The following is a 115,343-nucleotide window of genomic DNA, read 5'->3' on the forward strand; positions in this document are numbered from 1 at the left end:
AGGTGGAAATCTAAGCTCCAAACTCATTCCGCCGTCTCAGACATGCTTTTGAGGCGGTGGAAAACAACGATCGAAAATCAACATTTTCAAAACGCCACTTTTATGCATTATCACGCCGCCGCTAACACAAGCTAAAGCCATTTACCGGAAATAGGTCTCTGACTTAATTATGAACTTCCTGGTTTATGATGGTTCCTAGAGGAACTCACTTGGAGTAAGAAATTCTGACCTTGAAACCCAACCTACCATTCTGTAATCAAAACATATCGATTACTATTTTGTGTCCTATATAATATTAAAATTGGAGGTATGCAGGTCGACACCAACGGTAGCCAATTATCTTATAACTTATTAAATATAATATATTTTAGTTGGTCATTAAATTCTGCTGGCTAGGTTGGGCGCCGATTGGCACGATTTCTGCATTTTGCCAGAAAAAGAATAAGAAGTAAGCAGAAGAGTAAGGGAAATATGTTGCAACCCAAAGGGCATTTTTTGCACTCTTTTAGAGAGTATGAATGGTTGAGATATTCTGACAGTTTTTAATTTACTAAAATCACATGATAATTTTTTTTTGAATGTAATGGCATGCTCTCTGCTTATTGCGATGTGTTGTGTTGTTTCACGAGAGTTTTTAGACGGGAGGAAATTGTGTTTATGAACATAACGATAATTATATTTCGGACATAAACGACAGTATAACCTAAGAATATGAACATATATTGCTTTCATAATAGTACGCCAAGGGTAATCAGGGGAGACACAGTTACAGATCCTTTAAGCAAGAACAGCCGGGTCGGCGATGAACAGTCTTGTATAATATTTTAATCATGAAGGACTGTTTCTGTATCTAGCCTGAATAGAAAACACGAAGAGCTTAGATCGCATCAGTTTCAAAATAGTTATAACAGTAAGGAGATTCACAACCATGAAACACATGAAGTACATAATCATTTTTAACCTGACGTTCCTTATTTCCACGATTTCGTCAGTGGTCGTTAATGCTGCTCCCTCAACGCCTTCAATCACCGGCACGGTGACTCACGGAGGGGTTGTGACGGTAACGGGGACGGGCTTCGGAGTTAAATCTCCGGTTGCTCCTTTATTGTGGGACTCTGTAGACGGAAAGTATCCTGGTATAACCAATGGCGGGATTGTGCCAACCGGTGGATCGAATGTCTGGGGTTTATCAATGTTAGATGTTCCTGTTCATTTCAAAACAACTAATCCTCGTGGTAAATTTACTGCGAAATATACTAATACAGGATCGACCGATTCTGCAAAAAAAGCCGCGCTGGGTGGCAGAAATTACCCCGGCAGCAAAGTCTTGTATGTCAACTGGTGGATGTGGCTCGATAAAACTGCCTGTACTGCAAGTTCTTCAAATAAATATACTCGATTTACTGATGACGGTGACTGGACATCAAATGTACAAACGGTTATTTGGGAACCAAACTCAGTAATTATTTTTGGTGCTGGAGGTCCGAATTATAACGCATGGCCTCAAGCATGCGGAAAAACTGGTGTTTGGCAACGGATGGAAAAAACGGTTGATAATACTACTACTCCCATTCATCCAAGTGTCTGGCTGGCAGTGGATAACTCCCCTATCGGAAGTCAACCAATTTCTGCTCCAAGCAGCCTTCTAAAAGATATAACCGGGATTTATGGTATAGGTTTCGATGGCTCAAATACGCCGGCATCTGAGCAACCTACAATTGACTGGGGTGAAATCTACGTTGACAACACTCGTGCACGCGTGGAAATCTGCAACGCTTCGACCAAGGCGTCAAGCAATCATTGTGAAATCCAGATTCCACAAACAACCTGGGTCGACAATAAATTGGAAATTAAAGTCAATCAAGGTAGTTTTCCGGATAATTCATCAGCATACCTTTATGTTGTTGATGCCAGTGGTACTGCGAGTCCTGGAAAACAAATAACATTTGGCAGCAGTGGCGGTGGAACTAGCGACACGACCCCGCCAACGGGCACGACCCTGCCAACGAACGTCGCTGATTCTACCGCACCAACCGTCTCAATAACCTCACCAACGTCAAATGCGACGATTACCGGTAGTAAAGCAATAACCGCTACCGCTACCGACAACGTTGGTGTTGCAAAGGTTGAATTCTATCTGGATAGTGCCAGCGCAACCGCCATCGCTGCCGATACGGCATCACCCTATACGTTTACCTGGAACTCCTCGACGGTGGCCAATGGCTCCCATACCCTCTATGCCAAGGCCACGGACGCGGCAAATAATTCCACCATCTCGACTGGAATTAAGGTTACAGTTAGCAATACGGTGGTCGATTCTACCGCACCAGCCGTTTCAATAACTTCCCCAACGTCAAACGCGACGATTACCGGTAGTACAACTGTCACCGCTACGGCTACTGACAACGTTGGTGTAGCACAGGTAGATTTCTTTGTCGACAGCACCAGTTCAAATGCCGTAGCCACCGATACGACATCACCCTATTCGTTTACCTGGAACCCTGCAACAGTGGCAAACGGCGTTCACACCCTTTATGCCAGAGCCTCTGATGCGGCAGGTAACACAAAACTGTCAAACGTTGCAGTAACGGTATCTGTGCCAGTCTCCTCCTCATCTTCAGTCAACGTTTCACGCAGCGAATGCGCAAATGCACCCAGCGGGACGGTGTTCTGCGAGGATTTCGAAAGTGCCACCCCCAAATCACATTTCGATGATTATGACGGCAATCCGGATACGGAAAACCTGGTCGTCACCGATAAAGGGCCGGCCGTCGATCCCGCCAACCGGGCGATCCGCCTGCGGGTTCCGGCCGGGGAGAGAGGGGGGGCCGATCTGATTAAGGTGTTGCCGAATAGCTACGACAAGCTCTATGCCCGCTGGTATTTCAAGTACGAGCCGGGCTTCAACTTCAACGCGGAAAACCACGGTGGCGGATTATCGGCCGGGGACAGGAGTTTAATCGGCCAATCGGGCAACCGGCCTACCGGCGCCGACTTCGCAGGATTTTACCAGCAGTACCAGGCAAACAGTGCCAAGCCCTTCTCCTACAGCTATAACCGCGGCATGTACCAGGACTGCAGCGACCCGAACGGAAACTGCTGGGGGGATTCATTGCCCTGCGTGTATGACAACGGAGAATACTACTGCAAAAAAGCTCAGGACCGTCCGACTGTCACTCTGCCGACCTTGGTTTCAGGTCAATGGTACTGCTACGAGCAGATGGTTGATATGGGTGCACCCAGCACTACTGGGTCTGGCGCCACCGGCAGGGTGACCCAATGGATTGATGGAAGTCAGATTGGGGACAATACCAACCTCTGGCTCAGGACTACGGCCGATTTGAAGTTGCAGAACCTGTGGCTGCAACTGTTCCACCATGACGGCACGCATTCAACTGTTGGCGAATTGATCGACAACGTGGTCGTTTCGACCAATCGTATAGGCTGCGGGTCCGCCGGGTTCTCTGTACCTGTGCCTCCGACGCCGGACCTTTCGATTATCAAAGTTACCCCCTGATTGTTGACGGCCTGGGAGAAACGGTCTCTATTCTTGGACCACCACTTGGCCTTTATCAGTTGTGTTGTATAGTCGCTAGTTTCCCGTTTAGTCTCCACAGCCCTTCCCTACAGGGAAGGGCTGTGGCCATTTTTAAGCTGCTAAAATCATCTTCGACAGTTTTAAATATGGTCACCTCCTGTGCCAGGTAGAGCACGAGCGCAAAGAGAAGGGATGATATTGAGAACGGACCGGAAAATCGGAAAATGGAAATTGATTATGTATACCGGTTCAGGTTCATGAATGAGAAATCTGTTCAGAGAGTACCCAAAGTCTATGGTGTGAAGCCACAATAATGAACGACCCGGGCAATGATTTGTAATTAAGGACCTTTCTTCTCATTCCAGCATAGTTCAAGCAGAGAGAAATAATACTGCATGCTGTTCGCCACATTTCCAGAATTATAACTTCACAACAGAGGTTTCAAATCAAATAGTTCGGACCGATCACAATTCCAAAATTAATTCCGAACCGCAGTTCCCGCGTCAGTCTGCTCTTGACTCTAAAAATAACATATCTATTTGTTATTACATTCGTAATCAAGAACAAATTACCGTATCTCCGATAAAATTGCAGAAGCTTACAGTGACTTTTTCGCAAATATCCACGGCGATTCCGTCTATCCGGAAATCAACTGTGTGTCGGGCAAACCCAATCCTCATCTTTATTATTAGCCATATTCAGCTAAAATGTACATGAGAATACTCAAAAATCCCTTTTAATGAGTAATTTAGCTGGACGAATTCATTGGCAGTCTGATGGTTTTTCAGCACATAATGATTATTGCTATGTACAATATGGTTGTGGCATAAAATGTGCAAATGTAATCTGAAACCTCTGTCTGTTTGTGGCAAATGTGGCGCTTTGGAACTTTTAGCAATATAATTCCAGCAGGAGGCAAAAATGAGAAAAGAAGCCTATGGGTTTTTGATCGGATTATTTGGTTTGTTTTTTTCTTACGGGATTGTGTATGCGTACCCTGTTCAATATACAATCGAAGGACAGGTTATACAGGGTCCAGGCATAAATGATTCTGCAGGATATCTCTCGCAACTTGGCATTGCAGTTGGGAGTAGCGTTTCATATACAATTGACATTGATCTTGCTGCTCCAGCTACCCAAGTACTCAGTGACCGGACGACCATACCGCTTCTTCCTTCCAGCACCCAGGATCAATTCTATTATGCGCATTTAGTCGCTGGAACAACTGTTACCACTGATATTTGGCAGGATTCACATGACGGTGTTGCAGAGTATAACTTAATCGCTGATGAAGGTCTTGTAACTCATGATCTATACATGCTAGCCGCGACCGGGAATAATAGTTTGCAATTCGTTGGGTTATCTTTTGATCCTAATTCCTGGGTAGTGGGGTCCAATTTCAGGTCGGGCTATATGCGCAGTTTTACTTATGATGAATCTGGAAATTCTTCTTCTTTTAACTTCAATGGTCGAATAACAAGCATAGTCCCAGCACCCGTTCCTGAACCCTCGACCTTTCTTCTTCTCGGCGCTTCCCTCTTGGGGGCAGGATTGTTCAGGAAGATAATTCGCAGGAAACGTCTGGTTGACTCGGTTTAATTGTTCATGAACTAGCTGTGTTGTTTGTGTTTTTTCGAATGCCGCTTCTGGTGATCATCTCTCGAAAAAAAGAAGAATATAATACGACCGTATCGTATCCTGAATGCGTCCTGAAGGAATTACTTAAAAAGAGGTTACGCGATGAAATACCAGTATACTATTGAGGGAAAAGTAATTGAAGGACCAGGAATTGACGATTCGGCTGGTTACTTATCACAATTAGGTATCATCGTAGGAAGTACTGTTTTCTATACCTTTATAGTTGATTTGAGTGCCCCAGGGTTTATAAAGCTTAGCGATGGTACTATAAAGCCCCCACCTTTAGGGGGCAGTTTTTATTCAAAATACATTACAGGAACGACACTGACTCTTGACACCTATATTAGTTCTCATGACGGTATTGCAGAGCAAAATTATGGCAATCCGAATTGGCTGAAGCTTCAACCTCCTTTTGGAGAACGATATATAAATGCTGGTAACGGGAACAATTACCTGCAGCTCTCTGACATGGAAGAACAACCCGACTCGAAAGATTGTTGGCCTGTTGGATCTGACTTCGGATGTCGAGCTATGATAAATACTATCTACGATGCATCCGGCCAAAAATCCAGTTTTGCCTTTGTTGCTAAAATTTTACAAGTAGGTTTTGCACCCACCTGATCAGTAGTACTGGTCATCAGTAAATGGCAGAATTACTAGAGTCTTGAGCGTGAGTAAAACGTGATAGCGATCCTAGGCGGTCCTGTAATCTGGATTTTTGGGTTATCATAATTCATTTAATCATTGATACGACAAATCGTCTTTTGTTTGAAATTTCTAGTGGAATGTCTTTTACTATCTTCATTTCAATCTTTAAGTGCGGATCTCCTTTTTGCAATATTTCGCCCTTAATCTGTTCCCAATGCGTGTCCTGAAAATCCGGCCGGGGAACTATTTCGATAATTATTTCTCCTGATTTCTCCTGAATTACTTTGAAGGTATCCACGGACTGATAATATTCGAGAATGCCGGTAAAGAAATGGACGATCAGTCGGTTCCCGTTAGGGGTGACAATGACATCAGTATCACGTCCATCTATTTTAGTAAGCATCTCCAGACCGCGTCCACACGGACAAGATTCGTCTGTACTTTTTCTTGCAATATCTCCAACCTTATACCTGAGTAATGGCATAGCGCCTGGATCGAGACGCGTCAACACCACATTGCCGGATTCTCCCGGATTCACTGGTTGCCCTTCATCGTCCACGATCTCAACCACAACATGCGGCATGAATACATGGTACGCGCCGTTATTCAAGCCGCACTGGGCAGCTATTTGAATCCCCTCTCCACAGCCATAAGTGTCGGTGACCCTGCAACCGAAAGTCTTTTCGATTTTGTCGCGATAATGTTGATAAAGATTGTCGCCCCAGGAGACAACACCCTTCAGCTTTAAATTGCATCTTGTTTCTGAAGCCCTTGAAGCAAGACAATACATGCTTCCAGCATATCCCATTATATACTTGAGCTTCTTCCGCTCGATCAGATCGAGATAATGGTCAAGTACAGGATCGGACAAATTGAATGCAGATACGTATTGTGCGCGCATCAGTATGTCTTTCAATCTCTTTACAATGCCTCTATCGAGGGTCATGCCGGTTTGCAGGAAAGGTTCGCCAATGTTCCATCCTGAAAAAATTGTTCTGAGTAACATCAACGCCCTGGCATGGCTCATGGTCATATTATCGACGCGAACGGCAAACGGTTTACCAGATGAACCGCTCGTACAATATTCACGCCAGGGCCACTTTGTACTTCTTGTACACTTATCGGGATACGACGCCCGTAGCATGTCTTTTGTAACAAAAGGCAGCAACGGCAATTCCGTTATATTTGAAACATTATTAATATCAACGAGGTATGAGTCATATAAGTTTTTGTAGAAAGGGACTTCTTTATAAGCAATTTTCAAAGTTTTACTTAAACACGTATTCTGATACGATATCAGCCTTTGCCGATCCCACCATTGAGATTCCTTGTAAAACTTATAGGATCTCATTACACGATGATGTATTGCAACATCGGCAAGCGGAAGAATAAATTTTTCACAAACACTACTGTAAAGAGCTGCCATTCATTTCCTCAGATATCGATGGTTATGCTAAATTCAATTCTTTAAGGATATTAGAAAGTCTGTCTTTTTGTTTATCTTGAATATCATCTTTCCATACTCTAATATCTTTATTTAAACTAATTCTCTCTTGATAGGCATATCTTATCGCGTCTGCAATGCTTCTCTCGTCATGTTTAGTGAATACAGTACCCATGTGGAAATAATTTCTGAGGCAGGATGTGTCTGAAGTTACAAGAGGCTTTTCCGCCATCATGGCTTCGTATGCTCCGCATAAAAGGCAATTTTCATTTTCCGTTAAGTCCAAAACAACATTTGATTCAAATAACTTACCATAGAAATCCGCTTCAGGCAGAAAGCCCAGAAAATTAATATGAGGATAGTCATCTGCATGTATACCTGCTTTCTTGTAATTGCCGGTAACAAGAAATTTAAAATCATCTTTAAGCAATAATTTGAACGCATGAAAAGCTACGGCAAAAGGTTCATCAATATCATATGAACATATATAAAAGACTGTTTTGTCTGTTTTATTTTCTTCAGTATAAAATTTCGCTATGTCGGGAAGGGGATCTTCACATATGGCGGATCTGCCTCCTATGTCGCGAATTTTCCTTGCATGTTCTGTATTTGTAACGATAACCAGGTCTGCTGACCTATTTGAAATGTCCAGTGCCTTTTGGAGAAATCTGTTTTCGTTAAAAGCAATTATGCCAGCGTAATGTGCATCACTGACAAACTTGTATCCGAAGAAAGGTCTGGCGAAAATAAGGAAATAGTTAAGAACTATGGAGGGATTCTGGGCAAATACTATACTTGGCCTCTCGCGTAGTAGTGTTAAAAATGATTTTACAATACAAAAGAGGTACCTTTTGATGCGATTACCTCCGTAAGCAAAAGTGAATAATCTGACTCCGAGCATGGAAGCCATCGATTTATTTCTTACCTGATTTTCCCAGGTAAGCCAGATGGCTCTATTCATTATCACAAAGTTTCCAGGGTAGTGGATGTGTGTTGTTGAAATTTGGAATTTTCTATATGGTCCTTCCAGCCATGTTGCGGCTCGAAAGGTATGATAAATTCGGCAGGAATTTCATTCAGGCCGTGTCTGACGCCGTTCATCATGATTTCAATTTCTCCGATGGAAAAATCGCAAAGAGGATAATTGATTACATCAAATGCCCTGGAGATGGTAGGGATCTTCAGCGGATCATAACCCATCAAGGTCGCGCAGGTAGTGTCAATGGCAACCGGATTTGTTCCACAGATAAGGTAACCCATGGTAACAGGGTCCGGTGACAACGGACCTTCTCCTTCACCTGCCAATATAGCATCTACCACACCTATATACCGTTTGGCTTGTACATGAGGTCTCGGACGCATTGTTCCATCGGGGTTGGCGTACAGGAGTATCTTGTTAAGGTCCAGAACCATTCTCCATAAGGTATCATTACCAAACCAGCTTCCATTACGCACAACATTTTTGCTGTCTCCAAAAACCTTTTTCCCGATGGTATTCAGAGAGGTAAGGTATCTTGCAAAAAGAGAATTTTTTAGAACGCGCTGTTTTATTGCTGCAGCCAAAGGACCCTCGATTCGGGCATTAATATTGTCAGAGGGAAATTGATCTCCACCTTCAGAGGGACCGCCTTCAGAATAGTGAGGCAAATAATTCTTATATGTGTTAATCCCTACAAGATTTTTTAAACAACATGTGATACCTGCGGTACGATGTGTTTTTAGCTTTGGCATATTAATAAACACATCCCCATCGATTACGGTTCTAGAAACACTGTACAGGTTTCGGCTCCCGTCGTGTGCTAGATTGGTTTCTCCGCGATCATAGTCGGCTCCATAGTAACCTCGCTGAGATTTCCTGTGTTCCCAGAATTCACTCTTCTCATCCAATAAATCAACCAGGACTTTTCCCTTTGGGTCCCCTGGAAGTGATCTGCGCTTAACGACGACATCATTTTTCATTGCCCATTCATGTTCACGAAGGTCAATAATATTCAATTCAATACGATGATCTAAAGCCAGTTTCCGCCATTGATCTACAGGATAATGTGCAATAATTTTGTCATATTTGGCTTCTGTCATTGGACCATCAATAATGGTCACTCGTCCTTTACCGCAAAGATGATCTACTACTTTTTTAAGAACTGCCGTGATTACTGTCGGATGTGTAATGACGCACTTCCATTCGTCAGGACGTGATTTGTGAGATTCCATCACCCAATTTGGTTTGATTATGACAGAGTCGCCCTGTCTTATCTGACAGAATAAGTTATCCGGCAACGCCTGAGAAACAACAGAAATTTCATATTCTTCGCAAGTATTTACTATTGTTGTTTGTTTTAACATTAAACTTTTTCCTAAAATCAAGTATTTAATCTATGCGGTCATATTTTCAATAATTTAAAAATTTCTTTAAAGGCTCTTAGGGGGATCATGCCAGAAAAATAACAGAAAATTAACTATGGAATTGCTATGTGTTTTCGTTCGTATCCTGTATTCTCCAAGTCGGTAATAAAGCACGGCGAGCCTTTTTTTTATTCAAGTAGGATAGGGATATCGTTTCATTGTTTTGCTCAATATCCAAAATCCCTCTTCCAATTGTTTTTTTGTCCGAGTAAGGCTTATTAATCCGTACGTTGATTGCCGAACATTAATGTATACTTCGTCATCGGGTGCCTGAAGAATGATTGTATCTTGGCAGGTAATTTCTGGAGTGAAAGCATCACGCTTTCAATTCGCTTATAGAGCTCCCAGACATTTTTTGTACTTTGACGGCCAATTTCATGATTTTTAAAATAATTCCAAACATGTTCATCCGGATTAAGCTCTGGAGCATACGGCGGCAAATAAAACAGTCGCAGTCTGCCTTGCGTACTTTTTACAAAATCAAGAACTTGCGAGGAACGATGAACAGAGTGGTTGTCAACAATCAAGAATATCGGTTGTGTCGCTCCTGCTATAAGTCGCTTGAGAAATGTGATAAAAACAGAGCCGTCCACGTTGTCTTCCGTAGCCATAAATCGCATGGCACCGCGCGGATTAATAGCAGAAATCAAATTCACTTTGTGTCTGGTTCCGGTGGTGGTAACAACAGGTGTCTTTCCCCGTGGAGCCCAGGTTGTACCGGAGTGATAGTCGGATCGTACCGAAGATTCATCACCAAAGTAAATCTCTGCTTTTTGTTCGAGAGCAAGCTTTTTTATCGCTGGAAAATCTTTGGCCATCCATTGGACGACCAAAAGTTCATCCTGCTGAAAGGCCCTGCGCTTAGGCCGCTGTGGAGTCAATCCAAGCTTTTTGAGCAAACGACCAACCGATACTTCAGACAAGCGAACACCAAATTCTCGTTTGATCAGGTCACGAATCATGCCGCGAGTCCACAGAGCAAATTCAAATTTCAACTGCCGAGGATCCACTCCTGCGATCAGGCGATAAATCTTCCTCAACTGATTGCCACAAAGCTTAGGTGTCTTACCCGGTGCTTTGCGACTGCGGAGAGCTTCTATACCACCTTCCCGATACTTCGCAATCCATTCATAAATGCGAGGCCGTGTGAGTCCCAGAGCTTTAATGATAACCTCAGGGCTTTCACCAGCCTCAACACGCTTTACAGCTCTAATACGAATTTCTTCAAGAGCCTTGCGATCTATTTTCCTTCCATCAAGTTCATTCATGGACGGAGTATAACATATGTACGCTAATTAATGTACTGATTAATACTTGTCCTGGATGCTGCCGATAGCCGACCAGCGTATCGTTAAGTTATAAAAGCGAGTAACTTCTTGAGCCTGGATCAATATGTCATGGTCGCCAGGAATGAGTCCAACTGTCAATGAGCCAATAGTTTGTAGCGGGTAGATCACTTCTTCGCACCTTCACAAGCGATCGAGTACGAATATAACAGTTAATACATCAGCGACACATTCGCCAAAAACACCTCTACCTTTTTGAGGTGTCTCTTTTTATGACATTTATAAGCCACAAAATTTCTCTTTGTATGATAACGGACGAGTTTTAATGCCACTTTTATGCTCAGAGATGCCAACGGCAATACTGCGGCTATCAATCCCTATGCTTGAGTTAGAGTCAACGCAGGGCTTTTTTTATTGTCTAATCTGAGAGGGAGTAAAAAGTGGAGCCCCAGAAAAACATAAGGCATGTGTCTGTGCCATGCTGGCCAAGAACGATGTTCATAATCACCCATTCCAAGGTGACTTTTTCCTTCTTCAAAATATTGTTCTATCGGCCATTTCCTTGTTGAAGCCTCAGAAAAGTCTGAGAACGGGATGCCTTCAGGCGCGTATTAAGTAGCGTATTTTATTTGTCCATCTTGGCTACGGCGTATGAACAGCAAAGAAGCATTTTTTTCCATGAAGCTCTTTTTTGCCAGGTAAAGCCTGAGTTCCGGGGAAAATGTAACAATGAGCAGAGGTGCCTAGTACCATGTAACATTAATTAGTTCGTATTTATTGTTCACCGTGATATACTGGTGGTACCCAATAAAGGAGGCCACCATGTCCCCGAGATATAGAGTTACTCTGACTAAAGAGGAACGTAGCGAGCTTGAAAAACTTACGAAAAAAGGAAAAATTGAAGCCAGGCGGTTCAAACACGCACGGGCTTTACGTCTCTGCGATGCCAGTCCTGGAAGTCCCGCATGGAAGGTTGCTGACGTCGCGGATGCCCTGGGTGTAACAAGCCGTTCAATTGAACACTTAAAAAAGCGCTTCGTCGAGGAAGGGTTGGAAGCCGCTTTGGAACGGAAGCCAAGTGAAAAGCCACCAAGGGAAGTTATCTTTGACGGCGCTTTTGAGGCCCGATTGATTGCTTTGGCTTGTTCTGATACGCCAGAAGGATACAACCGATGGACAGTCAGACTCCTGGCAGAAAAGGCGGTTGAATTGCGTTTTGCCGACAAGGTATCGCACATGACCGTGCAGAGAGCACTAAAAAAAATGAATTTCAGCCTCACCGGAAAAAATACTGGAAAATCCCGCCGAAAGGCAGTGCAGCCTTTGTAGCTGCGATGGAAGATGTTCTGAATGTCTATCATCTTCCTTATGATCCACTGTATCCAGTGATTTGTATGGACGAATCTTCCAAGCAGTTGATTGGCGAGGTTCGAGAGCCAATACCCGGCAGACCAGGTCAAGTGCGACGTATTGATGATGAGTACGTAAGAAATGGTGTTGCGGAAATTTTTATGGAAGTTGAACCACTGGCTGGTCGGCGCCATGTAGCAATAACGGAACGACGGACTCGCAAAGATTGGGCAAAACAGATCAAGGAAATGTTGGATGAGCGCTATCCGCATGTGAGTAAAGTACGACTTGTCATGGACAATTTGAACACGCATAATATCGCCTCACTTTATGAAACCTTTGAGCTTCAAAAAGCAAGGCGTTTGGCGGAGCGACTTGAAATTCATTATACACCCAAACACGGAAGCTGGCTTAGCATGGCGGAAATTGAACTCAGTGTCCTTAAGGGTCAATGCCTTGACCGGCGAATCCCAGAAATGGAAGTCATGCGCACATATGTAGCTGCCTGGGAAAAGACACGAAACAGTAGCACGAAAAAAATAGTGTGGCAGTTCAAAACATCGGATGCTCGTATTAAGCTTCACCATCTGTATCCGAAAATATAAATGTTACTTGGTACTAGCTTATGTCCAATATCCAGCTATCGGTTGAAAAAATTGCAAATATTTTTTTAAAGTGGTAGCACTAGGAGTCTGCCGGATTTAGACTCCTTTTTAAGATAGCAAAAAAAATACACAAAAACAGTTTATCGTGTTGATATTACGATATAAATCTTGACATCTTCCACTCTTGGTGGTTAATTTCTATGTAAATTCAATGAATTACATAGAGAGACATATATGATTCAAAAATTCATTCCTACAAATAGAGACCAACAGTACTTGTTCCGGCCATCTATTCAAGATTGGCTCCCGGAGAAGCATCTGGCTCGATTCATTATCGATATTGTCTCGCAGCTTAATCTACAACCTCTTACGGAGACCTATGCCGGGAAGGGCTTCAAGGGATATCACCCTGAAATTTTGATATCTTTATTGTTTTACGGTTATGCTACCGGCGTATTCTCCAGCCGAAAAATTGAGAAGGCAACCTATGATTCCGTCGCCTTTCGTTTTATCTCCGCCAACACCCACCCAGATCATGACACCATAGCTACCTTCCGCAAGCGGTTTCTGCAACAACTGAAACCGCTCTTTGTAGAGATTTTGATGCTTGCCCGTGAAATGGGCCTTTTGAAATTGGGCAAAGTCAGCCTAGATGGCACCGAGGTGAAAGCCAATGCCTCCAAGCACCATGCCTTGAGCTGGGATCATGCCTGTAAGCTCGAGCAGCAATTGAAGGCGGAGGTAGATGAACTCATCCGCTTGGCAGAACAAGCTGACTCCGAACAAATTTCGGAAGTAATGGATATCCCCGAAGAGCTGTGTCGTCGTCAAGATCGTTTGGAAGCCATAGCCCAGGCAAAGATCAAAATTGAGGAGCGGGCAGCCCAAAGATACGCTCAGGAACAAAAGGAACACGAAGAGAAAGTTGCCAAGCGTCGGGAAAAAGCTGAGAGCACCGGTAAGAAGCCTCGCGGTCCCAAACCAAAACCACCGACAGCGGGACCTCGTAAAAACGATCAGGTCAATTTGACTGATGAAGAATCCCGCATCATGCCGTCCTCGGACAAGGGATTTGTCCAAGTATATAACGGTCAGGCAGCTGTTGACGTTGACACGATGCTTATTATCAAAGCTCATATAAGCCAGTCACCGAACGACAAGCGAGAGTTCACCCAGACTCTTGCATCCCTGAACGAATTGCCTGAGGAATTGGGCAAGATTGAGGTCATGCTGACTGATGCCGGTCACTATAGTGATGCGAACGCAGCATCCTGCATGCAGTCGGGAATGGAACCGTTTATTCCCCCAAATCGAGACAAGCATAGCCAACCCCTTGTTGAACGATTCATCGATCCTGCGCCTCTACCAGAAAATGCAGAGCCAATCGACAAGATGAGGCAAAAACTCAAGACGGTAGAGGGTCGAAAGGTTTATGCGGAACGGAAGAGCACGGTTGAGCCAGTATTTGGCATCATCAAACACGTCTTGGGTTTCTGGCAATTTTTCCTGCGAGGTCTGGAAGCAGTCTCCGGCGAATGGACACTTGTGTCAATGGCATGGAATTTAAAGCGGATGTTTTCTCTAAATGGTTAAAAGATATCAAAGAACAAGACAATCTGAACAGATTTAAGCTCAGATCGGCGGCTAATCGCCTAGTAGGTGATAATTCTTATCAACTAAACAGAATATTTAACTCTATTCGTTAGGCTAAGGTTCGCGGCGTCGCCTCTAAATCCGACGGACTCCTAGCAAAGTGCATAAACAGCTCATGACTGGAAGGTTATTTCTAGTGAGCCTTGAAGTGGTTCCATATTAACTTTCAAGGTGGCATCCAATGAAAAGATCCATATGGTATTTAAAAAATACATGTCTTACTGGCCCTAGACTGCTCAAGCCTCTTGCCAAAGCAATTTATAAATTATTTGAATGGGCGTATGGTGGTTCTATTCCCTGGTATATTCATTTTGAGAGTATGCCTTGTCTCCCTCATGGAATGCACGGCATATTTATAACTGGAAAAATCGGAAAACGATGCACCATTTTTCAACATGTTACAATTGGCTATAATACTTTACCAGATTCGAAAGGATTCGGTGTAGCAACCATTGGAGATGATTGTTATATAGGCGCAGGTGCAGTAATTATTGGGAATATAAAAATTGGGAATCGAGTAAGAATAGGCGCCAATTGCACTGTGCACCAAGATGTCCCAGATGATTGCATTGTTACGACCGGACACCAGATAGTTGTAAGAAAAGGAGCCCCACAAATTAACAAATATTATTCTTATCGCGAAACTGGGTGGTATTATTTTGATGAGGGAAACTGGATTGAAGAAAAAGATGAAAAGATCCTCAAAATGATGGTTCCCAAAAGATAAATATCGCCTGATATTAAGGCGGCTATTGATCAGTAGACATAGAAGCATATTTTGTCCACGGATGCATGAAGAAGGATTTAAGTTTTTCCGGTAGCCTCTGAAGTGAGCGCATAATGCTTTCGACTCTCTTATAGAGTTCAAAACCGCCGCTCGTCGTCTGTCGGCCAATTTTATGGTTTTTTAAATAATTCCAAACATGTTCGTCCGGATTCAATTCCGGGGCATAAGGTGGAAGGAAGAAAATACGTAATTTGCCTTCCGTCGATTCAACATACTTTCGTACTTCTTCAGACCGGTGGACTGAATGATTGTCAACAACCAAAAAAATGTTACTCGAGGCTTTGAATATTAAACGTTTTAAAAAACTGATGAATACATCGGCATTCACATTGTCTTCCGTAGCCATGAACCGCATGATACCACGACTATTTATCGCAGAAATCAAGTTGACTCGGTGTCTCTTTCCCGTCGTCTTGACGACCGGAGTTTTCCCTCGAGGAGCCCAGGTGGTGCCGGAATGATAGTCAGAACGGACAGACGATTCGTCACCGAAGTAAATTTCTGCCTGATGCTTTTTCGCAAGCTTTTGTATCTCCTTGTAATCCTCCGCCATCCACTTGAATACAGCAAGCTCATCTCGCTGGATGGCTTGACGCGTCGGACGCTGTGGGCTCAACCCAAGCTTCTTCAACAGCCGACCTACAGCCGTATCGCTCATTTTCACCCTGAATTCGCGCTGGATAAATTCACGAACCATAGCCCGAGTCCAGAGAGCAAACTCAAATTTGAGTTGCCGTGGGTCGTTCCCGACGACAATCTGATAGAGTCTTCGAAGTTGTTGGCCGCCCAGTTTCGGCGACTTGCCCGGCGCTTTCCTGCTGCGCAGAGCATCAATGCCGCCCTCACGGTATTTCGCGATCCACGTGTAAATAAGCGTTCGGGTGAAACCGAGGGCTTTGATTACAACTTCGGGACTCTCGCCAGCCTCAACACGCTTGACAGCCCTGATGCGAATTGCTTCAAGAGCTTTACGATCAATTTTTCTTCCGTCTGAATTATCCATGGACGGAGTATAGCATATGTCTACTGATTAACGCACTACTTAATAAGTATTCAAGCACATGGTTTAATACAATGATAATGACAATCCCTTATCCCAAGTTCAATTTACTCTGTCTCTTTCCTAATATAATTTCAATCAGTTACTTTTAAAACTGAACAATCCCTCGCATTGAGTACAATTCTCAAAATTGTACTCAATGCGAGGGGGTCATCTTGAACTTATTAAAGGTTCGTCCCACTCTTGTCCAAAATAGAGTTTTAAACACTTAGAAACAAAATACCCTCTTGGTGATTTGTGGTGTAAGATTTTTACTCCAATAAAAAACTCATCACAACCATCACAAAGAGGGCACATTCATGATAAAAGGTTCCAGCTTGTTGTAACCGTTCAGCGGGATTATGACAAACCCCTGAAAAAAAGCTAGCGTTCAAAATCTGATTCTGTTACGTTCATTTTCATGAACGTTCCTCTCACCTACCGCAAAAGGGTAATTACCCAAGACGATCTCTCCTTCATTCGCAAAGTCATAGACGACTACCAGAGCGAAGGTCGCAGTGTTATCTCCCGTAGACTTTGCGAGGCATGGGACTGGCGTCAGGCAAACGGACACCTCAAAGATGGTGTCTGCCGTGGACTTTTACTTCAGCTTGAACGAAACCAACTGGTAACTCTTCCACCCAGGATTATTGACAATAACAATAATGCCAAGAGACGAAGAAAAACTCAGGCAACTTTCGATTTCTTTCCAACACCGTTAAACGCCGTCTTGGCTAATCTTGCGCCAATCGAACTGCGACAGGTTCGAAGGACGCCTGAAGAGAAACTCTTCAATGCCCTGGTCCGAGAGCACCACTACCTGGGATACACCCATCTGGTTGGTGAACATCTCAAGTATCTGGTCTACGCAGGTGACAGGTTGTTGGCCTGCTTTGCCTTTTCCTCAGCGCCATATGCCATCGACTGCCGGGACATCTTCCTTGGTTGGTCACAGGAAGCCAGGGAGCGCAACCGCCATCTGCTGGCATATAACAGCAGATTCCTCATTTTACCTTGGGTCCGAGTCCCGCACCTGGCTTCTCATCTGCTTAGGCGTATCGCAAAAACCATTTCTGGGGATTGGCAGACCTTGTACCATCACCCGATCCTCTGGCTTGAGACATTCGTCGATACCGAAAAATTTGCCGGCACCTGTTATCGGGCGGCCAACTGGACCTTTCTCGGGTTGACCTCCGGCCGGGGCACAAAAAGCAAATCCCAAAAGCAATTGACCTCCATCAAGGCCATGTACGGCTACCCCCTGGTCCGCAACTACCTCGACAAGCTCCGCAATGAATAGGCAGGAAGCCGAGCGTATCTACGACTCCGGCAGGGAGACGGTCATCGAAAAACTCCTGTCTTTTGCCGCCCATATCCGTAAACTTGAACAAAGCATCGCTGCTCTGACCAGAAACTCGTCAAACTCCTCGCGTTCACCCTCATCTGATCCACCCGGCATTAAAAAGGCAAAAAAGAAGGCAAAGAGCAACCGGAAACAGGGTGGACAGCCAGGCCATAAGGGCAGGAACCGCAAGCTCTTGCCGATCGAAGAAATGGATAAAATCCATGATATCTACCCGGAACGTTGTGAACATTGCCGCAACCCTCTTTCAGAAACCCTTATTAACCCTTTTGCCAAGCCGGTTCGGCACCAGGTCTTTGATCTGCCGGTTATCGTCCCGTTCAAGGAGGAGTATCGCTGCCACTCGTTGCTTTGTCATTGCGGTCACAGCACTGCCGCCTTGTTACCCGAGCATGTGGCCCACTCCAATTTCGGCCCTCGGACCCACGCAGCCATAGCCTACCTGGCCTCTGTCCATCGTGTCACCCGCAGGGGTATTGCGGAGATTATGCAAACGCTTTTTGGCATTGGCATCTCTACCGGTGCCGCCTGCAATGCCGCCGAACGTGTCTCCAATGCCTGCATGCCGGTAGTAGGCGCCATCAAACAGTATGTCGCTTCGGCCCTGACCCTCAACATTGATGAAACCGGCTGGAAAGACCAAGGTCAGAGACGATATCTCTGGACCTTTGTCGCTCCTCAAGCAGTCCTCTTTCATGTATCCCCCAGTCGCGGCGCTAAAGTGCTGCGCAAAGTCCTTGGCGATACCTTCGCCGGTATCATTACAAGCGACGACCATTCCGCCTATGCCAGTTACCACAAAAACGGTCTTCGCCAACTCTGCTGGGCACATATTATTCGGAAGCTGAAAGCGCTCAAGGATGATCGTTCAAGTCCCCAAGCTTATTGCTTTGCCAGACATATGCTTCTGGATATTGAAGCAATTTTCTCCCAGTGGCATGCCTTTCAGGTCTCCGGTGGCTCCAGGGAACAATTACTGCTCGACACGCTACCCATGCGGGAAAAGATGCACGATTTCTGTATTATTTTCCGCTACAGCACCGACCGAAAAGTCCAGACACGAACACAACGGCTGCTTGACAACTGGCAGAACCTTTACACCTTCCTTGAATATGAAGGAGTTCAACCCACCAACAATGCTGCCAAACGGGCTATCCGACCTGCCGTGCAATGGCGGAAAATCTGTTTCGGCTCGCAGTCCGAAACCGGTGAGCAATTTACCGGACGTTTATTGACGGTCGTCAGAACTTGCCAGCTCCATAGTATCAATGTCTTCGAATTTCTGACCAAACTTGTCAAAGCTTCCTTCTCAGCCAAACAGCACCTTCCTGCCTTGCCATTGTCCTTGCCGAACTGATTCCTTTGGTTTCTTGCCATTGAGACGGCAACTGTGCCTTATTATTCACCGGTGAACGATTACCTTCAGGTTTGTCAATATCTTTTATGATGACTTTTAGAGCTACTGATAATCCTGCAAAGAGATACCATTCATAACTTGTTAAACCATAACTGGCAAAACTAAAAATTATATTCATAAGTAACCAAACCTGCATAGCTTTATTTAATGATAATATGTAATTATCATCGCCAAATTTGTAAATGATAGTTTTCTTAATTTCATTAGAACTATTTACGATTGATTTTATCAGTGCTATAATAATAACTAAGCCAAAAAAACCTAGTTCTTCAGCAACTTCAAGATATAAATTATGTGAAGGTTGGGCAACACCGCGAAAATTTGCGTTTGCCTCTCGTGAGGTTCCTAACCCGTGGCCGAATAATGGTTTTCTCATATATACCATTAGATCCTGCTTTAATCCTTCTAGCCTTCCTTCTGCGGTTACGGCGTTTTTAGTGTCCGATGAAAATATGGACTCATATCTATCTTTAAAATTAGCTCCCAAATAAATATTGCTTACTGCAATACCGATGCAAATCAATGCTAATATAAATATCTTATTCTTGCTTTTGATAAACACACCGAAAAATATTACAAATAAACCGATGAGTCCTGACCTTGAACCTGTTAAAAGTAGCGCATAAATGGCTAATGGTATCAATATGAAAGACATAAGCCTTTTCTTGATCGATACGTTTCCAAGATAATAATAAAATGGAATTACCGTCAAAACAATGAACGCAAGACCATTTGGGTTCACTATATCATAGGGGGCACCAGACAACCTGTTCATGTACTCCCAATTTTCCATACTGGCAAATGAACCCCAATATCCTTGGGTCAGATGGAGGTATAACGGCTCAATTATTCTGAATGATTGGCATAAGACAAAGACCGATACGAATTTAATGAGTTTTGCCTCAGTATTAACTAAAAAGATAGTAAAATAATAAAAAATTACTGCTTTGATTAAGCTTTCTATGCCATGTTTTATTACAGAGCCAGGCCACTCGACAAATGGTAAAGTTATAACTATGTAAAAAAATAATATTTTTAAAATAGTGTTGATTGTAGAGTTCTTTATTTCAACTATTGACTCTTTATTATTAATAAAGATTAAAATACATATTAATATAACTAAACAAAGGTCAAATCTGATGGCTCCCAATAAAGGTAATCTGGCAGTCAAGTGTGTAAACCAGCTAATGACAAAAAGCAGATATAAATTAAAGCCAAAATTCATTGCAGTAGCCAACCCAATTATTGTTTAATTTTACAAATAGAGAATCTGAATTTACCATTATCTTCACAATTAAATGCATCTACATAATTGATTTGTATGTGCGCATAATGTTCAAATAAGGCTTCGAAATAATTAACTAATTTATCTTCATACAATGTGTTGAAATGTGTATCTACAACCAAGTTCAGAGTGACAAGTTCCAGCGAATCCTGAATTATTTGCATCTGCACGATTCCAGGCAGCTTAGTCAAGGTGTTTTCAATTAACGACACTCCCGCAACTCTGGTGCCATCTTTCTTCAATAGGAAATCTGCTACCCTGCCTGTGATGCTCTCCATGAGAGGCAGGCCTCTTCCGCAGGAGCACTTTCTGTCGGTGGGTATGCCCACATCCTCGACTTGATAGCGAATTAACGGCATTGCACGGTTCATGAGATCGGTCACCACGAGTATGCCGGGTTCACCGGATGCAGCCGGCATCCCGTCATCTTTTATGAATTCAATGAAAAGGTGCTCGATATTCAGGTGCATCCCCTCATGTTTCTCGCATTCGCAGGCAATCAGGCTCACTTCCTCGCAACCATAACGATCTGTGACCTTTAGTCCGAAAACCTCTTCGATGGTTCTTCGTTCAGATGGAATGAGCATCATAGATGTAGATAGGATTCCTTTGGGTCTGAGATCTTTTATACTCATATCACGCAGGTATTGAGAGAGAAGGAAAATTGAATGTGCATGCCCCATGATGAGAGTCGGGCGAACTTTGTGCCACTCCTCGATAAAACTTAGAACTGCCTTCTCGTTAACACTCATAGTGTCAAGATAGATGACAGGGGAAAGCATCCACTGCTTCAGCTTTTCCTTAACTGTGGCCGGATAATGAGGATTGCCCCAGATAGCGGCAACAGGCTCGCCGGGTTCCCATCCCGTCCATCGATCATGCCTGCGCGAGCAGGCATTGCGCAGTTCGCTGCACTCCTCAGTGAAATACAATTCAAGAGATTTCCCGGTTGACCCCCCTGTTTTTGATTGTTGGAGTTTTTCCAAGTGATAGCCACGACTGATCAGTTCCGACATGTTGTTGCGGAGCTCTGATTTTGTTAGCACCGGCAGACGTCTTAAATCACTCGGTGAGCGGATGTCCTCGGGGGTCAAACCAGCTTGCCGAAAGCGTTTGCGATAGAAATCGTTTTGCTCAAAAGAAAAACGCACAATTTCTCCCAGCCGCTGCCACTGAATTTCGCGCAATGTTGTTTCGGAAAGATACTGGGATATCTCAAGTGCCTTCCAATGACGTAATTTGGGGCTTTTGCCTATCAAGCAATGAATTGGTTCAAAAATATTTCTTCTGATCATTGGTAGGATCACGGTATTACCTTTTTTATATTTTTAACGCTTTAAAAACGTTATTATGGAGTCACCATTATTTCAGAATAGTTATTGATAATTTGTTTGTAACTATTCAGCAATAAATTGAATTTTTACAGATTCCATGAATGCCGGCCATTTACCTTGGAATAATAATCGCAGACCATCCGTCGCCGACACATCCTGTTTTCTGCAGTTCGTCAGGTAGCTTCGTATACGACAGAATATCTTGGCCCCGTCCATGGAACGGAAACAACCCGACACCTTTTGCTGAACCTTGATCATTCGGAGATCGTTTTCAGCCTGGTTGTTGGTAAAAGAGACGAGCGGATCATCCATGAAGCGGAGGACGTCGCCTTCAAAGTCTTTTAAACGCTCCAGAAGATTCCTGGACTTGGACCTGGCGAGTTTTCCCGGCTTCCAGTGTTTTGCTCTTTTTATCGGTGCGGGGCATTCGGTTTCGGCTTCCGTCAGGAGTTTTCGGTAGCGTTTTCGATATAACTCCGATGAGGGAGGATCAAGACAACCACCGGCATCATCCACCGCCCCGTTGATTTCAAGGAGCAACGCATTCATTTGCTGAGCCCATTTTTGGCCATCCTGTTCCCAGGCCCTTGTCAACTCTCGGAGATGGTGGGCATTACACAGGGCATGAGCCCGACCGTAATTGAAATAGGGCTTCCAATGGTCATGGCAAAGGATGCCCTGGTAGTTTGGCAGAATCCCGATCTCGTCAAGGGCTGCTCCACCCCGCTTTTGGTGGGGATAAAAATAGCTGAACTTGTCACTTGAAGTATTGTGCAGCCAGTTGCGAACGCCACCGATATTGACTCCGGTTTCATCGACGTGAGCTAGTGGAGAGTGGAATAATTGTTCCTTGACCCAGATATCGAAATACGCAAGACGGGCGTAAGCGTCCTGATTGAAATTAACTATGGATCCAGCACTGATCGGCATCTGCATCTGATCGATAAACTGTTCCTCGATGCGGTTGTACGGGATCATCTGGTACTGTGACAGATAAACTGAGTTGACCTTGACCCTGACGCCGTATTGTACCGGCCGCGTGACTCCTTCTGGAAAAGGCGCGACATATTTTGTACCTCGCTGGTCCACAAAGACCTCGGCTTGGTATTCGGTGACTACAGTGCTGATATCCAAATCGATAACCTGTCTGCGCTCATGTCCGATCTTGCGGTATTCACCCGGTGGCAGAAGACTCCTGTCGACCGGAATAAATTTGATGATGTCGGGATCGGCGACTTGATTGAGTGTTTTGCCGATATGGCCATGTTGCCCACCCGGTTTGCGTCCGCTTGCCGTCTTGGCCTCTTTCTTCCGGTGCGGATCGGTCACCGGCGGTTTACTGCTGTTACGGCTGTTGAGTCCAAGACGATTGACCAGGATGGAAATCAACAGAAGCATGACTTCAAGGCTCGCTTTGAGCGCTGGGGAGAGGTTTTCCTCCTGGCCGATCAAAGTGGTGACATGTTTAACCGTTTCTTCTACATTGATATTGTCAATCGTCATGTACTCCCCCGTGTTTTTGATGGTGCATTATAACACGGGTTTTTAAAACGAAATTTTTGTCTCCAGGATGCCCGCCACACCATTTTTAAATTTTGCACGTCTCCGGGGGCACGGGCACATTCAGTGGATTCAGCACGACCTGAGCAAAACTATTGTGAATGGCCTAACGGCGGAGACCGCCAAGTTGTTTGAATTTTAATAATTTTGCCCAAAACCTTGTCAAGAACTATTTTTGATAGGGTGAAAATAATTTAAGCTGAATAGTTACATTTGTTTTAATGACATAGCTTTCCAACCCTTTATGCAAAATAATTTCATCCTGGGATGATTACAATTACAGTATCCTCTGGCACCGATTTATTGACAATCATATTAACACCAACGGAAATATTGTTTAATCGTTATTAACATTCTGAAAACAATCTTTTTAATTATTCATTATGAATAACGATAAAATCACGGCTGCCCTGGAAACTGATAATTTTAGCAGGAACACCAACCGCTACGGCCATATCGGGCAAATCTTTTGTGACAACGGCGTTTGCTCCAATGGCAACATGGTTTCCAATTACAATCTTTCCAAAAATCTTTGCACCAGGGCCAATATAAACGTAGTCTCCGATTACAGGCAAGCCCCATTTATTGCCACGGCCAGCATAACCAACAGTTACTTCCTGACTAATATTGCAATTCTTACCTATTTTTGTATCACCACCCAAAATAATATTTCCAAAATGACCAATGTAAAATCCCGGTCCAATATCAATTTCTGGTTCTATATGAATACCATACAAAATCTCCATCATTTTAAATAAGAAAACACCTATGACAGAAAAAAATTTTCTTAATATGATGTTTTTAATATTACGTCTTACATATCTGTTATATCTATATATGACTGTCGCTAATGCTCCTGGATACCCACAGAGTATCCTAAATGTTTCCCAGTAGGTTCTGTTTCCTGAACGACTATATCTATTTAAGTCAGAATTAATATTTTCGAACATTTAAAACCCCTCGATTTTTTCTTTGAAAAAATATGAACACCTTCCCGACATTTGTTCAATATAAAAGCTAATTACGGCTGAAACCAATCCACCTTTTTAACAGCTATTCCCGTTTTATCACCGATTACGAGGTTTAAGAGCAGTTCTTCGGACTTTAACCTACGTGAATCGTGACATAACCGGAAGTCGCACCCTTAAAATGAAATTGTTGTCATGTTTTTGCGACTTTTGCGCTGATTCTGATACATTTGGGACATACTACTCCCTTAACCTTGGCAAAACCTGATTTTCCAAGAGTTTTTGATCTCTGACAACTGAATAACTGCAAGACTATAGCATTGCTATGTCCGGCATACCTCTTTCAGGGCAGGTCCATCAATTCCATGAGCGATAGCCCGCAGGATAGTTTCCATCGAATCAACCTGATAATTGCGGAAGAAAGCTCTGATAGCTTCCCACAACGATCTTTTTGATTCTTCTTTGGCCAGTGCCTCCTGAAAGAGCCAGCAGCTCAGCTGTTGCGCCTGATCTATGAGAAACGCGAGCATCATCAAAATAGTGAACACCCCGCTCAGGTTCTTTTTGCCAAGGCCGTAGTTATGGCCCAGATTATAATCCTGATTTTTTAGCGTGTTGAATGTTTCATTCTCAACTTTCCAGCGCGCTCTGCCGGCCCGCATCAAATTGAAAACATTCTCTTTTGTTATCGCAATATCGGTTACCCAGCTGAAGGTGGTTATTTTTTCGTTCTCGTCGATCTGGCTGTAATCGAGCACATTAACCAGCAGATCAGGATTGGATTTGTTCAAAGGAACCTGGTTGACGAACTTGAAAAAGTGGCCGATTTTACGGTTCTCCGGATCAACAAAAGACATTTGAACGGCTCGCTCTTCTTTTACAGCCTGCGCAAGCGCAGCAAAAAGTGCGGTGTGATCACCTGGTTTGGCACCGAGAATATAACGAAGGTTGAGCTTTTGCAGGTCTCGAATATGAGGCGCGTTGCTGGCTAACGCATCTTCAACCACAATAACCTTCAAGTGGGGATGCTCGTTTCGGAACCTTGTATAGAAACGTTGAGCTGCGTTTCGCTCGCAGTCATTTTTACTGGTGCCATCCTGTTTGGTCATCATCTCCGGAAAGACGGGGATGACCACCTTGCAGTCCGGTCGCACGAAAGAAGCGGCATACATCTGTTGGTAATACAGAGTTTGACCATTGCGACTCTTTTTTGACATGCAATAAGGAGATGAAACTTTGCCCGATGAGTAGAAGCCGGTACCGTCACCACTCAGGAGATAGTGCCCGTCGATGTAAGCCATCTTTTCGAAATCTTTTCCCCGCTGAAGATGCCGAAAAACAGAGCGAAAAGGTGCACGCAACGAAGAAAGTGACAATGGATCTAGTATGGTCCGCATTTGGCTGTCGCAGGGTATATTGGTTATGCCGAACATTGAATGCAGGTTTTGCGGTTCTTTCTGTCGTTGTTTGTCAAAGGCGAGCAGGGATGGGTGTTTTAACTGGAACACCGCCAAGCCTGACATCAGTGCATCATCCAGTGAGATTGTGCAATTGGCACCTCTGCTGTCGGGGATTTGTCGAAAATCCTTTTGTATTGCCGCAAACAAGCAGTCAGCGTTGAGGTGTTTTCTCACTTTTCGTTCAGCAGTTGTTGCCAGCCCTGACACGCTGGCCAGATAATACTTTTTTGATTTCATCGCTTTCTCCTATGTATGTTTTTGAAATTACATAGAAAAAAGCGATTTTTCTCAGCCGATTTTGTCAAGTAAAAAATGTTATGGCTGGAAAATTATTTATACTATATTTTTGACTACTTACACATGACTGGTGTTATAAAAGTTTACGAACTGCATTTTTAACTTATTTTGCAATTTCAGCTATTTGTAATTTTTCCGGGAATTGCTGCCTTTTTAACAACATTAGTTGTTAGTAAGGATCACACTGATTGTTCCATAAGAGTACTCGATCCTTTTTAACCATTCAGCACCCGCTATAAGAGCTGTGGTTTCAATAAAGGATGGCTATTTCCCCGGAAGAGCAATCGGCAAAGCTTCAGACGCTCTGTAAGGCTGTGTTGCCTGCTTCATATAATGGAGTTAGATAGCGTTTTCTAATAGATCCAACTCTGGTTTGTAAAGGCAACCTCCTGTATCCTGAACATAGACGACCTGATTGTTTTGTTTGACAAAAGCGCTCATCTGCTATAGCCAGGGCTGACTATTCTGTTCTCCCTTCCCTTAAAAAAAACGTGCAGGAGGTGGCAGTACGCAGTAAGCGCCCTGGCAGGTAGAGTAGGGCTTCCAATGCCAACGATTTGGGTTGCCGAATTCAGATACTCTCAAAATTTCATTATATTTCCATCAAAGTTAATAGCTAAAGTGGATCTATATAATACTCAGCAAAATGGGCTGGGGACAAAGGCCAGTGTAAGGAAGTCCGCAACAAGTTTATAACGTCTTTTTAAATTAACGAGAATGCTAAGGTAAAGCCGAAAAGAAAGATATATGGATGAGTTTCATTAAGATCCGCTATAGTTAATAATATTCTTTACAATACCTTTGTAAGCACCAATATTAAAAGGATCTTTCAAGATTGCCCGGAAAAAATATCGATAAGACTTCTTTTTATCGAATTTCCTGTTGTAACTGCCCCGATTGCAGTAAGTGTAGGAATAAACTTTCCTGATGTTGGCATCGGTAATCACATCCGGATAATTCATAATGAAATTCTCCATTATCCTATCCGAACATTTTCGCCTCTCCTCAGCATTTTTCGACATCTGATCGGAGTGGCCGATACGGTATGCGAACAGAGATTCATCAACAAAATCAAATTCATACTGTGTGGAAATCCTCAGCCACAGGTCCCAGTCGATCCCCATACTGAGGGTCTCATCAAATGCACCGAGCCTTTCAATGCATTCTTTGCGAACAATTGAAGATGAAAACGGGATAAAATTATCAAAAAGTAACCACCGTGATACCATGCCAGATCGTGGTGTCAGGTATTGTAGGCTGAAATTGAAAGTGACAGAATGTCCATTTTTATCTATTACTCGAGCCCGGCTATATACCACGCCAACTGCCTTATTTTCGAACAGTCGGACCTGCTTTGCCAGTTTGTCCTTCTCCCAAAGATCATCGGCATCAAGAAAAGCCACATAGCGACCCCGTGCATTCTTTATCCCCTTGTTCTTGGAGTTGGCTTGCCCACTGTTATCCTGCCGAATATAAACCAGATTCCGTACGTCGGCGAATCGTGTCATAATCTGGGGGGTATTATCGGTGGAGCCATCGTCAACGACAATGATCTCGTAGTCTTCGTACGTTTGAGCAAGTACGGAGCATAGACAGCCTTCAAGATATCGTCCGTAGTTAAAACAGGTAATGACGACAGATACTTCAGGTATTTTATTCATAGTTCCTTGCAGAGCATTCCGATTCTGTTTGCACTTTAATTTGCAAAAGAATAAACAAATCCAAATCGTTTTCTAGGTCCCTCTTCTTGTCACCACTTTGAACCATTTTGACGATTTGTGCAACTCCGCATAAGTATTTTGAGCGACTCTTCATAAGTAAGGTTCAATCATGAAATCAGGGTCATAAACAAGCTGCTGTTAATCATCAATCCCAAATGCAACATGCCAAGAAAAAACATAAAATCTTGCAAATTGGTATATTGTAAGTAAACATAGACCGTGTTGATTCATCGGATATTTTGTATCACATCAAGATTTGCGTCCACCGCCCTGAATGACCTGATGGAAGCAATGCTTGCGATTTCTAGCAAAGCCATAAAAACAAGACCAGTAAACATAAAATACACTTTTTCCCTTGCGAAGAGCAGATTAAGTATTTTTCTAATAACAATTAACAGATAGATTTAATTCTCCATAACTTGGTCGTAATAGGATTTGTGCCTAGCAATCATTCGCGACAGGGAAAAGTCGTCGGCGACCCTGGCCAGGTTAGCTTCGGCCACTTTCGCGTGAAGGGGTTCCTGCATTAGAAATTGCTCGATTTTTTTCGCCATCAAAACAACATCTCCGACCGGTACAAGAAAGCCGTTCTCACCCTCCCTCACCAATTCAGGGTTTCCACCCGTCGCTGTTGCCACCACCGGAACCCCGCAGGCCATATATTCCAGAATTGCGTTACAGAAACCTTCGGTCTCTGAGGCAATGACGCCGACGCTGAAATTGCGAATGAAATCCAGAGGCGTAGCAACCCGTCCGGTAAACGTCAAAACGTCTGCAAGTCCGAGGGTGCGACCCAATTCCTCGAGCAGAGGGCGCTGTGGGCCATCACCTACCACTATGAAGCGTACATCTCTCAGGTTACGGTGGACAAGGGCCGCTGCATGTATAAAATCGTGTACCCGCTTTACTTGACGGTTACAGTTAGCCACAATACCGACCAGGGGAAAGCGAAAGGTGGCTCCTTCGGAAGGCCGGGGACCTTCACTCCCCAATTCGAAGCCGTTGTAAATAACTTCAATCCTATCAGGGCGGATGCGGTCAGTCTGAACAAAATGTTCTTTCACAGCCTGAGAGTTGGCGATAAAACCGCTGAAGAATGGGTACGCGATACGCATCTTGCAGGTCGCGGCGGGCGTGCGCCAGAATCCAAGGTCGCGAAACGAACCGAGAAGTCGGATTTTGTGCAGTGGTTTTACCATTGCTGCAAGCAGGAAGGGGTCCTGGAAAAATGTCTGCACAATGTGAATATTATGCAGACGAATGAAAGAAGAGAGCTGTGCTACCTTGGGGAGCATTGAAAAATGGGAAAAGCTGCCGAACTGTAAACATATTTTGGGTATGGAGAGTTCTTCAAAGTATCCCTCGGAAGGCTTAAGAGTACAGAGATGGGGCTGGAAGCAGCTTCTATCAAGACCACGAATCAGCTGTACAAGTTGCTTTTCTGTGCCACCATGCCCAAGATACTGAATTAAATAAAGAATATTGACCTTCATGTTGTTTGGCTCTCATCTCAGCAAATAACGTTCATTCTGCCTGCGGGCCGGTTCTAAGAAGTCCGCGGGCCAAGTTTATCAGCACTCTTGCTGTAGTATCAAATCCACCAACCATGACGCGAGGAATGCGAAAATGATCGTTTTCTGGGCTCACTCTACCTGGCGCTATGGTGTAACCAAAAAGGTAGCCTGCCTCGCGGCAATTCTCGACCACGCGGGAGTCGACATTGCCGTTGGGGTAGCTGATGTGCTTGACCGGTTCGCCGAGCAGTTCCTCAAGGATGCTTCGTGACTGCTGCAGCTCTTCCTTCAGGGAATCATCTCCGAGTTTCGTCAGGATGCGATGGCGGTGTCCGTGGGATCCAAAGCAGCAAATGCCGCTACGCTGCATTGCCATGAGCTCATCTTTATTGAGTGGCCTATCGTCCTCATAAAAATTGTTAGCTTGGTGGTCATCAGGAAGCAATACGGCAAGGATACGGTCGACCAACTGCCCGTCCTGACTTTCATCAAGTTTCTTGACATCTTCAAGCAGCAGCTGAATGTCGTCCCAGCGTTTTGCTCCTTTTACGGGACTGAAACTGTATTCTCCCAATCCCAGGTGTCGCAAATCGATCCCGGGGAGACAGTAGTGCTCTATTGGCCTGATTAGACGATCGAACCAGAAGGGTTCTCCGCTCTCCATATACTCAGTAGAAATGAAGAAGAGCGCAGGCACTCCATGCCTTTTAAGCACCGGTAGTCCCAGGCGTAAGTTATTGATAAAACCGTCGTCGAAGGTCAACAGCAGGTTGAGCCTGCTCCTGGTAAGAAGCGAAGGTTCAAGTAGGGCATCCGGCCGGACGAAGGTCCCAATCTTCTTGAGAGCGACTAATTGTCGTTCGAATCGATCAATATCCACCTTTAGCCACGAACCACTCTCGCGAGGTTTGCAAAGGTCGTGATAACAAAGCACGGCTGTCAGATTTTCCCCCCATATCGTCATGGGCATACCTTCCCATCGGTCAACCGATTGCCTAGGAAAGGCTGCAGAATTACTTTGGCTTTTTCTTTTACGGATCTGCCAAGGTGTCTTTTAGCCAGAAAAATATCTCCCATGAGAGAGCCGTTTCTCAGGTATATATCACTGAGGTGACGGTCGCTTGTGGCTCCCAGGCGATACTTGTATTCCTCTACACCCCGCAGGAATTCATAGAAGGATTTACCCTGATCAATGGCGCGCTCAATCAGCAATACATTAAGCACGAATCCGACACTGCTTTTCTCCCAAGCGATGTCATAACCGGTCTGATAGTAGTAGCTGCTTTCACCGTAATTGAACTGACAGACGCCTGCTATCCGTTCTCCGGAGATGTTGAGAAAGGCAAGTTCCAACCAGCCTGCATCGAATAAACGTCCAAACACATCATTGTAAAACAATTTCTGGGCTGCGGTTGAAAATATCCCAGACTGGTTTTTCTGACCCCGACGGGCATTGTGGAGACGTGTAAAGTCTTGAATTCCGAGTGGTAGATCATCATTTTTCTGGATGATTTCGAGGATGGCCCCTTGAGCCTCAAGTTTTCGGCGGTAGTATTGAAAATTTTTGCGCACGCTCTTGCTCAGTCCAGAAAAATATTCCTCAGTTGTTGCAGGCAGAGGGATGACAGGGCAGAGTTTGGTCACGGGCCACTCATGGAAGCAATATTCGGATTCGGAATTCTCTCGCCTCATCTGCAGAAGGGGAGAGTCTTCTCTTAGATCTGTCAGTTCAACTAGGTGAAATGCCTTGCTGATTCGAAACTCTTTCACCAGCTCTCGCAACACTTCTTCCTCGCGCCCCTTTTCAACAACCACATCGAGGAAATCAGAGGTAACCACCTCGCTGCCGAGCAGTCGCAATCGGTGTGCGGGGGGGCACAATCCACTTTTTTTGACATACCCCGGGAAAATTCCAATTAGCGATTCGCCATTGCTGGTTTGTTCGTAACATAACAAAAGGAAAAGGCATGCCCTGTCGGAAAATGCTTGCCACCAGCTGTATAGCCATTGATGGGTAAGAAAGAGGCTGTTTGCGGCTGAGCGTTTGAGAAGCTCGTTCCATTCCACTTCAAGACTTGCGAACTCTTTCTGACTTGTAACGCACCTCACTTCAATCACATGGCTTCTCCCATTTAACACTTGTCCGGCTCATAAAAATCTCAGCTTTGATTTAGTTGGAATTTCACTTTCCTTCTTTGCGATGGGCTGTTATGGGATCTGCTCTCCCGGTATGCTTTCAATAAAGCCTGCGTAATTACGCAGGGGGATAATGGCTAGAACCAGCAGATCTAGGAGCCTGTCTAAGCATGCCCTTTATTTTCATTCTTCAGTTCTAAGTAGGTTAGGGAGTATCTACCCCCATTGCCATCCATGTGGTAAGTGGCATATTTCCAAAGCATCCTCGAAAAATTTCCCGGAAAAATTATCCCAAGTAAGATGCGATTGTAAATATATTATGTTGAGAGCGGCCTGAATATTAACATAAAGTTTAATATGGGAAACTAAACGTGTCCTTCGTAAAAATCTGCTCGATCTGTGCAGAATAAAGGAGAGTAGATCTTCTCAAAAGGTTCTAAGTGATCACTCTGATGAGGCTCCCCTGAAGAGTTTCTGGTGGACATTGAGAATCGAGGTAGTTTCATTAGATACTTATACCACAACTAGAAAAAATGAAGCAAAGATTTGAGAATACATAGAAGAAAATTTTTTAAAGGTCTGCACATACAGAAAAAGACTGGGGTATTTCTCACCAGCCGCTTTTGTAAGAAAATGTTTTTCGGACAATAAAGTCGCAGAGAGGTTTGGTTTCCACTATTGATGACGGCCCTCATCTTTGATGATTTGAAAAATCATTAAATCAAACTTTGATATACTCCCATATATTTTTCAGCCATTGAATGACATGAATAAAAATCCTGCAACCTCTGTGATGCTACACATACACGTTGAATGGCCGTCTCTGGGTTGTTGATCACATCCAATATTCCCTGCACCAGAGACTTGCAGCTTCCAGCGATAACCAGACGGCCAGCTTTTCCATTTTCCAGCACTTCCGGAACACCTCCGACCCTCGTGGCCACGATCGGCACCTTTGCCTGCATTGCCTCAAGGATGACTATGGGAAGTCCTTCGGTGAGAGAGGAGAGAATGTACATTTTAAAATGCGACAAGTATTGTCTGGCATTTTCCACGTAACCTGGCATCAGCACTCGCTGTTCAAGCCCCAGGCTCTTAACCTGCGCATTAAGGAAGTTCCGTTCTTGCCCATCTCCAAGTATGACCAGTTTGATATCAGGGCAGGTAACTACCGCCTCACTGACCGCTTTCAAAAGAACGTCGTACCCCTTTTCCGGGGAGAGGCGACCTATGGCTCCGATAATGATCCCATCATTACAGAACGCAGCAATATGCGAGGAGATATGGCATTTTTCGTTTTCTATTCTTAAAGAACCTTCGCTCCCGTCAATGGGGATGCCATTGTCTACCACATGGAGCCTCTTCGAACTAACCTTTTCAAGCATCGACCCATTAACTACCACCACTTGGTCGATAAAGCGAAGGCTCAGTCGATCAAGCCATTCATAGAGACGCATCCTGTCCCATCCCCCAGTCCAGGTCCAACCGTGGAGCGTGGCGACCATGGGGAGTTTTCGAAGAAACCGGGGCATCAATCCGAAGAGAATGTTCCCTTTGTAGCCGTGCGAGTGGAGGATCTTCACACCCTCGTGCCTGGTGAAACGAATTATCTCTAAAGCCCCTGAAATATTGGGACCGGGTCTCATGTGAAATGACTCGACCCGCAGGCCGCGACGGCGGGCTTCCGTCTCCAGAGGCTTTTCGCCGCAGCATGGGGTACCGATACTGGCCAGGATCGGAATAAGCCCCATCCTTACCTGCTCGCACATAAGGTTGAGGATCATCACCTCCGCACCATAGAAACCTCCACTGTCGATTACGTGCAATACTTTCATTTTGTGTATAAGTTACATTGTTATCTCGTAGATTTATATTCGGAAACTTTTGAAAAAGTCATATCCTGACCTGTTTATAGACCTTGGTCGGAAAATGTCAATTACAACATATTAGAATAATAGAGTTTCGCGATTGAACCTGTTACGCATTTATTGGCAGAAAAAAACAGGAGAACAGTTATGAATCCCACATAGAAGATATCATGATTAATGAGGCGATTACAACGATAGTTATTTCATTGTCTCGAAGATGTTTGTATTTCTTAGCTCATACTCACAATCAGAACCCCTACACAGATAGTTGCCAGCCCTGTCCATCTAAGCATTGTAATCTGTTCTCCAAGATAATATCCACTCAACAAAAATACCAACACATAGCTTAGGCTAACAAATGGAAAAGCAAAACTAAGAGGTACCTTCGAAAGTCCGTAGAGCCAAAAAAACACACCCAAAGCATAAACAGTAAGCCCTAAAACGACGTAGGGTGTGAGAAAAATCTTGAGATATGAAGTGATGATTCCTGTTGTGAAATTAAGATCAACAAGACTATTCAAACCCTTTTTTATCCAAATTTGTCCAATAGCTCCCATAAAAATACTGGTCAAAATACTGAGAATAGATATCGATTTCATATTTGATCCTTAATCCTTTTTTGTCGATGTGTTGTTCGGATGTCTCTTTGCTTTATAAATATCAGTTCCTAAATAAAACAATTCCTCAAAATAGCTTTTACCCTGGAGTGCAAGAATGCCTAAGCTGATCAGCTGGATGGCCAGCATAAGAGCCATCCCGGAAATGATGAATGTATGGGGAGCTTGTTGAAAGGCTTGAGCGACAGCCGCAGAGAACCGGGTGGCAAAAGAGCTGCCGAGGTGATGAACGAGAGGAAGGTTTTCAATAGTATGGGCAAAAACCCAAAATGTAGAATAGCAAGACAGCACTGCAAAGAAAAGACCTGGAAGAATGAAAAAAATGAATGGCTTAAACATAAAACCGGAAAACAAATAGGCAAAGATACTTCTACCGATCTTCATGCTGGAAGATCTATTAAAATTGGGGTCGTTGCTCGGGTTCCAGTCGAGGGTGCCGGGAATCTCGACAATACGAGCACCAAGTACCATCGCTTTATAGAGAATTTCTGCATGGATAGAAACATCCATTGATTTCAGGCTCAGATTTCTGAGAAATGTACCGTCGTATATTCGCACCATGCCGGTCAGAGTTGCCAAATCTCCTTTTGCAGTCATAGACAGAAATCGATTGGCATTTATACTGAGAAACTTTCTCAACCAGGGTACATTGGCAACTTTTCCGCCTTTCATATAGGGTGAGGCAATGACGATTTTAGCCTGTTGCCGTACTATGGCATCGAACATGTTTCCGATATGTTCGGGAGCGTAACTGAGATCTATATCCAAAGTGACCACATAATCTCCACGACATTCGTTGAACGCATATCTCAAGGCCTGGCCTAAATTATAATTCACGAAATGGTGCAGCACCCGTACGTTGGAATGCTGGCTTGCGAAATTTTCGGCTAATTCCCCCGTATTATCTGTGCTGCCGTCGTTTATAACCAGAAGCTCCCAGTCAAATCGATTTTCATTGGTGACCAGATAGTTGTGGAGGACTGCAAGGCTTTTTTCGATGATTGCAGCTTCGTTGTACCCCGGTACAATAACGCTGACCAAAGGCTTTCGGGAAGGTTCAGCATCTGTTGAAGGGATTTTGTGGTGATTCGTTTTCAAACTGTCTATGGGAGACATGAATTATCTCTTTTTGGGTTAGCAATTAAGTCGGACGCTTTTCTGGCCAGCATAATTACCTGATTGTTATTGAGTGTCGAATTGACGATCATTGTGGTATTGACTATAAAAAGATTATCAATTGGCGTTGTTATACTGGGTATCGATTTGGAATAATTTATTTTTTGAATCGGTTGAACATATTGTTCGCGATGGATCGATGAGGAAAGGATGTCGGACTCAGAGAACGTTGGAAAAATTCGTCTAACGCCGGTAAGAAAATCGGCCAGCACCTCAGCATCGGAACGGTGGTAATAGGGATCGTCCGGAGGCAAATATCGTGGCAGATAGATCAAGGCATTGCCGTTGAGCGTTTCGGTAGGGATGATGTTTGTGGCATCGATGAATCCGGTAAAAGGAAATCCAGGATCCGTCAAGTTTGTCACGTAATAAGGGCTTAATGATTTTTTAAGCACAAGATTGACACAGATTAATCGCAAATAATCCACCGACGACAACATCTCTCGATAATCATCGGGTATATCGGGCCAGATACTTATGAATTCCGGACTCGGTACAGCGGATAAAACCTTATCGAAGTGGTGGGTGTCGCCATGGGCATCAATCAAAGTAATCTGTTTGTTTTCCCCCGCAACAATTTTTCGAATACAATTAGACCGGTGGATTTTAACACCTCGTTCAATCAGTTGGCTCTTTATTCTGTTGAGGATCGAATAATAACCTCCCTTAACTACTCCCATCATCTCTTTCTTGGAGCTTTTCTCTCGAGTGCCATAATACCGCGTGATACACGACCAGATAAAACTGCCGGAGGCCTGGTCTTTAGCATCTCCGAATTTAGACCTCAGCAGCGGATCCCAAATTTTCTCGTAAATACGGCGGCCGAAAACCGTAATCAACCAGTTTTTTGCGTAGAGCTTTTCCAAGCGGGAAGAATCATGGATTCTTGAAGCATAGAGAATTCCAGCACCCAAGCGAAATTTTTGCCAGAGAGACAAGGGTTTGAACTGTATAAATTCTAAAGTAGTGCTCATTGAGTGCAATTCACCGTTCGTGAAGAATCCGGTTTTTGTCTCGGTAAAATGAACATCCAGTGACAATCCGATTTCATCGATAAAACTTAGCAACTCCGAGTCGGTCGATAAAATCACATGATAATATCGATCCCATCGATGTCCCGGGATGAATTCTTCAGCTTTCGATAACCCACCGACCTCTTGCTCTTTTTCAAATAGAGTTACTTCACATTTCTGTTGCGAGAGGTAAAATGCGCTGGCTAACCCCATCATTCCCCCGCCGATCACCGCAACCTTCATGCACTGTTCCTATGTAAATAAAAACTCATTAAAAGAAATCCGGGATATATGTCTGGTTGCCTGCCAATACCCAAACCATAACCTTCCTTTTGTGTTTCTGTTACTGTAATGATACCGTTTCCCGTTGCAATGTGTTTTCGAACGTAACCCGAAAGGGAAACCATTTGTAAGCTTTCCTGCGGGATGATGAAGGTCTTTTTAAGAAATCCGATTGCTGGAAGATTTCAATTCTTCGCGCCGAAGATCAATAATTTTTTTGATCGCTTCGCGCATATTCGTCTTAGGTTCATAACCCAGAAATCTTTTTGCCTTGCTGAGGTCCGGACGTCGGCGCAATATATCTTTGTATTTTTTGCCGAACACTTCTTCCATGGGAACAAATTTGAGCTTCAATTCTTTGCCCGTCTCGGCCACTTCGTGAATAAGCTTGGCGGAATCGAGAACTGTCATCTCTTCGTCATTTCCCAAGTTAAAAATCTCTCCAATGGCCTTTTCATTTTCCATCGCAAGGACTGAGCCGGTTATCAAATCGTCAACATAGGCCATGGATCTGGATTGAGAGCCGTCGCCATGTATCGGTACTTCCCGATCATTTAAAATTGCATCAACAAAAATCGGGATATGGCCGCCGGACCATGAGAAACTTGATCTCGGACTGAAACCGCCAAAATAACGAACTATCACGATGGGAACACCGTAATCTTTGTAGTAAGCGAATGCCATTTGTTCACTGTAGAGTTTTGACACTGAATAACTCCAGCGTTTAATCATGCTCGGCCCAAGCAAAAGATCGCCATCTTCACGAAAAGGAAGGTCCGGAGACATCCCATAAACATCTGAGGTTGAAGCAAAAAACACTTTGCAACCCCACATGCGTGCGGCTTCCAATATGTTTTGAGTACCACGCTCATTCACCTTTAACGTGTCCATGCTGGAATCAGCCTCACCCACTTTCTTCACAGCTGCCAGGTGAACAATCGTATCCACATCTCGAGTGAGAATTTTAAGTGTTTCGAAATCGCTTACATTTACTCTATAAAACTTAAAATTAGGACTTTTAACATGATGGTTGATATTGGCTAATTTCCCATATGAAAGGTCGTCAATACCGATCACATCGTATGTATTTTTCTCTAAAAGCGCATCCAGCAAATGTGACCCTATCATACCTGCTACGCCAGTTATCAATACACGATTCATAATTTTCAATCCTTCTTGTTATGGAATGTTGTTGGGATTACAATGTACCATGAAAACCAAGGTTGTTTTCATGTACAAGAAACAATCTATCAGCCTATTTTTGCGGGTGTTATTCCTTCTTTTGTCTGTAGGTATTTTTTCCCACAAATAGCACACTCAAGGTCCGCACTCAGCCGCTCTCCGCATTCACAGGCCCAACCGATGACTTTGGCGGGGTTGCCGACAACCAGAGCGTGATCCGGGACATCTCGTGTAACCACAGCTCCGGCCCCAACAAAGCTGTAGCGACCCAGTGTGGTTCCGCAAACGATGGTAGCGTTGGCACCAATTGTTGCTCCTTTTTTCACAAGGGTGGGCAGCACTTGATTCATTTTGGAGATCTCGGCTCGCGGATTAATGATATTGGTAAAAACCATGGAAGGTCCACAAAAAGCCCCGTCCTCCAGCGTAACACCTTTATAAACAGAGACATTGTTCTGAATTTTACATTTTTCACCTATTTGCACATCAGGTCCGATAACTACATTCTGTCCGATATTGCATCGTTTGCCAAGTGTCGATCCAGTCAGGACGTGTGAAAACTGCCATATCTTTGTCCCGCTGCCGATGGAGACCCCCCTATCGACGATAGCCGTGTCGTGGATGTAGACATCTGCCTCGATGGTTTGCGATGGACTTTCATCTTTGGAGTTGGTCAGCGATTGTGGCTCTTTTGAGATCAGTTCACCAGCAAGATTGACTTTTTGGCCATGTTTATCCAGTGAGTGCTGACTGGCATTCAGGATTTGCAGAACCCGGAGACCTTCTTCACCGTCGGTAGTCGGATGCTGTCCAGTCGAAATACAATCAAGAAAATGCATGCACTCCCGACGCAGTGGTTCATCCGGCACTATATCTATTCGTTCAGGTTCGGCTTTTTCCGAGACAGGAAGTCCGTTCACCCATTGCACATGGTGGGGATAAACAAGAAGTTTTTCAGGCCACGGTCGGGTATCATCGAATACTGCCATCTTTTGTTCCCCAACCACGACGAGTTTTTGCTCCTTAAATGGGTGGAGCCAGGAAACAAAGATGTGGGCATGCAGTCCACTTGCAAATTCGAAATGGGTTGTCGTGACGTCGGCGATTCGTTGATGTAAATAGTATCCACCGGTAGTCATAATGCTTTCAGGAACTTCACCTGATAACGAGAGAATCATTGAAATATCGTGTGGCGCAAACGACCAGAGAATGTTTTCTTCACGACGGATTTTGCCAAAATTGAGACGATTGGAGTAAATGTAGTGCACCCGGCCAAGTTCGCCGGACATTACCATATTTTTGAGTTTGATGAAGACGGGATGATATTGAAGAAGATGCCCGACCATAAGTACACGATTTGTTTCTTTTGCAATATTAATTAATTCAAGACCTTCCGTTTCATTTAAGACCAACGGCTTCTCAACAAAAACATGCTTGCCGGCAAGCAGCGCTTCTCGTGCAACATAGAAATGAGTTTCCGCCGGCGTTGAAATCACCACACCTTCGATATCTTTGCGCTCAAGGACATGGCTCAGGGAAATACAGGTGTCTATATCACCATATTGTTCCTTAAGGGAACGAAGTACGGTCTCACTTTTGTCATAGATCAATTTCAACGATCCGAGTTGGTGAAAATTACGTACAAGATTCTTACCCCAGTATCCGGCTCCGATAACGGCGATTGATGGTATTTGTTGTTTGGATAATGTGGTCATATTTGTTTCCTCGCTTCGCTATATAGCTAATGAAATGCTTTCAGTAATCAACTCTTGTTGAGAAGCTTCCAAATAAGGGTGCATGGGCAAACTGAGAATCCGTCCGGCTGCATCTTCACTTGCAGGGAAACTACCTTTCTGGTAGCCAAGGTGGGCGAATGCCTTCTGCTGATGAAGTGGTTTTGGATAATAGATAGCGGTGGGAATGTCCATCTTGTTTAATTCTTTCTGAATATGATCACGCTGTTCCGTATCTCGTGCAAGTATAGAAAATTGGGCCCAAACCGATTTGCAATCGGCCGGCTCTTGAGGAATCGTTAAGCTATCTATTCCTGAAAACAGCTTTTGATATCTACGGGCGACTTGCTGACGCAATTCGATATCTTCTGCAAAAATCGACATTTTTGCAAGTAATACAGCTGCCTGTATGGTGTCTAAACGACCATTAATACCAATGCGGATGTTGTCATATTTATCGGTGCCTTTCCCGTGTACACGAATTGATTCAATGACAGCAGCCATTTCGTCGTCGTTGGTAAAGCACATCCCTCCATCACCATAGCATCCCAGAGGTTTTGCCGGGAAAAAGGAAGTGCAGCCGACATTTGCCAGGGAACAGGCTTTTTTGCCTTGGTACTCAGCTCCAAAAGATTGGGCCGCATCCTCAATAACGAACAGGTTATGGTCCTGAGCAATTCGATTGATTGCCATGTAGTCTGCGGGTAATCCAAAGAGATCTACGGCTATGACCGCTTTAGGTTTGCAGTTCTTCGATAGCCCTTGCGGCAAGGGATGTCCCGATGATTCACCGGTTGTTATGGCGCTGATTGCTTTTAGTAGTTTGCCCGGATCTATGTTGAAAGTGGTCGGATCAATGTCGACAAAAACCGGTACTGCACCTAGCAACTGAATAACTTCGGCAGTGGCAATGAAAGTGAACGGGGAGGTAAAGACTATGTCTCCCGGGCCTATCCCCTGCGCCATCAACGATAGAAGAAGGGCATCGGTTCCCGAGGCACATGAAATAGCGTTTTTAACTCCAGTGAAATCGGCCAGCTGTTTCTCCAGGATCTCGATTTCCGGTCCCATGATATATTTACCGTGATCGAGAACGGCTAAAATGTTTTTTTCCAGCTGAGACCGGATTCGCCTTTGTTGACATTCAAGGTCATTAAATTTTGTGATCATTTTTTTGAAAATACCCCTATCGATGGTTAAGAAATTTTAATAGGACTTCAAAGACTTTCTGTGAGACTATCCACAATTATTTCTGCCGCGTGACCGTTACCGTAAAGGGCTGGATCTAATTTAATACTAGTGCAACTGGCTTGTTTGAAAGCGTTGAAGATGGATTGTTTGTCGGTGTCGGTCAAAAAGTTCGCGCCGGCATCAACTGTTTCAACCCATTCGGTCTCATCGCGAAGTGTAATACAGGGGACATTGGCGAAATAGGCCTCCTTTTGGACCCCTCCCGAATCTGTGCATATCAAGGTCGCATTTGCCTCAAGTTGTATCATATCAAGATAGCCCACGGCTTCCACCAGTCTCACGTTTGATCCTTGAGCGACACTGATGTCATTTTGTTGTAAAGACTTACGTGTTCGCGGATGCAGCGGCACAATAACAGGATGACCATTGTTGGAAATTTCTTCAAATGCGCTGAAGATGCCGGCGAGTCTGTGCGGGTCATCCGTATTTTCCTGGCGATGTACCGTTGCAAGGTAATAGCTGCCGGCCGTTATGCCCAAAGTATCAAGAATTTGAGAATCAATTGCCGCTTTGGTTTTAAAGTGCATAAAGGCATCCAGCATAACATCACCGGTTTGTATTACACCATCTGTTATACCCTCTCTGGCAAGGTTTGTGATTGCGGTTCCTGTTGGCGCAAACAATAGTTTGGAAACATGGTCAGTCAATACTCGGTTTATTTCTTCCGGCATACGTCTGTTGAAGCTCCTTAAACCAGCCTCCACGTGGGCTACTGGAATATGGAGCTTGGAAGCGGCTATCGCCCCTGCAAGTGTTGAGTTCGTATCGCCGTAAACCAAGACCAAGTCTGGTTTCTCGTCGAACAGCACATCCTCGATTTTGGCAATCATCTGCCCTGTCATGTGTCCGTGACTCCCGGATCCTACTCCCAAATGGTGATCTGGTTCCGGAATGGCCAGTTCTTCGAAAAAAACCTTGCTCATGTTGTAATCGTAGTGCTGTCCGGTGTGAACCACGATCTCCTGGTTGCATGGAGCCCCAGCACCTTTTTTGCACTTTACAAGCTCACGGCTGACCATCGCGGCTTTAATAAATTGAGGGCGTGCCCCAATGATTGTGACTATTTTCATTTATTCTCTTTTTCTCGATTCTTACCTGTTCTCTTACAAAAAAACGTTCAAAGAACCCAGCGCAATAATTGTTTTAATGACAAAAATTAACAGTCAACTAAGTATATTGTGTAAAAAGGGTAATGTCGACCACTTATCTGTGACTCGGATCCGGCACTTCTTTCGGCACCATTTCTGTTGCCCCTGAGTCAAACCGTGGACTAGATTCAGTTCCCCTGCGGATTTTAACTCAGCTACAGCACAATAATATCTACAAAACACCAGCAGGTTAGAAGTCGATGATTTCTCTTTGTCAGCCGTCTCTTAAAATAAAAAGTGCTGAAAGATTTCTTTCATGTATACTCTTTTGATTTCTAATAAGCCTGCTTTAAGAAGGCATAACCATACCTCACCTTGTAACATAGTTCCCAAAGCATTAGGTCAAATTTATTGACAAACAATATTTTCAAATGCTCAAAAATGAGCAGGTGCGGGTATGAGAAGTTTTGATTGCCGGAGTGCTTGATTCGCACCAGACAGTTACAACTTGAAAAAACGGCAACAGTCAGGTCGAGCTTGAACTGCTACATAGAATTTAATCGGCGAAAAATGAATACTACTCGGACACTTTTTGTCAGCTCAGTCGTAAGAACTCTCTTTCTTGTTGTCAATATCATTGTTGCCTTCTTCATGATGCCTTTTGTTGTGCGGCAACTTGGCGACCATTGGTATGGTATATGGGTGATCCTGGGCAGCTTTGCCGGATATTATTATCTACTCGATTTTGGCTTGGCCAGTGCAGTTACTCGTTATGTCACAACCCATATAGAGAAAGAGGAGTACGAGCAGGCCAATGCAATTATAAATACTTCATTGGTAATTTATAGTCTTATCGCTCTGCTCATCCTCATGATAACAGGGGGCACAGTGATATTTGCTTCATTGTTCGTAACGAAACCTGAAGACTTGCTGCTAATACGTTATGTTATAGCAATAATGGGCATCAATATGGCCATTGAATTCCCCTTTAAGGCCTTCGCCGGAATCATTCAGGCCTATCTGCGGTATGACCTTCAGACATATGCTAATTTTTTATCATTTAGTCTAAGTACTTTGTCAATCTTGTTTTTTCTCAGCCATGGATATGGCTTGCTCGCGTTAGCCCTTATAACATTTCTCACAACTCAACTCAGTAATATCCTTTTCTTTTTCATTTCCAAATATCTATTTCGGGAAATGCGGATAAATTTTAAGTTTGTAAGAAAATCGGATGCAAAAAAATTGTTTTCTTACAGCGTATGGGCACTTGTAATACAAATTGCCAACCAGATGCGTTTTCGAGTTGATTCGTTTGTAATCGCCGGCATTTTGTCAGCAACGGCGGTTACCCATTATTTCATTGGTGCACAATTAGTCGAATACTTTCTCAATCTGGTATACAAAGCCACTAACATTATGACGCCGGTGTTCGCCAAGTATCATGCTCGAGGAGATATTGCTGCAATTCAGGAGAAAATGTTGTTTGTCACTCGCATCAACACTATTTTATCTGTTTTCGGTGGCGGTTTAATTATTATAGTTGGGAAAGCGTTCATAGCCAGGTGGATGGGTGCGGGGTACGCAGACGCTTATCCTGTTCTAATGATTTTAATGATAGCAATGATGTTAGAAATCATAGTGAATCCACTGGATAATTTGCTTTATGCAATAAGTCGCCATCGATTTCTTGCCATACTGAATACAGTAGAAGGATCAGTGAACCTCTTTTTGAGTCTTATTCTCGTACGTTATTATGGGATCTATGGAGTTGCATTGGGCACAGCCGTTCCTATGGTGTTGGCGCGTGTTTTTATTCCTGTGTATGCATGCCGACAGATAGGGCTTCCCATAGAAAAATACCTTTCCAACATTGGACAAACGGTATTTTGTTCCATATGTTATCTTGTGATTACCTATTGGGCATCTCGTTCATGGTTGTCCTCTGAAAATTATATAAATATAATTATAGTTTGTGCTGTTGCAGGTACTGTCTATACAGTCTTCATCCCGTTTATTTCCTTTTCAAGAGAGGAAAGAAACCTGCTCCTGAGCATGGTAATCAAACGTTAAATTGTACCATTCCCGGACTTAGACCGATTCTCTCAGATCATCAGGAGTCAAGGCTGTGAACAGTGATCCATTGGTATCAGTGATTATACCTGCTTATAATGCAGCGAGTTATATAGAGGAAACGATAAGGAGCATTACTAATCAAACTTATAAAAATTTGGAAATCATAGTAGTTGACGATGGTTCGACGGACCAGACATCCGAAGTAGTTACACGATTCGCTTCCAAAGTTCATTATTGCTACCAACCTAATAGTGGAGGAGCTGCAGTCCCACGTAACAAAGGAATCGATTATAGCCAAGGTATATTAATCTGCTTCATGGACGCTGACGACCTGATGCCACCCGACCGCATTAGACTCCAAGTCGATTTTCTAAAAAGACATCCCGAAGTTGGTCTGGTCTTTAGCGATTATATAAATTTTAATGAAAAAGGGCTATTTGAGGAGTCTCATTTCCGATCATGCCCGAAGTTTCAAAAGGTGTTGAATGATAGAGATGAGATTGTCATGGCAAATTCCTGTATCTATTTGATTCTAGAAAACTTTGGAATTACAGGATCATTAATGTTTAGAAGAGAGCTTCTTGAAATTGTCAATGGTTTTGAAACGACATTGAATGCTTGTGAAGATTTTCATTTTTACTACATGTTGGCGAGAAACACAAAAACTGGTATAATCAATAATATTGGTATGTTGCGAAGGTTTCATGGCGACAATATGACAAGTAACTCACTCTTAATGCTTACAGAAGGAATTGCTTCTCGCAGTATGTTACGCAAAGAAGAGAAAAACCCCAGAGCTATCAAATTATTGGATGAATACATAGGTAACTGCTGGTCCTCTATCTCGCGACTTCAAGCTAATCAAGGCAGGTATGCACAGGCTGTACGGGATGAGTTTCGTGCGCTGTGCTCTGATCTGAGTTTTAGGAGATTACAAACATCGACAAAAAACTTTATCCGTACCTTTATGATGACATTGAGGCTGCATAAGGAAAGAGGTAACTGAATGATTCTAAATGCTCGTGAGGTGAAACTGAATCCGAATGCCGCCAATGAGGCATTTAACATCAACGATCTTCGCCGGTACGCAGACTGATATATTGAAGAAGGCGTACTTTGGTGCCGACGAATTGTTTTTCTTCTAGTGTCTTACATTGATTTTTTACAAATTGCTCTACTATGTGTGAACCGATATCGGTTCCAAGCCAAGCTCCAGTTGCATACGTCAGCAACCAGAATGGCTTTGATGAATTGCCTATTTTCTCTATTATATTGACTAATATTTTATCGCTCTTGATTATGGATGTTCGAACGTCAAAGCGATCAAGGCTTGTTGCATTTGGAATAGGGATGATGTTGGCTGCAGGTTGATAGTAGGTTGAGAATGGGAGTGCGCCTTCATTTCGAAAGATGAGCACTGGTGCGTCATGATAACCTGATTTCATAACATATTTGGCAACTCGCTCCCAATCTCCATTTTTGACCGGAGGGATGTAATTATAAATATAAAAATTGCAGTAGGCTGCCAAAGAAACATACAGAAATGACCATGCAATCCATTTTTGTTTAGCCGAGCAAAAAAGTGCTAGCCAAACCCCAAGAAGCGGAAAGACCAGAATGGCAAGGTGACGCTGTTGAGTATAGAATAAGCCGAGTCGATATGAGATAAGGATGAAAGAGCCACTCAGAATTGCGATAAGTGATGCAATATAGATATTCGGCAGAGTGATGATGCGGGATCTGTGGCGTACGACCAGGAAGACCAGGTAGATAATCATAACCCAGGTGTACCAGTTTTTGATGTTTGCCCAGAACTTCGATCCGATGTCAGGAATCAGAAGGCCTTGAAGCATCCAGTCAATATGTTTTGTGCTCGCAACAATTTCTCGCGAAACGGCGGCAGTTGCGGCAGTATGATTGACGTCACCCAATTGACTTAACAATGAGCCTACCATCGGCAGAAATAGAACGCCGACCACCAGCATACCTGAAGCAAATATCCACATTTCGCGCCAACGTCGGAGCACTAATAACGTAAATCCGGCGGCTAGAAGAAAGAATCCTGCATAATATTGAGTATAGAGGGCGGTAAGGGAACAACAAAAGAAAAATAATCGGAAAGATTTATGGGTCTGTCTGCTGTCATTTAGAAACCCTTCATAAAAAGTGAGCATCAGAAGGGCACACTCCAGCAATAACAGAGCATATAAACGTATCTCGCAAGCAGCCCAGATCAGGTATGGGTTAAAAGCAACAACCGGGAAAAGAAATAATACCTTGTTTCGATTCCATAAGCGGCAGGAGAGCCGATAAAAAATGAATGTGCCGATCGCGACACACACCACAGATAGCAAACGGGCGAAAAAAATCGAATTGTTGATGTGTCGCCACAGTGTTAACAGTAAGTAGTAAAGTGGTGGCTGGAAATCAAAATGGATCGATTGATGGATGGCTTTTGAAAATGTACCGCTTGTGGCATAAAGGGAAAAATATTCGTCCACCCATATATTTAGAGTAAAAGACAAATAGAGTGTCAGCAGGAGTTGGCTGATCAGAAACACACCGATTATGGTCAGATGTCTAATGGAAATCTTTGGAGGCATAGTTCTGTCTATTCTGACTCGATTAATGGCAAAACAGTTTGAGACTGAGTGTGTGTATGCATACCACTGCACCAAACACTTGAGTCAGCACTCGACTGAAAGGTTGATTGCTGTTTGTATCAGGGCAATAGTCGAAAATGAGATAGATCAATTTCATCACCAATCATCAGTGAAATTAATATCAACATAAAAATACCGGGAGGGCAGAAATTCTGTCCTCCCGGCAGAGTAGGTCAGGAAAAAAGTTCAGTTGTAACTTTAGTTCGATTACGGTGCCAATGTCACCGAAATATTATCGAAACTGATTGGTTGATTTGAAACATCCAAAGCTATCAGCCCGCTACCATACGTATTGTCCGATGCACTGATGACCAATTGATTGTCTACGTACACTTCGATCAGATCATTTGAAAAACTCATTCTAAAATTGTATTGCACACCGGCAGTGAAGTTAATCCCGCTGGCAACGGCCAGTTGCGTTAACCCGGGGGAGTCAACATTCCACGCCGATACCCGCCAAAGGATAATCTGTCCGTTGGCCGGATAGAGCCAGACTGCGTATCCCTCTCCGGTTGCCGGGTTTATACGTCCACGGATACCTCCGGGGTAGTTTTTGAGCGACTTAAGCTGAATACTCACGTCCAGCGTATAATTCTGCCAACTGGCGTCGCCTGTGTAGGATTGAGTATGACCTCCTCCATTGTATAGGTAGCTGCCTGAAGCCACGCTCCAGCCGGTCGCATGGCCGAGCGGAGAGATGTTCCACCCCGACGCGTTGCCGTCTGAAAAGTCATCGCTGAAAGAAGTTGTTCCAGTAGCCACGTAAAGGAATCCGTTGGTCAATGTTGCTTGACCAAAGGAAGTCGTTATCAAAATATCGGAAGATCCGGCAAGTCCGGCAGGTGTGACGATCCTGATTGTGTTCGAATCAATCACAGAAATATTGCCTGCAAGTACCCCTCCGACCGTGACGACGCTCCCGGAGGTGAAACCACTGCCTGAAATTTCGACATTCGTACCACCTCCCGTTGGACCAAAAGCAGGATTGACGCCAAGTATTTCGGGTTGGATCGGTATAATAGCCACGGTGACAGGTACCTGAGCAACTACCGTTCCGTTCGCAACCGTTATCGATGTGCTGCCGTTGGCAACAGCGGTAAGCCTGCCAGCGGTATCCGTCACGACCACATTCGGATTTCCAGACGAATATTGGGTGTTTGGATCATTCGACAGAGGTTGGCTTGATCCATCGGAGAAGAGCCCGGTTACCGTTAACTGCTGCACTTGGCCCAGTTGTGTCATAGTAATGGTGGAGGGGGCTATGCTTAGGCTAGTGAGCTGCGGTTGGCTCGGTATAATAGCCACAGTGACAGGTACCTGAGCAACTACCGTTCCGTTCGCAACCGTTATTGATGTGTTACCGTTGGCAACAGCGGTAAGTCGGCCAGCGGTATCCGTCACGACCACATTCGGATTTCCAGACGAATATTGGGTGTTTGGATCATTCGACAGAGGTTGGCTTGATCCATCGGAGAAGAGCCCGGTCACCGTTAACTGCTGCACTTGGCCCAATTGCGTCATAGTAATGGTGGAGGGGGCTATGCTTAGGCTAGTGAGCTGCGGTTGTACGGGTTGGCCTAATGTTACCACGACATCATCGAATTGTATGGGTTGGTTGGAGACATCCAATGCCACCAGGCCATTGCTAAAAGATGCGTCTGTAGCAGATATCAGCAGAGCCTCATCGAGAAAAATTTCTATTTGATTGCCAACAACAACCATGCGCAGTTGATGGTAACTGACGTTGTCAAAGTTAACATTTCCAGCGGTGCCGAGTTGGGTCAGGCCCGGACTGTCTATATTCCATGCAGTTGTTTTCCAAAGTATTACCGATCGGTTGGCAGGATATAGCCATACCGCATAGGATGCACCAGTATTCGGATTGACACGGGCACGAATGCCGCCAGGGTAGTTACTGAGCGATGTCAGCTTGAATTTGACATCCAGCGTATAATCTGTCCAGGTGGCATCGCCCGTATAGGACTGGGTATGTCCTCCTCCATTGTAATTGTAACTGCCTGAAGCCACGCTCCAGCCGGTCGCATGTCCGAGCGGAGAAATGTTCCACCCCGACGCGTTGCCGTCGTTGAAGTCATCGGCAAAAGCAAAACTGCCTGAGGCGATGAAACGGAATCCTCCATCCAAAGTGTTTGTTCCGGTTTCGGTGGTGACTGAGACCAATGCCGGACCCTCTACACCCGGAGGAGTGATGGCCGTGATAGAATTGGCATTATTGACGATAACACCGGAAGCTGCCGCTCCCCCTATGCTTACGGTGGAAAGAGGGGTGAAACCTGTACCGATGATCTCTACCGCAGTGCCACCACTGGTGGCACCGAATGATGGGCTCACACTGGTGATCAGGGGGGCGATCGGGGCAATTTGAACTGTTACCGGCACCGTTGTTGTAAATGTGCCATTTTGAACTGTAACTGATATGAAGCCATCCTGGAAAGCAGTGATCAGTCCGCCGGCATCAACATTGGCGATGTTTGCATTACTGGTTTGATATATTGTTGCTGCATTGGAAGTCAGATCGCTCGTGCTCCCATCGCTGTATTGTCCACTTACCTGAAGCTGACGTGTTTCCAACCGTTGGCTCAAGCTGACGGAGGATGGTGTTGCAACAATTCCCGTCAATTGTGGAGGTGCTGGAGCACCGCCAAAGGTTACAACGACATCATCGAACTCAATTGGCTGGTTTTCTACATCTAGAGCAATCAATCCATTGGTGTAGCTTGAATCAGTTGTTGTGATAATAGGTGCGCCATCGTAATAAACTGTGATCTGGTTGCCATTAAAAGCCATTCTAAGCAAGTGGAATGCCGTAGTATCGAATGTGATTCCAGATGCTTGGCCAAGCTGAGTGAGACCCGGATTATCAATGAACCAGGCTGTTGCTTTCCAGAGAACAATTTGTCCGGAGGCCGGATAGAGCCAGACGGCGTAACTGGCCCCCGTGGTACTGTTTACCCTGCCGCGAATCCCGCCGGGATAGTTGTTAAGATTGGCTAAACGAAATTTCACGTCTAACGTGTAGTCACCCCAGCTGCTGTCTCCTGAATAGGATTGGGTATGCCCTGAGCCGTCATAGCTGTATATACCATTGACAACATCCCATCCTGCTGCCCTGCCCAGTGGGGAAATTGCCCAACCTGAAGCGGTGCCGGAAGTGAAATCATCGGAGAACAGCAGACTACCGGATGCGATATACTGAAAACCGTTGTTATATGAGGCGCTGCCAACCGAATTAGTCAGCGTTATGTTGACGAAACCTGCGGAGCCGGCAGGGGTAACCACGTCCAGTCTATTACTATTTACATAAGAGACTGACAAAGCCGCAGTCCCGGCAAACAACACTGTGCTTCCTGCCTCGAATCCCTGGCCGGTAATGGTAACTAAAGTACCACCCGCCTCCGACCCGGCGCTAGGACTTAGAGAGGAAACGACAGGTGGTCCAATATAGGTAAACCCGTTTTCAAGTACAGCTGATCCGGTATCGCTTACCACGGTAACGGTGGCACCACCAGTTGGTCCTGGAGGTGTAGTCGCGGTTATGGTATTGGCATCCACAACCGTAATGGCAAGGGCGGGATTGCTGCCAACCAATACGTCACTGACATTTAATTCACCGTCAACGGTAAAATTGCTACCGCTGATGGTAAATGGAGTACCCCCATTAGAGGTACCCTGTCCGGGAGTAATACCCGAAATAGTTGGCGGGGAGGGGATTATGGGAAGGGTGAGGGTTGTCCCACCGGTGAAGGCGGGAATAGTCACATAAGCACCTTCTGATTGCTGATCGGGAAAGACCAGAACCTGGGTATTCACCGGAGCCCCGTCAGCGGTTGTGGTGTTGCCGCTGAAATTGTAGGTCAGTTGACTGTTATCAAAGGTGATCGAGTTCAACATCGACTTGTTCCGGGCATAGATATAATCGCCCATTTGTTCCATGAATACATGGTGAACCCCGTTCTGATTCAACCAGTTGGACGTTTGCTGGATAACCTGTCTACGATCCTGTACCGAAGAATCGGCATAGTTGCTGCCATCGTGAGTGTAAACCTGAAAAGGTGCAAGGGAAGACCAGAAGCGCCACGTGGCCCGCGTAAACATATCAACGCTGTCTGCAACACCAAAATTATTAGTGCCATAGGCGTTTGGCCAGGCAATATCCGGACGACTAAAAAGGTTGTCGTCATGATACTGGGTAGAGAACAGATAAAAGGTCTGAGACGGGAGGCCGGCACGACTATTTATTACCAGGTCATCGGCAAAGAAAAACGGATAGTCCTCATCCTGGGTTACTTTAGGTGGTTTCTCGTACAACCAGAAGGGACGAGGACTGAGTCGTTCGGCTCCTCCGTAAAAGGTGGGATCGAACCAGGGATTTTGAAAGCCCGGTCTTATTATAGTGGTGACATATCTGAACCCCAGCGAATGCCACGCATCATAACCAATATTGTCACTCAGGTCCCAGAAATGACCGACAAGTGATCTGGAGAACGAGGGAATCGGTTGATCTGTGCTGGCAGTGCCCTGTTGTTTCCATGCCAGAACACTCGAGAGATTGGCTTGCCATTGTGCGTCGGTAAGTCCACCGTTGCTACCGTCCCAGTACAGGTTCCCATAGTCAATGTGACCAAATGAATGCGGTGATATCTGCAGCAGACTGTTTTGGATATCGGTAATAACCGAAGCCCGTTCTTCTGAAGGCATCCAATCCGGCATAATAAAGCCGGTAGGCTTCCACGGTCCACCAACTCCGTTGGCGGTGACTTGACCGGTTAAGTCGGTGTTATACAAATCCGGGATGCGATAGGCCCAATCCAAAACTTGATCGTCCATTTGGAATGACCATAATCTGGGATAACCTCGAATTACAAAAGGTTTGCGGGCAGCCCAGACCAGACTCCGCCAGAAGAGGTCATCCACTCCCATTAAAAATCCGAAACGATCCGCCTTTAAATATTCAAGCGTGCCAAACTGAACCGCTCGCCCCTGGCCGTAATGAGTTGCAGTGATTAGTGGATCTGAACCGAGGTAGGCAATTACAGTCCCTGGCCCTCCGTTCAGAACTGTTGCTGCTGATGTTTGAATTAATCTATTAGCATCTTCATGGAAAGAATAGACGATGTCTCCAGCAGGATCGCCCATGAATTTTTGTTGTAAACCGGCTATGTAATGTGGGTTGGTGCCATTTGGGGTGACAGACAAGGGCACAGTGATCGATGATGCTGGAGTGCCGACAAAAGAGCCGTTGCTCCCGAAAATTTCTTGAATATAAGGTTTTGCGCCAATACTCTGATCCCAGTCAAGGTTTACTAAACCTGAACCTGCTGCCACCGCAGAGGCAATTGCATTTTGCCAGGCAGTGGACAAAAAAACATTTTTATGTCCGACCAAAATCAAATGGCGATCGGCTAAATCTGTCGGAGGTGCCGTTGCAGATATATCAATAATTTCATAAGGGACTTGCAAATGTTCAAGATACCTTTCAGGATATCTTTGGAATTCACCAGGATTTAACGGATCCGGATTGTACCCGTTTACATTGGTTGAGTCGATCAGGACCGCAACCGTAAGAATACTACTTTCCGCAGTTCTTATTACTGGAAAAAGTACGATTGAAGAAAGGCAGCAAATTATTAAAAAGGCAAGCTTCACTGTCCTTATTAGAGGTTTACGTCTTTTCTCTTTCCAGTTGTAATTGGAATTCAACAGATAGTGTTGAAGTGTATAACTGATATTTTTATTAAATATAAGCATGTTATCCTCGTATTATATGTTTTTCAAGGGTATGTGTAACCCCCCTGTATCCTGTAGGAGTATCTGCTTCTGTGGTCATCACCAATTTTGAGCTATAGATCAACTGTTCATTGATTTACAGGCTAATGTTGCATATTTCAGGCCAAATTTAATCGAATCATCAATTTTTCTTCAATTTGCATAATGTCATTGACAATTAAGCAGTTAGATGGGTGCCAGATCAAATAATCTTGCCAGATTAAAGCAATGTCCCAAAAAACATGGGAATGTGATTCCGGAAAACTGAAAATTATTCTTAAAAACGGAAATTGAAAAGTGATTTAGTTTAAATATGTTATGATTGCCCTCTTTGTCAATGTGAGTGGTATTAAATAATTCAGCAGAATCCAAGGCCAAAGTGGCAATGGCTCAGCGTTTTGATGGGCATCTCCAGATTACAGCATGGAAGCAACAACTCAGTGAACGAGTAGATTAGGTATTTAACGGTGCTGCTTGACTCTACCATCAACTCTGGCAATCTTCCGGAGGTGGAGGCAGGATCTTCCGTATCAATGGTGTATACTTGGAAATCGCAATAAAATTGTGGATTCCTGCTGGCAAATATCGATGGCTCGGAGACTTTTACTTGGGGCTTGTACGCAAATACCTTTGATAAAAGGGGATTGTCGAGGTGGGAACAAAGAAGTGGTCCCAGTAAAACCAAAACCCCAGTCTAGTCGGTATGGTGGTTAAAATCCGACAAGACTGGGGTTTTGGTTTTACTGGGAGTTTTGAGTAGACTTTCAGCGGCTTGGCGTTCTTCTTTTTAATCTCAGAATATTTTTAAATATGATCGTTTGTACTCGTCGGGGAAATACATACCCGGCACCCCAGTCTTCCATTGCTTCAGGACCCTGGCCTAAGGGGTGAACACCACATCAACCCAGTAATTAGAGGCATTCCAGGTTTGATTAGGAAATCCACCATTTCCATAAAGATAGACACCATTGCCGCCACTTTCACTATTGGTCAAAGCCCTCAGGAGAGGTTTCTCAAAACCGGAGCCATTAAAATAGCCTACGTCAAACGAGTAGAACCCCGTATTTGTGTGATAGGAAGCTACATAGGTCGTGTTAGCCATGATTGCCACTGGCACTGAAAACGCTTGGTACTGCCACCCGGAGGCGGTCTCGTTGGCAAAGGTCACGCTGGCCAGTAACTTCCCGCTCGCAGTCCATAAATTTCCGAGGTGAATACCGGTGTTGCCTGGCCCTTTGTAGAAACGAATTCCCGTAATGTATCCGTCTACCGAACTTTGGAACTTCATCCCTAACTCCACAGAACTGGTATCATTAGCAGTAAGAATCGCAGGAGTGACCGTTTCATCCCAGATACTGGTCATATTGGTTACGCCGTCATTACCTGGCATATCGGCTGCGCCATCAGCACTGATGGTGAAGTACCCTATAACTTCAGTGGTATGGTTTGTTTCTGAATCCTTTGACCGTTCTTCTTCAATTTTTATCTGGGTTGCAGTCTGCGACATCTTTTGTGTGCGTACTGCCGCGGTGTCACCACCATAGGTGGACTGCATACTGGCGAAAAAGAATGGCAGATCCGGAAATGCAGTCTGGAAAGAGAGATTGAACCAATTTTGATCGACGCTTCTGGTCGTGATGCCGGCTTCATACAGGAGGCCGTACACTTCACCCTGGCCGGGTTCCCAGGCGATGTAGCCGATGGTTTCCGCTTCAGGGTGTTTACTTTGGGTCGATTCCTGTTCTTGTATCTTATGACTAAATGAGAGTTTATTGATATTTTGCACCCTGTTGGTTATTGCATCGGTTCCTTTATCCGACATGATCTGGGTCAGAATGACCGGGGTGTCGTTATAGGTTTGTTTCAAGGTAACCTTCTGGAAGGAAGTGGTTCCGGTAAAACTGCCTGATTCTACCTTGATTCCGTTTTCGAGGGTATATGTTCCTTTTTCTAGTACAATATAGCTGACGGTTTCCGGTGCATGAGATCCGTCCAGGTAGTCCCATTCTTGAATACGGATTTCAAAACCTTCCTTGTCGATATTGCGAATACGTACCAGGGCCGGATCGGTGCCGTTTACCGTAGGTGGACTGGCAACAACGACAGGTTCGCTGAAACTGTTCTTGAAGAGTACTTTGACCCATTCCTGGTCGATGCTTACGGTGCCGACCTCAATATTGAAGTTCTTATTGGTGACAGCAGGCTGGCATTCAATGGTCTTAGTTGTGCTGGCTGTCGCCCCTTTGTCATCGGTTACCTGGAGGGAGACAATATAGGTATTTGCAATCGGGTAAGTGTGCTGAACTGCCCGACCGTTTCCTGTTGTACCATCTCCGAAATTCCAGATGTAGGAGACGATAGATCCATCGGGGTCGGATGATTGCGAAGCATCAAAAGAAACGACCAGAGGTGTTGTCTCCTGGGGCTGGCTGGTTGATATGGCAGCTGTGGGTATTTTGTTTGCGGGGGCTGTTTCGATCACGATGATGGGAGTACTTATACTACTGGAAAGCCCTTTATTGTCAATAACAGTGAGAGTGGCAGAATATGTTCCTGCGGCTGTAAAAGTATGAGACGTCGTCTGGCCGGTAGCCTGGGATCCGTCTCCGAATGTCCAGTTGTAACTCACTATTGATGTATTGGAAGAGGTCGAGGACGTCCCGTTAAAGGTTACGTTCAAAGGGGCATAACCGGCGGCCGTTGAGGATGAGACTACCGCAATCGGTGGTGTCGGCGAGGTTGGTTCCGGAGCGGGTATTACAGGTACTGCTGGTATGATAAATGGAAAAGACGGCGATGCCGGGCTTTCTGTACCGTTGGCGTAATATGCTGTGAGGGAGAAATTGAATGAGCCCGCATCTGAGGGAAATGCGCAGGATATTTTCGATACACTTGGATCAGTCGTTGCGCACACCTCAACTTTTTCCTTGTACAGTTTGTAGCCAACAAGCTGGTTCGCCAGATAGTCTGGGGCTGTGAAGGAAAACTCAACGTCCAGCATGCGCATCTCAGCACCTATGGAAATGGTCGGGAAGAGAAGCAGGAGAAGTAAAAAAAACAGTGGTTTATTCTTCATAATTTTGACGACCTTAGATAAACATTTAATAATCGCACGCCCCTTCTGTTACATCCATGATGAGGCGAGGTGACTGAGACACTCTGTGTAAAGCTAGAGCACAAAATGTGCCAGCATTCTCGCTAGTGAAAGTAATTGAGGTAAATGTCTTAAGTATTAATATGTTAAGCTGGTTGGCAACCGCAAGGATGTCGGGGGTTCCCCTGAGAATTGGCGTTTCTTTGTGTAAGGATTGTTACGGAATTGTAATTGAAGCGGTTGTTGTTCGATGTGCTACGTCTCGTTCACTAATAACTGTTGGGGGCTGAACCGGAGGTGAAAAATTATCCATGCCCTGCAGGCATTGAGGGTTAAAACCAATATCGGATAACTCTAGGAAAGGTCGATATTGTGTGGGCCGATGTCGGTTATTGCAAAAATGATAATGTATCGTTTTGTGAAGCTCAAGATCGTGGAGAAGGGGATAGAAGATTTTCTATCGCATGGAGGTTGAGTCATACTGACATCCTGGTGATGGATTTTGAAATCATATACTGGCAACGGAACTATGGACATTTAAAGAGCTGGTAAAATATGCTCGCACACAAGGACCGGAAGCAGGCCATAGTTGTTTGGCTAAAGCTGTAAAGGCAATAATCTGGCGAATTTTGAGTGCTGATTCCTAAAACCACACAAAATAGAATACTAGCTTGAGCGGCGTGAACTCGATTTTCAGTAAAAAATGCATGAAGTGCTCATGGGTTATCTGGAAGTAAATTTACAAAATGACCAAATAAGCAATTCTCACCCCTCAATCATTGCGATCTCAGTTGATGAAAAACTAAGGGTTCAAGCCATTAAAAAATATTGCACCTGATTTTAATTCTGCTCCCGTAATTTATCGCTGGAAAAAATTCGATCTTGATTTGACTTAATTGTATATATATTAATGAACCGGAATACTAACGATGGCCACCGGTGAAACTGATTTCTTTAATGTGGCTGATTTTATATCTTATTTTTTGTCGGATGATCCGGTCGTATTTTTCGACAAAACCACCAATCGGTCCAAAGAGATCGTAACAGCTCAATTTTGTTTCGCCATCGCCCTTATGGTCCCAGGGTTTCCACTGATTAAGAAGCGATCCAATGCGTGCTTCATCATAGCGGTCTTCAAATAGTTGGACACGGTTTCTGACAAAACGTGGTGTTTGTAGCGCTTTCAGGCGATTGTAATTGCTGGCGGAGGCATAATCGGTTTGGTCTTTGACCAGCGGATTTATGAAGGGAACGACAGCGCCACACAAGTAACAATATCGATCGGTTTGATCCGAGAAAAAATCAGGATCCTTGTTCCACCATCCCTCCTCAATAGGCTTTCCTCCAGGCCCATCAAACAGGATATCCAGCGCTGCGGCAATCTCACAGGAAAAGCATCCCTGCGGATTAATCGACGCACTCCATCTCTGATCAACCCAACAATTATCAATCAGGCGCGCGGCAAGCGTCCGGTCTGGCACCACATCCTTTACCGCCACCAACATGGGATGATGTTTCTGGTAAGCATTTAGGTGCTTGTTCACATGTACGGCCGATCCAAAAGTTTTCTTGATAATCGCTTTATACTTATCCCACTTATAGCCAGCGGTATGAATATCGCGTTGTTCCTTAGGCACCTTTTTTTGCAGGAGTTTGCAGATCTCTTCAAATTGTGGGTGCTTGGTCGGTTCACCGCCCATGATGCCGATACTGTGCGGATAGCCTTTCAGAGAGTCAATGGCTTTTTCGATCGTTTCCAGATCCATGTAGTAGGGTTTCTTATGGTGTCCGATAAATCGCGTGCAATTGGCGCACTCATTGTGACAGTCATTGGTGATTTCGATCTGGATGGTGAGTTTATCCCTGACGGCTTTCATGATTATGCTTTTTGGCGATAAGTAGTTGGTATCTAAAGCTACCCAAAAAAAATGGGCCTCCAGTCAAAATTTGTCAATCGCAGTCGCTTCAAGCTATCTTTTAATGTTAGATTTTGCAACTTCTTTTGCTGACCATAACAACAAAGAACATTCTTCAAAATCGGTCTTATAGGGAATTTCCTTGCGAAAATTACAGAATTAACCTTTTTTGGGCAACGCTACTTCGTAGCCGACAATCAAGGTGTCTGTACATCGATAGCAGGCTCTTCATACTCCGGCCGGTCGTCATCATAAGACTCGCTCAAAAACTCTTTTCGCTTTTCTTCGGTGATGGAAGTGGTCCTCGCTTCTGTTCTTGCACTTGAAATAGCCCAAGATACTCCATTACCCTCTATGCTTTTTCATCATATTGCCCGATTAAATGTTCGTGTGTTTTCGGCAAGCCTGCCATGAACTCATAACCTCCACCCGCTACAATAGCTGTCCTTCAAGCAATTTCAGGAGGAGACGATCGATGGAACATCTGATACTTGCCGAAGTTAAAACGAAGTTTGCAGCCTGGCGTAAAAAGAAGCAAGACCGTAAACCGATCCCTGAGCAGCTTTGGGATTCGGCCGTATCGCTCGTCAGGAGATATTCCATATACAAAATATCTAAAGCACTGGATCTTTGCTACTACACAACTCTTTAAAAACGGTCTGGAACCATCGGAGTCGTGAGCCCTGATTGTATTTATACGCATAGTGCTCGATGACCACTCAACCCACGTTTCAAAAGAAACCATGGAATTTCTCGGATCCAGGCCAGGCAGGTTGTTATATGTTCATACTCGCAAGCGTGGATCATGGTTGAATTTGGTCAAAACAGCATTCTCTCAAATGGTTCGATCATTTTTGAGGTATATTCGGGGGGCATTAAAGGCAGAATTACGAGAGCGTATTCTTAACGGAATCGACGAAATGAATTTTGCTCCCGTAATTTATCGCTGGAAAAAATTCGATCGATCTCGATTTGACTTAGATGTAAATATTTTATTGAAAGGAAATACTAATTAGGATAATGGCGTGATAAAGATTTAGCCTAACTGGTCCCAGTAAAACCCCGGTCTCATCGGTATAGTGGTTATAGTCCGACAAGACTTCGATTTTGGTTTTACTGGGAGTTTTGATTAGATTTTCAATTACTTGCCTTCTTTTTTCTCAATCTAGAATATTCCTTAATATGAACGTTTGTTATAGACGGGAAAATATATACCCGGCACCCCAGTCTTCCATTGCTGGCAGAACCCTGGTCTAAGGGGTGAACACCACATCAACCCAGTAATTAGAGGCATTCCAGGTTTGATTAGGAAATCCACTATTTCCATAAAGATAGACACCATTGCCGCCACTTTCACTATCGGTCAATGCTCGCAGGAGCGGGTTATCAAAACCGGAACCATCAAAATAGCCTGTGTCAACCGAGTAGTGCCCTACATTGGTGTGATATGATGCTACATATGTGGTGTTGGCGGAGATAGGAACCGGTGTGGGCAGGCTCATCTCTTGCCAACCTGAACGAGTCTCGTTGGTAAAAATTACACTGGCCAGCAAACTGCCACGGGCGCTCCACAGGTTACCCACATGAGTACCCGTATTTTCTGCTGCCTTGTAAAACCGAAGGGCGGTAATAAATCCGTCAATACTGCTCTTAAACTTAACGCCCAACTCCACCGCACCGGTATCAGCAGCAGATAAGGTCGCCGGGATATAGGAATCGTCCCACAGTTGGGCCGAGGTAGTAGCTACCGGCAAAGTGGTTGTGAACGTAACATCAACCCAGTAATTAGTGGCATTCCAGGTTTGATTAGGAAATCCACCTGCTCCGTAAAGATAGACACCATTGCCGCCACTTTCACTATTGGTCAAAGCCCTCAGGAGAGGTTTGTCAAAACCGGAGCCATTAAAATAGCCTGCATCATACGAATAATATCCCGTATTAGTGTGGTAGGATGACACATAGGTCGTGTTGGCCGTGATTGCCACTGGCTCTGGAAATGCCTGGTACTGCCACCCGGAGGCGGTCTCGTTGGCAAAAGTCACGCTGGCCAGTAACTTCCCGCTCGCAGTCCATAAATTTCCGAGGTGAATACCGGTGTTGCCTGGCCCTTTGTAGAAACGAATTCCCGTAATGTATCCGTCTACCGAACTTTGGAACTTCATTCCTAACTCCACAGCACTGGTATCATTAGCAGTAAGAATCGTAGGAATGACCATTTCATCCCAGATACTGGTCATATCGGCTACGTTACCTGCACTGGGTTTAGGAAGGGTCGTGTTGTCTCCTGTTACGTCAATCGGGTTTTGGTTTGCGGGGGCAGATCCAATCACGACAATGGGGGTGCTGACTTTATTAGACAGACCCCTGTTATCGACAACGGTGAGTTGGGTATAATATGTTCCTGCAGTCGTGAAGGTGTGGGATGTGGTTGCTCCAGTAGCTTGGGAACCGTCTCCAAAACTCCAATCGTAACTCACTATCCGCCAATTGGGAGTTGTGGAAGACGTCCCATCAAAGGTCACCTTCAACGGGGCATTGCCTGCGGCCGTTGAGGAAGAGAGTATTGCAATCGGTGATGTCGACGAGGTTGGGGCCGGAGTAGGTGTTCCAGTCACTGATGCTATGGTAAATGGAAAAGATGGCGATGGCGGGCTTTCTGCACCGTTGGCATAATATGCTGTGAGAGAGAAATCGAATGAACCCGCTTCTGAGGGAAATTGGCAGGATATTTTCGATACGTTTGGGTCGTTTGTTGCACACACCTGGACGTTTTCCTTGTACAATTTATAGCCGACAAGCTGGTTTGCCAGATAGTCTGGGGCCGTGAAGGAAAATTCTATATCCACGGTGCACGTCTCAGCAGCAATTAAACTGGTAGGAGCGATTAATAGTGTAAGTAAAAGAAATAGCAGTTTGTTTTTCATTTTTTAACCCGTAAAATTGCTAATTGAGCGAAGTAAATAAATCTCTTCCTTCTCAGAAGGATAAATTATTTAATCTTCGCCGGTTATCGTTGTCTCTACCTGATGTCCAAATGTAAATTTTTGCCAGATTTTTCCACTCACAGCAGAGACTCGTTTTCATGATATTAATTTCCAAATCATATAAACCTTATTGAAAATATTTCTTAAGTCACGTGTGCTTAAGCAAGGGGTGTGCCATGGAGGGTGTGATATATTTAGTTGTCGTTGCAGGTAGATAGAATTCTCTCGGAAGTCTTCCTCCATTTATGCTGTCAGGAAAGTGCAAAAAATGCGCGCCTAGGTTGCAATGTTTTCACACTCGGTTCAATAGAACCATTCTCCCTCTATTCTGTATTGGTGAAGGTTTACATTTATTCCGCAATGGACGTGGTCATGCGATACTCGTTATAAAAGAATTTGGATGAGAAGGTCATTCACAGAATTGAGAAGAAAGCCATTGTAAATATTAAAAGAAATAAAATGAAACATGTTGTCAATGTGTTCTGTTTCTGGGTAATATTCACCTCTTGCAGATGTCCTTCAACTATCATTTTACTATGAATAGAAACGACAAGAAGATTTTCAGCTTTCAACAGGTACTGCTCAAAATTTTAGCAATTATATATCGATTATCTGATGAGATCGTTGGCCTACACGGTGTTCGGCACCCAGTTACTTCAGCTGATATTTCCGCAGTTATACCTCAGCCGTCATTTGAGGAATCGACTCGTGACGGATTTGGAGTTGGTGCAGTTGACAGTTTTGATGCAGAGATAACTCAGTGGCAGATTGTGCATCAAATACCCGTGGGCAAAAACTCTGCGAATATCTTGCCGACCGACCTCAGCTCAGCAGTAGCTATATATAAAGAGATGCTTTTGTAAATCAGATACTTCACTTGCGGCGTTGTCTAAATGTTTTTATCATCACAACGTCTTTTAATATGTTGAAATGGTAAGAAAAATATCTTGCAGGGGATAAAACTGGTGGGAAATTGGTTAGGATCAGGGAATACTGATAGCTATAATTATCTGTTCAGAATGTGGCGCCGATGGTTTGTGGTTATCTTGTTGCTTGTATTCCCCTTTTTTTTTATTGGAGGAGCAGATTATTACGACCCACGATCAGTGAAAGAATTTTGGAACCTTGGCCATTTGTTCTTTTTTGCCATGTTCGCTCTTGTGCTTGACAGCTACTGGTGGGCACAAAATAGATCGATTTTTTTTAGAATCCTTTTCACGTTTTTCATATTGTTGTTTGTTGGTGTCGGTATCGAGTTAATTCAACTAAACATTACAAGCCGATCTTGCTCCTTGAGTGATGTTGTCAGAGACCTGTCGGGGGGAGCGATAGTGCTGTTTTGGAAAGCGAGTCGCCGACAGCCGCCTTTACAAGCGATCCTGAGTGGATTTTTGCTGATTATTATTGTGAGTTACAATTTTGCTCCATTATTGCTTGCTCTCACTGATGAATATCGAAGCTACAAAGCGTTTCCTTTGCTTGCCGGATTTGAGTGCGAGGCCGAATTCCGTCGGTGGACAAGTGGTCCTGGGGTCGGTTTCCACAGGGTGTCTGCACCACGATTGCAAGGTGGATATTCGGGTCAAATTACCCTGACAACCGATAAGTATTCTGGTGTGTCACTTGATCATTTTCCCAGAGACTGGAGTGGTAAAAGAGGTCTGGCCTTTAGTGTGTTTAATCCAGGGCGGCAGATTGTCTTGCATTATCGTGTACATGATTCTCAGCATAATGTTACGGAGCAACGCTTTACAGATCGTTATAACGGGAAGACTGTTCTGGAACACGGCTGGAATGAAATTATTATTCCTATGGCAGATATTATAAATGGGCTCAAAGGCCGTAAAATGGATATCACAAAAATCAGTGGCTTTGGCATTTTTGTGATGAACCAAAATGAACGGCGTATTTTGTTTTTAGATAATGTCCGCTTATTATAAAGCGCTACTGACTATCGTGTTATTATGAACGGAAACGAAAAGAACTCTCTCAGTTTTCGACAGGCAAAGCAGGCAATTTTAGCGACAATTCATCCTTTGCCGAGTCAAATCGTTGGTCTCAATGAGGGTCAGAAGCGAATCACCTCATCTGATGTTCCGGCAATCATATCTCTGCCGTCATATGATGAATCGACCCGTGACGGATTTGTTATCCGCGTAATTGGCGGTTGCGGGCAAAAAATAGATCAATATCAGGTTGTGCATGAGATTCCCGCCGGCAAACCATGCGGAGGCATGATATTGCCAGGCACCGCCTGCAGGATTATGACTGGAGGGTGTGTGCCGGAGGGGGGAACCCGCGTTGTCCCATTTGAGGACTGTGTTGAACAAGATGGTTTTGTCTGTGTTCCTGGACGGTTGTTGCAGACCAGAACAACATTTATCCGCAAAATCGGCAGCGAAATAACGCAGGGTGAAAGCCTTGTCGCCGCTGGCGAAGCGCTGCAGTCAGGTCATCTCGCCTTACTGGCGTCATGTGGCATACAGGCTGTTTCGGTGAGCTGCAGACCTGTGGTCGGTTATGTCTGTACTGGCAGTGAGCTCATCTCCGGGACCGAGGAGTTGGCAAGTGGTCAGAAGGTTTCGTCCAATTCGTTTCTCCTGAGAGGTCTGATTGCTTCGGCAGGTGGTTGCCCGGAAGATATGGGTATAATACGTGATAATGCCCAGGATCTTTTTGAACTCTTTGCTAAAGTGGCCGCAGATACGCACCTCGATGCGATGATTACAACCGGGGGGATGGGGCCTGGAAAATACGATCTGGTTGAAAGGGCTTTTGTCGAGGCCGGCGGAAAGGTAATTTTTAATGCGATTGCAATGCGGCCGGGGAAATCCTTTCTCTTTGGCATCCTGGGGCGGACTCTTTGTTTTGGTCTGCCTGGTCCACCTCATGCCGTGCGAACCCTCCTTAATGAATTGATCGGACCGGCGTTATATGCTATGCAGGGTGTAACAGATATTTGGCCCAAAAAAGTGCAGGCACATTTGCAGCATGCCATCAGCATGAAACGAAATGATGTGCTGCACCTGAAGGATGGCATGCTAACTGTGGCGGCGGGGAGATGTTTCGTTCGTTTTGCCGAACGGCTGGAAATGGGCAACTGTTTCATTGTCCTGCCGCCGGGACAAACACATCATCCTGAAGGTGACCTGGTTGAAGTGCATTTAGCTCTTGATCAGTGTGCCGGATTGCGGGAAGGGTAACCGAGATGCTTACTTCTGGCATTTCGAGCAAAAGTAGCTGGCGCGCCCACCAATTGTTTGTTTCTCGATCTTATCGGAACATACGATGCACGTTTCTCCCGCCCGGCCATATACTTTAAAATTGATCTGAAAATATCCCCGCTGCTGGCTGGCATTGAGGAAGTCGCTGATGGTTGATCCGCCGCATTCGATGGCGTAACCCAAAACCCTGCGCACTTCAGTCACCAGGCGGTCCCATTCTTTCAGGGTGAGGGTCTGTACCTTTCTTGTTGGCCGTATGCCCGCGGCAAAAAGGCTCTCGTTGGCGTAAATATTGCCGATTCCAGCGACGTTTTGATTGGTCATGATAAACAGTTTGACGGCCAGGCTCTTGCCTTTGGCGAGTGCGTGCAGATATCTGGCGGAAAACTGATCGCTGAACGGTTCCGGGCCGGCTGTCTTGAAGATCGTTTCTTCTCTGTTGGCCACTTCCTCCGGGGTGAGCAATCGGATGGAGCCGAAGCGACGGCTGTCGTTGTAGCGAAGTTCCGTGCCGTTATCGAGGGACCACCACACATGGTCATGTTTGGCGTGCCTGGTTGAAGGTGGAAATATTCCCAGGTTTCCGGTCATTCCCAGATGGATGATGAGCATCGCACCTGAAGAGAGGCTGATCTGCAGGAATTTTGCCCTGCGTTCGATCGTGGTGATTTTCCGGTTGATCACTGCCTGCTGCATGGCTTCCATCTGGACCGGATGACGCAGCTTCTTGCCGCTCCAGTGAATGGCGTTGACCGTGTGGCCAATCAGAAACGGTCGGAGCCCCCGGCAGACAACTTCAACTTCTGGCAGTTCGGGCATTGCCGGCCTCCTCGCGAACCAGACAGATGGCCAGCGCGTAATCTTCAAAAATACCAGCCGCAACGGTTACTTCGCTGGGCAACAGGGTGTGCCTGGTGTTGTTTACCCGCAGGGAAAGGGTAATATAGTCGGGAAACTTTTGGAGTGAGCACATCTCTAAGTCCAAAAAACCGGGCATTTGCCAATGGCTCAAAGCTTTTTTCCCCGCCTCCTTGGCGGCCCATAGAATTGTCTGTCTGGTGAGTACTCCATAGTTGGGCAAAAATGCTTCAAGCAATGTATATTCCGTCGCATGGCAATATTTTTCCTGTACCTGCAGCAGGGTCGACTTTTGCATCTGTAAATCAATGCCACATCGTGATCCGGCTGCTATTGCCACACCGTAGTTGCCACTGTGCGATATTGAAATATCCATCTTGAGCAAATCGGTTTTTTGCTCAAGAAGATGGACTGTTGGACGCCCATTCTCGGCGTTGGCGATTTCAATGTCCGGCAGCAAGAGGGGGTCTGGATGAATTTTGGCCTGGCTTAAAAAACTTTGAACAGCTATTTTGGCACAGATTCTCCCCGTGAGATATTCCGCCCGCCTTTTGTTTAACCTGTAGCCGTTATAAATGATGCTTTCCTTACTGGTGAGCTGTTCTGTCAAGCCTGCTGCCTCCTGGAGTTGCCCTGCGGTAATATGTGCAGGCAGCAGACGAAGGAGAACCGGGTTGAGTGCTGGTTCGCCAAAAATTTCACTTACCCCTTTTTTGAATGGTATGGGGAAAAGATTCTTGAGCTGTGTGTCCATTTCTGAAATTTTGGTGTTCATGAGAAAAGGCTTGCAATTTCAACAGTTCCTGCTAACTTTTTCGGGTAGGGACGAGGTCCTGAGGCAAGTCAAACCCTGAGAAAAAAGGAAAGTGCCTGGGGTAAATTTTTCTAAGGCGCTCATTACATTGTGAGCAGAGGTCTTTTATGCACGCATTTGCAGGTATGACAACATACGACCTGGTCATCTTGGGCCTCTTCGTTCTCCTTGTTGGACGAGGCATGTGGCTGGGGTTGCTCAAGCAGGTAACCGGCTTCGTCGCTCTCTATCTTGGTTATTTTGCAGCCAGCCAGTATCATGACCGGATTTTTCCTGTTTTACGCGACATATCAGAAAACCCCAAAGTAGTCTTTCTTACCAGTTATGTCATCCTCTTTGTCATCACGTACGTGGTGGTAATGCTCATCGGCAAGGCCATGGGCTTTGTGATTCAAATGACTATTACCAGCTGGTTCGATCATCTGCTTGGCGCAGTGGTTGGTTTTGCCAAGGCGATCATCCTGGCGGTTCTGCTGCATATAGGCCTCGGCACAATTCTCGCCCCGGAAAATCAGATGCTCAAAACCTGTGTGACCTGCGATACCTTGAATAATGCGGCCGAGTTCACCCGGACCTTGATCCGGGATGAAGATGCGCGCAAGTCGCTTCTGCAGCAGAAACCGGCAATCGCTATAGATGCTGTGAAGGATCTTCTCACGCCAACTGCAAAAGAACAGCCCGCAGCCGGAAAAGAAATTGAAGTTACCAAACCCGTAGCAAAATAATTATTCTTTTGTGAAGCGCGGTAAAGCCAAAAAACCTGAGTCGTATAGAGAGCGTACATATCGAGCTCTCCCCGGGCCGGGTACCCTTGTTTCTTCTTTTGTGCGAATAAAGGAAACTGATCTGCATATCCTGGCGGATCGCGACGTCACCGATCTGGCCCTGAAGCTGGTTCTGCAGTATCGTTTGCAGATTGAGAAATATATTCGGCAGCATTCCGAATTTGCCACGTCACTCTCGCCGCTGCCCGCCGACTCTCTGGCTGCGCCGATTGTCAAGGCAATGCTGGCCGCCGGTACGAGTGTCGGGGTCGGTCCTATGGCCGCGGTGGCGGGAGCGGTTGCCGAATATGTCGGTCGGGGTTTGCTGCAAAGCGGCTGCAGGGAAGTGATGGTGGAAAACGGCGGAGATATTTATATTAACCGAAGCCAGGATTGCACCGTGGCCATTTTTGCCGGTGAATCGTCTCTTAGTCTTAAAACCGGCGTGAGATTGGCTGGAAGTAATATGCCGATTGGTGTCTGCACCTCATCCGGGACGGTTGGTCATTCTTTGAGTTTTGGTCTGGCCGATTCTGTCACGGTCATTGCCAGGTCGACACCACTCGCCGATGCTGCGGCAACCCGTCTTGGTAATGAGGTTGGCCGTGGAGCAGGCGGCAGTGCGGGGATTAAAAGGGCCCTGGCGAAAAGTCGGGAAATTATCGGAGTGATGGGTGTGGTCGTGATCTGTGGGGAAAAAATAGGTGCCGTGGGGGATGTTGAACTCATCAACCTGAGAGAATAGAGGGTAAACGATGGCCGATATGGAAAAACAGCCTGGTGGAATGGTTGAGCGAAATGCCGACCGCTGGCATCTCGTCTATTATCTACGCGTTTTTGATGGAAAGAACCAACAAATTATCGGCCATGTTGTCGATATCTCCGAAAAAGGATTTATGTTGATATGTGACGAACCGGTTAAGGTGGGTAAGACCTTTTCTCTTCGCATGAGTTTGCCAAACAGGATGAAAGACCATGATGATGTTGAGCTTTCGGCTATCAGCAGGTGGTGTAAAAGCGATACCGATCCTAACTTTTATCTGGCTGGTTTCCAGTTAGACGATCTTGAGCCAGCCATCCGGAGCCTGATTGCCGCGCTGCTCAAGGATTTCAGCCAGAAAAAATAATAACAACAGGAAAATAAAATTGACTACAGAATCTCTCTCCTGCTTTAAGGCGTACGACATCAGGGGAAAAGTGCCGGAAGAACTGAATGTTCAGCTGGCAAGGAAGATCGGACGAAGCTTTGCTTTGGTGTACAACCTGAAAAAAGTGGTTGTCGGTCGCGATATACGGCTCTCCAGCGAAGATCTTGCCCAGGCTTTGATCGGCGGATTGCGGGATATGGGGGCGTATGTCCTCGATCTTGGGCTGTGCGGGACTGAGGAGATCTATCACGCCGCTTTCAGTATGGAGCCGGCAGGGATCGATGGAGGAGTAATTGTCACAGCCAGCCATAACCCCGCCGATTATAATGGGATGAAATTTGTTGTGAAAGGGGCTCGTCCGGTGACCGGGGAATCGGGGCTTAAAGAGATGGCGCGGCTGATCGCGGCCGACAGTCTGCCTCTCCCTGGAACAGCGCCTGGCCAACTCGAGTGCCGCAATAACAAGGACAGCTATGTTCGGCACTTGCTTACATATATCGATACCCCAAAACTCAAACCTTTAAAGATTGTGGTCAACAGCGGGAATGGCTGTGCCGGGGCCATTGTCGACCTGCTGGCCGCGCATCTCCCTTACCAGTTTATACGCGTGCATCATGAACCGGACGGCAGTTTTCCTCATGGAGTGCCAAATCCTCTACTGCCTGAAAAGAGAGCCGAAACGGCGCGAACAGTTCGGGAGCATGGCGCTGATTTTGGCGTTGCCTGGGATGGTGATTTTGACCGGTGTTTTTTTTGGGATGAAAAGGGAAATTTTATCGAAGGCTATTATATCGTAGGCCTGCTGGCCAGGGAAATGCTTAAAAAAGAACCTGGCGGCAAAATTCTCTATGACCCTCGACTGACCTGGAGTACGGAAGAGCAGGTGCGGCAGGCGGGCGGCATCCCGGTGATGACCAGGACCGGGCACGCCTTTATTAAAGAACGGATGCGTCAGGAAAATGCCGTCTACGGCGGTGAAATGTCCGCCCATCATTATTTCCGGGACTTTGGCTATTGCGATTCAGGCATGATCCCATGGCTTCTTGTCGGTGCCCTGCTCTGCCGGGAAGGAAAAAAACTATCCGAACTTGTGGCGGACCGAATGTCTGCTTTCCCGGTGTCCGGTGAAATCAACAACCGGGTGGCTGACCCGGACGCCATAATTGCCCGGATCGAAGAGAGCTATAGCGATGGCGAGAAAGATTACACCGATGGCCTCTCCATCTCCTATCCCGGGTTTCGTTTTAATATTCGTAAATCGAATACCGAGCCTCTGCTTCGTCTCAATGTCGAAAGCAGGGGAGATGTTGTGCTTTTGCAGGAAAAAATCGCAGAATTACTCAGTTTTATTGGCTAGCCACAACAATTGTTATAAAATGTAAGGAACCACATGACCAAAATTCAACCAGTGATTTTAGCAGGCGGGACGGGATCGAGACTTTGGCCCTTATCAAGAGAATTGTATCCCAAGCAGCTTTTGCGGCTTATCGATCATACCTCGCTGCTGCAGACGACTCTGCTTAGAGTGACGAGTATCCCGGAGATTCTGCCTCCGGTAATAGTTGTCGGTGAAGAACATCGTTTTATAACGCAGATCCAGATAGAGGAGCTGGGCCGTTTTAAAGATTTTTCCATATTGCTCGAACCAATAGGCAGAAATACTGCTCCGGCAATCTGCGGAGCAGCCGAATTCTGCCGGCAACTGGGACAGGACGTTATCCTGCTGATTCTGCCGGCGGACCATGTTGTCCTCTATGCAGAAAAGTTCGCAGAAGTTGTCCTGCAGGCTGCTCAACTCGCCGAGGACGGCGCTGTGGTCACTATAGGTATTCAGCCAACCGGACCAGTGACCGGCTATGGTTACATAGAACAGGGCAAGGGCAACAGTGTTGTCTCGTTCAAGGAAAAACCAGACCTTTCGGTTGCCCGTGACTATATCGCGAAGGGCAACTATTTCTGGAACAGCGGTATGTTTGTCTTTACCACAAAGACCTTTATGCAGGAAATGGAAAAATTTGCGCCAGAAATGCTCTCCTGCATGATTGAGGCCGTGGCAAATGGTACCAGAGATGGACGTTTTTTCCGTTTTGAACAGAGTGCGATGGAGAAGTGCCCGAATGATTCAATTGATTATGCTCTGATGGAGAAAACCACCAATGCCGCTGTTGTTGTCGCCGATCTCGGCTGGAGCGATATAGGCTCCTGGGAGGCCTTGTGGGATGTCCTGGAAAAAGATGAGAACGGTAATGTCACAAGTGGAGATGTGCTGCTGGAGGATACCAGAAACTGCCTGGTAAAATCAGAAAATATGCTGGTCGCCTCAGTTGGGATGGAAGACACCCTGATTGTTGAGACTGCCGATGCCATTCTCGTCGCGCCACTCTCGAGGTCTCAGGATGTGAAAAAGGTGGTTACCAGGCTGAAACATGAGCACAGAAAGGAGTTCAGTCTACATACCACCGTCTATCGGCCCTGGGGCAGTTATACCGTGTTGGAAGAGCATCCACGGTTTCAGATTAAACGCATAACCGTAAGCCCTGGCGCAAAACTGTCCCTGCAGATGCACCACCACCGCCATGAACACTGGGTTGTTGTTTCCGGAACAGCCCGCATCGTTAATGGAGAGGATGAAATTTTACTCTATGAAAACCAGTCTACCTATATCCCGGCCGGCACTGTGCATCGATTGGAAAATCCAGGGGTTATTGCCCTGGAGCTGATTGAAGTGCAGAATGGCAGCTATCTCGGAGAAGACGATATCGTCCGCTTTGATGATGTGTACGGGCGACAAGGTCTGAACAAATAATAACTAATGGGATCGCCGTATGGCGGTCCCGTCTTGCTATTCCCCTAATTGCTGTCTTCGCTGTCGAAATGCTTCGACGTATTTAGCAAAGACGCGCCTGCCGTTTTTGGTAATCTTGAGAAATGTGATACCGGAAACATAACGTCCGTCAACCGGCAATGAGTGGGTTGTGCGGCCCTCCAGATCGACCAGGTCGTCTTCAATGCCGACAGTGATACGCAGGCGGGTATCGGCTTTAAACGGCGTTGTCGTTTCCAGTTTCAGCCCGTCGATACTGACATCTATGGTTCGACCCATTGAGTAGACACCTGGATTGCCATCCTCATCCAAGACGAGATAATCAAGGAGATGCAACGAATCGTAACGGATGAATTTTCTCTGTTCTCGGTGTTTCATAAGCCTTCCTGGATGCTTGGGAACCGTTTCGAAATCACATGATTACTTCCATCGTTTTCGTTACGGGGTATTTCCCCCTATAAGGGGAATGAACGCATTGTCATTTCAAGTATTTCTCCAGCCAGGGTACTTGTTGGATACGGCTTACCTGCCTGTGCCGTTCTCCGGAAAGAGTCGGTGGATTGCCTGTCTTTCAGCCTTTACCACTCCACGCTCGGTGATGAGTCCGGTTATTAATCTGGCTGGGGTCACGTCGAAACTGTAATTAGCCGATTTTGTGTCTGCTGCGGCTAAAGTTACGGTGGTAATAGCCCCTTGGGCATCCTTTCCCGAGATGGTGGTGACTTCCTCCCCTGATCTTTGTTCTATCGGAATGTGCATCCCCTTGTCAAGTTTCCAGTCAAAAGTTGACGAAGGGAGGGCGACATAAAAGGGGATATTGTTGTCTCTTGCGGCCAGCGCTTTGAGGTAGGTCCCAATTTTATTGGCGACATCGCCGGTATGCGTTGTGCGGTCGGTACCGACAATTACCATGTCGACCATGCCATTTTGCATCAGGTGGCCTCCGCAGTTGTCGCAGATGAGGGTGTTGGCGATATTTTCCTGCTGCAGTTCCCAGGCGGTGAGCCGTGCCCCCTGATTCCAGGGTCTGGTTTCATCTACCCAGACATGCACGGGGATGCCGACATCGCGCGCCGCATAAATTGGTGCAGTGGCGCTGCCATAATCAACAAAGGCGAGCCAGCCGGCGTTGCAGTGGGTGAGGATATTGACCGGAGCCCCCTGCTTTTTGCGACTTATCTCTTCGATGATTGCCAGGCCGTGTTGACCAATCTGTTGACAAAACAGGGCGTCTTCGTCGGCGATGGCGCAGGCGGTGGCAAAAGCGGTAGATCTTTTTTGTTCGATATCAGTATCTTTGGCGATTGCAGCCAGAACCCGGTCAATGGCCCAAACAAGGTTGCGCGCAGTCGGTCTGCTGCTGCCGAGAGTTTTTGCATATTTTTCCATGTAGGAAGTAAAACCCATGTCGGGCGCCTGGAGTGATGCGAGGAACATGCCAAAACCGGCGGTTGCACCAATCAGTCCTGCCCCGCGCACATGCATGTCTTTTATGGCAGTGACCACCTGCTCCGGGGAGGTGAGCGTTTCGATAACAAACTCATGAGGGAGTTGCCTCTGGTCTATGATGCAGATCTGCCGACTGTTGTCAGGGTCGGGCCAGATTGTCCGGTAGTGTCTGTTGTTTATTTGCATGGGCGAGAAAGTTGAAGAAGTTTGTCGATACGAAAGATTGCTCACTGCCTGGATTATACCACATCCACTGCAATACAAAAAATAAAACTATCCCGCCCGATGTCGATGCAGCACCATCGGGTTTTTCATCATTTTCGTTAAAAAATGAGATTAATGCCACAAAAATGTAATGAATATTGAAGAAAATTACAGTTATGTTGCATATTTCTCGTTTTATCTGAATCCATTTTGTATTAATAGTATATATATCAATAACATATATCCTCCGTGGCGGGGTGGCACAATCATTGAAAGAACCTGAGATCAGATAAAAAAATCAATACGGAGGAAGCATATGAATAAGGCAGATACCGCGTTTATCCTTGCGGCTGCAGGCTTGGTACTTTTGATGACCCCGGGATTGGCCCTGTTTTATGGTGGAATGGTGCGAAGGAAAAATGTTTTGGGCACCATAATGCAGAGCCTGATTTTGATCTCTCTCGTATCCATTGAGTGGGTGTATCTTGGCTATTCCATGTCTTTTGGGCCGGATGTGGGAGGCTTTGTCGGTGATCTTTCCTGGTTCGCCTTGTCTGGGGTGACCAATGCGCCAAGTCCTGATTATGCAACGACTATTCCCCAGACCGTGTTCATGATTTATCAATGTATGTTTGCAATAATAACCCCGGCGCTGATTACCGGGGCTTTTGCCGAGCGGGTTCGGTTTGTGCCTTTTCTTGCTTTTTCACTGCTCTGGGCTGTCCTTGTGTACAATCCGGTCTGCCACTGGGTTTGGGGGAAAGGCGGTTGGCTGGCGAATCTCGGGGTTCTTGACTTTGCCGGGGGGCTTGTTGTTCATGCAACCTGCGGTGCTGCTGCCCTGGCCGGTGTTCTGGTGCTTGGTCCCCGCAAAGGGTATGGCAAAACCAGTTTTATGCCGCACAGTCTGCCAATGACCATTATCGGCACGGGGCTGCTCTGGTTCGGCTGGTTTGGTTTTAATGCCGGTTCCGCTCTTGCCGCCAATGAGGTAGCCGCAACCGCTTTTGTGGCCACCCATCTGGGCGGTATGGCGGGAATGTTGATGTGGGTGGTCATGGAGTGGATTGCCCAGAAAAGGGCAACGACCCTCGGTGCTGCCTCAGGGGCGATTGCGGGTTTGGCAACTATTACCCCCACTGCGGGTTTTGTCGGACCAAACTCGGCCATTATTATTGGTTGCATCGCCGGCGTGGTCTGTTATCTGGCGGTAAATGCCAAATCAAAACTCGGTCTGGATGACTCCCTTGACGTGGTTGGCATTCACGGAGTAGGTGGCATAGTGGGGACTATTTGCCTTGGCTTTTTTGCCTCAACGTCCGCGAATCCCGGTGGTGTTGATGGCCTTTTCTTCGGAAATGCTTCTCAGGTGGGGAAACAGCTGCTGGGTGTTGTGGTTGTTGCCGGGTATGCCTTTGCGATCAGCTGGATCCTTTTTAAGGTTATTGACAGGACTTTGGGTATGCGGCTTGGCGAAGATGCAGAGGTGCAAGGAATGGATTCTACAGAACATTCGGAAACTGCCTATAATAGCTAACTGAAGCTTGCCGATGTGCAGATAACGATATAGTATGTAACCTTTACCGGGTGTAGAACGGGCAGTGCGAGGTCAGGTTCTGTGGAATCAAGTCCATTATTTCTAAGATTCTAAAAAGGGAAAGGGTATGAAAAAAATAGAGGCAATTATAAAGCCATTTAAGCTTGACGATGTGAAAGATGCTTTGAACGGTATCGGTATTACCGGGATGACCATGTCTGAAGTTAAAGGGTATGGCCGGCAGAAAGGACATACAGAAATCTATCGTGGCGCAGAATATGTTGTCGATTTCATTCCTAAGGTTAAAATTGAAATTGTTGTGCCTGCAAGTCAGGTGAGTCAGGTGGTCGATGCCATCAGAATGGCAGCCAATACCGGCAAGATTGGCGACGGTAAAATTTTTGTTGTGCCGGTTGAACGTGTGGTTCGGGTACGAACAGGAGAAGAAGATCGCGATGCGGTGTGATGTATGATTGCAGTATTTCGTGCCGAACGGGAGTCTCTGCAGAAGAGTTGGATAAAAAGCGGAGTCGGCAGTGGCGGCAATGCATTTCTCCTCGACCATAGCCGGATGATAGATGAATATATCGTCAACAGCTATAAGCAGGCGGAAATAGCTGATTGCGAGGGCCGGATAGCTCTGGTTGCGCTTGGTGGATATGGGCGGAGGGAATTATATCCTTTTTCGGATATCGATCTGATGATCCTCTATCACCCGAAGGTGAAAAAGCAGATATCCCGGGTGACCGATGCGGTGCTCTATCCGCTCTGGGATACCGGGCTGGAAATTGGCCATGGCGTTCGGACCGTTGCCGAGTCCATCAAGCATGCTCAGGAAGAATATTTTTTTTTAGTAGCACTTCTGGATGCACGGTTGATCTACGGCTCGGAAGATCTCTTCGCGGAATTGCTGAAGGCATATCGCAAAAAATATGTTGATGGTCATCGTGAAAAATTTGTCGAAAAAATGAAGGGGCATCGGCAGAGCCGTCGAGAACGTTTCGGCAGCCACAGCTATCTCCTTGAGCCCCATATCAAAGAAGGGCGGGGCGGGATGCGGGATATTCAGGCGATGATGTGGACCGCCAGGGTTGTTTTTGGGCTCAATAGCCTGGATGATATCGCAAGCGCGGGGCTGTTGCTGGAGGACGAAAAGAAGGAATTTGCGCAGGCCAGGGATACCTTGATGCGATTGCGATGTCATCTGCATTTTATCAGTAATCGCAAAAACGATCAGCTCTATTTTGAGCAGCAGGAGGAGGTGGCCAAGGCCTTCGGGTACAGTGCAAAGGGTGGCGTGCGCGGAGTTGAACATTTTATGCGCGATGTCTACAGCGCCCTGCAGACCGTCAGCGTTACCAGTGATCTTTTTTTTGACCATGTGGATGAGGTCCTGGGTTTGGCCGGTAGAGGGAGGATGGCTGCAGATAAGATCATAGAAAATGGCATAGAAATCAGGGCTGAACGAGTGCATCTTATCGCCGGAAGATCGCAGATTCTGGCCAAGCCACAGACGATCATCAGGGTATTTTTAGCCATGGCCAGGACCGGCCTGCCAATGCACTACCGAACCCGCAAGGCGATCTCAGGATTTCTGGATTTAATCACCGATAAAGAACGCACCTCGCCACGATTTGCCAAAACCTTTTTCGCACTGTTTCTTGAGGCAAAAGATATCGGAATGGTGCTGGAGACTATGTTGGAAACTGGGGTATTGACCGCCTGCATTCCCGAGTTTACCAAAATTACCAGCCTGGCTCAGCATGATCTCTACCACATATATACCGTTGATCGACACTCCCTGCAGGCGGTGGTGGAACTGCATGCCCTGGCTGCCGAGTGGACCAGTGTGGTGCAGAACATCAGTGATTTGAGAGTGTTGTATCTTGCAGCTCTCCTGCACGATATTGGCAAGGGCTCCGGTCGGGATCATTCCATCGAAGGGGCGACAATGGCTGGAGCAATAGGCGAGAGGTTCTGCCTGACGGAAGTCGAACGCAGCACTCTTGAATTTCTCATCAGATATCATCTGTTTATCCCTGAGAATGCCCTTCGCCGGGATTTGAATGATCCGATATTTATACAAAAATGTGCTGAGACAATCGGTGATAACGATCGACTTTCCATGTTGTATCTTCTCTCGGTTGCCGATTCAAAAGCCACCGGCCCGTCGGCATGGAGTGACTGGAAAGCCAGTCTGATGGAAGAATTGTACTTGAAAGTATATCCGTGTCTGGATCATGGCCCGCTGGAAATTGGCGATGCGACTGTGCGTGAGGAACAGGGTGTGGAATGGTTGCGTGAACAGATTCGGCGGCTGTTGCAGGGAAATGACGACCTGCGGATTGATCCGGAGACTCTGAGTGCCGATTATATCCTCTCTTTTTCGCCCGAGGTTATCGCCGGGCATGTGCTGACCCAACGAGACAATTATCAGCGCATCCGCCAGAAATCTTTGATAATCGCAGGAAAGGATGCGGAAAATTGGTCCTTGCTGATTATGACCAAAGACAGGTCGGGGCTGCTGGCTAAAATTTGTGGGGTGATGACCCTTAATAACCTATCCGTTGTCAAGGCGCAGATTTTTACCTGGGACGACGGTACCGTGGTCGATGTGATTAATGTTCGTTCAACTAATGGTCTGAGTTTTGCGGAAAGAGACTGGGAGGATCTGAATGAACAGCTTGATCTCGCCATTGAGCATAGAATGGGGCTGAGCCACCGCCTTTACAGCAAGCAGTCTTCGACCTATGGCCGCCGGACGCAGCTTGTCGGGGATGTGGACTCCAAGGTCGTGATCGATAACGAGGGGTCGGATAAATACTCGATAATTGAGGTGTATGCTGCGGATCTGCCGGCCCAGCTCTACCATATTACCCAGACGATGGCTGATTTTGGCCTGAATATTCATAAAGCCTATATCGCAACAGAGGTTGAGCTGTTAATTGATGTATTTTACGTCCTTGATTCGCGAGGGCAAAAGCTGGAAGAGGATGATTATTGTAACGAGATTAAGCAGGGGATTCTGCACTGTATCGGAGGTTTGGTACCTTAGGGATTCATGTCTGAAATTTTCACAAATCAGATTCGTGAAGGTATTTATCTCGTTTATCAGGGTTAGGCCGAAAGGAAAAGATTATAGTGCCTCCAGAATGGCATGCTTTGTTGTAAAATGACAAGAATGTAATGAAATATCATTTGTCTGCTGCAAGAAATATCAGAAAATTAATCCGCTCTAGTTGCATGTAGTTAGTAACTGACAGCGGGAATAAAATCACGATTAATAAAGGGATTGTGCAAATGACTAGAGCAGAAATTATGCAAGTCGTAGAAGACGAAAATATCCAGTTCTTTCGGCTTCAGTTTGTCGATATCTTCGGATTTATGAAAAACGTTGCACTTCCAAAGAGCCAGATTGAAAAGGCTTTGGATGGGGATATTATGTTTGATGGATCTTCCATTGATGGTTTTGCTCGCATTAATGAGTCAGATATGTACCTCAAGCCTGATTATGACTCCTTCACCGTTCTCCCATGGAGAAATAAAGATGGTATCTCTGCTGCGCGTATTATCTGTGACGTTCATAAGGCCGATGGAACCCCATTTGAAGGTTGCCCACGTGTAAACCTCAAGCGTGTTCTCGCTGAAGCAAAGGAGCTCGGTTATATCATGAACGTAGGTACCGAGTGTGAATTCTTCCTCTTTGAAAAAGATGAAGAGGGGCGCGCCACTACTATTACCAACGATGTCGCCGGTTACTTTTCTCTCGATCCTGATGATACCGGAAACGACTGTCGTCGTGAGATGATTGAGACCCTCGAGGCAATGGGTTTTGAGATTGAAGCATCTCACCACGAAGTTGCCGAAGGTCAGCATGAGATAAATTTCAAGTATGCCGATGCGCTGACCGCAGCTGACAATACGGTTACTTTCAAGTGGGTTGTCAAGTCAATTGCCTCCAAATATGGTCTTTACGCAACATTTATGCCAAAGCCAATTTTTGGTACCAGCGGTTCTGGAATGCACACCAACCAGTCTCTTTTCAATCTGGATGGAACCAACGCATTCTTTGACGAGTCTGATCCTCTCCAACTCTCCAGAACCGCATACTCCTACATTGCCGGGGCACTCAAAAACGCCAGAGGCTTTGCTGCTGTAACCAATCCGCTTGTGAATTCTTACAAGCGTCTGGTTCCTGGTTATGAGGCTCCTGTTTACTGTGCATGGTCTGTATCTAACCGTTCTGCACTGATTCGTGTCCCCGCAGCGCGCGGCCTGTCCACCAGAACTGAAATCCGTTGTCCGGACCCGGCTTGTAACCCGTATCTTGCTTTCGCCATGATGTTGAATTCAGGGCTTGAGGGTGTGAAGTCCAATCTTACCCCGCCGGCTGAAGTGAAACGTGACATCTTTAAAATGAGTTCTGCAGAAATGGATGAATGTGGCGTTGTTGTTATGCCCGGTAGCCTCAAGGAAGCAATCAATGAGTTGAAAACCAACCCGTTGAGCAAAGAAACTTTGGGAGAGCATATTTGGGAAAAATATATTGAGGCAAAAGAGAAAGAGTGGGATAGTTTCAGAACTGCAGTAACCGATTGGGAGCTGGAAAAATACTTAAGCGTGTACTAATATTGGAAAACAGGGCGAGATTGCATCGTTTGCTCTGAACTTTGCCCAGGATGTGGTAAAAAAGCCCGCACTCCGCTATTGAGGAGTGCGGGCTTTTTGGGTTTTTGATTGGTGTTGCAGAACTTGCCAATTATGCTTATCCAGGCAGAGCTTGCGGAATAACGATCAGCTAAACCGAGGGGCACAGATTTTTGAACCTCTTTAGTTCGTCTAGAAAATTGGGAGTAAAGAGGAGTTGGTCTGAATCATTTATCTCTTTTAATGACCAGAAGCGCCCCTCTGCTATCTCTTTTGGATCAGTCCTGACAGAGCCGTCCCAGCAGCACCGGTAGGAGCGGACAAACTCGGATTCATAAGAATTTCTGTGCAGATAGGTATGGAGGAACTCCAGCTTGGTCTCCTGGATTCCCAGCTCTTCCTTCATCTCTCTTAATGCCGCATGTTCATATGATTCTCCCGCTTCCACATGCCCCCCCACAGAGGTATCCCACTTGCCTGGGTGCACATCTTTGAAAGGACTCCTTTTCTGAAGGAACAACTCTCCAGCCGGGTTAAAAACCAGTACATGCACGACACGGTGAATCAGGGAAGGGTCATTGTGGACCTCCTGCCGGGAAGCCTGCCCGGTTACCTTGTCATGTTCATCAACTATATCGAAAATTTCTCGACGGCTCTCATTTCCCATGATGGTCAGCTCCTTTCAGACAGTCTGCATGGTGGCCCTGCTGCTTGCCATCGCGTTAAGCCAGCAAAAAAGAGCTATTGCAAAAAAAAAATCCCGGAATCAGAGTGCTGAATCCGGGATTTTTTTACAGGTGCAGGTCAAATGATAAGCACCTTAGAAATGAATTTCGTGAAGGTGCTTATCCTCCCGGAAGGGCTGTAAAGAGTATTCCTTTATAGGGTGTTAGCACTGTCCTGATGCCTTTGTCGTTTTGACAATGACAGCACCGATCTGGTACGGACAACCATTGGAAGCCGGACGGCGATCTTCAAGGCGACCTTTCCAGCCGTCGTCGACTGTTCCAACCGGAATGCGGATGGAAGCGCCACGGTCGGAAACACCATAGGAGAAGTCGGTGATTGCAGCGGTTTCGTGCAGACCGGTCAGGCGCTGATCGTTGTAAGCACCGTAAACAGAGATGTGCTCTTGAATGTGCTTGCCGAATTCTTCGCAGATAGCATCAAATACAGCTTTGTCGCCGCAGGTTCTCATCTTGCCGTTGGAGAAGTTTGCATGCATACCCGAACCGTTCCAGTCTGCTTCTTTTCCAAGAGGCTTCGGATGCCACTCTACGTATACTCCATATTTTTCAGCTGTTCTTTCAAGTAAGTAACGGGCAACCCAGATCTCGTCGCCGGCCAGCTTCGCGCCTTTTGAAAAAATCTGAAATTCCCACTGACCGGGTGCAACCTCTGCGTTGATGCCTTCCACGTTGAGTCCGGCTTCAATACAGATATCGAAATGCTCTTCAACAATCTCGCGACCATAGGCCTTTTTGGCACCAACACCGCAGTAGTATGGAAACTGGGGGACAGTGGGGAAGCCGCCTTTGGGGAAACCCAAGGGGAGCCCGGTTTCAAGGTCGCAGAGGAAATATTCCTGCTCGTATCCGAACCAGAAGTCATCGTCTTCGTCATCGATGGTAGCCCGATGGTTGGTTGCATGAGGGGTTCCGTCTGCGTTCAATACTTCGCACATAACAATGTAGGCCGCATTGCGATCAGGATCAGGACAGATGAAAACTGGCTTTAATAAGAGGTCGGAAGCGCCACCCTCTGCTTGGTTTGTGGATGAGCCATCAAATGACCAGACTGGACAATCTTCCAATTTGCCGCTGAAATCTTTTGCCATTCTGGTTTTTGCTCTGATGTTCTGGGTTGGCTCTCCGCCGTCAAGCCAAAGATATTCTAATTTTGTTTTGCTCATAACTAGTTCCTTTTATACATAATTCATGGTTTTAGTTTAACTCCGAATGCCAGTTAACGTTAGACAAACAAACAAGAAAAAATGCAAAATGTCAATCAAATTTGTGAAATTCCTTTGCCTGGAATCGTGCAAAATTGTGAGATTGCCTCTTTGCAATAGAAAGAACGCTGCAAAGAATGAGGACGTGAAGATGGCTCGGATATTATGCGGTGCAAAACAGTATGTGATTACCACTAAAGTTCAGCTTAGAAGGTCCAGAGGGATATGAGGAGCCCTTTGCACGGGACGCCATAAACCCATCCCTGGGGGCTTGGCCGCAGCCATCCAGGCTGCGGAACACCCGTGCAAAGGGCTCCTCATATCCCCATATAGCTGAACTTTAGTGGTAATCACAAAACAGTATGAAACCAGGTCTAGCTTGGCAGCAAATATTGCTGAGATGATGTGCCGTGCCGTCGTGATCGTGTGTTCGTTTCAATATTGTTTGTCGACCCAGAAACCTGGATGATGTTTATGTTTCTGAAGTGTCGATAACAGCGGATTCACAGACATAGGTTGGAATGATCCCGGTGTAACGAATACGTATCTCGGCATTTTCGGGCAAGGTGTTACCTGTAAGTACCAGAGCCGTATCCATGCCAAATTTATTGCCTCCGATAATATCGGTAAACAGGGTGTCGCCAACCATCAGGATCTCGTTGACATGCAGAGATGGCTGGTTTTTACATGCCCTATCATAGCCATACATAAACATCTGGGTGTCGGGCTTGCCGAAGCGGATGAAATATTTGCCGAGGGTTCTTTCTACGAGATCAGAGATTCCGCCAACAGCGACGGCAATGTCGGTGCGATTGAGCGGATAGCTTTGGTCAGTATTGGCAACGACCACAGGGATGTTTTTTTCACGCAGCAGGTTGATGGCCTTGTTGATATCTTTGTTCCAGTCAAATCCTTCATCATCAAGGAAGACCAGGCAGCGAATGTCTTCAATGTCGTCGAGATCGAGTTTGCTGATTGGCACGGTTTCAAGCCCTAAGATTTCGATATAGTGGGCTGAGCGCCACGTGCCGATATAGGCGACCTTGCCGCTCTTGATCTTCAGCCGCAGCCAGTCGTGCGCGAGCATCCCTGAAGAGATAATCTTGCTGGTATCGATATGCTCTAGTCCTTGAATCTGGTAGGCATAGGCAAGCGATTGGGGGCTGCGTGACGCATCGTTTGTCACTATGTAGTACTCAATACCGTGGCTTTTCAGAAAGTCGAAGGTTCTGCCAATGCCTGGCAGTATGCCTTTGTGATTTTTGAGGACGCCGTATGCATCGAAGAAAACAGCCTTGTAGCGCGTTACTATTTCGTGGAATTTGTCTATTTGCATGGCTTTAAAATTTAAGGGCTTTAAGGAGTTTATCTGCTGAAAATTTGGTTTCTATGGCGGGTAAATACAGCTCATAAGCCTCTTTCTGTAGTTTCTGAGCAAAGGATGGTCTGAAAAAATGATGTCCGTCTTTGATAACATAGTTCAAGATAAAGAAGCGGTAAGCCTCTTTCAGATAGAGGATTTCAATTTCAGTTAATGGGAAGATCTTGTGGTACTCCTTCAAGAACAGGATGAAACGGTCTTCGTTTAGAGGGTCGATCAGGTAGCTGAAAGCGGTACGGTCTCCAACATCGGAAACAACCCGGCTGAAAGAATAAAAATCCATAACGCGCGAAGAAACCCTGAACCAGTCATAGTCCCAGCGCGAATACAGTCTGCCGTCCGCTCTTACTGAAAAATTTCCTATATTCCAATCAACAAAAACAGGAATGAGCTCAAAATTATGGAGATAGGACAGTTTATCAACTTTATTCAGAAAAATTTCTGCATGCATCTTGATGATATCTTTTTCTTTATCAGATGCGGAAAACTGGTCTTTGTCAATATCTTTGACCAGCTTCTGTATATCCGTGATGACTGTTTTGGACGCGAAGGGGAGTTGGTTGCTCACATTGACACAGGCCCTATGGAACCTGGCAAGTTCGCGTCCCAGCATACGAATGTGTTTTTCTTCAAGGCGCCCGGGCAGCATGTTTTTGATGCGAACGGGGTTGTAGAAAATGACCCAGGCGCTTGTGTCGGTTTTGTAATAACGATAAATGAACACTTCATTCTTTTTAACAAGAGAATGGGCGAGAAAATTGTCGTATGGGGCTTCGAGGTTGTTTGCCAGATTTTTGATAATGATATGGTCTTCACGAAAGAGGTCAAATTTCCCATAGTCAGACAGTTTGACAAAAACAGGTTCTCGATCATAGAAAAAAATTTTATATACATGGTTGGTTGATACACGGACGCTGACATCGAAGATACGTTTGATTTCGTGTCGATCATCAAACTCTTCCCATGCCTTCTGTATTATGTGTTTGTAGTCAAGCTGGTTCTGCATGAGCATCCTTTTTATCTGGTCAATGTTAATTTCAGCATGAGTTGAGTTTACCTCGCGATGCAGAGAGTGGTTTTCCGACAGATAAGCTATTGAACAATGTGATTACCACTCATGTTCAGCTTATAAGGTCCAGAGGGATATGTGGAGCCCTTTTCACGGGACGCCATAAAACCATCCCTGGGGGCTTGACCGCAGCCATCCAGGCTGCGGAACACCCGTGCAAAGGGCACCTCATATCCCCATGTAGCTGAAGATTGGTCGTAATCAAATTGAACAATGTGCATATTACGAATTGAAGATTAGAATCCTTGCAACCCGGTAAAAGCAGAGAAGAACTCCAATTTTATACAATAGAGCTAAAAAATGCATCCATTATCGGGTTTCGGCAGGAAATGCTCAACAACAAATATTATGAGAACCGCGATGGGTGCGAAAAAGTCTGCAGGCAATTCAGATGAAACTCTGGAAGAAGGCTGGGAGACTTCACCGCAGACTCTGTCTACTGGGGTACTAAGGGGATTTTTATGCAATCAAAAGGAAATCATGGGCTAATGTTGGCTGTCCTTTGGCGCACTATGTACTCCCCAACAGCTGTTTGTGTAGAGGGGTATGGTTGTTTGGGTTTGTCAGCTGTAAACACCGGGATTTCAGCTCCCGATATAGGGATTAAATAAAGAAGAGCCGTATACGAGGCCCATACCTGCGATTCCGTGAGAGGGATGAGGTAAGCTTATTTAACTCTCCTCACCCTGTGCGATGTTTTTTTCCGCATTGCCAAGCTTGCCTATTTGGCTTTTTGTAAGTAAAGAATGGAAATGATATTTGTCGCGATAAGGCGGAACAGATAATGGCAGACAGAATAAAATCCAATCAAAACCGAATCTCCCGAGTACTCCCCAGTCTTCTCCAGGATAAAGGCTGGGAAATGCAGCTCGATTTGCATTCCATCTTTCCAAGATGGCAGGAGTTGGTCGGAGAAGAGGTGAGTATGCACGCTCAACCGCTAAAGATTGAAAGGGATGTGCTCTGGCTGGAAGTGGAAAATTCATCATGGCTGCAGCAGCTGCAATACCAGAAACTGGAATTATTGGATACGTTGAATAGTTGTTTTCGGCTTTCGCATCTTAAAGATATTAAAATGGTTCTGCCTAAAGGTTCGTCGGGCAAGACCGGAAATCCCGATAAAAAATCGACTTCTAGGATAGAATTCATCAAGCCAAGTGAAGAAAAAGTTGCTGCATTCCAGCGGCAGGTTGCGTGCATTGCCGATGAACAATGCCGGGAAGCATTGATGCAATTCTGGTATCTTGCCCAGGCCTGTAAAAGAAAAACTGAATAACAGTCTTGTTTTCAATTTATAGAGTAAAACAATGTTACATAAAGATATATTGAGCGCTATCGGTAATACGCCGCTAATACGTATTAATCGTCTGTTTCACCACGACCATGTGTCGATTTACGGCAAACTGGAGGCGACCAATCCCGGTGGCTCGGTGAAAGAACGGATAGCGCTGTCCATGATTGAGGCTGGTGAGGCCAGTGGGGGATTGACCCGGGATAAAATTGTTCTTGAAGCAACCAGCGGCAATACCGGCATTGGTCTGGCTATGGTCTGCGCCGCCAAGGGGTATCGCTGTGTTCTTGTTATGCCGGAGTCGGCCAGTATAGAGCGCCGTAAAATAATGCAGGCCTATGGTGCCGAAATTCTGTTGACGCCGGCCAACAGGGCAACCGATGGAGCCATTGAAAAGTCCTATGCGATGGTTCGGGAATTTCCCGACCGATATTTTCTGACCGACCAGTACAATAATGAAGCAAACTGGCGGGCCCATTACGACCACACCGCCCCTGAGATCTGGCAGCAGACCGATGGCAGGGTTACCCATGTGGTGGCGACTCTCGGGACCTCAGGTACCATCATGGGGCTGTGTGCCTGGTTTCATGAATGTCAGCCCCAGGTCAAGGTGATTGCCGTTGAGCCCCATCTGGACCATAAAATCCAGGGGCTGAAAAATATGAAAGAGTCCTATAAGCCTGGGATTTTTGACAAATCTGTGCCCGATGAGATAGTTCCCATTGAAGATGAAGCTGCCTTCAGCATGGCCCGAAAACTCGCCAGCGAGGAAGGGATGCTGGTGGGAATGAGCAGCGGTGGCGCCATGGCCGCCGCCATCGAATATGCAGAACGGCTGGAGCGCGGCACGGTCGTTGTTATTTTGCCGGATGGGGGCGAGCGTTATCTCAGCACACCGCTTTTTACCCCTGCTAAAAAAGCGGACGGTAAAAAGAAACTGCGTTTTTTCAATACAATGTCCAAGAGAAAAGAGGATTTTGTGCCCCAGAAAGAGGGCCATGTCACTTTCTACTCCTGTGGGCCGACGGCCTATGAATTGGCCAATCTCTCGCTATGCCGCCGGTTTCTAGTTTCGGATCTCATTACCCGCACCCTTGAGTCGAAGGGCCTGCAGGTTGATGCGTATATGAACTTTACCGATATAGATGATAATACTATTGCCGGGGCGGAAAAAGCAGAGAAACAGTTAAAGGATTTTACCGGAGAATACATTGCCGGCTTTATGGAGGATATGGACACCCTTGGTGTAAAGAGGGCTAAAGGCTATCCCATGGCCTCTGAGAATGTGTCCGATATGATTGAGATCGCCCATGAGCTGATCCATAAAGGGTACGCTTATGAAAAACACGGTTCAATCTATTTTGATATTTCCAAATTTAAAAAATACGGCCGCCTTTCTGGGATTGACTTAAGCAAGATCCAGCTCGGCAAAACAGTCGATCTGGATAACTATGAAAAGGATAATCCGCGGGACTTTACTCTGCTCAAGCGATCCACCCTGGCAGAGCTGAAAAAGGGCATCTTTTTCGAGACGGATTGGGGCAATGTCCGTCCCGGTTGGCATGTGGAATGCTCGGCAATGGCTACCAGGAACCTGGGGCCGACTATGGATATTCATACCTCAAGCCGAAACCTCATCTTTCCGCACCACGAAAATGAGATTGCCATTGCCGAAGCGCTCACCGGGAAGCCATTGGCCAATTACTGGCTGCATTCAGAGCTGGTGCTGGTTGATGGCAAGAATATGTCCGCCGAGGCCGGCAATAATGTGACGCTCAAAGAACTGCTGCAGCGTGGCTATACCGGGCGCGAGGTTCGGTTTATGATGCTTTCCGTGCACTATCGGATGCCGCTGAATTTTTCGTATAAACGCCTGGATAATGTCCGCACTGCCCTGCGCCGGCTCGATGAATTCACCTGCAAGCTGAACTGTCTGCCTTCAGGCAGGCCGCATCCCGAGGTAACCGCCTTTGTCTCGGCAATGGAACAGCAGTTTTTTGAAGCGATGGATGACGACCTGAATGTTTCAAAAGGGATGGGCGCAATCTATCGCTTCATTAAAAAAGTGTACCCGATCCTCCAGGTAAACCATCTTGACCAGGATCAGAAAACCTATATTCTGAAAAGCCTCGAAAAACTCAACCAGATCCTTGATGTCTTTCGCCTGCAGGGCTGTCCTCTTGCCCCTGATGTGAACGCTCTTATTCAGCGTCGTGAGCAGGCCAGGCTGCAAAAAGACTGGAAGGCCGCCGATGCGGCCCGAGAAGAGCTTGTCAGAAAAGGCATTGTCGTCATTGACACGGAGAACGGGCCGGTCTGGAAAAGAACACGCGACGGAGAGCAGTGATATGTTTGAAAATACTTTTTGCCGACACGCACTAACATAATGTTGACAGTTTATACCCGTGAAGGGCGCAGGCTGGAACTCTCAGAAGATTCAATCCTGGAAAATATTGAGAATGTCGTCTGGGTTGATCTGACAAATCCTGCTCCTGCCGAGATTAAAAAGGTAGAGCAGTTCAGTGATCTGGCTTTACCTAATATCAAGGAAACAGAAGAGATTGAGGCCAGTTCGCATTATGAGGTGTATCCCGATGGCCTGCAGGTAAACTGCTCGTTTCTTCATCAGGTAAGCGGTAATTTTTCTATTACCAATGTGGCTTTTCTCTTCAACAAAAAATGCCTTATCAGTCTTTGCGCGCGTGAAGTTCCCATTGTCAGCCGTCTTCAGGCGCGTGCTCAAGTAAACAGCGAGTTGATTCTTGATCCCCTGACAACTATCATCGCGCTCATTGAGGACAAAGTTGAAAAGCTGGCGGATTTATCAGAAGAAGCACATTTAGCGATAGAAAAAATAAGTCGACAGATATTTAATCGGCAGAATGTGATTCAGGAGGAAATTATCGACAACCTGTCCCGACAGGATGACTTGAACGGGAAAATCCGCTTATGCCTTATGGATGGGCAGCGTGACCTGAATTTTCTGCTTCGCCGAGGGCGATTGCTCGATGAAAATATCCATATCACCAATGATATCCTCGAAGATATCAAAACCTTGCTGTCCCACAACACCTTTCTCTCTGAAAGGCTGGATTTTCTCCTCAATGCGGCCTTGGGGTTCATCAACATCGAACAAAACAAAATCATCAAAATATTCTCGATTGCAGCCGTTGTCTTTATGCCGCCAACCGTTATCGCCAGTATCTTTGGCATGAACTTTAAGTTTATGCCGGAGTTGTCGTGGTCATGGGGCTATCCTCTGGCCCTGCTGTCCATGGTCGCTGCCGGGCTTGCTCCTTATGTCTATTTCAAGAATAAGGGCTGGTTGTGACCGCCGCCTGAGTCCACCGATGTGGCAAAAGCGTTACTTTCCTGAAAAAAGATTGAAGTCATCAATACGGTAACCGGTTCGGCCCGGAAAAGAACACGAGATACAGAGCAATGATACAAATGAAGTTGCTTTTTGACCAACTTTGAATGTTATGTCATCGCTGATTGTGCTAAGGTTACGACACTCATCATCTCAAACAACAAGCGCCAGTAGCTCAGCTGGATAGAGCAACGGACTTCTAATCAGTGGCACGTTTGTGAGAGTCCGGGTTGGCGCGTCGATATAATTAAGGACCTATGGCTCTTTTGCTGTAGGTCCTTTTTGCGTTTCCGTCGAGGTCTGGTCTTTTGGGGGACGATATGCGACTATTTCAGAGCAAGTTCATTATTAACAGCATCAAAGAAATCTTTTCGAAGAGCGTTTTCTTTTTCTGAGAATTGTAAATTTTGCCCACCCATTGTTAAATTTGATTCTTTATTAAATCGGGCATTAAGAGTTAACGAGGATTTTGCGATTTTAATAAATAACTTAGCGGAGTATATTGCACCCATAAAACCAGAATCTCTTTGTCCTGATAGTGGTTGTGGTTCTGTTTTGATAGTTCCCGTTGATGGATTTTCTTCATAAATATATCCTTGTTGGTCCAAGACACTGAGGACAGCATTCCTAAGTTTCGACTCATTAACTGAAAATGTTTTTGTTGCTGGTATGTCTTCCTCTATTCCACCGGATGGTTTAGCCGTATTCGTCAATTCACTTTTTACATAATTGATATCGCTACAACCAAAAACTAATATGCTAAAAAAAATGAGCATTATATAAGCAATAATGTGTTTATTTCGCATAACTATTCCTCAAAAAAATTATTCAGTCCGGTAATTATTTTTCATCAATAGTCAGTATGGCATCTATACTATTGACGACCGACATCAATCTGACTTCGACAACTAGCTAAAAGCCCAATGGATGTGTTACCACAGAGTGATAGTAATAAACACGCAAATTCAACCACCTGCAAATAATACCAATAAATTTTTGTAGCCGCAAATGGTTTCTGTCTAAATAAAAGAGTCATGGGCAACCGGTTCGGCCCGGAAAAGAACACGAGATACAGAGCAATGATACAAATGAAGTTGCTTTTTGACCAACTTTGAGTATTATGTCGTCGCTGATTGTGCTAAGGTTACGACACTCATCATTTCAAACAACAAGCGCCAGTAGCTCAGCTGGATAGAGCAACGGACTTCTAATCCGTAGGTCGCAGGTTCGAATCCTGCCTGGCGTACCAATACCAAAAAGGGATTGCGGGTTTTGCTTGCAATCTCTTTTCTTGTTTAATTTGTCCACGTTTTTATTTAATGACCATATAGTCCTTCGGTTTCAAGGTCGCTCCGCATAGTAGCGAAGAAGCGTGTCTATCATCACCTGCTGCGACATTCGTTCGGCACGGCGGCGACAGTTGCCGGGCATGACCTGTCTGCCCTGCAATCGATAATGGGGCACAGCTCACCGAACACTACCGGAATTTACCAGCTTATGGCCGGTGAGTATTTGCGGGTACAGGGGCGAAAGTTGAATGATAAGGTCATGCAAGAAATGGAGGATAAGGAGTAATTATCAATTTCCTGTTATTTTGCCAATAAGGAATGGTATAAGGTTAGAGATGAACGAACATTGCTGAAAGTACTTTGTCAATGATTTTGACCTTATGTAGATATCAGGAAACTAGACAATTTTGTCTAGAACCGATTAATATAATTAAAAAAATGAATATTATTTATAATATCGGATGGGTGGCATCCCTCGGTATATCTGTTTTTGCAGGATTCAATGATCGCCTGGTTTTGGCTATTTTCTATCTTTTCGCATCTATAGTTTTCCTCTTCTTAGCAAACCTTAAGTACATCCTAAAAGACAAAAAACAAGACCAGGTGGCAAATGATGTTTTGGCGATTGAACAATCGATTCAAAAAGCTGAGGCTGCAATTGTTGCAATGCAGAGTCTCGCTAAATTGATTTCAAGAGCAGCCCTGTCTTTGATTAAGAGAAGCGGACGTATGGAAGGCTATCCAGAAGAAGAACAGGAGGCGCTGAAAGAGTCTTTTCTAAGCTTGTTGAATGGTCTGAATTTGTCGGAGCGAGACAGAGAAGAAGTACTTGAAGAATATAATAGATTCATAGAAATTGATTACGTCTATTTATTGCTGGAAAGCCATATTCCTATAAGGTGGCCGAGAGAAGAATTACACAAAAGAAGAGATATGCTTTCCGAAGTAAATTCAAATCGTCCTTCTCCAGAACGGATTGAGGAATTATTAATAAGAAACGGATCGTTATCAAGTAATCACAAAGAAATTTTGGAAGATTACAAATATTTTCGTAAATATAAGAAATATCGTCGTCCGGAAATAATCTCAAATTATAAAGAGTTGAGAAAAACAATGAATCTATAACGAACTATGATCTTATCTGGGTGGGGGTATGCGGGGCACTCCCTGAGCATCTTCGAGAAAATCTGGAGGCTTCGCTTGGTATAGAATTTTTATAAACGCTTTAGATGGATGCCTTGTAAAGTGGGATAATGCCACACATGAGATACAAAAAGCGTGACATATTTCCTGCTTATTTTGCTATTGGGTTTTGTTTTATGATACAACCTTACGGTAGCTTTTTTGTTAAAATCAAACCCACTGCAAGCTGAAAACGATGGATCAAAACAAACTTCTCACCAAACTCAATAATTTTTTTCCTCATAGCAATTATACAGTTGAAAACTTTGAACAAGCTGTAAAAAATGATGAACTCGAGATAGATAAAGAGTCCTTTTCCAATACGTTGAAAGGTGCTTTGTTGGATGAAAGTATTGTCGAGGTAAAATTACAAGGCCTGGACAAAGTCTTTTTTTGTCGGATTCTCGATAATCCTCATGATACCAACAGAGTAGATAGTGATGCTGATCCGAACGCAAAAGATTCTGAATACGAAAAAGGTGCTTATCTTGATACTCACGACTGCTTGATAATAACTCCTCTTGAACCAAGTATGGGAAATTACTTGATAACCTCATTTTCTGAACCGAAGATGCAGGTTTTGTTGAGAGTTCTTGCGTATGGCAACGCTTTTGAATTATGTTGTTTTTTTGAGGGGCGAGCGCTTCTCGGCGATATGCCTGTTCTTAAACTGACCTTTCCTTTCGTTCGAAAAAAAATACCCGGCGCTAGAGAGTTCAGAGCAAAGGTCCCGACGGATATGGAATTCATGGTCACGGTAGAAAGGCCAAGACTAAAGCCCATTTTGACATCGCCTTTAAATATTAGTCTCAAAGGGATGTCCCTCTTGGATCCCATGGGGTGGCGTACGAATCTAAAAGTTGGCGATAAGGTGATGTGCGATTTAGAAATTCCGAAAGAGAAGCCTGTTTTAATCGAAGCATCTGTAATTCATGTCACAAGACTCAGGAACGTGAAAGGGGTTCAGCACTGTTTTGGGGTACAGTTTAATTTTACTAAACCGGAAACAAAATCCTCGATAGAGAAAATTGTGAGTTTAGTGCAGAGAAGGCATTTGCGAGAATTATCAGAAATAGAACAAAGATTCGGCGTTTTTTATGACAATAAGTAAGGCAAAGGTAGCCCGGAACATCTGGAATACTTCCTGGAAATTTCCAACATATGGCTGGTTAATGTTTGCTGGCCCATGGGTGAAAATTGAATAATAAGATCATGCAGGAAAGAGAGGATACGGAGTGGTTATATAAACATCACTTGCCAACTTTCAATCCGTAGGTCGCAGGTTCGAATCCTGCCTGGCGTACCAATAAAAACAGCCACTTAGACTAAAAGTCTGAGTGGCTGTTCTTTTGGTATCAGGAATTGGTCGGCAAATATGGCGGTTTTATGTGGTGATGAAATCAGGAGAAGCCAGTGCCTGATCGGGCGTTCGTAACACCCTGTCGCGAAAAGCATTTATGAAATAACTGTTGTGGTCAGTATAAAAACCAGATAAGTTCGGACATGTCTAGAGCTAACTTGTCCAAACAGGCAATAGTTTATTTTTCGGATGCCCCCCTGGTTGCATAATTTTTTCTATCTCCATGAATAAACAATTGCAATATCTGCTTCCTCGAATTGTTTCCTTTGTTTTTGAAAAGCTGCGCCAAGCCAGTACCGACCTGTTGCCCATTGCCCTGGTGATCGCTTTTTTTCAACTTGTTGTGATCCGTCGCCCGTTGCCCAATCTTCCCGATATTATTATTGGCACTGGGCTCGTCATCGTCGGGCTGAGCATGTTTATTCAGGGATTGCAGATGGCCCTCTTCCCCTTGGGCGAAAACATGGCGGAATCCCTTACCCGCAAAGGGAGCCTCTTTTGGCTGATGGCATTTTCATTTGCGCTTGGTTTCTCAACGACGATAGCCGAACCCGCACTCATTGCAATTTCTGCTGAAGCTGCGGATATTGCCATCCAGGGCGGGCTTTTGGCTAACGACCCGAAAGTAGCTGCGTCCTACGCTCTCGGCCTCAGGCTTACGGTTGCATCGTCAGTGGGATTTGCAATCCTTCTGGGGGTTCTTCGCATACTCAAGAACTGGTCCCTGCCTATGCTCATAATCGGCGGGTATGTTGCGGTCATGCTCATCACCATTGTCGCTCCAGAAGAGATTATCGGAATTGCTTACGATGCTGGCGGAGTAACAACCTCGACGATAACTGTACCACTTGTTACGGCACTGGGAGTAGGTCTTGCAACGATTATTAGAGGTCGTAATCCCCTGATCGACGGATTCGGGCTGATTGCCTTCGCTTCGCTTCTGCCAATGATATTTGTCATGGGCTATGGCCTTGTCGTCTTTTAATACCTTGATAATATGATGGATTTAATTAATTCTTTCACAACAACCCTGCTCCTCACGTGTCGGGACGTCATACCGATTGTGCTGTTGTTCGGTCTTTTTCAACTGCTCATTGTGCGTCAGCCAATTCCAAATTTCAAACGTATTCTGGTTGGGGCAATCTATGTGCTGCTGGGGCTCACACTTTTTCTTCTTGGGCTTGAAAAAGCGCTCTTTCCGCTTGGAAAAATCATGGCGGCACAACTTTCCGATCCTGTCTTTCTTCAGGGGAGCAAAGATACCGTTGATCTTCTGGATTGGACGAATTACGGATGGGTATACCTCTTCGCGGCGATGATTGGCTTTGCCACGACCATTGCCGAGCCGTCCCTTATTGCCGTTGCCTATAAAGCCAAAGAGGTATCCGGAGGCACCATTAACGACTGGGGGCTGAGGATTACCGTCGCCATCGGTGTGTCCATCGGAATAAGTCTTGGCACCTTTCGAATCGTTACCGGTACCCCCTTATATATTTATATCATGGCAGGCTATGTAATCGTGATCATCCAGACCATTTTCGCTCCCAAAGTACTGACAGCTCTGGCCTACGACTCGGGTGGCGTTACCACTTCCACTGTGACAGTGCCAATCGTTGCCGCTCTCGGTCTCGGCCTTTCCGCTGCAGTTCCTGGACGGAATCCTGCTATAGACGGTTTTGGATTGATTGCCTTCGCCAGCCTGTTTCCGATTATCACCGTTCTTGGATATGCGCAATATGCTCACTGGGCGGCTACGCGGCCAATGAAAAAGCAGAGAGGAGAATAATATGAAATTCAAAGTTATCCTGGCGTCCGTAAAAGCCGATATTACCGACAAAGTTGTTGATGCCGCAAAAAGCTCGGGGGCCACCGGTGCTACTATTATTCCTGCCCGGGGTACGGGTATCCGAGAGGCGAAAACTTTCTTTGGGTTGTCGCTTGAGGCACAAACCGATATCATTATGTTTCTGCTGGAAGAGCACATAGCTCCCATTGTGCTTGAGGCAATTGCCAAGGCCGGAAAATTTGACCAGCCGGGAACTGGTATCGCCTTTATGATAGGCGTCGAAAATGTCGTCGGCCTTGAAAGTCAGATCGAACGGTTCAAACAGGAGGTTCGGGATCAGTATTTTTAGAAATATTACTCTACAAACGGGATCTTTTGCCGAATATGATCAACAGCATAAAAAGGAGTCAGGGAATGGCTGCAGAGCAAAACAGAATTGTACGAGCCAGGGATGTGATGAGCACCAGGATTATTTCCATTGATGGCATGGCGACGGCTAAAGAAGCCGCCCAGAAAATGAAGGAAGAAAATGTGCTGTCACTGCTGGTCTCCAAGCGTCACGAGAACGACGCCTGGGGACTTGTGGCGGTTCAGGATCTTATAACTGGTGTCTTGATTCCGGCCAAAAAAGCTGAGGATGTTAACGTTTATGAAATCATGACCAAGCCGATTCTGTCTGTCCCGGCAGACATGGATATCAGGTATGTAGCCAGGTTATTGTATCGAGCCAATATGCGTCGTGCGCCAGTAGAAGACAAGGGGGAGCTGGTGGGTATGATCACCCTCTCGGCACTGGTATTGGAAAACGAGCTATTCTAAATTGCATCTCCCTGTTGCCCGCCACCCAGCTCCGCAGGGAGTCGATGTTTCGAATCCCTGATTCGGGTAGATCTCCCTGCACTCCTCCTGTTGGATCAATCCGTTACGACTGAACAAGCGCTGTAAAATAATTTTGGCCTTTTTTTTTATCTAACGGGGGAGTCTATAGGCTTTTTTTCGGATCTTTTTATATGTCAGGGTCAGGTCATTACCCCATAGCGAAACTCCTTCGGTTTTCGCTGCTCATTTTTTTGTTTGGTTCCTTTGAATTGCTGGGCCAGTTTGACCTTTTTCGCAATTATTCTCTGATCGCCTGAGTGGCACTCAAATTCGACGGTGGCGCCAACTTTTAAGAATTGACAGTTAACCAGGTCGGCTTTAAGGACTATTATGTCTGGCCCACTACCGTTGTCGAGAATTCCGGAGTCCTTGTCGCGGAACCATTTTTTAACTACTGTTTGCAAAAAATCACCTTTAATTACTGGTTGATACCTATTCCCTTATGATCGGGACAAGTAGTTTGCAGGCACTGTGTCGATAGATCAGACAGACACCTGCCAATGTTACTGTTAAATTTGTTTTTTGTTTTATTTCGTGAAGGAAGCTCTGCCCCGGCGACCGAATACTAAAACGAGCAACCTTCACGGTGTATTGAAACAAACGTGCTTTTAAGCGGGGGGAGTTACCTTCACAAGATGTTTTGCGCCCTGAGCTATGGATACTTGTTTTTTACCTTCAAAAATAACTTTGATGGTGCCGCAGGTATCTACTGCAATGATTTTACCAATACCCCAGTCAGCTTTTGCTTTGTGTCGTACATTTTCACCTGCATATAAATTCGCTTTCATTGGTACCTCCGAGGAAAATGAATTATACATAACCTTAACAGTGTATACATTATTTCAGTAAAAGCTCTCACTGTTTGACAAACGGCGTAAAAAAAGGAAATGTTGAGTAGGTGAAAAATCGCCGGAGGTGCCTCGATCCTTGGCAGATTATTGATGAATTGAGGAGAAAGTGATGGGGGTTGTTCTTCTATATTTCTTTTGTGTGGGACAATAATAACGTTTTCTGCGTGTAAAATTCACTCAAAAGCAAAAAACCTTTATAATCTGAGAACTGTATGCGTTTATCGTTGCGAACCATGTGTTATTGCAAAATTTCTGGTGTTCTGCTTCTTCTTTTAGTCAACGGGTCCTCGCTGTGGGCGACGATGTATCCCCTGCCGCCGACCGATGTTGACCTTGTCGGGGAGGAACGAAAAACTCAAGCCCTTGCTGAGGATACCCTGCTTGATATTGCCCGTCGCTACGATGTGGGACAGGATGAGATCCTCTTGGCTAATCCGAATGTAGATCGTTGGCTGCCAGGAGAGGGTGCAGAAGTTGTACTGCCCGGTCGAGTTATCCTTCCCCGTGCTGAACGTAATGGATTGGTGCTGAATGTACCCGAAATGCGACTTTACTATTTCTTCAACAGTGAGCCGGATAAAAGGCCGATGGTGGCAACCTATCCGGTGAGTATTGGTCGCATGGACTGGAATACCCCTTTAGGGATGGCGAAAATTGTAAAAAAGGACCGGGATCCAACCTGGTATCCGCCGGAATCGTTGAAATTAGAAGCCATCGCGAAAGGGACGCCATTGCCGGATGTCGTCCCGCCAGGTCCTGCTAACCCTCTTGGCCGCTATGCCATGCGCCTCAGCATCCCTGGATACCTGATTCACAGCACCAATAAGCCTTTTGGCGTGGGTATGCGGGTAACCCACGGATGTGTGCGGATGTATCCCGAGAATATTGAGGAGCTTTTTCCCCTTGTGCCAGTACAGACGAAGGTTCAGATTGTGAATCAGCCGATCAAGATCGGCTGGAACAATAATACCCTTTTTCTTGAGGTTCATCCTGAGCTGGATGAGGACCTGGGCAAAAATCAGGACATGACCTGTAAAGCCTATGAAATGATCTTCGATGCAGTTGAAAACAAGGATGCAATACTGGATATAAAAACGATAAAAAAAGCACTGCAGGAAAAGAACGGTATGCCGGTGCCCATAACAACTTTTGTTGCAGACGGCTTTCAGTTTTAAACAGCGTCGGGAAATTCCTCTGGCAAGGAGGAGAGAAAGGCCCCGCTTGAAAACAGCGGGGCGCTCACAAAGACATCAGTGGACTTACTTGTACATAGCCTTTTTAAACATCTGGTCTAGCTTGCTTTCAGTGGTGGCCGATGTAGCTTTGGCATCTTCTGCTATGGCTTTGGCATCATTCGCCGTTGCTTTTGCTTCGTTCGCCGTCTGCAGTGCCATTTCCGCTGTTGCATTCGCCTTCTCAACCTGAGACCTCGTCATATCCAGATCCTTGGTTGATGCACATCCTGAAAGGCCGATTGCGATCAACAGAGCTAAAATCTTCACAGTGTGCTTCATGATACATCCTCCTTGTAAAAGTTTGATGGGTCGTTATTGCCGGAATATTCCGGTTATCGTTTCATTATTCGACTAATAATAAGACGAGAGTATTGGTTGGGCTATTCTTTTTTTTGTTTACAAAAAAAAAGCTGCATCAGCGTATTTCAACCGGTGTTCCGATTTTGATCCAGCCCGTAAGGCGGTCAATCTGATCATCGGTCAGGGCAATACAGCCATTCGTCCAGTTGAACTGTTCGTGGATCTTTTTATCACCTTTGCCGATGCCATGTATGCCCAGACTGCCGCCAAGAACGGTATTCTGGGGTGGAAGACGGCCTGAGGCATATGCCTGACGGATTCTGTTCCAGGTCTTATGGTCCAGCAGGCCGGTCTGGAATGCGCGTTCCGCATATTCCCTGCCTGGATAAAGAAGACCAAAGAAACGGTGAAAAGATGTTTTTTCAGTTATCCAGGCAATGGCGAAATGACCGAGAGGCGTTTTGTGGTCTCCGCTTCGCTTGTCAGCAGTTGTTCCGTAACGACCGATGGCGATATTCGAAAAGCTCAGTTTTTCCTTATTACTTTGCATTACTTTCAATGTCAGGGCTTTGGTGTCAATAATAATTCGGGTGGTATCCTGCCCACCAAATAATGGAGAGGCCAGCAGTATTGATAAAATGACTAAATAAAGCCCTGCGGAGAGGGGCGAACGATGGCCTGGTCGGGTCCGATGCTGGGGAGCAGGACGGCGATTGTTGCTTTTCATACTGGCTACCTCTTTTCTGCTGCATGTTGCAGAAGATCGAGCATTGCAACGGAACTTTCTGCACACAGTATTGATTGGTGGTATGGTTTTTTCAAAAACCCTTCCTTTTCGGCAGTTTCAAGCATCATTTCAAGCGGCGTATAAAATCCATTGACGTTGAGTAAGCCGCAAGGTTTTGTGTGAAATCCCATCTGGCCGAGAGTGTATGCTTCAAGAAACTCCTCAAGGGTACCAATGCCTCCAGGTAATGCGACAAAACCATCGGCTAGTTGCATCATTAGATTTTTTCTCTCATGCATGGTGGGCAACACATGTAGTTCCGCCAGGCGTTGATGAAAGTTTTCCTTGTCCTTTAAGGCCTGCACCGTCACGCCAATAACCTTTCCACCGGCAGCTAAAGCGCTGTCGGCCAGCTGATTCATAAGACCGGTACGGGAGCCGCCATAAATACAGGTCAGGCCGCGTACTGCAAGTTCATGGCCCATCTCGCGGGCTGCCGCTATATACGCAGGGTGATTACCACTGCTCGATCCAAGAAAGATACAGACTGAATTCATTAATACTCCTTTACTCGCATATTTTTGACCGGTGCATTGCCTGATCCCGGCATTCCTGATAATGCGACAGGTTCACAGGCTTGTGGGGAACTAATAATATCCGGCAATTATACAGCTGTCATGGGGAAAAGCCGATAATAAAATATAATGTGATTACCACTAAACTTCAGCTATATGGGGATATGAGGTGCCCCTTGCACGGGTGTTCCGCAGCCTGGATGGCTGCGGTCAAGCCCCCCAGGGATGGGTTTATGGCGTCCCGTGAAAAGGGCTCCTCATATCCCTCTGGACCTTCTAAGCTGAACTTGAGTGGTAATAACAAAATAGAATCGGTATTTTTCAAGGTGAATGTCCTTTTTGATAATGTATTGTAACGATATGCTGAAATTACGCTGTTGCTAAAATGAGCATATTCAAACGTTAGGGTAGCGCTAACTGAAAAAGACAAAGTTGGTTTGAATGTGAAAAGAACAGGCATTTAAAATTTTCTAAATAGACCTTGATAAACTAACTACGCATTATTATTATTTGCTAACTATACTGAAGTTATGAAGTATGCAATACCAACACAGTCAAATTAAGAGGATCAGGAATGAATGACTTTTTGAGAATAATTACCCATGCTCGTCGGTTTAAAAGTGCCATAAAAGAATTGGGTGTAGAGCAATTGGAAGAAATAAAACTAAAACTACAAAAAATTATCGATGACCGAATAGCCGAGGAAGCAGCAGCAAAAATCGAGAATGCCGAGAGAATTGAAAAAATTCGTAAATACAAAGAATTACTTGCCGCAGACGGCATTGATCCGCTTGATTTGCAAGAAGGTTCTTCCGCTGAAAAACAGAGCAAGCGCATGCCGCGTCAGCCAAAATATGAAATCTGGAATGAAGCGGGAGAACACATTACCTGGACTGGTCAAGGACGTATGCCTAACGTTTTTAAGGCCCGTATTGATGCCGGTGAAACTCTCGACACTTTTCTTATTGATCAGTAAAATATAATAATAAAGAAAGGCTTTCTCTTTTGCGAAAGCCTTTCAGTTCTGTTCCCGCCTGAGTGTACTCTTCAGCACGCTTGAAAAAATTCTTTAAACTTCTTCTGTGTCATCCATAGCTTTTCACTGGAAAGAAAATTGATTACCCCCCCTCAAACTTAGTCCACCTTCGTTCATTAGCTGAACTTCAGCCGCAATCAGAAAAAAACAATTCTGCCTGACTGCAGGCATGAGAATGTTTACCTGTTTGTAATTCGAGCAACGGTGACATTTAGAGGAGGTCTTGCTCGAATTTTTATTACGAATGATTATCATAGTCAGGATGTAACGTAATTTCACTTTTCTCAGGATCCAATAATCTCAGGGCATACATGTCAAATATTCTTCTACAAGCTGAAAATATCTCTAAATATTACTATCTTGGCGACCAGAAAATAATGGTGCTGGGAAATGTCTCACTGACTGTGAACAGGGGTGAGTTCGTGGTTATTGCAGGCAGCAGCGGCAGCGGCAAGACAACCTTGCTGAGCGTGCTCTCCGGGCTCGACAGGCCGAGCATAGGTAGAATACATATGGCAGGCAGAGATATTACCGATTTGACCGAGGATCAACTGGCGCCGGTACGCAACACGTTGACGGGTTTTGTATTTCAGGCCTTTCATCTCATCCCCTCTCTTAACGCTATTGAAAATGTCATGTTTCCGGCTGAGCTGAAAAAGGATCCCGAGGCCAGGAATAAAGCACAGTCGCTTCTTGATCAGGTTGGATTGCAGGATCGGGGGAAAAATTTCCCGGAACAACTCTCCGGAGGAGAACAGCAGCGGATCGCCATCTGTCGGGCTCTGATCAATGATCCGGAAATTGTCTTTGCCGATGAACCGACAGGTAATCTTGATTCGGAGAACAGTGAAGGTATTATCCAATTACTGGTCGATCTGCATAAAGATCGGAAGATTACCCTGGTCATCGCTACCCATAGTCAATCTCTGGCCAGTCGCGCCGATAGAATAGTTCGCCTCCATGACGGCAGGATTCAAGAGGGGTGAAAGACGCGATGAATATTCGGTTTTTGATACGGGAGATCTTGCATAGCAAAAGTCAGGCGGTCGTTTTTATTCTCTGCGTGGCGTTATCGCTGGTAAGCATTGTTGCCATTAACAGTTTCCGCAGCGATGTCCAGCAGTCCATTGCCAGTGATGCACGGGGTTTGCACGGCGGTGATATCATAGTTCATTCACATTATGATTTTTCGCCTGCTTTGCAGCAGGAGATTGCCGCTCTAGCCAAAAAAACCGGGATCCAGGTTGCTCGAACCTGGGAGTTTTATTCCGTTGCCAGAAGAGCTGATGGGCAGGACTCACTGTTTAGCAATATTAAGGCGGTAGAAAAGGGGTATCCTTTATATGGGACGGTGGAATTGCTTTCCGGCCGGGAATTTTCGCGAGTTCTGCAACCGGGCAAGGTCGTTGTTGCCCCGGAGCTGCTCAAACGTCTGGGGCTTGCTCTGGGTGACAAACTGCTGCTCGGGGATAGTGTTTTAGAGATCGTCGATGTGATTGGCCGAGAATCGTTGCGGCCGGTCGATTTTTTCAATTTTGGCCCAAGAATTCTGGTCGCTGCTGCTGATCTTGCCCAGATGGATTTAGTTCAAAAGGGCAGCAGGGTTCAGTATGAAGCCCTTTTGAAAGTGGCCGATGCCGGTCAAATTAACACCCTCGCCGCCGGGTTGCAGGCGAGAGCCGTAACCGGGCAGGAACGTGTCGCCACCTATGCGACGGCGAGTTCCCGGGTCAAACGGTTCTTTGACAACCTGCTGTTCTTTCTCTCTCTTGTCTCTGTTTTTACCCTGCTGCTCGCCGGGATCGGTATGCAGAGTTCTCTTGCCGCGTTCCTCCGCCGCAAGGAAAAGAGCTTTGCCATCCTCCGTTCTCTGGGGGCTACCGGATCGTTTCTACTGCGCCATTATCTCGTGATAGTCTTTATTCTGAGCTTTATCGGATGCGCCGTTGGCATTCTGTCGGGACTGCTGCTTGAAAAGAATTTTTCCACCCTCTTTGCCGGGTTGCTGCCGGATAATATAGTCCTTGGCGGCTCATTTTTTGACGTGCTGGAGGGGATCGGACTCGGCCTGGTGGTGGTGACTTTTTTTACCTTTCTGCCGCTCAGTAAGATAAAGAATGTAAAACCGGCGGCCGTGTTTAGAAAGGAAAGCGATAACGGACGGCAGAATCGGGGGACTTATGTGCTCATTGGCTGTGGGATCATCCTGCTCACCGGACTTGTCGTCCGGCAACTCAATGACCTGCGTATCGGCTTATACTTTCTCGGCGGTGTTTTGGCCCTCATTGCGGTAATCTCGGTATTGATCGGCATACTATTGCTGCTGCTTTCCCGATTGCAGATAGCTTCCCTGCCACTCCGGCAGGCGGTGAGAAGTCTGCTGCGACCGGGCAATGCCACCCGGCCGATAGTCGTGACCCTGGCTTCGGCTCTCTCGGTGTTGCTGACGATTTATCTGATGGAGTACAATCTCCATGCTACCTATATCGCGTCCTATCCGGCCGATGCTCCCAACCTTTTCTGTCTGGATATTCAGAAGAACCAGCAGCATGACTTTCGGGGGCTCGTCGGCCAGGATGTGGAACTCTTTCCTATTATCCGCGCTCGTCTCACTTCTATCAATGGCGAAAGGATTCACCGGGAAAGTGAGATGAAAAAACGAGGTGACAGTCTTGCCCGTGAATTTAATCTAACGTATCGCCCCAAATTGCTCAGTGATGAAGTATTGATCAAGGGCGATTCTCTTTTTGGCAATGTGCGGGAAAAAAGCGGCCTTGTTCCGGTTTCTCTGCTTGATACGGTGGCCGAGATGGGCGATATGAAGATGGGCGATGTCCTGATTTTTAATGTGCAGGGTGTCCCAATGAAAGCTGAAGTGAGCTCGATACGAAGTCGTACCAAATCCATGCTCTATCCGTTCTTCTATTTTGTCTTCCCGGAAGAAAATTTACGTGCTGCCCCGCAAACCTTCTTTGGTGCACTGAAAGTGAAAAAGAGTGAGATAGCTCAACTGCAAAATACCATCGTCAACCATTTCCCCAATATCAGCACCATCAATGTCGGTGAAACTGCTGCCGAGCTTGAAAAAATTCTGCAGAAGCTCTCCACGATCATCAATTTTTTTGCCTCTTTTTCGATTCTTGCCGGGGCGTTAATCCTGGTGAGTTCCGTTCTCGCAACAAGGATGGCCAGAATAAAGGAGGCTGTTTATTATAAGGTTCTCGGCGCTGATACCCGGTTTGTGCTGCTGGTCTTTTTCCTTGAAAATTTTATCCTGGCCCTGCTCAGCAGTGGATGTGCTATTCTGGTTGCGCAGGCCGGCAGCTGGGGGCTTTGCCGATTCCTCTTTGACATCGATTTCGATCCGAGCTGGCCGGTGAGTTTTGCGATGCTGGTGATGACCGTCTGCCTGGTTGTCACCCTGGGGCTGCTCAGTTCGGTGTCAATCCTGGGCCAGAAACCGATACGGTTTTTAAGAGAGCAGTCATGATGCGAAAGCCCATAAGAAACATTAAAATTGGATGGGTACTTTAAATATGGTAAAGACGCTTTGTGTGATTATGTTCATAACATTCTGGTCTCTTGCCGGCTGCAGTCAAGACCAGGAGAAATCCCCCGAGACAAAACAAGCAGGTGGAACGGTGAAAACAATTGTGGCGGTAGGGGACAGTCTTACTGCAGGCTATGGACTTGATGAAAGCGCCGGGTATCCGGCGCTGCTGGAAAGAAAGCTGCAGGCAGACGGGTATGATTACCAGGTCGTGAACGCAGGAGTGAGCGGGGAAACCAGCAATGGAACGCTGAGTCGCATGGAATGGATCTTGACCCTGGCACCGGATATTGTCTTGCTGGAGACAGGGGCAAATGACGGTCTTCGTGGTGTTGACCCGGAGGTGGCCGAAAAAAATATCCGCAACATCCTGCAGATCCTGAAAGATAAAGATGTGGTGGTCCTGCTGGCCGGGATGAAAATGGTCTGGAATATGGGACCGGCTTATGTGGCAAAGTTTAATGCCATCTATCCTAAGCTGGCAAAAGAGTTTGATGTGGTGTTTGTGCCGTTTTTTTTAGACGGGGTAGCGATGAAAGGCGATTTGACCCTCGGGGATGGCATCCATCCAAATGCGCAGGGATATAAAATAATTACGGATAATCTTTATCCTTATGTCGTGCAGGCAATCAAAAAAAGAACAGAACGATGAAAGATTCCTCCTCAATAACAAAAGCTGCCAATGAAATAATTCTCGAATCCATTTCTGATGGCGTTTTCACCGTTGATCATAACTGGCGCATCATGAGTTTCAACAGGGCTGCCGAAGAAATCACCGGTACCAGCCGGAAGGAGGCCATCGGCCGCTACTGCTGGGAGGTCTTCCGTTCTAATATGTGTGAAGGCAACTGTGCTTTAAAGCGGACCATGAAGGAAGGCAAATCCTTCGTCTCAAGTTCCACATATATCATCAATAACCGGCAGGAGCGGGTGCCTATCGCTGTCTCGACGTCGCCTTTGCGAAATGAGGATGGAGAGATTCTCGGCGGGGTTGAAACCTTTCGCGATCATAGTCTGGTCGAGGAGTTGCGGCGCGAGCTGGTCGGCAACTTCGAAGTCGGTGATATGGTCAGCCGCAGCAAGGGGATGAAAAAAATATTCAATATCCTGCCCCAGGTGGCGGAAAGCGACAGTACCGTGCTGATCGAAGGAGAAACCGGTACCGGCAAGGAACTGATGGCGTCTGCGCTGCATAACCTCTCATTGCGCAAAAAGGAACCTTTTGTCGCGATCAACTGCGGTGCCCTCCCGGATACGCTGCTTGAATCAGAACTGTTTGGCTATAAAGCCGGAGCCTTTACCAACGCCGATAAGGATAAACCCGGTCTCTTTCAGGCTGCCGGGAAGGGAACGATCCTGCTCGATGAAATAGGCGATACCAGCTCCGCCTTTCAGGTCAGGCTGCTTCGGGTGCTGGAAGAAAAAGAGTTCCACCCCCTGGGCAGCGTGGAAAAGATCAAAACCGATACCCGAATCGTTGCCGCCACCAATCGAGACCTGAGTCTGATGGTTGAAAAGGGTCAATTTCGCCGGGATCTCTTTTATCGAATAAACATCATCCGTTTTCAGCTGCCGCCTCTGCGCGAACGAAAGGAGGATATTCCTCTGCTTATTGAACGATTTATCAAAAAAATGAACCACATCAAGGGGCGATATGTGTCCAATGTGAGCAAAGAAGCGATGGCTCTGCTTCTCGCCCATGACTATCCCGGAAACATCCGTGAGCTGGAAAACATCATTGAGCATGGCTTTGTCCTCTGCGCGGAGGGCGAGATAGAGGTAGCCCATTTGCCGGGGTATCTGGCACAGGCTGAAAAGAGTCAGGCTGTGCATCGATTATCCATGGAAGAGAGTGTGAGCCTTAGTGAAAAAGAAAACATTATCAAGGCGTTAAGGAATAATAACTTCAACAGACTTGCCGCTGCAAAAGAGCTGGGAGTGCATAAAAGCACTCTTTTCCGAAAGCTCAGTAAATATCAGATCACCCTGCCGGAAATCGACGGTCGCTCGAGTCGCAAAGAATCTTAGCTGAGTTGCAACGGTGCGACTTTGTATGGTCGCATTGAGTCGCACTGAAGCGACTTGCATCCCTCCAGTACCACTGTTTTTATCCCATCTGTATTCTGTAATATCCCGAATAAATTTATAAAAAAATATTTGCGTTGGAAGTGGCGCGCTCTTTGCATTCTTTTGTGTAATACAGGAAAAGGAGTATCGGCTATGAATGTCGCCATTACCGTATGGGGTAATCGAATTTCACCGGTTTTCGATTCGGCGCAAACTTTGTTAGTTGCCGAAATCCGGGAGAAACAGATTGTTGATAGAAAAATACAGCGGTTTCAGGCAACCATGTTCAGCCGTTGTCTCGGGCTGCTGCAGGAATTAGATGTTCGGGTTTTGATCTGTGGGGCCCTTTGCGAGGGGCCGGTCAGATTGCTCGAATTTCATGGTGTCGAGGTTATCCCTTTTGTTACCGGAGAAGTGGAAGAAATATTGGCATGCTTTGTTGAGGGCAAGGACCTGAAAAAATTTGCCATGCCCGGTTGTGGTCATGCGCGATGCTGTCGGTGGCGGAACGACCTGCCGCTGCAGCAGGAATTAAAAAATAATGTGTGAGATCTTGTAAGAGAGCCTCGCAGTACGTTCGTTGGGCGTGCAGAAAAAGGTAGGAGGGCACCAAAACATGTTGAGTATATTGTTGGTTGGCAAAGATCCTGATGGCTTGGCTGATTTATCCACGGCATTACAGAACGAAGAGGGAATAAGAGTAGACAGGGCTGCTTCCGGACAGGAAGCGTGGGATTTTCTTGCCAATCATCAGGTGGATGTTGCCGTCATGGATCAACAGTTGGCGGACGGGGAAGCACTGCCTTTTGTCAAACAGCTGGTTAAAAAGAACCCGCTTATTAATTGTGCCATGGTGAGTACTCTTGCTGCAGAAGATTTTCATGAGGCAACCGAAGGCCTCGGTGTTTTTATGCAGTTACCGGTGCATCCGGGAAGTGAGGAGGCAGCGAATATGTTGCAGCTGCTACAATCGATAGGCGCACTGATGGCTCAGCAATAAACGCAGGAGATATAAGTAATGATTATCAGCATCGCGAGCGGGAAAGGAGGCACAGGCAAGACAACGGTTGCCACCAACCTTGCCTTGTCCCTTGGTAAAGGCACTCGATTATTGGATTGTGATGTGGAAGAACCCAATGCCCATCTTTTTCTCCATCCGGAGATAACCGAGACAGAAGAGGTGAGCACCGTTATTCCCATTATTGATGATGCTTTGTGCACGGGATGTAAAAAATGTGCAGAAATTTGTCGGTTTCGGGCATTGACGGTGGTCGGTAAAAAAGTGCTGGTCTTCCCCGAACTCTGCCACAGTTGTGGTGGCTGCATGGAGGTGTGCCCGGAAGGTGCCGTTACTGAAGGAAAACGCCAGTTGGGAGTGATGGAATCGGGGCACTGCGGCGAGCTTGGTTTTAGTCAGGGCCGCTTACGTGTCGGGGAGGCGATGTCGCCGCCGCTTATTAAAAAAGTACAAAAAAATCGTAATGATGCCAGTACGATAATTATTGACGCCCCTCCTGGTACTTCCTGTCCGGTCATTGCCGCCATGAAGGGAAGTGATTTCGTATTGATGGTAACCGAGCCGACTCCTTTTGGTCTGCATGATTTGAAGCTTGCCGTGGAGGCCGTGAAAATTTTGGGTATTCCCAGTGGCTTGATTATTAATCGCGCCGATATCGGTGATGATCGGGTGGTTGCATATGCGAAGGAAGAAGGCCTGCCGATTCTTATGGAAATTCCCTTTGATCGGAAGATTGCCGAAGCATATTCCTGTGGCATACCAATTGTCGAGGCGATGCCGGAGTGGAAGAATAAGTTTCGCAGCCTGTATGGCCGGATAGAAAAATTGGTTCCGAGTGGAGGGCAACCTCAATGATTAGAGAATTAGTTATTGTCAGTGGAAAGGGTGGAACAGGGAAAACCAGCGTCACTGCGGCCTTTGCATCCCTGGCACAAAACAGTGTGCTCTGTGACGCCGATGTGGATGCGGCGGACCTTCATCTGCTGATGGCACCGGTGGTGCGAAAAAAAACCGATTTCATGGGTGGCAGTCTTGCGGAAATCAGAAGAGAAGACTGTGTTGAATGCGACAGGTGCCGTGAGCTGTGCCGTTTTGAGGCGATCTCTGCCGACTATGTGGTCGATCCGATAAGTTGTGAAGGCTGTGGGGTCTGTGTTGATCTCTGCCCTGAGCATGCGATCGATTTTCCGGTGCAGAAGTGCGGCGAATGGTTTATCTCCGATACCCGTTTTGGACCGATGGTCCACGCCCGTTTGGGTATCGCTGAAGAAAACTCCGGCAAGCTGGTCAGCCTGGTACGCCAGGAAACGAGAAAACTGGCAGAAGAGAGGGGGTTTGATTTGATTCTCACTGATGGTCCTCCCGGTATCGGTTGCCCGGTGATCGCCTCTGTCGGAGGCGCCGCAGCGCTGGCCATCATCGTCGAACCAACAGTATCCGGTCTGCATGATATGCAGCGGGTTGCTGAGCTTGCCGTGCACTTTAAGGTGCCTGGGCTGGTCTGCGTCAATAAATTTGATCTCAATCTCGAAATGACGGAAAAGGTTGAGGCGTATGGACGGTCACGCAATATGACCTTGCTCGGGCGCATTCCCTTTGATCCGATATTCACAAGAGCGATGATCGAAGGCAAGAACGTAATGGAATATGCGCCGGATTCGCAGGCGGCAGCTGCAATAAACGATGTCTGGGGAAAAGTAATGGCATTCCCGGCCATGAACGTGATGGGAATTAAGGATTTTTCATCAATAATTAAATAAAAAAGTAAAAGGAGTAGAAAATGGCACTTGTACGTATAGCAGTACCTTCAGAAGGACAGGGTGGTCTTGACGGTTTGCGCGCTGGACATTTTGGACATTGTGATGTGTTTACCCTCGTTGATGTTGAGAACGGACAGATCAAGGAAGTCAGCATTCTGGCCAATAAAGAACATGTTCAGGGCGGATGCATGGTTCCTGTACAGTTGCTTGCCGAAAATAAAGTACAGCAACTGGTTGTGGGCGGTATCGGCATGCGGCCGCTGATGGGCTTTAAACAGGTTGGCATAGACGTATTTTATGACGGGGAACGTCGGGAAATTCGTCCGGTTGTTGAAGATATGATTTCCGGCGCCCTGGCAATGATTGGTGACGATCAGGTCTGTGGCGGTGGAGGCGGTCACTGATACTGTTTGCCAAGATTGCTGGCTCCCATACATTGATGGAAGCCAGATAACGGCGATGACAATGAAACCTATGTACAAGGAGATGACATGTTAGTTGCGGTTACGGCCAAAGGAACGAACCTCGCTGCTGAGGTGGATCCAAGGTTCGGCAGGGCACCCTATATTTTGATCGTTGATACGGAGACGATGGACTTCGAGTCTCTTGATAACAGCGAAAATGTCAATGCTTTTAAGGGAGCAGGCATTCAGGCGGCAACTATGGTTGCGGATAAAGGCGCAGAAGTTCTGTTGACCGGCTACTGTGGACCAAATGCATTCAAAACTGTTCAGGCGGCAGGGATGAAGGTGGTCAGCGATGTGGCGGGGACTGTTGAGCAGGCGGTGAAGAAGTTTCTCGCCGGCAACGTTACATACAGTGATAATGCCAATACGGAAGGGCATTGGTAGAGATGTCGTTGAAGGAACAGGGATAATGAACGATCAGGAATTTGATGCACTGGTAAATAAGATTCAGAATGAGGTTTTTACCGAGGCGAAAAGTGCTCTTGGTGAAAAGGGTTTTGACCGTTGGCGCAATCCCAAGTTCTGCGGAGTCATGGAGAATGCCCAGAGTCATGCACGAATGAAAGGCAGCTGTGGCGACACTATGCAGATGTTTCTATCAGTTGATGACGGCCGGGTCACGCAGGTCAGCTATATCACCGATGGCTGCAGCTCCAGTTCCATTGCCGGTTCCTTTACGGCTGAGCTGGCTATGGGCAGGACTTTGACCGAGGTTCTCGATATGACCGGAGCCGATGTCCTCAAAGAAATCGGTACATTTCCAGAGAGCGAGGAGCATTGTGCCTATCTTGCTGTGGGCACCCTGCACGAAGCCGTCAATACTTTTATGGCGGCGCAGGTACAAGGAGAAAAGCAGAGAGCGTAAGCAGGTGCAAGGTGGTGCCGGAATGCAGCTGCTCCGGAAAAATATACCCCCACTTTGCCAAAGAGGGGACGGAAAACCGGGATTGTCCTTTGCACGATTCCGGTTTTTTGTTGCCGTTAATCGTTAATTCTTGAGTATAACTCAAGGAAAACAATCAATACTGATTGACAAGACTCGCCGGTTATGGACATATAAAACCTGTCACTTACTCTTTTTTGATCGGATATTCCTATCTCAATTTCATAAACCTCTGCAAAAGGAGACAGTTATGAAAAAAGACGTGAAGAAGATACTGGCAGGTCTTGGTGTGGCCAGCTTGATCAGTGCAGGTGGAATCTTGCCGGGAGCTGATGCTGCAGGAAGTGGCTGAGGGGCGAAACCCAGCGCAGGTAGCGCTGAAGTAAGCAAGCCCGCCGCGGCAAGTGGCTGAGGTGGACACAAAGCAGGCGCCGTGAGCGCTGACCAGCAAGAAGCTATTGATAAAGCAGCAGAAGAAGCTAAGAAGACTACTGAAGAAAAGGCGAAGGAAGCCATGCCTGATGCCATGAAAGAAATGAAGAAAAAACCCGCCAAAAGTGGCTGAAGCGGTTGACAGTTGAGTGCGGTCTGCACTCTAATTGGTCCTCAGGCCGGGACTCAGCTAAGATCTCGGCCTTGTTTTATATCTCCACGGAGTTTCTGTGCGTAACGAGCTGGAAATTATTTATCCTGTCAGCGCAAAGCTGCTTCCTGAAGGGCTTCCCTGTGTTCCAGCTGCACATCTTGCTGCTTACCTGAAAAACTGTCCGGAAATTTACCCAGAAACACCCTATCTCGCAGATCTTGCGGCAATTGAACTGGCAGCATATACCATGTCGATCCATCCTGTTGCCGTTCCGCACAACGTCAAACAAATAAGAGTGCATCCGGGGTTGGAACTCCTGGAAGTTGCCTGGCTGGGTCTGGTCGATTTGCTTGAAGGGCGCCCAGTCACTCCTGTTCCCGGCAAGGGGTATATTCTGCTTGTCCCGGGCAGTAATGGTGATAGCATCCGAATCTTCAGCGCCAGTAACTATGATCTGCTGGCTCTTAAAATTATTGCCGAGGGAATTGACAGCCACACGGCAGCACGTGCAGCACGGGTCAGTGTCGGCCTGATCGACAATATTGTCTACAGTGCCGGGCAGAAAGGACTGTTGCGTATGCCGCCGTCAAAGATCGTTCGGCCGCAGGGATTTTGTGACGAAAATATCACGGCAGAAAACATGTGTTCGACCCCTTCCTTTACCCTGCAATGGCATATTACGCAAAACTGTGATCTCCATTGCCGTCACTGTTATGATCGCAGTGACCGGATCGCCATGACCCTCGAACAGGGACTGCAGGTGCTGGATGATTTCTATCAGTTCTGCCGGGAGCATCAGGTCTATGGCCAGGTAAGTTTTACCGGGGGCAATCCGTTACTTTTTCCGCATTTTTTTGCCCTTTACCGGGAGGCGGTTGAACGTGGATTCCTTACTGCGGTTCTCGGCAACCCGATGGATAAAACATATCTTGACCGGATGCTCGCAATCAATATGCCGGAGTTTTATCAGGTGAGCCTGGAAGGATTGCCGGAGCACAATGATTGTATGCGGGGGGAGGGGCACTTCGACAGGACCATGGCCTTTCTGCAGCTGCTGCGGGAGATGCATGTTTTCAGCATGGTCATGCTTACCCTCACCAGGGAAAATATGGATCAGGTGCTTCCTCTAGCCGAAAAATTGAAGGACAAGACCGACCTGTTCACCTTCAACAGACTGGCGATGATGGGTGAGGGGGCAGCTCTGGCCTCGGTGGATCCGGCGCTGTATCCGGAATTTCTCGAAAGCTTTATCAGTGCTGCAGCCGACAACCCGGTGATGCGCTTAAAAGATAATCTCTGCAACCTGCACCTGCACCGCCAGGGTTTGCCTCTGCAGGGCGGCTGCGCCGGTGTTGGCTGTGGTGCCGCCTTTAATTTTGTCTCCCTTCTCCCCGACGGTGAGGTCCATGCCTGTCGCAAGATGCCATCTCTGCTCGGCAATATATACCAGAATTCTCTTACCGAGATTTATCATACCCCCCTTGCTGAACGTTACAGAATGGGCAGTTCAGCCTGCCATTCCTGCGCCATACGCCCGGCATGCGGCGGCTGCCCCGCAGTGGCTCTTGGTTTTGGCCGGGACATTTTCACCGAACTCGATCCGTATTGTTTCAAAGAGAATAAGTCATAGCGAAGTGACCGTCGTGTCAACCGGTTGTCGGTTCCCTTGACCTTGCCTGCTGCGTCTTTTGCGGCTGCAGTGGGCAGTAATGCCATATATCACTTTTCAATCCAAAGATCGATTGGTGCTGAATCGCCATATCGACCTGAAGAACTCACCTTTATTTTACTTTCAATTGGTCAAAAAGGATGGATACTGTATAAGTAGAGTCCGCGCGGCGAGTTGTCCGGCGATTTGTAACAGCGCATTTTATATTCCATTCACGATGTGATACAATAAGCCCATGAAAATAGAACAAATCATCAGCCCGGACGGGTATATCAGCGATATTCCCGGCAAAGTCGACGGGACAGATATTCTGCAGGCACGATTTTCCTTTCCCGATGTGTCGGATTATATTCGGGGGGCGATCAGGGAAGAAAAACCATTTATCTTTTCGGGCAGAAGCGGGAATGCCCAGATCGGCATAAAGACGGATCTTTTATCGCCTAAAACCGTTCCGGTGGTCGACGGGATGGATGTGCACCTTGATGGCAAGCTGCAGAATCTTAATCCCCTGCTGGGGGATGCGGTGAAGCTCTTTAAAATCGGCGACGAGATTGGTCGGCTGGTTGTCATGGATCCTGAACTCCGCATCCACGATGTACGCCATTATCTGCACAAACGACTTTTCGTCGGCCGGGAAAATAGCCTGGGCCATTATGACGGGTTTGAGATAAAACAGGAAACTGATCCCGTTACCGGCAAGCAAAGCGATTATATCCTCGCCGACCTGGAACCTTACCAGTATTGTTTTGAGCCAGGGGCACTCAATGAGTCGAGCATTAATGACGTTATCAAAAAAGGACGTCTTGCCCTGGCGAAAATTCGTTCGAGAACCTCGCTGCAATTAGATCAGGCGATGCTGGAGCCGGGTGGCCTCTTTATCGGCGCGATTAAAATTTCTCTTGGCGATATCTACGGAATTATAGACGCAGTGACCGCCCCGGCAGACCAGGATATTGTCCACCTGCCCGCCAGAGTGCTTGATCCCTTCCGCACCTTTCGCGATCGTCAGGTGGAACTCTATCATTTTGGCAAGACACCGGTGCCGCTTAACCGAGTTCGAGTGATAATACGTTTTTTCAGGGCGAAGAATCCGCTGACCGTACCCCTTATCAAAAATAAGGTAAAAGATGGCTACAGGCTCTTCGATCTGTTGACCAATGCCGAAGTGAGCAACCTCTTTCAGTTTGTCGACGAAATGTCGCTGGGGATGATTCTCAATAAGAATAACTTTATACAGATCGCCTCCGCCATTGACCCGCAAGGGCAGGCCCAGCTTGAGATTATCAAAAATGCTGTCGTGGAGAGCACGGCTCGAAAGCCCAAACAGTCTTGCTTAATCGGCGAAAATGGTGAGTTTACGAAAACCCTTGAGAAACTTTCCGTTCTCGGAGGAATCAACAGCCGGGTATTTATTGCCGATACCTTTCCGTCCTCTGAGGTGATTGATGTTCTTCGGACCAGCGGGGTCAGAACCTTTCTTATTAATACTGACAACCCCTCGTTTGAAGATGATTATGTCAAGAAAATGATCAAGCTCACTCATGCGGTTTCCTCGGACTGCGAGTTCTTGCGCTACGATGCGGAAACCGACAAGCTCTATACTTTTTATCACGGCTGTTTTATTGAACCAGACGACCGGGAACGATTCGATGTGGTGCGCTACTGGTTTGCCTTTTACGGGTCGCATACCAAGGAGGCCGATAATCAGCTGACTATCGATCTGATTAACAAGCTTGCCCTGAAATTCGGCTCGCAGATGGGCATTGTCCATGGCGGTGGACCGGGGCTGATGAAAGAAGCCAACGATCTGGCCAGGGAACACAACATAATGAGTGTTGGTGTTGCCATTGACCTGGAGGGAGAACATCAGCTCTCCTTAACCACCTGTGATGGGTTGATTAAATATCGAGAGGGGTTGCGCCTGGCCCGTCAGGATCATCTGCAGAAGCTGAGCAATCTGCCGATTATCAACACCGGTGGCTATGGCAGTGCAGAGGAGCTGTCCATCACCATAACCTCGATGAAACTCCACGAGAATCCGCTGGCCCCGGTCATCTTGCTGGATCCGGATAATCTCTGGGCCGAGATGCAGGCCCAGATTACTGAAATTGCCAGGAATAATTACGGGCCGCAGTTTATTCCCCATCTGGTGAAATCATGCCGTAATGGGGAGGATGCCCTTTCGGAACTGGTGCGATTTTGTCTGGACCCGGATGCCTGGTACCTGGAAAACAACATACCTGAACACAGTATCCAGACGGCCAGGGGCAAATCAAGACGCATCCGCGCGGAAACCCTTTATCAGGGCTACGTGGAAGTCTTCGACAGCCCCAATCCCCGGCTCGCAGACTGACGAAGGCCACCAGTATTGGTAAAGATTGGTAATCTTCGGGCAGCACCAGCTTGCGCCGGGGAAGGCCGCGGTGTCGTCAAAAGTTGAAAACCTTCGCCTCGGCCGCCATGTCAATGAGATGCGGGCCGCCATCGAGGACCATATTGCTGTTAAAATTCGCTTCGTCGAGGTTTCTGTTTTTGGCACAGGGGGTACAGACTCCGGTGGGTACTTCTTTCTCGATCAGATAGGGGAGATAGTCATTGACGCAATCGCCTGTTACTGTTTTCTGGCTTCCGTCTTTTCCTTTTACGGCCCAGTCAACGCCGCTGTCGATCAGAAAGATATTTACTTTATGGTTTTTGGAATGAGCGATTTTTGCAAATTGAAAACATCGGGTTGCTTTCTCGTTATCGTTCGAACTTAATACAAAGAGAAAATTAGCCATGACACCCTCTCCTGAACTGTGTGAATTTAAGATTCAAGTAAGCCTGTTCCTATACGTTAGGAAATATGTCCAGTAATATACCGCAATGGGAACTATTTTTAAAGCGTAATTATATGGTTATGATGAATTCGTTTGTTTGTTCCGGGACCATGGAAATTCACGTATAATATACTCTGTTATTTTGTTATTACATTGTGGCACATCGAGGTTCTGTGGAGCTGTTGCACAAGCGGATAGTTGTATGGCGAAATTGGCTGAGCCTTCCTGAAAAAAAACAGACCGGGGGAAACTGATGGTGTTTGGAAGCTGCATGGAGAGGAGAGTGGTCCTGGGTCTTAAAAAAAGTGTGAGAGCCTGATACTCTATGACAAATCTATCATCAGGGCCGGCTCTCTCAGAGGTTCGGAATATCGGCGGCTGGCTGGCAGTTTTGGGCTCGGCCTTCTTTTTTTACCTGGCCACGGTCATTATTCGCTGGGCTGCTCGTTATGTGGAGATAGCCTCTGCCTACTTTGTTTTCAGCCGTTTTTTACTGGGCTTTATCGTGGTCGTTGCGACCATGCTGCTTCGCAGGCAACACCTCGCCCCCCGGCGATACCATTACCTTGTCGGCCGAACGATAGCCAATACCGTTGCCGTGTTCTGCTTTTACAAGGCAGTGGAAGTGGGAACGGTCGCGGAGGCCAATATTCTTAATATGACGTATCCTTTGTTTGTTGCGATTTTTTCCTGGTTTTTTCTACGTGAACAGCGTGAAGTCTTTTCCCTGGTTATCGTGGCGGTGGCTTTTGCCGGGGTGTGGATGTTGTTGTCACCGGGGGAAATCAACATAAGGTGGGCAAACCTGTGGGGACTCTGTTCAGGTATCACCGCCGCGTTCGCCATGGTATATCTCAATATCAGCCGGCGTTACCATGATTCCCAGACCATACTTTTTTTTATGTTTGGTCTGGGGACAGTGCTTATGTTGCTCTTTTTTCATGATGCGATCTTCTGGCCCAATGCCACTGAACTTTTTTTTCTCCTGAGCTGTTCGGTTGTGGGTGTGCTGGGCCAATATCTGCTGACCTATGGATTTTTGTATGTGACCGCAGTGAATGGTTCCATCATCTCGTCCAGCAGGATATTGATGGCTGCCCTGCTTGGGCCATTGCTGGTGGCTGACCCACAATTAACTTTTGGCGGCTGGTGTGGTGCTTTGCTGATCTTTGCCGCCAACGCGGCGCTTGCCCTGAGGCGTTCGTGAACTATTATTCCCTTGATAAATTATCCATTCCGAATTAATTGGCACCACTAAAGCAAACAGAACCCGGCGGGTAAAAGGGCGTTATCGCCCAGCGGGGACACTCGATTAATAGCGCAATGCATCTGAGTCTGCAGCCATGAATGAGAAGACCTTTTTTGAACACCTCCTGAAAGTGATTGAGCATTACCGTTCAGGACAGCGAAGTGGAAAATTTCTCGATTACCACAGTCCTGCAGAATTGAAGAGAATTCTGGATCTTGAACGTCCGGAAAAGACGGGAGACTGGACGGAAATTTTGCACTGGATTGAGACCTATCTTGCCTATTCTGTAAAAACCGATCACCCGGCATTTCTCAACCGGATGTGGGGCGGTGCCAATCTTCCATCTATAGTCGGAGAACTAATTGCCGCGTTGACCAATGCTTCCGCCTGTACCTTTGAGTCGGCGCCTGTTTCAACCATCCTTGAAAGATATATGATTGATCAGATGCTTGATCTGGTCGGCTTTGTACAAGGTGAAGGGCAGATGACCACCGGTTCGAGCAATGCCAATATGATTGCCATGATGGCAGCAAGAAATAATGCGAACCATTCGGTAAAGCAGTCCGGGCTTTTTGGGCAGCAGAAACTTTTTGCCTTTGTCAGTGCAGATGCGCATTACTCGATGGATAAGGCGGCAAATATTTTAGGTATAGGCACTGATCAGCTGATTAAAGTGCCGCTCGATCGGTATGGCGCCATGGAGCCGGACGCTTTGGCGTCAGCCATCGGCAGGGTCCTGGTCAGTGGCGGTCTGCCGTTTTTTGTCGCGGCAACTGCCGGAACAACGGTTCGTGGCGCTTATGACCCCATAGAACCGCTGCTGGACCTCCGGCATGAATATGGTTTCTGGCTCCATGTGGATGGTGCCTGGGGCGGGGCCGCGGTACTCAGCACAACCCTCAAACAAAAATTCCTGGCCGGTCTGCAGGGTGCCGATTCTTTTACATGTGATTTCCATAAGATGCTTGGTGCCTCGTTGATGTGCAACGTCCTGTTGATAAATAACCGAAGCCACGCCTTGCGGGCTACTCTCAGTGCGGGGGACGGCAGTTACCTCTTTCGGGACGAGCACAACGCCGAAACGGAAGATCTGGGTGTCGCCTCCTTGCAGTGCGGGCGGAGGGTAGACAGTTTAAAATGGTTTCTGGATTGGAAATTTTTCGGCCGGCAAGGTCTGGCATGCAGGGTGGAAAGAAATCTTGAGCTCTGCGAATATGCAGAAAGCTGGGTCAATGAGAGCACAGAGTTGGAAATGGTGGTGCCACGGACCTCGTTCAATGTATGTTTTCGTTTCAAGGTGCCTCAGGAAAAAAGCAACAGTTTTAACTTAACTCTTCGTAATCGGCTCTAT

The 115,343-nt window shown here is 46.1% G+C and carries 93 protein-coding genes, 1 tRNA gene and 1 pseudogene (1 of these 95 running past the window's edge); 53 read left to right on the forward strand and 42 right to left on the reverse strand.

The features are described 5' to 3' along the window. Positions 1 to 928 precede the first annotated feature (928 nt). From FCL47_RS19955 to FCL47_RS19965, 3 genes are all read left to right on the forward strand, one after another. Positions 929 to 3,517, forward strand: coding sequence for an Ig-like domain-containing protein (locus FCL47_RS19955; RefSeq protein WP_136815485.1), 2,589 nt, complete (start codon positions 929 to 931; stop codon positions 3,515 to 3,517). 942 nt (positions 3,518 to 4,459) lie between these two features. After that, a complete protein-coding gene (locus FCL47_RS19960; protein ID WP_136815486.1) occupies positions 4,460 to 5,137 on the forward strand; it encodes a PEP-CTERM sorting domain-containing protein in 678 nt (225 codons plus the stop codon). Between the two features lie 141 nt (positions 5,138 to 5,278). Continuing rightward, on the forward strand, positions 5,279 to 5,797 hold the full coding sequence (locus FCL47_RS19965) for a PEP-CTERM sorting domain-containing protein (RefSeq protein ID WP_136815487.1): 519 nt from the start codon (positions 5,279 to 5,281) through the stop codon (positions 5,795 to 5,797). A 112-nt stretch (positions 5,798 to 5,909) separates the two neighbouring features. Here FCL47_RS19965 and FCL47_RS19970 read toward each other — a convergent pair whose 3' ends face one another. The 4 genes from FCL47_RS19970 to FCL47_RS19985 form a co-directional block, all read right to left on the reverse strand. Continuing rightward, entirely contained in the window at positions 5,910 to 7,250 is a 1,341-nt protein-coding gene (locus FCL47_RS19970) for a phenylacetate--CoA ligase family protein (RefSeq protein ID WP_136815488.1), read from the reverse strand. 22 nt (positions 7,251 to 7,272) lie between these two features. Next, positions 7,273 to 8,229 carry a glycosyltransferase gene (locus tag FCL47_RS19975; protein ID WP_136815489.1) on the reverse strand — a complete coding sequence of 319 codons (957 nt, stop codon included), beginning with the start codon at positions 8,227 to 8,229 and terminating at the stop codon, positions 7,273 to 7,275. 2 nt (positions 8,230 to 8,231) lie between these two features. Continuing rightward, a complete protein-coding gene (locus tag FCL47_RS19980; protein WP_136815490.1) occupies positions 8,232 to 9,611 on the reverse strand; it encodes a DUF362 domain-containing protein in 1,380 nt (459 codons plus the stop codon). A gap of 278 nt (positions 9,612 to 9,889) precedes the next feature. After that, positions 9,890 to 10,939, reverse strand: a complete 1,050-nt coding sequence (locus tag FCL47_RS19985) for an IS630 family transposase (protein ID WP_136815491.1) — start codon at positions 10,937 to 10,939, stop codon at positions 9,890 to 9,892. An 840-nt stretch (positions 10,940 to 11,779) separates the two neighbouring features. Between FCL47_RS19985 and FCL47_RS19990 the strand changes: the two genes are divergently transcribed. The 3 genes from FCL47_RS19990 to FCL47_RS20000 all read left to right on the forward strand — a co-directional run bounded on the left by FCL47_RS19990 (position 11,780) and on the right by FCL47_RS20000 (position 15,292). Continuing rightward, positions 11,780 to 12,912 (forward strand): IS630 family transposase gene (locus FCL47_RS19990; RefSeq protein ID WP_240744319.1). Its coding sequence is split into 2 segments (ribosomal slippage): positions 11,780 to 12,209 and positions 12,209 to 12,912, totalling 1,134 coding nucleotides; the frame shifts between segments, so codons are not numbered across the junction. Positions 12,913 to 13,149: 237 nt separating this feature from the next. Further along, positions 13,150 to 14,505 (forward strand): transposase, encoded by a 1,356-nt coding sequence (locus FCL47_RS19995; protein WP_205747389.1) that lies wholly within the window; start codon positions 13,150 to 13,152, stop codon positions 14,503 to 14,505. A 241-nt stretch (positions 14,506 to 14,746) separates the two neighbouring features. Continuing rightward, positions 14,747 to 15,292 (forward strand): DapH/DapD/GlmU-related protein, encoded by a 546-nt coding sequence (locus tag FCL47_RS20000; RefSeq protein WP_136815493.1) that lies wholly within the window; start codon positions 14,747 to 14,749, stop codon positions 15,290 to 15,292. Between the two features lie 22 nt (positions 15,293 to 15,314). Here the strand turns inward: FCL47_RS20000 and FCL47_RS20005 are convergent, their stop codons facing one another. Beyond that, a complete protein-coding gene (locus FCL47_RS20005; protein ID WP_136815494.1) occupies positions 15,315 to 16,355 on the reverse strand; it encodes an IS630 family transposase in 1,041 nt (346 codons plus the stop codon). A 457-nt stretch (positions 16,356 to 16,812) separates the two neighbouring features. Here FCL47_RS20005 and FCL47_RS20010 point away from each other — a divergent pair, with 457 nt between their 5' ends. Beyond that, positions 16,813 to 17,691: a Druantia anti-phage system protein DruA gene (locus FCL47_RS20010; protein ID WP_136815495.1), complete on the forward strand. Its 879-nt coding sequence runs from the start codon at positions 16,813 to 16,815 to the stop codon at positions 17,689 to 17,691. Next, positions 17,684 to 19,111: an IS66 family transposase gene (locus FCL47_RS20015; protein WP_136815496.1), complete on the forward strand. Its 1,428-nt coding sequence runs from the start codon at positions 17,684 to 17,686 to the stop codon at positions 19,109 to 19,111. Before FCL47_RS20010 ends, FCL47_RS20015 begins: the two co-directional genes overlap by 8 nt. Here FCL47_RS20015 and FCL47_RS20020 read toward each other — a convergent pair. The 17 genes from FCL47_RS20020 to wecB all read right to left on the reverse strand — a co-directional run bounded on the left by FCL47_RS20020 (position 19,050) and on the right by wecB (position 41,638). Continuing rightward, positions 19,050 to 20,396, reverse strand: a complete 1,347-nt coding sequence (locus FCL47_RS20020) for an O-antigen ligase (protein WP_136815497.1) — start codon at positions 20,394 to 20,396, stop codon at positions 19,050 to 19,052. The two genes, FCL47_RS20015 and FCL47_RS20020, sit on opposite strands and share 62 nt — an antisense overlap. A gap of 17 nt (positions 20,397 to 20,413) precedes the next feature. Then, positions 20,414 to 21,751, reverse strand: a complete 1,338-nt coding sequence (locus FCL47_RS20025) for a phenylacetate--CoA ligase family protein (protein WP_136815498.1) — start codon at positions 21,749 to 21,751, stop codon at positions 20,414 to 20,416. Positions 21,752 to 21,853: 102 nt separating this feature from the next. After that, the gene (locus FCL47_RS20030; RefSeq protein ID WP_136815499.1) at positions 21,854 to 23,293 is read right to left on the reverse strand and encodes an IS66 family transposase; all 1,440 of its coding nucleotides are present in this window, start codon (positions 23,291 to 23,293) and stop codon (positions 21,854 to 21,856) included. Between the two features lie 431 nt (positions 23,294 to 23,724). Further along, positions 23,725 to 24,300, reverse strand: coding sequence for a serine O-acetyltransferase (locus FCL47_RS20035; RefSeq protein ID WP_136815500.1), 576 nt, complete (start codon positions 24,298 to 24,300; stop codon positions 23,725 to 23,727). 341 nt (positions 24,301 to 24,641) lie between these two features. Next, on the reverse strand, positions 24,642 to 26,015 hold the full coding sequence (locus FCL47_RS20040) for a transposase (protein WP_205747381.1): 1,374 nt from the start codon (positions 26,013 to 26,015) through the stop codon (positions 24,642 to 24,644). 821 nt (positions 26,016 to 26,836) lie between these two features. After that, positions 26,837 to 27,736, reverse strand: coding sequence for a glycosyltransferase (locus FCL47_RS20045; protein WP_136815501.1), 900 nt, complete (start codon positions 27,734 to 27,736; stop codon positions 26,837 to 26,839). A 464-nt stretch (positions 27,737 to 28,200) separates the two neighbouring features. After that, a complete protein-coding gene (locus tag FCL47_RS20050; RefSeq protein WP_136815502.1) occupies positions 28,201 to 29,289 on the reverse strand; it encodes a glycosyltransferase in 1,089 nt (362 codons plus the stop codon). Positions 29,290 to 29,320: 31 nt separating this feature from the next. Beyond that, complete coding sequence (locus tag FCL47_RS20055; protein ID WP_136815503.1) at positions 29,321 to 30,280, reverse strand: polysaccharide deacetylase family protein; 960 nt, start codon at positions 30,278 to 30,280, stop codon at positions 29,321 to 29,323. Beyond that, a complete protein-coding gene (locus FCL47_RS20060) occupies positions 30,271 to 31,428 on the reverse strand; it encodes a GNAT family N-acetyltransferase (RefSeq protein ID WP_136815504.1) in 1,158 nt (385 codons plus the stop codon). The genes FCL47_RS20055 and FCL47_RS20060 overlap by 10 nt, the downstream gene beginning before the upstream one ends. A 734-nt stretch (positions 31,429 to 32,162) precedes the next feature. Continuing rightward, positions 32,163 to 33,281 (reverse strand): glycosyltransferase, encoded by a 1,119-nt coding sequence (locus FCL47_RS20065; protein WP_136815505.1) that lies wholly within the window; start codon positions 33,279 to 33,281, stop codon positions 32,163 to 32,165. A 263-nt stretch (positions 33,282 to 33,544) separates the two neighbouring features. Further along, a complete protein-coding gene (locus FCL47_RS20070; RefSeq protein ID WP_136815506.1) occupies positions 33,545 to 33,913 on the reverse strand; it encodes an EamA family transporter in 369 nt (122 codons plus the stop codon). 9 nt (positions 33,914 to 33,922) lie between these two features. Next, positions 33,923 to 35,047, reverse strand: coding sequence for a glycosyltransferase family 2 protein (locus tag FCL47_RS20075; protein ID WP_136815507.1), 1,125 nt, complete (start codon positions 35,045 to 35,047; stop codon positions 33,923 to 33,925). Continuing rightward, positions 35,035 to 36,363: an NAD(P)/FAD-dependent oxidoreductase gene (locus FCL47_RS20080; RefSeq protein ID WP_136815508.1), complete on the reverse strand. Its 1,329-nt coding sequence runs from the start codon at positions 36,361 to 36,363 to the stop codon at positions 35,035 to 35,037. Before FCL47_RS20080 ends, FCL47_RS20075 begins: the two co-directional genes overlap by 13 nt. A gap of 198 nt (positions 36,364 to 36,561) precedes the next feature. Next, the gene (locus tag FCL47_RS20085; RefSeq protein ID WP_136815509.1) at positions 36,562 to 37,563 is read right to left on the reverse strand and encodes an NAD(P)-dependent oxidoreductase; all 1,002 of its coding nucleotides are present in this window, start codon (positions 37,561 to 37,563) and stop codon (positions 36,562 to 36,564) included. Positions 37,564 to 37,652: 89 nt separating this feature from the next. Next, positions 37,653 to 39,299: a Gfo/Idh/MocA family oxidoreductase gene (locus FCL47_RS25485; RefSeq protein ID WP_136815510.1), complete on the reverse strand. Its 1,647-nt coding sequence runs from the start codon at positions 39,297 to 39,299 to the stop codon at positions 37,653 to 37,655. An 18-nt stretch (positions 39,300 to 39,317) separates the two neighbouring features. After that, positions 39,318 to 40,487: a DegT/DnrJ/EryC1/StrS aminotransferase family protein gene (locus tag FCL47_RS20095; RefSeq protein ID WP_136815511.1), complete on the reverse strand. Its 1,170-nt coding sequence runs from the start codon at positions 40,485 to 40,487 to the stop codon at positions 39,318 to 39,320. 47 nt (positions 40,488 to 40,534) lie between these two features. Then, positions 40,535 to 41,638 carry a non-hydrolyzing UDP-N-acetylglucosamine 2-epimerase gene (gene wecB, locus FCL47_RS20100; protein WP_136815512.1) on the reverse strand — a complete coding sequence of 368 codons (1,104 nt, stop codon included), beginning with the start codon at positions 41,636 to 41,638 and terminating at the stop codon, positions 40,535 to 40,537. 588 nt (positions 41,639 to 42,226) lie between these two features. Here wecB and FCL47_RS20105 point away from each other — a divergent pair. Together FCL47_RS20105 and FCL47_RS20110 are read left to right on the forward strand one after the other, a co-directional pair. Then, positions 42,227 to 43,726, forward strand: a complete 1,500-nt coding sequence (locus FCL47_RS20105) for an oligosaccharide flippase family protein (RefSeq protein ID WP_136815513.1) — start codon at positions 42,227 to 42,229, stop codon at positions 43,724 to 43,726. Positions 43,727 to 43,781: 55 nt separating this feature from the next. Further along, entirely contained in the window at positions 43,782 to 44,735 is a 954-nt protein-coding gene (locus FCL47_RS20110) for a glycosyltransferase family 2 protein (RefSeq protein ID WP_136815514.1), read from the forward strand. A 61-nt stretch (positions 44,736 to 44,796) separates the two neighbouring features. Here FCL47_RS20110 and FCL47_RS20115 read toward each other — a convergent pair whose 3' ends face one another. The 4 genes from FCL47_RS20115 to FCL47_RS20130 form a co-directional block, all read right to left on the reverse strand. Then, positions 44,797 to 46,332, reverse strand: a complete 1,536-nt coding sequence (locus FCL47_RS20115; RefSeq protein ID WP_136815515.1) for a glycosyltransferase family 39 protein — start codon at positions 46,330 to 46,332, stop codon at positions 44,797 to 44,799. Between the two features lie 267 nt (positions 46,333 to 46,599). After that, positions 46,600 to 52,161, reverse strand: a complete 5,562-nt coding sequence (locus FCL47_RS20120) for an S-layer family protein (RefSeq protein ID WP_136815516.1) — start codon at positions 52,159 to 52,161, stop codon at positions 46,600 to 46,602. A gap of 898 nt (positions 52,162 to 53,059) precedes the next feature. Further along, a complete protein-coding gene (locus tag FCL47_RS20125; protein WP_136815517.1) occupies positions 53,060 to 55,255 on the reverse strand; it encodes a DUF4082 domain-containing protein in 2,196 nt (731 codons plus the stop codon). A 941-nt stretch (positions 55,256 to 56,196) separates the two neighbouring features. Further along, a complete protein-coding gene (locus tag FCL47_RS20130) occupies positions 56,197 to 57,150 on the reverse strand; it encodes a radical SAM protein (RefSeq protein ID WP_136815518.1) in 954 nt (317 codons plus the stop codon). A gap of 514 nt (positions 57,151 to 57,664) precedes the next feature. On the opposite strand from FCL47_RS20130, the gene FCL47_RS24470 reads away from it, so the two are divergent. Both FCL47_RS24470 and FCL47_RS25210 read left to right on the forward strand, forming a co-directional pair. Continuing rightward, positions 57,665 to 57,841 carry a hypothetical protein gene (locus tag FCL47_RS24470; RefSeq protein WP_153306384.1) on the forward strand — a complete coding sequence of 59 codons (177 nt, stop codon included), beginning with the start codon at positions 57,665 to 57,667 and terminating at the stop codon, positions 57,839 to 57,841. Between the two features lie 43 nt (positions 57,842 to 57,884). Next, positions 57,885 to 58,205: pseudogene (locus FCL47_RS25210) on the forward strand (hypothetical protein); the annotation flags it as partial. Between the two features lie 237 nt (positions 58,206 to 58,442). Here the strand turns inward: FCL47_RS25210 and FCL47_RS20135 are convergent. Beyond that, positions 58,443 to 60,113: a DUF4082 domain-containing protein gene (locus tag FCL47_RS20135; RefSeq protein ID WP_136815519.1), complete on the reverse strand. Its 1,671-nt coding sequence runs from the start codon at positions 60,111 to 60,113 to the stop codon at positions 58,443 to 58,445. A gap of 596 nt (positions 60,114 to 60,709) precedes the next feature. Here FCL47_RS20135 and FCL47_RS20140 point away from each other — a divergent pair. The 3 genes from FCL47_RS20140 (at position 60,710) to FCL47_RS20150 (ending at position 63,376) form a co-directional block, all read left to right on the forward strand. Then, positions 60,710 to 61,036: a hypothetical protein gene (locus FCL47_RS20140; RefSeq protein ID WP_136815520.1), complete on the forward strand. Its 327-nt coding sequence runs from the start codon at positions 60,710 to 60,712 to the stop codon at positions 61,034 to 61,036. Positions 61,037 to 61,138: 102 nt separating this feature from the next. Next, complete coding sequence (locus tag FCL47_RS20145) at positions 61,139 to 62,113, forward strand: VanZ family protein (RefSeq protein ID WP_136815521.1); 975 nt, start codon at positions 61,139 to 61,141, stop codon at positions 62,111 to 62,113. A 24-nt stretch (positions 62,114 to 62,137) separates the two neighbouring features. Further along, positions 62,138 to 63,376 carry a molybdopterin molybdotransferase MoeA gene (locus tag FCL47_RS20150; RefSeq protein WP_136815522.1) on the forward strand — a complete coding sequence of 413 codons (1,239 nt, stop codon included), beginning with the start codon at positions 62,138 to 62,140 and terminating at the stop codon, positions 63,374 to 63,376. Positions 63,377 to 63,385: 9 nt separating this feature from the next. On the opposite strand, the gene mutM is transcribed toward FCL47_RS20150, so the two are convergent. Together mutM and FCL47_RS20160 are read right to left on the reverse strand one after the other, a co-directional pair. Further along, complete coding sequence (gene mutM / locus FCL47_RS20155) at positions 63,386 to 64,216, reverse strand: bifunctional DNA-formamidopyrimidine glycosylase/DNA-(apurinic or apyrimidinic site) lyase (RefSeq protein ID WP_136815523.1); 831 nt, start codon at positions 64,214 to 64,216, stop codon at positions 63,386 to 63,388. Further along, entirely contained in the window at positions 64,194 to 65,030 is an 837-nt protein-coding gene (locus tag FCL47_RS20160) for a 4'-phosphopantetheinyl transferase superfamily protein (RefSeq protein WP_136815524.1), read from the reverse strand. The genes mutM and FCL47_RS20160 overlap by 23 nt, the downstream gene beginning before the upstream one ends. Positions 65,031 to 65,176: 146 nt before the next feature. On the opposite strand from FCL47_RS20160, the gene FCL47_RS20165 reads away from it, so the two are divergent. From FCL47_RS20165 to FCL47_RS20185, 5 genes are read left to right on the forward strand one after another with little or no spacing between them, the layout of a single operon-like run. Next, positions 65,177 to 65,794 (forward strand): CvpA family protein, encoded by a 618-nt coding sequence (locus tag FCL47_RS20165; RefSeq protein WP_136815525.1) that lies wholly within the window; start codon positions 65,177 to 65,179, stop codon positions 65,792 to 65,794. 10 nt (positions 65,795 to 65,804) lie between these two features. Continuing rightward, positions 65,805 to 66,578 carry a UPF0280 family protein gene (locus tag FCL47_RS20170; RefSeq protein WP_205747382.1) on the forward strand — a complete coding sequence of 258 codons (774 nt, stop codon included), beginning with the start codon at positions 65,805 to 65,807 and terminating at the stop codon, positions 66,576 to 66,578. A gap of 19 nt (positions 66,579 to 66,597) precedes the next feature. Then, positions 66,598 to 66,960 carry a PilZ domain-containing protein gene (locus tag FCL47_RS20175; RefSeq protein ID WP_205747383.1) on the forward strand — a complete coding sequence of 121 codons (363 nt, stop codon included), beginning with the start codon at positions 66,598 to 66,600 and terminating at the stop codon, positions 66,958 to 66,960. Positions 66,961 to 66,979: 19 nt separating this feature from the next. Then, on the forward strand, positions 66,980 to 68,338 hold the full coding sequence (locus tag FCL47_RS20180; protein ID WP_136815527.1) for a phosphomannomutase: 1,359 nt from the start codon (positions 66,980 to 66,982) through the stop codon (positions 68,336 to 68,338). Positions 68,339 to 68,371: 33 nt separating this feature from the next. After that, positions 68,372 to 69,787 carry a mannose-1-phosphate guanylyltransferase/mannose-6-phosphate isomerase gene (locus FCL47_RS20185; protein WP_136815528.1) on the forward strand — a complete coding sequence of 472 codons (1,416 nt, stop codon included), beginning with the start codon at positions 68,372 to 68,374 and terminating at the stop codon, positions 69,785 to 69,787. Positions 69,788 to 69,823: 36 nt separating this feature from the next. On the opposite strand, the gene FCL47_RS20190 is transcribed toward FCL47_RS20185, so the two are convergent. Both FCL47_RS20190 and mtnA read right to left on the reverse strand, forming a co-directional pair. Beyond that, entirely contained in the window at positions 69,824 to 70,183 is a 360-nt protein-coding gene (locus tag FCL47_RS20190) for a PilZ domain-containing protein (RefSeq protein WP_136815529.1), read from the reverse strand. A gap of 144 nt (positions 70,184 to 70,327) precedes the next feature. Continuing rightward, positions 70,328 to 71,440 (reverse strand): S-methyl-5-thioribose-1-phosphate isomerase, encoded by a 1,113-nt coding sequence (mtnA, locus tag FCL47_RS20195; protein ID WP_136815530.1) that lies wholly within the window; start codon positions 71,438 to 71,440, stop codon positions 70,328 to 70,330. 334 nt (positions 71,441 to 71,774) lie between these two features. Between mtnA and FCL47_RS20200 the strand changes: the two genes are divergently transcribed. The 4 genes from FCL47_RS20200 to glnA all read left to right on the forward strand — a co-directional run bounded on the left by FCL47_RS20200 (position 71,775) and on the right by glnA (position 77,624). After that, complete coding sequence (locus tag FCL47_RS20200) at positions 71,775 to 72,995, forward strand: ammonium transporter (RefSeq protein ID WP_136815531.1); 1,221 nt, start codon at positions 71,775 to 71,777, stop codon at positions 72,993 to 72,995. A gap of 127 nt (positions 72,996 to 73,122) precedes the next feature. Continuing rightward, positions 73,123 to 73,461 (forward strand): P-II family nitrogen regulator, encoded by a 339-nt coding sequence (locus FCL47_RS20205; RefSeq protein WP_136815532.1) that lies wholly within the window; start codon positions 73,123 to 73,125, stop codon positions 73,459 to 73,461. A 3-nt stretch (positions 73,462 to 73,464) separates the two neighbouring features. After that, positions 73,465 to 76,050 (forward strand): [protein-PII] uridylyltransferase, encoded by a 2,586-nt coding sequence (gene glnD / locus FCL47_RS20210; protein WP_240744320.1) that lies wholly within the window; start codon positions 73,465 to 73,467, stop codon positions 76,048 to 76,050. A 245-nt stretch (positions 76,051 to 76,295) separates the two neighbouring features. Continuing rightward, entirely contained in the window at positions 76,296 to 77,624 is a 1,329-nt protein-coding gene (glnA, locus tag FCL47_RS20215; RefSeq protein WP_136815533.1) for a type I glutamate--ammonia ligase, read from the forward strand. 169 nt (positions 77,625 to 77,793) lie between these two features. Here the strand turns inward: glnA and FCL47_RS20220 are convergent, their stop codons facing one another. From FCL47_RS20220 to FCL47_RS20235, 4 genes are all read right to left on the reverse strand, one after another. Beyond that, positions 77,794 to 78,309 carry an NUDIX domain-containing protein gene (locus FCL47_RS20220; RefSeq protein WP_136815534.1) on the reverse strand — a complete coding sequence of 172 codons (516 nt, stop codon included), beginning with the start codon at positions 78,307 to 78,309 and terminating at the stop codon, positions 77,794 to 77,796. A 222-nt stretch (positions 78,310 to 78,531) separates the two neighbouring features. Next, complete coding sequence (locus FCL47_RS20225; protein ID WP_136815535.1) at positions 78,532 to 79,554, reverse strand: glutamine synthetase beta-grasp domain-containing protein; 1,023 nt, start codon at positions 79,552 to 79,554, stop codon at positions 78,532 to 78,534. Between the two features lie 511 nt (positions 79,555 to 80,065). Next, positions 80,066 to 80,929 (reverse strand): HAD-IIA family hydrolase, encoded by an 864-nt coding sequence (locus FCL47_RS20230; protein ID WP_136815536.1) that lies wholly within the window; start codon positions 80,927 to 80,929, stop codon positions 80,066 to 80,068. 4 nt (positions 80,930 to 80,933) lie between these two features. Further along, positions 80,934 to 81,980 (reverse strand): hypothetical protein, encoded by a 1,047-nt coding sequence (locus FCL47_RS20235; RefSeq protein WP_136815537.1) that lies wholly within the window; start codon positions 81,978 to 81,980, stop codon positions 80,934 to 80,936. An 847-nt stretch (positions 81,981 to 82,827) separates the two neighbouring features. Between FCL47_RS20235 and FCL47_RS20240 the strand changes: the two genes are divergently transcribed. Genes FCL47_RS20240 through corA form a run of 3 tightly spaced genes read left to right on the forward strand, consistent with a single transcriptional unit; the run spans position 82,828 to position 86,665 of the window. Continuing rightward, complete coding sequence (locus FCL47_RS20240; protein WP_136815538.1) at positions 82,828 to 83,319, forward strand: DUF721 domain-containing protein; 492 nt, start codon at positions 82,828 to 82,830, stop codon at positions 83,317 to 83,319. 31 nt (positions 83,320 to 83,350) lie between these two features. Next, positions 83,351 to 85,681, forward strand: coding sequence for a cysteine--tRNA ligase (gene cysS / locus FCL47_RS20245; protein ID WP_136815539.1), 2,331 nt, complete (start codon positions 83,351 to 83,353; stop codon positions 85,679 to 85,681). Between the two features lie 39 nt (positions 85,682 to 85,720). Continuing rightward, the gene (gene corA / locus FCL47_RS20250) at positions 85,721 to 86,665 is read left to right on the forward strand and encodes a magnesium/cobalt transporter CorA (RefSeq protein ID WP_136815540.1); all 945 of its coding nucleotides are present in this window, start codon (positions 85,721 to 85,723) and stop codon (positions 86,663 to 86,665) included. Between the two features lie 365 nt (positions 86,666 to 87,030). Here the strand turns inward: corA and FCL47_RS20255 are convergent, their stop codons facing one another. Beyond that, a complete protein-coding gene (locus FCL47_RS20255; RefSeq protein ID WP_136815541.1) occupies positions 87,031 to 87,510 on the reverse strand; it encodes a hypothetical protein in 480 nt (159 codons plus the stop codon). A gap of 366 nt (positions 87,511 to 87,876) precedes the next feature. Between FCL47_RS20255 and FCL47_RS20260 the strand changes: the two genes are divergently transcribed. From FCL47_RS20260 to FCL47_RS20295, 8 genes are all read left to right on the forward strand, one after another. Further along, positions 87,877 to 87,953, forward strand: a tRNA-Arg gene (locus FCL47_RS20260). Between the two features lie 140 nt (positions 87,954 to 88,093). Further along, positions 88,094 to 88,279 carry a tyrosine-type recombinase/integrase gene (locus FCL47_RS25740; protein WP_370459585.1) on the forward strand — a complete coding sequence of 62 codons (186 nt, stop codon included), beginning with the start codon at positions 88,094 to 88,096 and terminating at the stop codon, positions 88,277 to 88,279. 152 nt (positions 88,280 to 88,431) lie between these two features. Then, the gene (locus tag FCL47_RS20270) at positions 88,432 to 89,118 is read left to right on the forward strand and encodes a hypothetical protein (RefSeq protein WP_136815542.1); all 687 of its coding nucleotides are present in this window, start codon (positions 88,432 to 88,434) and stop codon (positions 89,116 to 89,118) included. Positions 89,119 to 89,371: 253 nt separating this feature from the next. Beyond that, complete coding sequence (locus FCL47_RS20275) at positions 89,372 to 90,286, forward strand: PilZ domain-containing protein (protein WP_136815543.1); 915 nt, start codon at positions 89,372 to 89,374, stop codon at positions 90,284 to 90,286. A 472-nt stretch (positions 90,287 to 90,758) separates the two neighbouring features. Continuing rightward, on the forward strand, positions 90,759 to 91,520 hold the full coding sequence (locus tag FCL47_RS20280) for a DUF1538 domain-containing protein (protein ID WP_136815544.1): 762 nt from the start codon (positions 90,759 to 90,761) through the stop codon (positions 91,518 to 91,520). A 15-nt stretch (positions 91,521 to 91,535) separates the two neighbouring features. Next, entirely contained in the window at positions 91,536 to 92,321 is a 786-nt protein-coding gene (locus tag FCL47_RS20285) for a DUF1538 domain-containing protein (protein ID WP_136815578.1), read from the forward strand. 1 nt (position 92,322) lies between these two features. Beyond that, the gene (locus FCL47_RS20290; RefSeq protein WP_136815545.1) at positions 92,323 to 92,670 is read left to right on the forward strand and encodes a P-II family nitrogen regulator; all 348 of its coding nucleotides are present in this window, start codon (positions 92,323 to 92,325) and stop codon (positions 92,668 to 92,670) included. Between the two features lie 65 nt (positions 92,671 to 92,735). Further along, the gene (locus FCL47_RS20295) at positions 92,736 to 93,140 is read left to right on the forward strand and encodes a CBS domain-containing protein (protein ID WP_136815546.1); all 405 of its coding nucleotides are present in this window, start codon (positions 92,736 to 92,738) and stop codon (positions 93,138 to 93,140) included. A gap of 200 nt (positions 93,141 to 93,340) precedes the next feature. Here the strand turns inward: FCL47_RS20295 and FCL47_RS20300 are convergent, their stop codons facing one another. After that, positions 93,341 to 93,604, reverse strand: a complete 264-nt coding sequence (locus FCL47_RS20300; protein ID WP_136815547.1) for a hypothetical protein — start codon at positions 93,602 to 93,604, stop codon at positions 93,341 to 93,343. Between the two features lie 204 nt (positions 93,605 to 93,808). Next, on the reverse strand, positions 93,809 to 93,988 hold the full coding sequence (locus tag FCL47_RS20305; RefSeq protein WP_167496585.1) for a DUF3553 domain-containing protein: 180 nt from the start codon (positions 93,986 to 93,988) through the stop codon (positions 93,809 to 93,811). Between the two features lie 275 nt (positions 93,989 to 94,263). Between FCL47_RS20305 and FCL47_RS20310 the strand changes: the two genes are divergently transcribed. Next, entirely contained in the window at positions 94,264 to 95,226 is a 963-nt protein-coding gene (locus FCL47_RS20310) for a L,D-transpeptidase family protein (protein ID WP_205747385.1), read from the forward strand. 84 nt (positions 95,227 to 95,310) lie between these two features. On the opposite strand, the gene FCL47_RS20315 is transcribed toward FCL47_RS20310, so the two are convergent. From FCL47_RS20315 to FCL47_RS20325, 3 genes are all read right to left on the reverse strand, one after another. Next, positions 95,311 to 95,565, reverse strand: a complete 255-nt coding sequence (locus FCL47_RS20315) for an Lpp/OprI family alanine-zipper lipoprotein (protein WP_136815549.1) — start codon at positions 95,563 to 95,565, stop codon at positions 95,311 to 95,313. 136 nt (positions 95,566 to 95,701) lie between these two features. Beyond that, the gene (locus FCL47_RS20320) at positions 95,702 to 96,313 is read right to left on the reverse strand and encodes a murein L,D-transpeptidase family protein (protein ID WP_136815550.1); all 612 of its coding nucleotides are present in this window, start codon (positions 96,311 to 96,313) and stop codon (positions 95,702 to 95,704) included. Positions 96,314 to 96,318: 5 nt separating this feature from the next. Further along, positions 96,319 to 96,870, reverse strand: coding sequence for a TIGR00730 family Rossman fold protein (locus FCL47_RS20325; RefSeq protein WP_136815551.1), 552 nt, complete (start codon positions 96,868 to 96,870; stop codon positions 96,319 to 96,321). A 592-nt stretch (positions 96,871 to 97,462) separates the two neighbouring features. Here FCL47_RS20325 and FCL47_RS20330 point away from each other — a divergent pair. The 15 genes from FCL47_RS20330 to FCL47_RS20395 all read left to right on the forward strand — a co-directional run bounded on the left by FCL47_RS20330 (position 97,463) and on the right by FCL47_RS20395 (position 112,277). After that, complete coding sequence (locus FCL47_RS20330; RefSeq protein ID WP_136815552.1) at positions 97,463 to 97,864, forward strand: H-NS family nucleoid-associated regulatory protein; 402 nt, start codon at positions 97,463 to 97,465, stop codon at positions 97,862 to 97,864. 371 nt (positions 97,865 to 98,235) lie between these two features. Further along, positions 98,236 to 98,910 carry an ABC transporter ATP-binding protein gene (locus FCL47_RS20335; RefSeq protein WP_205747386.1) on the forward strand — a complete coding sequence of 225 codons (675 nt, stop codon included), beginning with the start codon at positions 98,236 to 98,238 and terminating at the stop codon, positions 98,908 to 98,910. A gap of 8 nt (positions 98,911 to 98,918) precedes the next feature. Beyond that, on the forward strand, positions 98,919 to 101,414 hold the full coding sequence (locus FCL47_RS20340; RefSeq protein WP_136815553.1) for an ABC transporter permease: 2,496 nt from the start codon (positions 98,919 to 98,921) through the stop codon (positions 101,412 to 101,414). Positions 101,415 to 101,484: 70 nt separating this feature from the next. Next, positions 101,485 to 102,126 carry an arylesterase gene (locus FCL47_RS20345; protein ID WP_205747387.1) on the forward strand — a complete coding sequence of 214 codons (642 nt, stop codon included), beginning with the start codon at positions 101,485 to 101,487 and terminating at the stop codon, positions 102,124 to 102,126. Beyond that, the gene (locus FCL47_RS20350) at positions 102,123 to 103,502 is read left to right on the forward strand and encodes a sigma-54-dependent Fis family transcriptional regulator (protein WP_136815555.1); all 1,380 of its coding nucleotides are present in this window, start codon (positions 102,123 to 102,125) and stop codon (positions 103,500 to 103,502) included. Before FCL47_RS20345 ends, FCL47_RS20350 begins: the two co-directional genes overlap by 4 nt. A 192-nt stretch (positions 103,503 to 103,694) precedes the next feature. Continuing rightward, complete coding sequence (locus tag FCL47_RS20355) at positions 103,695 to 104,090, forward strand: NifB/NifX family molybdenum-iron cluster-binding protein (protein ID WP_136815556.1); 396 nt, start codon at positions 103,695 to 103,697, stop codon at positions 104,088 to 104,090. A gap of 67 nt (positions 104,091 to 104,157) precedes the next feature. Further along, the gene (locus FCL47_RS20360; protein WP_136815557.1) at positions 104,158 to 104,541 is read left to right on the forward strand and encodes a response regulator; all 384 of its coding nucleotides are present in this window, start codon (positions 104,158 to 104,160) and stop codon (positions 104,539 to 104,541) included. Between the two features lie 18 nt (positions 104,542 to 104,559). Further along, positions 104,560 to 105,414, forward strand: a complete 855-nt coding sequence (locus FCL47_RS20365) for an ATP-binding protein (RefSeq protein WP_136815558.1) — start codon at positions 104,560 to 104,562, stop codon at positions 105,412 to 105,414. Then, positions 105,414 to 106,319: an ATP-binding protein gene (locus tag FCL47_RS20370; protein WP_136815581.1), complete on the forward strand. Its 906-nt coding sequence runs from the start codon at positions 105,414 to 105,416 to the stop codon at positions 106,317 to 106,319. Before FCL47_RS20365 ends, FCL47_RS20370 begins: the two co-directional genes overlap by 1 nt. Before the next feature lie 20 nt (positions 106,320 to 106,339). Further along, positions 106,340 to 106,723, forward strand: coding sequence for a NifB/NifX family molybdenum-iron cluster-binding protein (locus FCL47_RS20375; protein ID WP_136815559.1), 384 nt, complete (start codon positions 106,340 to 106,342; stop codon positions 106,721 to 106,723). Positions 106,724 to 106,810: 87 nt separating this feature from the next. After that, positions 106,811 to 107,170 (forward strand): NifB/NifX family molybdenum-iron cluster-binding protein, encoded by a 360-nt coding sequence (locus FCL47_RS20380; RefSeq protein ID WP_136815560.1) that lies wholly within the window; start codon positions 106,811 to 106,813, stop codon positions 107,168 to 107,170. A 25-nt stretch (positions 107,171 to 107,195) separates the two neighbouring features. Next, on the forward strand, positions 107,196 to 107,651 hold the full coding sequence (locus FCL47_RS20385; RefSeq protein WP_136815561.1) for an iron-sulfur cluster assembly scaffold protein: 456 nt from the start codon (positions 107,196 to 107,198) through the stop codon (positions 107,649 to 107,651). A 268-nt stretch (positions 107,652 to 107,919) separates the two neighbouring features. Then, positions 107,920 to 108,339, forward strand: coding sequence for an SbtA family thio(seleno)oxazole RiPP natural product precursor (gene sbtA, locus FCL47_RS24620; protein ID WP_141107125.1), 420 nt, complete (start codon positions 107,920 to 107,922; stop codon positions 108,337 to 108,339). Next, positions 108,332 to 109,885, forward strand: coding sequence for a thio(seleno)oxazole modification radical SAM maturase SbtM (sbtM, locus tag FCL47_RS20390; protein ID WP_136815562.1), 1,554 nt, complete (start codon positions 108,332 to 108,334; stop codon positions 109,883 to 109,885). Before sbtA ends, sbtM begins: the two co-directional genes overlap by 8 nt. A gap of 274 nt (positions 109,886 to 110,159) precedes the next feature. Beyond that, positions 110,160 to 112,277, forward strand: coding sequence for an LOG family protein (locus FCL47_RS20395; protein WP_136815563.1), 2,118 nt, complete (start codon positions 110,160 to 110,162; stop codon positions 112,275 to 112,277). A 76-nt stretch (positions 112,278 to 112,353) separates the two neighbouring features. Here FCL47_RS20395 and FCL47_RS20400 read toward each other — a convergent pair whose 3' ends face one another. Beyond that, complete coding sequence (locus FCL47_RS20400) at positions 112,354 to 112,704, reverse strand: DsrE family protein (protein ID WP_136815564.1); 351 nt, start codon at positions 112,702 to 112,704, stop codon at positions 112,354 to 112,356. A 364-nt stretch (positions 112,705 to 113,068) separates the two neighbouring features. Here FCL47_RS20400 and FCL47_RS20405 point away from each other — a divergent pair, with 364 nt between their 5' ends. Continuing rightward, positions 113,069 to 113,950: a DMT family transporter gene (locus FCL47_RS20405; RefSeq protein WP_136815565.1), complete on the forward strand. Its 882-nt coding sequence runs from the start codon at positions 113,069 to 113,071 to the stop codon at positions 113,948 to 113,950. 136 nt (positions 113,951 to 114,086) lie between these two features. Further along, positions 114,087 to 115,343, forward strand: partial view of a pyridoxal-dependent decarboxylase gene (locus FCL47_RS20410; protein WP_136815566.1) — the 5' portion only. 147 nt of this gene lie beyond the right edge of the window; the window shows 1,257 of its 1,404 coding nt (coding positions 1-1,257); its start codon is at positions 114,087 to 114,089; the stop codon falls past the right edge of the window.

This window comes from Desulfopila sp. IMCC35006, from assembly GCF_005116645.1.
In the GTDB taxonomy this organism is placed as follows: Bacteria; Desulfobacterota; Desulfobulbia; order Desulfobulbales; family Desulfocapsaceae; genus Desulforhopalus_A.

Bases quoted from the DNA above. Each gene is read 5' to 3' on its own strand.
- FCL47_RS20320 (WP_136815550.1), bottom strand. From the start codon at position 96,313: ATGAAAAGCAACAATCGCCGTCCTGCTCCCCAGCATCGGACCCGACCA.
- FCL47_RS20280 (WP_136815544.1), top strand. From the start codon at position 90,759: ATGAATAAACAATTGCAATATCTGCTTCCTCGAATTGTTTCCTTTGTT.
- FCL47_RS20050 (WP_136815502.1), bottom strand. From the start codon at position 29,289: ATGAAGGTCAATATTCTTTATTTAATTCAGTATCTTGGGCATGGTGGC.
- FCL47_RS19955 (WP_136815485.1), top strand. From the start codon at position 929: ATGAAACACATGAAGTACATAATCATTTTTAACCTGACGTTCCTTATT.
- FCL47_RS20075 (WP_136815507.1), bottom strand. From the start codon at position 35,047: ATGTCTCCCATAGACAGTTTGAAAACGAATCACCACAAAATCCCTTCA.
- FCL47_RS20125 (WP_136815517.1), bottom strand. From the start codon at position 55,255: ATGAAGAATAAACCACTGTTTTTTTTACTTCTCCTGCTTCTCTTCCCG.
- FCL47_RS20080 (WP_136815508.1), bottom strand. From the start codon at position 36,363: ATGAAGGTTGCGGTGATCGGCGGGGGAATGATGGGGTTAGCCAGCGCA.
- FCL47_RS20140 (WP_136815520.1), top strand. From the start codon at position 60,710: ATGAATAGAAACGACAAGAAGATTTTCAGCTTTCAACAGGTACTGCTC.
- FCL47_RS20225 (WP_136815535.1), bottom strand. From the start codon at position 79,554: ATGAGCAAAACAAAATTAGAATATCTTTGGCTTGACGGCGGAGAGCCA.
- FCL47_RS20290 (WP_136815545.1), top strand. From the start codon at position 92,323: ATGAAATTCAAAGTTATCCTGGCGTCCGTAAAAGCCGATATTACCGAC.
- FCL47_RS20165 (WP_136815525.1), top strand. From the start codon at position 65,177: ATGCACGCATTTGCAGGTATGACAACATACGACCTGGTCATCTTGGGC.
- FCL47_RS20205 (WP_136815532.1), top strand. From the start codon at position 73,123: ATGAAAAAAATAGAGGCAATTATAAAGCCATTTAAGCTTGACGATGTG.
- FCL47_RS20330 (WP_136815552.1), top strand. From the start codon at position 97,463: ATGAATGACTTTTTGAGAATAATTACCCATGCTCGTCGGTTTAAAAGT.
- FCL47_RS20335 (WP_205747386.1), top strand. From the start codon at position 98,236: ATGTCAAATATTCTTCTACAAGCTGAAAATATCTCTAAATATTACTAT.
- FCL47_RS20095 (WP_136815511.1), bottom strand. From the start codon at position 40,487: ATGATCACAAAATTTAATGACCTTGAATGTCAACAAAGGCGAATCCGG.
- FCL47_RS20355 (WP_136815556.1), top strand. From the start codon at position 103,695: ATGAATGTCGCCATTACCGTATGGGGTAATCGAATTTCACCGGTTTTC.
- FCL47_RS20190 (WP_136815529.1), bottom strand. From the start codon at position 70,183: ATGAAACACCGAGAACAGAGAAAATTCATCCGTTACGATTCGTTGCAT.
- FCL47_RS20115 (WP_136815515.1), bottom strand. From the start codon at position 46,332: ATGCCTCCAAAGATTTCCATTAGACATCTGACCATAATCGGTGTGTTT.
- FCL47_RS20120 (WP_136815516.1), bottom strand. From the start codon at position 52,161: ATGCTTATATTTAATAAAAATATCAGTTATACACTTCAACACTATCTG.
- cysS (WP_136815539.1), top strand. From the start codon at position 83,351: ATGTTACATAAAGATATATTGAGCGCTATCGGTAATACGCCGCTAATA.
- FCL47_RS20305 (WP_167496585.1), bottom strand. From the start codon at position 93,988: ATGAAAGCGAATTTATATGCAGGTGAAAATGTACGACACAAAGCAAAA.
- FCL47_RS20175 (WP_205747383.1), top strand. From the start codon at position 66,598: ATGGAAAAACAGCCTGGTGGAATGGTTGAGCGAAATGCCGACCGCTGG.
- FCL47_RS20400 (WP_136815564.1), bottom strand. From the start codon at position 112,704: ATGGCTAATTTTCTCTTTGTATTAAGTTCGAACGATAACGAGAAAGCA.
- FCL47_RS20235 (WP_136815537.1), bottom strand. From the start codon at position 81,980: ATGCAGAACCAGCTTGACTACAAACACATAATACAGAAGGCATGGGAA.
- FCL47_RS20160 (WP_136815524.1), bottom strand. From the start codon at position 65,030: ATGAACACCAAAATTTCAGAAATGGACACACAGCTCAAGAATCTTTTC.
- FCL47_RS19975 (WP_136815489.1), bottom strand. From the start codon at position 8,229: ATGAATAGAGCCATCTGGCTTACCTGGGAAAATCAGGTAAGAAATAAA.
- FCL47_RS20325 (WP_136815551.1), bottom strand. From the start codon at position 96,870: ATGAATTCAGTCTGTATCTTTCTTGGATCGAGCAGTGGTAATCACCCT.
- FCL47_RS20360 (WP_136815557.1), top strand. From the start codon at position 104,158: ATGTTGAGTATATTGTTGGTTGGCAAAGATCCTGATGGCTTGGCTGAT.
- glnA (WP_136815533.1), top strand. From the start codon at position 76,296: ATGACTAGAGCAGAAATTATGCAAGTCGTAGAAGACGAAAATATCCAG.
- FCL47_RS20395 (WP_136815563.1), top strand. From the start codon at position 110,160: ATGAAAATAGAACAAATCATCAGCCCGGACGGGTATATCAGCGATATT.
- FCL47_RS20015 (WP_136815496.1), top strand. From the start codon at position 17,684: ATGAATAGGCAGGAAGCCGAGCGTATCTACGACTCCGGCAGGGAGACG.
- FCL47_RS20045 (WP_136815501.1), bottom strand. From the start codon at position 27,736: ATGAATAAAATACCTGAAGTATCTGTCGTCATTACCTGTTTTAACTAC.
- FCL47_RS20030 (WP_136815499.1), bottom strand. From the start codon at position 23,293: ATGACGATTGACAATATCAATGTAGAAGAAACGGTTAAACATGTCACC.
- mtnA (WP_136815530.1), bottom strand. From the start codon at position 71,440: ATGCAAATAAACAACAGACACTACCGGACAATCTGGCCCGACCCTGAC.
- FCL47_RS20405 (WP_136815565.1), top strand. From the start codon at position 113,069: ATGACAAATCTATCATCAGGGCCGGCTCTCTCAGAGGTTCGGAATATC.
- corA (WP_136815540.1), top strand. From the start codon at position 85,721: ATGTTGACAGTTTATACCCGTGAAGGGCGCAGGCTGGAACTCTCAGAA.
- FCL47_RS20000 (WP_136815493.1), top strand. From the start codon at position 14,747: ATGAAAAGATCCATATGGTATTTAAAAAATACATGTCTTACTGGCCCT.
- FCL47_RS20040 (WP_205747381.1), bottom strand. From the start codon at position 26,015: ATGAAATCAAAAAAGTATTATCTGGCCAGCGTGTCAGGGCTGGCAACA.
- FCL47_RS20185 (WP_136815528.1), top strand. From the start codon at position 68,372: ATGACCAAAATTCAACCAGTGATTTTAGCAGGCGGGACGGGATCGAGA.
- FCL47_RS20220 (WP_136815534.1), bottom strand. From the start codon at position 78,309: ATGGGAAATGAGAGCCGTCGAGAAATTTTCGATATAGTTGATGAACAT.
- FCL47_RS19970 (WP_136815488.1), bottom strand. From the start codon at position 7,250: ATGGCAGCTCTTTACAGTAGTGTTTGTGAAAAATTTATTCTTCCGCTT.
- FCL47_RS25485 (WP_136815510.1), bottom strand. From the start codon at position 39,299: ATGACCACATTATCCAAACAACAAATACCATCAATCGCCGTTATCGGA.
- FCL47_RS20310 (WP_205747385.1), top strand. From the start codon at position 94,264: ATGCGTTTATCGTTGCGAACCATGTGTTATTGCAAAATTTCTGGTGTT.
- FCL47_RS20005 (WP_136815494.1), bottom strand. From the start codon at position 16,355: ATGGATAATTCAGACGGAAGAAAAATTGATCGTAAAGCTCTTGAAGCA.
- FCL47_RS20385 (WP_136815561.1), top strand. From the start codon at position 107,196: ATGAACGATCAGGAATTTGATGCACTGGTAAATAAGATTCAGAATGAG.
- FCL47_RS19965 (WP_136815487.1), top strand. From the start codon at position 5,279: ATGAAATACCAGTATACTATTGAGGGAAAAGTAATTGAAGGACCAGGA.
- FCL47_RS20025 (WP_136815498.1), bottom strand. From the start codon at position 21,751: ATGATCAGAAGAAATATTTTTGAACCAATTCATTGCTTGATAGGCAAA.
- FCL47_RS20285 (WP_136815578.1), top strand. From the start codon at position 91,536: ATGGATTTAATTAATTCTTTCACAACAACCCTGCTCCTCACGTGTCGG.
- FCL47_RS20105 (WP_136815513.1), top strand. From the start codon at position 42,227: ATGAATACTACTCGGACACTTTTTGTCAGCTCAGTCGTAAGAACTCTC.
- FCL47_RS20055 (WP_136815503.1), bottom strand. From the start codon at position 30,280: ATGCCCATGACGATATGGGGGGAAAATCTGACAGCCGTGCTTTGTTAT.
- glnD (WP_240744320.1), top strand. From the start codon at position 73,465: ATGATTGCAGTATTTCGTGCCGAACGGGAGTCTCTGCAGAAGAGTTGG.
- FCL47_RS20240 (WP_136815538.1), top strand. From the start codon at position 82,828: ATGGCAGACAGAATAAAATCCAATCAAAACCGAATCTCCCGAGTACTC.
- FCL47_RS20065 (WP_136815505.1), bottom strand. From the start codon at position 33,281: ATGAAAGTATTGCACGTAATCGACAGTGGAGGTTTCTATGGTGCGGAG.
- FCL47_RS19985 (WP_136815491.1), bottom strand. From the start codon at position 10,939: ATGAATGAACTTGATGGAAGGAAAATAGATCGCAAGGCTCTTGAAGAA.
- FCL47_RS20150 (WP_136815522.1), top strand. From the start codon at position 62,138: ATGAACGGAAACGAAAAGAACTCTCTCAGTTTTCGACAGGCAAAGCAG.
- mutM (WP_136815523.1), bottom strand. From the start codon at position 64,216: ATGCCCGAACTGCCAGAAGTTGAAGTTGTCTGCCGGGGGCTCCGACCG.
- FCL47_RS20035 (WP_136815500.1), bottom strand. From the start codon at position 24,300: ATGTTCGAAAATATTAATTCTGACTTAAATAGATATAGTCGTTCAGGA.
- FCL47_RS20255 (WP_136815541.1), bottom strand. From the start codon at position 87,510: ATGCGAAATAAACACATTATTGCTTATATAATGCTCATTTTTTTTAGC.
- FCL47_RS20275 (WP_136815543.1), top strand. From the start codon at position 89,372: ATGGATCAAAACAAACTTCTCACCAAACTCAATAATTTTTTTCCTCAT.
- FCL47_RS20085 (WP_136815509.1), bottom strand. From the start codon at position 37,563: ATGAATCGTGTATTGATAACTGGCGTAGCAGGTATGATAGGGTCACAT.
- FCL47_RS20230 (WP_136815536.1), bottom strand. From the start codon at position 80,929: ATGCAAATAGACAAATTCCACGAAATAGTAACGCGCTACAAGGCTGTT.
- FCL47_RS20200 (WP_136815531.1), top strand. From the start codon at position 71,775: ATGAATAAGGCAGATACCGCGTTTATCCTTGCGGCTGCAGGCTTGGTA.
- wecB (WP_136815512.1), bottom strand. From the start codon at position 41,638: ATGAAAATAGTCACAATCATTGGGGCACGCCCTCAATTTATTAAAGCC.
- FCL47_RS20270 (WP_136815542.1), top strand. From the start codon at position 88,432: ATGAATATTATTTATAATATCGGATGGGTGGCATCCCTCGGTATATCT.
- FCL47_RS20365 (WP_136815558.1), top strand. From the start codon at position 104,560: ATGATTATCAGCATCGCGAGCGGGAAAGGAGGCACAGGCAAGACAACG.
- FCL47_RS20020 (WP_136815497.1), bottom strand. From the start codon at position 20,396: ATGAATTTTGGCTTTAATTTATATCTGCTTTTTGTCATTAGCTGGTTT.
- FCL47_RS20295 (WP_136815546.1), top strand. From the start codon at position 92,736: ATGGCTGCAGAGCAAAACAGAATTGTACGAGCCAGGGATGTGATGAGC.
- FCL47_RS20070 (WP_136815506.1), bottom strand. From the start codon at position 33,913: ATGAAATCGATATCTATTCTCAGTATTTTGACCAGTATTTTTATGGGA.
- FCL47_RS20350 (WP_136815555.1), top strand. From the start codon at position 102,123: ATGAAAGATTCCTCCTCAATAACAAAAGCTGCCAATGAAATAATTCTC.
- FCL47_RS19960 (WP_136815486.1), top strand. From the start codon at position 4,460: ATGAGAAAAGAAGCCTATGGGTTTTTGATCGGATTATTTGGTTTGTTT.
- FCL47_RS20340 (WP_136815553.1), top strand. From the start codon at position 98,919: ATGAATATTCGGTTTTTGATACGGGAGATCTTGCATAGCAAAAGTCAG.
- FCL47_RS24470 (WP_153306384.1), top strand. From the start codon at position 57,665: ATGGAACATCTGATACTTGCCGAAGTTAAAACGAAGTTTGCAGCCTGG.
- FCL47_RS20130 (WP_136815518.1), bottom strand. From the start codon at position 57,150: ATGAAAGCCGTCAGGGATAAACTCACCATCCAGATCGAAATCACCAAT.
- FCL47_RS20135 (WP_136815519.1), bottom strand. From the start codon at position 60,113: ATGAAAAACAAACTGCTATTTCTTTTACTTACACTATTAATCGCTCCT.
- FCL47_RS20380 (WP_136815560.1), top strand. From the start codon at position 106,811: ATGTTAGTTGCGGTTACGGCCAAAGGAACGAACCTCGCTGCTGAGGTG.
- FCL47_RS20010 (WP_136815495.1), top strand. From the start codon at position 16,813: ATGAACGTTCCTCTCACCTACCGCAAAAGGGTAATTACCCAAGACGAT.
- FCL47_RS20345 (WP_205747387.1), top strand. From the start codon at position 101,485: ATGTTCATAACATTCTGGTCTCTTGCCGGCTGCAGTCAAGACCAGGAG.
- FCL47_RS20375 (WP_136815559.1), top strand. From the start codon at position 106,340: ATGGCACTTGTACGTATAGCAGTACCTTCAGAAGGACAGGGTGGTCTT.
- FCL47_RS19980 (WP_136815490.1), bottom strand. From the start codon at position 9,611: ATGTTAAAACAAACAACAATAGTAAATACTTGCGAAGAATATGAAATT.
- FCL47_RS20315 (WP_136815549.1), bottom strand. From the start codon at position 95,565: ATGAAGCACACTGTGAAGATTTTAGCTCTGTTGATCGCAATCGGCCTT.